General features: G+C 68.7%; 97 protein-coding genes, 1 tRNA gene and 1 pseudogene (2 of these 99 cut by a window edge). 50 read left to right on the top strand and 49 right to left on the bottom strand.

The window, feature by feature from the left end:
• Positions 1–881, top strand: partial view of a 4-hydroxybenzoate octaprenyltransferase gene (ubiA, locus tag AC2S9W_RS05430; RefSeq protein WP_076073603.1) — the 3' portion only. Its footprint begins 28 nt before the window's first position; only the last 881 of its 909 coding nucleotides appear in the window; the start codon falls outside the window, past its left edge; it ends in the stop codon at positions 879–881.
• Positions 882–890: 9 nt separating this feature from the next.
• Here the strand turns inward: ubiA and smc are convergent, their stop codons facing one another.
• From smc to AC2S9W_RS05450, 4 genes are all read right to left on the bottom strand, one after another.
• Complete coding sequence (gene smc / locus AC2S9W_RS05435; RefSeq protein ID WP_076073606.1) at positions 891–4,334, bottom strand: chromosome segregation protein SMC; 3,444 nt, start codon at positions 4,332–4,334, stop codon at positions 891–893.
• Between the two features lie 150 nt (positions 4,335–4,484).
• Complete coding sequence (locus AC2S9W_RS05440; RefSeq protein WP_067113556.1) at positions 4,485–5,231, bottom strand: thioredoxin domain-containing protein; 747 nt, start codon at positions 5,229–5,231, stop codon at positions 4,485–4,487.
• Between the two features lie 34 nt (positions 5,232–5,265).
• A complete protein-coding gene (locus AC2S9W_RS05445) occupies positions 5,266–5,991 on the bottom strand; it encodes a DsbA family protein (protein WP_076073608.1) in 726 nt (241 codons plus the stop codon).
• An 18-nt stretch (positions 5,992–6,009) separates the two neighbouring features.
• Positions 6,010–6,576 (bottom strand): DUF721 domain-containing protein, encoded by a 567-nt coding sequence (locus tag AC2S9W_RS05450; RefSeq protein WP_486571717.1) that lies wholly within the window; start codon positions 6,574–6,576, stop codon positions 6,010–6,012.
• Positions 6,577–6,602: 26 nt separating this feature from the next.
• Between AC2S9W_RS05450 and AC2S9W_RS05455 the strand changes: the two genes are divergently transcribed.
• From AC2S9W_RS05455 to nudC, 3 genes are read left to right on the top strand one after another with little or no spacing between them, the layout of a single operon-like run.
• Positions 6,603–7,658 (top strand): A/G-specific adenine glycosylase, encoded by a 1,056-nt coding sequence (locus AC2S9W_RS05455; RefSeq protein ID WP_442800476.1) that lies wholly within the window; start codon positions 6,603–6,605, stop codon positions 7,656–7,658.
• The gene (locus AC2S9W_RS05460) at positions 7,655–8,941 is read left to right on the top strand and encodes a serine hydrolase domain-containing protein (RefSeq protein WP_076073612.1); all 1,287 of its coding nucleotides are present in this window, start codon (positions 7,655–7,657) and stop codon (positions 8,939–8,941) included. Before AC2S9W_RS05455 ends, AC2S9W_RS05460 begins: the two co-directional genes overlap by 4 nt.
• Positions 8,941–9,813 carry an NAD(+) diphosphatase gene (nudC, locus tag AC2S9W_RS05465; protein ID WP_076073615.1) on the top strand — a complete coding sequence of 291 codons (873 nt, stop codon included), beginning with the start codon at positions 8,941–8,943 and terminating at the stop codon, positions 9,811–9,813. The genes AC2S9W_RS05460 and nudC overlap by 1 nt, the downstream gene beginning before the upstream one ends.
• A gap of 218 nt (positions 9,814–10,031) precedes the next feature.
• Here the strand turns inward: nudC and AC2S9W_RS05470 are convergent, their stop codons facing one another.
• From AC2S9W_RS05470 to AC2S9W_RS05480, 3 genes are all read right to left on the bottom strand, one after another.
• Positions 10,032–10,952 (bottom strand): DUF2268 domain-containing putative Zn-dependent protease, encoded by a 921-nt coding sequence (locus AC2S9W_RS05470; protein WP_104959279.1) that lies wholly within the window; start codon positions 10,950–10,952, stop codon positions 10,032–10,034.
• Positions 10,952–12,802 carry a DUF885 domain-containing protein gene (locus tag AC2S9W_RS05475; protein WP_076073617.1) on the bottom strand — a complete coding sequence of 617 codons (1,851 nt, stop codon included), beginning with the start codon at positions 12,800–12,802 and terminating at the stop codon, positions 10,952–10,954. The genes AC2S9W_RS05470 and AC2S9W_RS05475 overlap by 1 nt, the downstream gene beginning before the upstream one ends.
• A gap of 123 nt (positions 12,803–12,925) precedes the next feature.
• A complete protein-coding gene (locus AC2S9W_RS05480) occupies positions 12,926–13,333 on the bottom strand; it encodes a DUF3597 domain-containing protein (protein WP_067112792.1) in 408 nt (135 codons plus the stop codon).
• Positions 13,334–13,451: 118 nt separating this feature from the next.
• Here AC2S9W_RS05480 and AC2S9W_RS05485 point away from each other — a divergent pair, with 118 nt between their 5' ends.
• A complete protein-coding gene (locus AC2S9W_RS05485) occupies positions 13,452–14,141 on the top strand; it encodes a DUF937 domain-containing protein (protein WP_486571718.1) in 690 nt (229 codons plus the stop codon).
• Between the two features lie 28 nt (positions 14,142–14,169).
• Here the strand turns inward: AC2S9W_RS05485 and AC2S9W_RS05490 are convergent, their stop codons facing one another.
• The 10 genes from AC2S9W_RS05490 to AC2S9W_RS05535 form a co-directional block, all read right to left on the bottom strand.
• Positions 14,170–14,784: a hypothetical protein gene (locus AC2S9W_RS05490; protein ID WP_076073622.1), complete on the bottom strand. Its 615-nt coding sequence runs from the start codon at positions 14,782–14,784 to the stop codon at positions 14,170–14,172.
• A gap of 77 nt (positions 14,785–14,861) precedes the next feature.
• The gene (locus AC2S9W_RS05495; RefSeq protein WP_199775047.1) at positions 14,862–15,353 is read right to left on the bottom strand and encodes a demethoxyubiquinone hydroxylase family protein; all 492 of its coding nucleotides are present in this window, start codon (positions 15,351–15,353) and stop codon (positions 14,862–14,864) included.
• 26 nt (positions 15,354–15,379) lie between these two features.
• Positions 15,380–15,862 carry a disulfide bond formation protein B gene (locus AC2S9W_RS05500; RefSeq protein WP_067112779.1) on the bottom strand — a complete coding sequence of 161 codons (483 nt, stop codon included), beginning with the start codon at positions 15,860–15,862 and terminating at the stop codon, positions 15,380–15,382.
• A 21-nt stretch (positions 15,863–15,883) separates the two neighbouring features.
• Positions 15,884–17,272: a S41 family peptidase gene (locus AC2S9W_RS05505; RefSeq protein ID WP_486571719.1), complete on the bottom strand. Its 1,389-nt coding sequence runs from the start codon at positions 17,270–17,272 to the stop codon at positions 15,884–15,886.
• Between the two features lie 86 nt (positions 17,273–17,358).
• Positions 17,359–18,573: a murein hydrolase activator EnvC family protein gene (locus AC2S9W_RS05510; protein WP_076073627.1), complete on the bottom strand. Its 1,215-nt coding sequence runs from the start codon at positions 18,571–18,573 to the stop codon at positions 17,359–17,361.
• Entirely contained in the window at positions 18,570–18,998 is a 429-nt protein-coding gene (locus tag AC2S9W_RS05515; protein WP_076073630.1) for a 23S rRNA (pseudouridine(1915)-N(3))-methyltransferase RlmH, read from the bottom strand. The genes AC2S9W_RS05510 and AC2S9W_RS05515 overlap by 4 nt, the downstream gene beginning before the upstream one ends.
• A gap of 143 nt (positions 18,999–19,141) precedes the next feature.
• Positions 19,142–19,552 (bottom strand): ribosome silencing factor, encoded by a 411-nt coding sequence (gene rsfS, locus AC2S9W_RS05520; RefSeq protein WP_104959280.1) that lies wholly within the window; start codon positions 19,550–19,552, stop codon positions 19,142–19,144.
• A complete protein-coding gene (locus AC2S9W_RS05525; RefSeq protein WP_076073633.1) occupies positions 19,549–20,202 on the bottom strand; it encodes a nicotinate-nucleotide adenylyltransferase in 654 nt (217 codons plus the stop codon). The genes rsfS and AC2S9W_RS05525 overlap by 4 nt, the downstream gene beginning before the upstream one ends.
• Positions 20,199–20,741: a hypothetical protein gene (locus AC2S9W_RS05530; protein ID WP_486571720.1), complete on the bottom strand. Its 543-nt coding sequence runs from the start codon at positions 20,739–20,741 to the stop codon at positions 20,199–20,201. The genes AC2S9W_RS05525 and AC2S9W_RS05530 overlap by 4 nt, the downstream gene beginning before the upstream one ends.
• A gap of 86 nt (positions 20,742–20,827) precedes the next feature.
• Positions 20,828–22,111, bottom strand: a complete 1,284-nt coding sequence (locus tag AC2S9W_RS05535; protein WP_104959281.1) for a glutamate-5-semialdehyde dehydrogenase — start codon at positions 22,109–22,111, stop codon at positions 20,828–20,830.
• A 77-nt stretch (positions 22,112–22,188) separates the two neighbouring features.
• Here AC2S9W_RS05535 and AC2S9W_RS05540 point away from each other — a divergent pair, with 77 nt between their 5' ends.
• Complete coding sequence (locus AC2S9W_RS05540; RefSeq protein ID WP_076073638.1) at positions 22,189–23,313, top strand: DUF3667 domain-containing protein; 1,125 nt, start codon at positions 22,189–22,191, stop codon at positions 23,311–23,313.
• A gap of 103 nt (positions 23,314–23,416) precedes the next feature.
• Positions 23,417–23,737: a DUF1801 domain-containing protein gene (locus tag AC2S9W_RS05545; protein ID WP_156482931.1), complete on the top strand. Its 321-nt coding sequence runs from the start codon at positions 23,417–23,419 to the stop codon at positions 23,735–23,737.
• Between the two features lie 105 nt (positions 23,738–23,842).
• On the opposite strand, the gene AC2S9W_RS05550 is transcribed toward AC2S9W_RS05545, so the two are convergent.
• Positions 23,843–24,766, bottom strand: coding sequence for a crotonase/enoyl-CoA hydratase family protein (locus AC2S9W_RS05550; protein ID WP_076073643.1), 924 nt, complete (start codon positions 24,764–24,766; stop codon positions 23,843–23,845).
• A gap of 431 nt (positions 24,767–25,197) precedes the next feature.
• On the opposite strand from AC2S9W_RS05550, the gene purC reads away from it, so the two are divergent.
• A complete protein-coding gene (gene purC / locus AC2S9W_RS05555) occupies positions 25,198–25,974 on the top strand; it encodes a phosphoribosylaminoimidazolesuccinocarboxamide synthase (protein ID WP_067105320.1) in 777 nt (258 codons plus the stop codon).
• Positions 25,975–26,074: 100 nt separating this feature from the next.
• On the top strand, positions 26,075–28,969 hold the full coding sequence (locus tag AC2S9W_RS05560; RefSeq protein ID WP_104959282.1) for a M16 family metallopeptidase: 2,895 nt from the start codon (positions 26,075–26,077) through the stop codon (positions 28,967–28,969).
• A 298-nt stretch (positions 28,970–29,267) separates the two neighbouring features.
• Here the strand turns inward: AC2S9W_RS05560 and AC2S9W_RS05565 are convergent, their stop codons facing one another.
• The 3 genes from AC2S9W_RS05565 to AC2S9W_RS05575 form a co-directional block, all read right to left on the bottom strand.
• Entirely contained in the window at positions 29,268–29,696 is a 429-nt protein-coding gene (locus AC2S9W_RS05565; RefSeq protein ID WP_067105322.1) for an addiction module antidote protein, read from the bottom strand.
• 222 nt (positions 29,697–29,918) lie between these two features.
• Complete coding sequence (gene bfr / locus AC2S9W_RS05570; protein ID WP_067105323.1) at positions 29,919–30,401, bottom strand: bacterioferritin; 483 nt, start codon at positions 30,399–30,401, stop codon at positions 29,919–29,921.
• 99 nt (positions 30,402–30,500) lie between these two features.
• Positions 30,501–30,674, bottom strand: a complete 174-nt coding sequence (locus AC2S9W_RS05575) for a (2Fe-2S)-binding protein (RefSeq protein ID WP_067105324.1) — start codon at positions 30,672–30,674, stop codon at positions 30,501–30,503.
• Positions 30,675–30,878: 204 nt separating this feature from the next.
• Here AC2S9W_RS05575 and purS point away from each other — a divergent pair, with 204 nt between their 5' ends.
• Together purS and purQ are read left to right on the top strand one after the other, a co-directional pair.
• Positions 30,879–31,109, top strand: a complete 231-nt coding sequence (purS, locus tag AC2S9W_RS05580; RefSeq protein WP_067105325.1) for a phosphoribosylformylglycinamidine synthase subunit PurS — start codon at positions 30,879–30,881, stop codon at positions 31,107–31,109.
• Between the two features lie 27 nt (positions 31,110–31,136).
• Entirely contained in the window at positions 31,137–31,802 is a 666-nt protein-coding gene (gene purQ, locus AC2S9W_RS05585; protein WP_067105326.1) for a phosphoribosylformylglycinamidine synthase subunit PurQ, read from the top strand.
• Here purQ and AC2S9W_RS05590 read toward each other — a convergent pair.
• Both AC2S9W_RS05590 and AC2S9W_RS05595 read right to left on the bottom strand, forming a co-directional pair.
• Positions 31,764–32,162, bottom strand: a complete 399-nt coding sequence (locus tag AC2S9W_RS05590; RefSeq protein WP_076073648.1) for a hypothetical protein — start codon at positions 32,160–32,162, stop codon at positions 31,764–31,766. The genes purQ and AC2S9W_RS05590 overlap by 39 nt on opposite strands.
• Before the next feature lie 6 nt (positions 32,163–32,168).
• A complete protein-coding gene (locus AC2S9W_RS05595; protein ID WP_076073651.1) occupies positions 32,169–32,930 on the bottom strand; it encodes a queuosine precursor transporter in 762 nt (253 codons plus the stop codon).
• 72 nt (positions 32,931–33,002) lie between these two features.
• On the opposite strand from AC2S9W_RS05595, the gene AC2S9W_RS05600 reads away from it, so the two are divergent.
• Positions 33,003–33,079 (top strand) — tRNA-Arg (locus tag AC2S9W_RS05600).
• A 179-nt stretch (positions 33,080–33,258) separates the two neighbouring features.
• Here AC2S9W_RS05600 and AC2S9W_RS05605 read toward each other — a convergent pair.
• Positions 33,259–33,930 carry an alpha/beta fold hydrolase gene (locus tag AC2S9W_RS05605; RefSeq protein WP_076073654.1) on the bottom strand — a complete coding sequence of 224 codons (672 nt, stop codon included), beginning with the start codon at positions 33,928–33,930 and terminating at the stop codon, positions 33,259–33,261.
• Positions 33,931–34,047: 117 nt separating this feature from the next.
• Complete coding sequence (locus tag AC2S9W_RS05610; RefSeq protein WP_076073656.1) at positions 34,048–35,748, bottom strand: DUF885 family protein; 1,701 nt, start codon at positions 35,746–35,748, stop codon at positions 34,048–34,050.
• Here AC2S9W_RS05610 and AC2S9W_RS05615 point away from each other — a divergent pair.
• The 7 genes from AC2S9W_RS05615 to AC2S9W_RS05645 all read left to right on the top strand — a co-directional run bounded on the left by AC2S9W_RS05615 (position 35,747) and on the right by AC2S9W_RS05645 (position 45,893).
• Positions 35,747–36,145 carry a hypothetical protein gene (locus AC2S9W_RS05615; RefSeq protein WP_286749595.1) on the top strand — a complete coding sequence of 133 codons (399 nt, stop codon included), beginning with the start codon at positions 35,747–35,749 and terminating at the stop codon, positions 36,143–36,145. The two genes, AC2S9W_RS05610 and AC2S9W_RS05615, sit on opposite strands and share 2 nt — an antisense overlap.
• 64 nt (positions 36,146–36,209) lie before the next feature.
• Positions 36,210–39,053: a TonB-dependent receptor domain-containing protein gene (locus tag AC2S9W_RS05620; RefSeq protein ID WP_158682036.1), complete on the top strand. Its 2,844-nt coding sequence runs from the start codon at positions 36,210–36,212 to the stop codon at positions 39,051–39,053.
• Positions 39,054–39,136: 83 nt separating this feature from the next.
• Positions 39,137–41,374 carry a S9 family peptidase gene (locus AC2S9W_RS05625; protein ID WP_076073662.1) on the top strand — a complete coding sequence of 746 codons (2,238 nt, stop codon included), beginning with the start codon at positions 39,137–39,139 and terminating at the stop codon, positions 41,372–41,374.
• A gap of 1 nt (position 41,375) precedes the next feature.
• Complete coding sequence (locus tag AC2S9W_RS05630; protein WP_486571721.1) at positions 41,376–43,049, top strand: DUF885 family protein; 1,674 nt, start codon at positions 41,376–41,378, stop codon at positions 43,047–43,049.
• A gap of 8 nt (positions 43,050–43,057) precedes the next feature.
• The gene (locus AC2S9W_RS05635) at positions 43,058–43,537 is read left to right on the top strand and encodes a DUF3830 family protein (protein ID WP_067105356.1); all 480 of its coding nucleotides are present in this window, start codon (positions 43,058–43,060) and stop codon (positions 43,535–43,537) included.
• A gap of 12 nt (positions 43,538–43,549) precedes the next feature.
• Positions 43,550–44,449, top strand: coding sequence for a bile acid:sodium symporter family protein (locus AC2S9W_RS05640; protein WP_067180816.1), 900 nt, complete (start codon positions 43,550–43,552; stop codon positions 44,447–44,449).
• A 139-nt stretch (positions 44,450–44,588) separates the two neighbouring features.
• Positions 44,589–45,893 (top strand): NAD(P)/FAD-dependent oxidoreductase, encoded by a 1,305-nt coding sequence (locus AC2S9W_RS05645; RefSeq protein ID WP_076073666.1) that lies wholly within the window; start codon positions 44,589–44,591, stop codon positions 45,891–45,893.
• A 123-nt stretch (positions 45,894–46,016) separates the two neighbouring features.
• Here the strand turns inward: AC2S9W_RS05645 and AC2S9W_RS05650 are convergent, their stop codons facing one another.
• Positions 46,017–46,487 (bottom strand): MarR family winged helix-turn-helix transcriptional regulator, encoded by a 471-nt coding sequence (locus AC2S9W_RS05650; RefSeq protein ID WP_076073668.1) that lies wholly within the window; start codon positions 46,485–46,487, stop codon positions 46,017–46,019.
• Positions 46,488–46,568: 81 nt separating this feature from the next.
• Between AC2S9W_RS05650 and AC2S9W_RS05655 the strand changes: the two genes are divergently transcribed.
• Positions 46,569–48,308: a DUF885 domain-containing protein gene (locus tag AC2S9W_RS05655; RefSeq protein WP_076073671.1), complete on the top strand. Its 1,740-nt coding sequence runs from the start codon at positions 46,569–46,571 to the stop codon at positions 48,306–48,308.
• A gap of 79 nt (positions 48,309–48,387) precedes the next feature.
• On the opposite strand, the gene AC2S9W_RS05660 is transcribed toward AC2S9W_RS05655, so the two are convergent.
• The 4 genes from AC2S9W_RS05660 to AC2S9W_RS05675 all read right to left on the bottom strand — a co-directional run bounded on the left by AC2S9W_RS05660 (position 48,388) and on the right by AC2S9W_RS05675 (position 54,662).
• Complete coding sequence (locus AC2S9W_RS05660; RefSeq protein ID WP_104959283.1) at positions 48,388–49,824, bottom strand: indolepyruvate oxidoreductase subunit beta family protein; 1,437 nt, start codon at positions 49,822–49,824, stop codon at positions 48,388–48,390.
• Complete coding sequence (locus tag AC2S9W_RS05665) at positions 49,824–51,947, bottom strand: ferredoxin family protein (protein WP_076073674.1); 2,124 nt, start codon at positions 51,945–51,947, stop codon at positions 49,824–49,826. The genes AC2S9W_RS05660 and AC2S9W_RS05665 overlap by 1 nt, the downstream gene beginning before the upstream one ends.
• A gap of 7 nt (positions 51,948–51,954) precedes the next feature.
• Positions 51,955–52,734 carry a cyclase family protein gene (locus AC2S9W_RS05670; RefSeq protein WP_076073676.1) on the bottom strand — a complete coding sequence of 260 codons (780 nt, stop codon included), beginning with the start codon at positions 52,732–52,734 and terminating at the stop codon, positions 51,955–51,957.
• Positions 52,735–52,799: 65 nt separating this feature from the next.
• Positions 52,800–54,662, bottom strand: coding sequence for a tetratricopeptide repeat protein (locus AC2S9W_RS05675; RefSeq protein WP_076073679.1), 1,863 nt, complete (start codon positions 54,660–54,662; stop codon positions 52,800–52,802).
• A 78-nt stretch (positions 54,663–54,740) separates the two neighbouring features.
• On the opposite strand from AC2S9W_RS05675, the gene AC2S9W_RS05680 reads away from it, so the two are divergent.
• Positions 54,741–56,144 (top strand): amidohydrolase family protein, encoded by a 1,404-nt coding sequence (locus tag AC2S9W_RS05680; protein WP_104959284.1) that lies wholly within the window; start codon positions 54,741–54,743, stop codon positions 56,142–56,144.
• Between the two features lie 222 nt (positions 56,145–56,366).
• Here AC2S9W_RS05680 and AC2S9W_RS05685 read toward each other — a convergent pair whose 3' ends face one another.
• Positions 56,367–56,771: a MarR family winged helix-turn-helix transcriptional regulator gene (locus tag AC2S9W_RS05685; protein ID WP_169799618.1), complete on the bottom strand. Its 405-nt coding sequence runs from the start codon at positions 56,769–56,771 to the stop codon at positions 56,367–56,369.
• A 476-nt stretch (positions 56,772–57,247) separates the two neighbouring features.
• On the opposite strand from AC2S9W_RS05685, the gene AC2S9W_RS05690 reads away from it, so the two are divergent.
• Positions 57,248–58,573 (top strand): M24 family metallopeptidase, encoded by a 1,326-nt coding sequence (locus AC2S9W_RS05690; RefSeq protein ID WP_199775048.1) that lies wholly within the window; start codon positions 57,248–57,250, stop codon positions 58,571–58,573.
• Positions 58,574–58,613: 40 nt separating this feature from the next.
• Here AC2S9W_RS05690 and AC2S9W_RS05695 read toward each other — a convergent pair whose 3' ends face one another.
• Genes AC2S9W_RS05695 through AC2S9W_RS05725 form a run of 7 tightly spaced genes read right to left on the bottom strand, consistent with a single transcriptional unit; the run spans position 58,614 to position 64,963 of the window.
• Complete coding sequence (locus AC2S9W_RS05695) at positions 58,614–59,018, bottom strand: RidA family protein (RefSeq protein WP_076073687.1); 405 nt, start codon at positions 59,016–59,018, stop codon at positions 58,614–58,616.
• Positions 59,015–59,419 (bottom strand): acyl-CoA thioesterase, encoded by a 405-nt coding sequence (locus AC2S9W_RS05700; protein ID WP_076073689.1) that lies wholly within the window; start codon positions 59,417–59,419, stop codon positions 59,015–59,017. Before AC2S9W_RS05700 ends, AC2S9W_RS05695 begins: the two co-directional genes overlap by 4 nt.
• Positions 59,419–60,585: an acyl-CoA dehydrogenase family protein gene (locus tag AC2S9W_RS05705; RefSeq protein WP_076073692.1), complete on the bottom strand. Its 1,167-nt coding sequence runs from the start codon at positions 60,583–60,585 to the stop codon at positions 59,419–59,421. Before AC2S9W_RS05705 ends, AC2S9W_RS05700 begins: the two co-directional genes overlap by 1 nt.
• Complete coding sequence (locus AC2S9W_RS05710) at positions 60,585–61,394, bottom strand: enoyl-CoA hydratase family protein (RefSeq protein WP_076073694.1); 810 nt, start codon at positions 61,392–61,394, stop codon at positions 60,585–60,587. Before AC2S9W_RS05710 ends, AC2S9W_RS05705 begins: the two co-directional genes overlap by 1 nt.
• Positions 61,391–61,888, bottom strand: a complete 498-nt coding sequence (locus AC2S9W_RS05715; RefSeq protein ID WP_234002544.1) for a MarR family winged helix-turn-helix transcriptional regulator — start codon at positions 61,886–61,888, stop codon at positions 61,391–61,393. The genes AC2S9W_RS05710 and AC2S9W_RS05715 overlap by 4 nt, the downstream gene beginning before the upstream one ends.
• Positions 61,885–62,646 (bottom strand): SDR family NAD(P)-dependent oxidoreductase, encoded by a 762-nt coding sequence (locus AC2S9W_RS05720; RefSeq protein WP_076073697.1) that lies wholly within the window; start codon positions 62,644–62,646, stop codon positions 61,885–61,887. Before AC2S9W_RS05720 ends, AC2S9W_RS05715 begins: the two co-directional genes overlap by 4 nt.
• A gap of 16 nt (positions 62,647–62,662) precedes the next feature.
• Positions 62,663–64,963 (bottom strand): bifunctional salicylyl-CoA 5-hydroxylase/oxidoreductase, encoded by a 2,301-nt coding sequence (locus AC2S9W_RS05725; protein WP_076073700.1) that lies wholly within the window; start codon positions 64,961–64,963, stop codon positions 62,663–62,665.
• 132 nt (positions 64,964–65,095) lie between these two features.
• Between AC2S9W_RS05725 and AC2S9W_RS05730 the strand changes: the two genes are divergently transcribed.
• Together AC2S9W_RS05730 and AC2S9W_RS05735 are read left to right on the top strand one after the other, a co-directional pair.
• Positions 65,096–66,271, top strand: coding sequence for a pyridoxal phosphate-dependent aminotransferase (locus AC2S9W_RS05730; protein ID WP_234002545.1), 1,176 nt, complete (start codon positions 65,096–65,098; stop codon positions 66,269–66,271).
• A gap of 43 nt (positions 66,272–66,314) precedes the next feature.
• Positions 66,315–67,967: a DUF885 family protein gene (locus AC2S9W_RS05735; RefSeq protein ID WP_104959285.1), complete on the top strand. Its 1,653-nt coding sequence runs from the start codon at positions 66,315–66,317 to the stop codon at positions 67,965–67,967.
• Between the two features lie 21 nt (positions 67,968–67,988).
• On the opposite strand, the gene AC2S9W_RS05740 is transcribed toward AC2S9W_RS05735, so the two are convergent.
• Complete coding sequence (locus tag AC2S9W_RS05740; protein WP_486571722.1) at positions 67,989–72,725, bottom strand: autotransporter domain-containing protein; 4,737 nt, start codon at positions 72,723–72,725, stop codon at positions 67,989–67,991.
• Between the two features lie 175 nt (positions 72,726–72,900).
• Between AC2S9W_RS05740 and AC2S9W_RS05745 the strand changes: the two genes are divergently transcribed.
• From AC2S9W_RS05745 to AC2S9W_RS05765, 5 genes are all read left to right on the top strand, one after another.
• Positions 72,901–73,998 (top strand): helix-turn-helix transcriptional regulator, encoded by a 1,098-nt coding sequence (locus AC2S9W_RS05745; RefSeq protein ID WP_158682037.1) that lies wholly within the window; start codon positions 72,901–72,903, stop codon positions 73,996–73,998.
• A gap of 44 nt (positions 73,999–74,042) precedes the next feature.
• Positions 74,043–74,519, top strand: a complete 477-nt coding sequence (locus AC2S9W_RS05750; protein WP_076073709.1) for an OsmC family protein — start codon at positions 74,043–74,045, stop codon at positions 74,517–74,519.
• Between the two features lie 89 nt (positions 74,520–74,608).
• Positions 74,609–75,607: a porphobilinogen synthase gene (gene hemB, locus AC2S9W_RS05755; protein ID WP_076077486.1), complete on the top strand. Its 999-nt coding sequence runs from the start codon at positions 74,609–74,611 to the stop codon at positions 75,605–75,607.
• A gap of 13 nt (positions 75,608–75,620) precedes the next feature.
• Positions 75,621–77,876 carry a fused MFS/spermidine synthase gene (locus tag AC2S9W_RS05760; RefSeq protein ID WP_104959288.1) on the top strand — a complete coding sequence of 752 codons (2,256 nt, stop codon included), beginning with the start codon at positions 75,621–75,623 and terminating at the stop codon, positions 77,874–77,876.
• Complete coding sequence (locus tag AC2S9W_RS05765) at positions 77,873–78,430, top strand: gamma carbonic anhydrase family protein (protein WP_067105378.1); 558 nt, start codon at positions 77,873–77,875, stop codon at positions 78,428–78,430. The genes AC2S9W_RS05760 and AC2S9W_RS05765 overlap by 4 nt, the downstream gene beginning before the upstream one ends.
• A gap of 492 nt (positions 78,431–78,922) precedes the next feature.
• On the opposite strand, the gene AC2S9W_RS05770 is transcribed toward AC2S9W_RS05765, so the two are convergent.
• The 5 genes from AC2S9W_RS05770 to AC2S9W_RS05790 form a co-directional block, all read right to left on the bottom strand.
• A complete protein-coding gene (locus AC2S9W_RS05770; RefSeq protein ID WP_104959289.1) occupies positions 78,923–79,585 on the bottom strand; it encodes an inner membrane-spanning protein YciB in 663 nt (220 codons plus the stop codon).
• The gene (ftsY, locus tag AC2S9W_RS05775) at positions 79,582–80,505 is read right to left on the bottom strand and encodes a signal recognition particle-docking protein FtsY (protein ID WP_076073717.1); all 924 of its coding nucleotides are present in this window, start codon (positions 80,503–80,505) and stop codon (positions 79,582–79,584) included. The genes AC2S9W_RS05770 and ftsY overlap by 4 nt, the downstream gene beginning before the upstream one ends.
• Positions 80,502–81,746: a MiaB/RimO family radical SAM methylthiotransferase gene (locus tag AC2S9W_RS05780; RefSeq protein ID WP_104959290.1), complete on the bottom strand. Its 1,245-nt coding sequence runs from the start codon at positions 81,744–81,746 to the stop codon at positions 80,502–80,504. Before AC2S9W_RS05780 ends, ftsY begins: the two co-directional genes overlap by 4 nt.
• Positions 81,743–82,549, bottom strand: a complete 807-nt coding sequence (dapF, locus tag AC2S9W_RS05785; RefSeq protein WP_067110680.1) for a diaminopimelate epimerase — start codon at positions 82,547–82,549, stop codon at positions 81,743–81,745. The genes AC2S9W_RS05780 and dapF overlap by 4 nt, the downstream gene beginning before the upstream one ends.
• Positions 82,550–82,637: 88 nt before the next feature.
• Positions 82,638–84,260 carry a putative bifunctional diguanylate cyclase/phosphodiesterase gene (locus tag AC2S9W_RS05790; protein ID WP_076073720.1) on the bottom strand — a complete coding sequence of 541 codons (1,623 nt, stop codon included), beginning with the start codon at positions 84,258–84,260 and terminating at the stop codon, positions 82,638–82,640.
• 286 nt (positions 84,261–84,546) lie between these two features.
• Between AC2S9W_RS05790 and ffh the strand changes: the two genes are divergently transcribed.
• The 5 genes and pseudogenes from ffh (at position 84,547) to AC2S9W_RS05815 (ending at position 87,967) form a co-directional block, all read left to right on the top strand.
• The gene (gene ffh / locus AC2S9W_RS05795) at positions 84,547–85,992 is read left to right on the top strand and encodes a signal recognition particle protein (RefSeq protein WP_104959291.1); all 1,446 of its coding nucleotides are present in this window, start codon (positions 84,547–84,549) and stop codon (positions 85,990–85,992) included.
• Between the two features lie 40 nt (positions 85,993–86,032).
• Positions 86,033–86,512: pseudogene (rpsP, locus tag AC2S9W_RS05800) on the top strand (30S ribosomal protein S16); the annotation flags it as partial.
• A gap of 283 nt (positions 86,513–86,795) precedes the next feature.
• A complete protein-coding gene (gene rimM / locus AC2S9W_RS05805; protein WP_104959293.1) occupies positions 86,796–87,281 on the top strand; it encodes a ribosome maturation factor RimM in 486 nt (161 codons plus the stop codon).
• Between the two features lie 30 nt (positions 87,282–87,311).
• Entirely contained in the window at positions 87,312–87,593 is a 282-nt protein-coding gene (locus AC2S9W_RS05810) for an AbrB/MazE/SpoVT family DNA-binding domain-containing protein (RefSeq protein WP_076073730.1), read from the top strand.
• Positions 87,590–87,967, top strand: a complete 378-nt coding sequence (locus tag AC2S9W_RS05815; protein WP_076073733.1) for a type II toxin-antitoxin system VapC family toxin — start codon at positions 87,590–87,592, stop codon at positions 87,965–87,967. The genes AC2S9W_RS05810 and AC2S9W_RS05815 overlap by 4 nt, the downstream gene beginning before the upstream one ends.
• A gap of 12 nt (positions 87,968–87,979) precedes the next feature.
• On the opposite strand, the gene AC2S9W_RS05820 is transcribed toward AC2S9W_RS05815, so the two are convergent.
• Positions 87,980–88,150 carry a hypothetical protein gene (locus AC2S9W_RS05820; protein WP_241942519.1) on the bottom strand — a complete coding sequence of 57 codons (171 nt, stop codon included), beginning with the start codon at positions 88,148–88,150 and terminating at the stop codon, positions 87,980–87,982.
• Positions 88,151–88,235: 85 nt separating this feature from the next.
• Between AC2S9W_RS05820 and AC2S9W_RS05825 the strand changes: the two genes are divergently transcribed.
• The 4 genes from AC2S9W_RS05825 (at position 88,236) to AC2S9W_RS05840 (ending at position 91,424) form a co-directional block, all read left to right on the top strand.
• Positions 88,236–89,171, top strand: coding sequence for a LysR substrate-binding domain-containing protein (locus tag AC2S9W_RS05825; RefSeq protein WP_286749584.1), 936 nt, complete (start codon positions 88,236–88,238; stop codon positions 89,169–89,171).
• The gene (gene trmD / locus AC2S9W_RS05830; protein WP_104960273.1) at positions 89,168–89,914 is read left to right on the top strand and encodes a tRNA (guanosine(37)-N1)-methyltransferase TrmD; all 747 of its coding nucleotides are present in this window, start codon (positions 89,168–89,170) and stop codon (positions 89,912–89,914) included. The genes AC2S9W_RS05825 and trmD overlap by 4 nt, the downstream gene beginning before the upstream one ends.
• Positions 89,911–90,288: a 50S ribosomal protein L19 gene (gene rplS, locus AC2S9W_RS05835; RefSeq protein WP_067110698.1), complete on the top strand. Its 378-nt coding sequence runs from the start codon at positions 89,911–89,913 to the stop codon at positions 90,286–90,288. Before trmD ends, rplS begins: the two co-directional genes overlap by 4 nt.
• A 110-nt stretch (positions 90,289–90,398) precedes the next feature.
• Complete coding sequence (locus AC2S9W_RS05840; RefSeq protein ID WP_076073738.1) at positions 90,399–91,424, top strand: aspartate-semialdehyde dehydrogenase; 1,026 nt, start codon at positions 90,399–90,401, stop codon at positions 91,422–91,424.
• A 15-nt stretch (positions 91,425–91,439) separates the two neighbouring features.
• Here the strand turns inward: AC2S9W_RS05840 and AC2S9W_RS05845 are convergent, their stop codons facing one another.
• Together AC2S9W_RS05845 and AC2S9W_RS05850 are read right to left on the bottom strand one after the other, a co-directional pair.
• A complete protein-coding gene (locus tag AC2S9W_RS05845; protein WP_076073741.1) occupies positions 91,440–93,020 on the bottom strand; it encodes an ABC-F family ATP-binding cassette domain-containing protein in 1,581 nt (526 codons plus the stop codon).
• A 121-nt stretch (positions 93,021–93,141) separates the two neighbouring features.
• Positions 93,142–94,110, bottom strand: coding sequence for a magnesium and cobalt transport protein CorA (locus AC2S9W_RS05850; protein WP_076077488.1), 969 nt, complete (start codon positions 94,108–94,110; stop codon positions 93,142–93,144).
• 433 nt (positions 94,111–94,543) lie between these two features.
• On the opposite strand from AC2S9W_RS05850, the gene AC2S9W_RS05855 reads away from it, so the two are divergent.
• The 4 genes from AC2S9W_RS05855 to AC2S9W_RS05870 all read left to right on the top strand — a co-directional run bounded on the left by AC2S9W_RS05855 (position 94,544) and on the right by AC2S9W_RS05870 (position 99,548).
• A complete protein-coding gene (locus AC2S9W_RS05855) occupies positions 94,544–94,921 on the top strand; it encodes a BlaI/MecI/CopY family transcriptional regulator (protein ID WP_067110709.1) in 378 nt (125 codons plus the stop codon).
• Complete coding sequence (locus AC2S9W_RS05860; RefSeq protein ID WP_076073743.1) at positions 94,918–96,597, top strand: M56 family metallopeptidase; 1,680 nt, start codon at positions 94,918–94,920, stop codon at positions 96,595–96,597. Before AC2S9W_RS05855 ends, AC2S9W_RS05860 begins: the two co-directional genes overlap by 4 nt.
• Before the next feature lie 111 nt (positions 96,598–96,708).
• Positions 96,709–97,467, top strand: coding sequence for a hypothetical protein (locus AC2S9W_RS05865; protein ID WP_486571723.1), 759 nt, complete (start codon positions 96,709–96,711; stop codon positions 97,465–97,467).
• Positions 97,464–99,548 (top strand): TonB-dependent receptor plug domain-containing protein, encoded by a 2,085-nt coding sequence (locus tag AC2S9W_RS05870; protein ID WP_486571724.1) that lies wholly within the window; start codon positions 97,464–97,466, stop codon positions 99,546–99,548. The genes AC2S9W_RS05865 and AC2S9W_RS05870 overlap by 4 nt, the downstream gene beginning before the upstream one ends.
• Positions 99,549–99,624: 76 nt before the next feature.
• On the opposite strand, the gene AC2S9W_RS05875 is transcribed toward AC2S9W_RS05870, so the two are convergent.
• Positions 99,625–101,286 carry a M28 family metallopeptidase gene (locus AC2S9W_RS05875; RefSeq protein ID WP_486571725.1) on the bottom strand — a complete coding sequence of 554 codons (1,662 nt, stop codon included), beginning with the start codon at positions 101,284–101,286 and terminating at the stop codon, positions 99,625–99,627.
• Between the two features lie 199 nt (positions 101,287–101,485).
• On the opposite strand from AC2S9W_RS05875, the gene pip reads away from it, so the two are divergent.
• A complete protein-coding gene (gene pip / locus AC2S9W_RS05880) occupies positions 101,486–102,577 on the top strand; it encodes a prolyl aminopeptidase (RefSeq protein ID WP_104959294.1) in 1,092 nt (363 codons plus the stop codon).
• Position 102,578: 1 nt separating this feature from the next.
• On the opposite strand, the gene AC2S9W_RS05885 is transcribed toward pip, so the two are convergent.
• Complete coding sequence (locus AC2S9W_RS05885) at positions 102,579–104,720, bottom strand: S9 family peptidase (protein ID WP_104959295.1); 2,142 nt, start codon at positions 104,718–104,720, stop codon at positions 102,579–102,581.
• Between the two features lie 513 nt (positions 104,721–105,233).
• Here AC2S9W_RS05885 and AC2S9W_RS05890 point away from each other — a divergent pair.
• The 7 genes from AC2S9W_RS05890 to AC2S9W_RS05920 all read left to right on the top strand — a co-directional run.
• The gene (locus tag AC2S9W_RS05890; protein WP_486571726.1) at positions 105,234–105,851 is read left to right on the top strand and encodes a hypothetical protein; all 618 of its coding nucleotides are present in this window, start codon (positions 105,234–105,236) and stop codon (positions 105,849–105,851) included.
• A 318-nt stretch (positions 105,852–106,169) separates the two neighbouring features.
• Entirely contained in the window at positions 106,170–107,504 is a 1,335-nt protein-coding gene (locus AC2S9W_RS05895; protein ID WP_486571727.1) for a DNA-packaging protein, read from the top strand.
• Between the two features lie 167 nt (positions 107,505–107,671).
• Positions 107,672–108,778 (top strand): phage portal protein, encoded by a 1,107-nt coding sequence (locus AC2S9W_RS05900; protein ID WP_076073759.1) that lies wholly within the window; start codon positions 107,672–107,674, stop codon positions 108,776–108,778.
• A 13-nt stretch (positions 108,779–108,791) separates the two neighbouring features.
• Positions 108,792–109,100, top strand: a complete 309-nt coding sequence (locus AC2S9W_RS05905; protein ID WP_104959297.1) for a DUF6127 family protein — start codon at positions 108,792–108,794, stop codon at positions 109,098–109,100.
• 59 nt (positions 109,101–109,159) lie between these two features.
• Positions 109,160–109,549: an HK97 family phage prohead protease gene (locus AC2S9W_RS05910; protein WP_076077496.1), complete on the top strand. Its 390-nt coding sequence runs from the start codon at positions 109,160–109,162 to the stop codon at positions 109,547–109,549.
• A 5-nt stretch (positions 109,550–109,554) separates the two neighbouring features.
• Entirely contained in the window at positions 109,555–110,694 is a 1,140-nt protein-coding gene (locus tag AC2S9W_RS05915; protein ID WP_083674967.1) for a phage major capsid protein, read from the top strand.
• A 103-nt stretch (positions 110,695–110,797) separates the two neighbouring features.
• Positions 110,798–112,064: the 5' portion of a tail fiber domain-containing protein gene (locus tag AC2S9W_RS05920; protein ID WP_104959298.1), read on the top strand. It continues 254 nt past the right edge of the window; 1,267 of the gene's 1,521 nt are visible here — the first part of the coding sequence; its start codon is at positions 110,798–110,800; its stop codon lies beyond the right edge, outside the window.

A 112,064-nucleotide genomic window follows, 5' to 3' on the forward strand; every position in this document is an offset into this window, starting at 1 on the left:
AGCTTCGCGGCTTCCTGGCGCTCCTGCCCGCGGGGTTGCGCCCCTATGCGCTGCTCGCGCGGTTCGACCGGCCGATCGGCTGGTGGCTGCTCTATTGGCCCTGCGCGTGGGGGATCGCGCTGGCGGGCGGCGCGCGCGATCACTGGCCGCTGTTCCTGTGGATGCTCGCCGGCGCGATCGCGATGCGCGGCGCGGGCTGCGTCTATAACGACATCGTCGACCGCAACCTCGACGCGAAGGTCGCGCGCACCGCGTCGCGCCCCGTCGCGAGCGGCGCGGTTTCGGTGCGCGGCGCGGCGCTGTGGATGCTCGCGCTGTCGCTCGTCGGGCTGGTCGTGCTGGTGCAACTGCCGCTGCGCGCGCAGGTCGTCGCGGTGGCGAGCCTGCTGCTCGTCGCCGCCTATCCGTTCATGAAGCGCATCACCTGGTGGCCGCAGGCGTGGCTGGGGCTGGTCTTTTCGTGGGGGGCGCTCGTCGGCTGGATCGCGGCCGGGGGCAGCGACGGCCTCGCGCTGCCGCTGCTCTATGCCGGATGCATCGCCTGGGTGATCGGTTACGACACCATCTATGCGCTCCAGGACATCGAGGACGATGCGCTGGTCGGCGTCAAGTCGAGTGCGCGCGCGCTGGGTGACCAGGTGCGCGGCGGCGTCGGCCTGTGCTATGCGACCGCGCTCGCGCTGTGGGCGGGGGCGCTGTGGATCGTGCGACCCGATCCGCTGGTCTTCGTTGCGCTGGTGCCGGTGGCGGTGCATCTGGCGGGGCAGGTGGCGACGCTCGACCCCGCGAACGGCGCCGACGCGCTCGCCAAGTTCCGCAGCAACCGCTTCGCCGGGCTGCTCGTCTTCGCCGCGATGCTGGTGGTGGGCAGCGCGCCCTGACCGATCGGCTTATTCGGCCGCGAGCAGTTCCTCGGCGCCGCCGAGGTCTACCGAGACGAGGCGGCTGACCCCGCGTTCGATCATCGTTACCCCGAACAGCCGGTGCATGCGCGCCATCGTCACCGCATTGTGGGTGACGATCAGGTAGCGCGTGTCGGTCTCGCGGCTCATCCGGTCAAGCAGGTCGCAGAAGCGCTCGATATTCGCGTCGTCGAGCGGCGCGTCGACCTCGTCGAGAACGCAGATCGGCGCCGGGTTGGTGAGGAAAAGGCCGAAGATCAATGCCACGGCGGTCAGCGCCTGCTCGCCCCCCGACAGCAGCGTCAACGTGCCGAGCCGCTTGCCCGGCGGCTGCGCCATGATCTCGAGTCCCGCTTCGAGCGGGTCGTCCGAATCGACGAGTTCGAGATGCGCCTGACCGCCGTTGAACAGGGTCGTGAACAGGCGCTGGAAATGCGCGTTCACCGCCTCGAACGCCGCGAGCAGGCGGACGCGGCCTTCGCGGTTGAGGTTGCCGATCGAGCCGCGCAGCCGGTTCACCGCCTGCTGCAGTTCCTCGATCTCGGCGACGCTCCGCTCGCGCTCGGCGTCGAGCTCGGCGAGTTCGTCGGCGGCGACGAGGTTGACCGGCCCCAGCCGCTCGCGGTCGGCGATCAGTCGGTCGTGCGCCGCCGACTCGGTGGCCGCGTCGCCGACCGCAGCGCTGTCGAAACCGGCCTTTTGCGGCAGCAGCGGCGGCGGGCATTCGAAACGCTCGCCCGACAGGCGGCCCATCTCGACGCGGCGCAGTTCGGCGTTTTCCGAGCGCGCGACCGCGCCGGCGCGCGTTTCGCGCGCCGCGGCGACGCGCTCGCGGATCGTCGTCAGCGCCGCCTCTGCCTCGCGCAGCGCTGCTTCGGCCGCCCGCTCGCGCGTCTCGGCCTCGTTGAGTTTCTCGCGCAGTTCGGCCTGCCGCGCCTCGGCAACGGCGCGGTCGGCGGCGAGCCGCTCGGGCAGGTCGACGAGCTTCGCGGCTTCGGCGGCGAGCGCATCGGCGCGCTTGTCCATGTCGGTGACGCGCCGTGCGGCCTCGCCCGCTCGCGCCTTCCAGCTCCGAATCTCGGCGCCGACCACCGCCTGCCGCTCGCTCAGCGCGGCGAGGGTGCGCTCATGCGCGGCGAGCGTGCCTTGCGCGTCGGTCGCGGTGGTGCGGGCGCGATCGGCGGTCTGCTCCACGGCATCGAGCGCCGCGCGCGCCAGCCGCTCGTCGGGCAGCGCGGTGAGCGCGGCTTCCTGTGCTGCGAGTTGTTCGGCGGCGTCCTTCGCCGCACCGGCGATCTCGGCGCGCCGGCGTTCGAACAGCGCGGCGGCGGCGTGGTGGCGGTCGAGCGCGCCCTGCGCCTGGTCGGCGGCGCGCAAGGCAGCGCGGCGCGCCTCGTCGGCGTCGGCGAGCCGCTTGCGGGCGGCCGCGGCCGCCTCGGTCCGCGCGGCGAGCGTCGCCGCCGCGGCCTCGCGGCGGTCGCGCAATTCCTGCACCCCCAGCTCGACCTGCGGGCGCTGCGCGGCGAGCGCGTCGAGGCGATTCTGGCGCATCAGCCGCTCGCTCGCGGTCGCGCCGTCGCCGCGCGTCACGAAACCGTCCCAGCGGCGCATCACCCCGCCCATCGTCACCAGCCGCTGCCCGACCGCGAGCGTCTGGCCCGCATCGTCGTCGGCGACCGCGACCTGCGCGAGACGGCGCGACAGCGCGGCGGGCGCCTCGACGAGATCGGCGAGCGCGCGGGTCCCGGCGGGAAGCGCGGGATCGTCGGCGCGCGCGTCGGCGCCGCGCCAGCTTCGCGCCGCGTCGCCGTCGGTGCCAGCGTCGAGATCGTCGCCGAGCGCCGCGGCGAGCGCGGCCTCGTAGCCCGGCGCGACCCTGATGCGGTCGAGGATGCGCATCGCATCGCTGCGCGCAGCGGCGAGCGCGCGTTCGAGCGTCGCCGCCTCGCCTTCGAGCGCGGCGAGCGCCGCGCGCGCCTCGGCGAGCGCGGCCTCGACCGCCGCGAGGTCCGCCGTCGCCGCCTCGCGGTCGGCTTCGGCGTCGCCAATCGCGGCTTCGGCTGCGGCGATCGCGGCCTCCGCCTGCTCGGCGGCCGCCGCGCTCTCCTCGACCGTCCGGGCCAGCGCCGCGCTGTCGCCGAGTGCGGCGATCTCGGCTTCGAGACGCTGCTGTTCGCCCGCGATGCGGCGCACCGCGGTTTCGGCGCCGTCGCGCGCGCTGAGCGCGATGCGGCGGTCGGCGGCTTCGCTCGCGGCGCGCGCGCGCGCCTGTGCCAGCGCCACCTCGGCATCGCGCAGCCGTGCCTGCGCCGCCTGATTCGCCTCGACGAGCGCCGCCTTGCCATTGTCATGCGCGCCGATCTGCTGCGCGAGTTGCTTCGCCTCGGTGTCGAGCGCGGTCAGCGCGGCATGGGCGTCGCGTGCCAGATCGCCCTCGCGCGCGCGATCCTCGGCGAGCCGCGCCTGCTGCGTGCCCAGGTCGTCGAGGCGCTGGCGCGCCGCGCGCTCCTCGCCGGCAAGGCGGACCTGCGTTGCGGTCGCTTCGGCAAGCGCATCGCGCTGCGCCTGCGCGTCGCCGCGCGCATCGGCGACGCGCGCGGCGACCTCTGTCTGCGCGTTCGAAACGGCTTCAAGTTCGTCCTGCGCCGCCTTCACCGCGGCCTCGGCCGCGTCGGCGTCGCGGCGCGCCTGATCGGCGGCGGCGGCGGCGTCGCGCCAGCGGGCATAGATCAGCCGCGCCTCGGCAACGCGGATTTCTTCGCTCAGCCGCTGGTATTTCTCTGCCGCGCGCGCCTGTCGGCGCAGCGCGTTCGCGCGCACCTCCATGTCGGCGACGATCTCCGACAGGCGGGTCAGGTTGGTTTCGGTCGCGCGCAGCTTCTGCTCGGCGTCCTTGCGGCGGACGTGAAGGCCGGCGATGCCCGCCGCCTCCTCCAGCATCGCGCGGCGGTCGGTCGGCTTGGCGGCGATGACGTTCGCGATCTTGCCCTGGCTGACCAGCGCCGGGCTGTGCGCCCCGGTCGCGGCATCGGCGAAGATCAGCGCGACGTCCTTGGCGCGTACGTCGCGGCCGTTGGCGCGATAGGCGCTTCCCGCGCCGCGCTCGATGCGGCGGATCACCTCCAGTTCGTGCCCGTCGGCCGCGTCGGAAAGCCCGGCGACCACCGCGCCGCCCGTATCGCAATGGATCGCGACCTCGGCGAAATCGCGCGGCGGGCGCGACGCGGTGCCGGCGAAGATGACGTCCTCCATCCCGCCGCCGCGCATCGACTTGGGGCTGGATTCGCCCATCACCCAGCGGATCGCCTCGAGCAGGTTCGACTTGCCGCAGCCGTTCGGACCGACGACGCCGGTCAGCCCCGGCTCGATGCGCAGCTCGGTGGGTTCGACGAAGCTCTTGAAACCGGTCAGGCGCAGCCGCTTTATCTGCACGGACGGTCCCCGTGCAGTCGGTCGAATCGCAGGCTGTGCAACGCTTGGGTCACATATCCCCCTTGCCCGCCGTCATGCCGCGCGGGCGGGGGAGTCGCAAGGGGGACGATTCCGCCCGCGCCGCCGGTCGCGGGGCGGGAAGCGCGACGGTCAGCGCACGCCCATCGTGCGCAGCCGGTCGCGCAGCGGGCCCCAGGCCGCGATGCCCTCGGCCAGCTGGCCGTTGATGATGAAGCTGGGGGTGCCCGAGATCCGATAGGTCTCCATCGCGGCATTGGTGCTCTGTTCGAGCTTTTCGATGTTGGGAAGGTTCGACAGGCAGGCGTTGACCTGGTCGGCGGTCATGCCGCGCGACTGGAAGAAGGTGTCGAGCTTCCACGCCTTGGCGAGCGCCGGGAAACGCTGCGCGGGGGGCAGCGACATCGCCTTTTCGCCGCCATCGGGATTGGCCTGCGCGCCCGCGAACAGATCGGCCTGCGAGGCGAAGACGTTCGCCATCAGCGGGAAATAGCGCTCGGTCGGCGCGCAGCGGATGATCGCCGCGGCCGATGCGTCGAGCGGATCGCGGATGAAGTTGCGCAGTTCCAGGCTGACGCGGCCGGTGTCGATGAAGTCGCGCTTCAGTTCCTCGTGGCTTTCCTCCGAGAAATCGGCGCAGTGCGAGCAGGTGAGCGAAGCGAATTCGATGACCTTCACCGGCGCGTCGGGATTGCCCATCAGATAGCCGCCGTCGGGGGTGACGGTGACGGTGTCGGACCAGCTCTTGCCCGCGGGCGCGGCGACCTTCGCGATCACCGCCTGCTCCTGATTCTGGTCGGTCTTGCTTTCGCCGCAGCCGGCGAGCGCGAGCGCGCCGAGCGAACAGAGCAGGGCGATGCGCAGCGGGGGAAGGGTCATCCTTTGGTCTCCGAAAAATCGTGTCGAGGCGTTCTTAAGCGCCCTTGAGCGCGAGGTCGAGGCGCGTTTTGAGCTTCGGCCAATCGCTGACCTCCGCATTCTTGCCGTTGATGAAGAAGCTCGGGGTCGCGGCGACGCGGTCGGCGTTCTGGCCGATATTGGTCATCCCCAATATCTCGGCCGACGCGACGTCGCTGTCGAGGCAGGCGTCGATCTGTGCCTTGGTGTAACCGCGGCCGCGCATCAGCGTGTCGAGCCCGGTATCGGCGGCGATGCGCCGGGTGCGTTCGCCTTCGCTGCCCTGATACCAGGGCGCGAGCTGCTCCTTGGTCATTTTCGCCGCCTTGCCGAGCCAAGTGGGCTGCGCGAGCATGATCGCCTGATGATTGCCGACGAACGCCCTGGCGCCGCCGCACCGCGCGAGCAGCGCGGCGGTCAGATCGAGCGGATCGCGCACCAGATTGCGATATTCGAACTGCACCAGCCCGGTGTCGATGTAGAGCGTCTTCAGCAGCACCGCCGACTGTTTCGCGAAATCGGCGCAATGGCTGCACGTATAGCTGAAATATTCGACCAGCTTCACCTTGGCACCGGGCTTGCCGACCAGAAGCGCGCCGATCGGGCTGGTCGAGATGGTCGCCGACCAGCGCTCAGCGGCCGGTTTCGCGGGGGCAGCCGCGACCAGCGCGGTCAGGGCGACGCCGGCGAGTGTTCCGATCGCGAGGCGGCGGGTCGATAGGGACGGGATATGTCTGGGCATGGGCGGCCGGTCCTTCGTTCAACTGATGCGGGGAAGCTTCGGCGGCGCGGCCAGCCCTGCCGCCATGCGTTCGAGCACGGTGCGCAGTTCCGGGTCGCCGATGTCGCGCAGGCTGTCCCCCAGTTCGGCGGGTACGGGCTTCAGCATGGCTGGCGGCTGAACGGGCGGCGCGGCGGGCGCGACCTGCCCGTGCGTCATCCGCACCCGCGCGATCGCGGCATAGCCGAAGAAGCGGTTGACCGCGCCGATGATGTCGGGCGCGACATGCTGGAGCATCGGGGCGTGCGCGCCGTTGATCGTCAGATGCAGCGTGCCCCCCGCCTTCTGCCCGGCGGGAAAGCGGATCATCGCGGGCTGGGTGACGTCGGCGAGGCGGTCGCCGACGATCTCGCGCCAGCGGCTGACGACCGACGACTGGATGAAGCCGAACTTGCGGAAGGCGGTGCGGCCGATTTCGGGGACGAGGTCGGCGATCGCGCGCGCTTCCCCGCCGCGCGGGCGTTCGTAGCTGCGGGCAGGCGTCTTCTTCGCCTTTGCGTCCTTCGCCTTTCGGGCGGGCGTTTCTCCGCTCTGTGCTTTCGCCATGCGCGCCGCCATGCCATAGGCGGGGGGTGAGCGTCCAGACTTCCGACAGAACCGATCGCGACAAGACTGAAGCCGCGCCCGCCGATTTCGCCGCGCGCCTGCTCGGCTGGTACGACCGCTCGGCGCGGGTGCTGCCGTGGCGCGTGCCGCCGGGAAGCGACGCGGTGCCCGATCCCTATCGCGTCTGGCTCGCCGAGGTCATGCTCCAGCAGACGACGGTCGCGGCGGTGGCAGGCTATTTCGAGCGCTTCACCACGCGCTGGCCGACGGTCGCCGATCTGGCCGCAGCCGCCGACGCCGACGTCATGGCGGCGTGGGCGGGGCTCGGCTATTATGCGCGCGCGCGCAACCTGCTCGCCTGCGCGCGCGCGGTGGTCGCCGAGCACGGCGGGCAATTTCCCGACAGCGAAGCCGACCTGCGCGCGCTCCCCGGCATCGGCGACTATACGGCGGCGTCGGTCGCGGCGATCGCCTTCGGACGGCGCGCGGTGGTGATCGACGCCAATATCGAGCGGGTGATCACGCGCCATCGGCTGATCGAGACCCCGCTGCCCGCCGCCAAGCGCGCCATCCGCACCGCGCTCGAACCGCTGGTGCCCGCCGACCGGCCGGGCGATTTCGCGCAGGCGCTGATGGACCTGGGTGCAGGCATCTGCACGCCGCGCGGCCCCGCCTGCGCGATCTGCCCGCTGATGGCCGATTGCCGCGCGCGCGGCCGTGCCGACATCGAGCGGCTGCCGGTCAAGCCCGCGAAGAAGGCGAAGCCGCAGCGCCATGGCATCGCCTGGTGGATCGAGGACAAGGGCCGCATCTGGCTGGTCCGCCGGCCGGGCAAGGGGATGCTCGGCGGCATGCGCGCGCTGCCCGGCGGCGAGTGGAGCGCGATACCGCCCGCCGAGTCGGGGGTCGCCGAGGTCGATCATGGCTTCACGCATTTCGATCTGCGGCTGACGCTGATGCCCGGCGAAGCCGCGCTTGCCGCAGGGGAAGGCGAATGGTGGCCGCTTTCGGCGCTTGACGAGGCCGGGCTGCCGACGCTCTATCGCAAGCTCGTCGACCAGATGCGGGAGAAGGACGGATGAACATGATGGTGTCGCGCCGGGCGCTGCTCGGCGGCCTGGCGTTCGGCGGCGCGGCGACGCTGCTGCCGCGCAGCGCCCTTGCATGGAAAGCCGACGGCGCGGCGCTCTATCCCGCGACCGACGCCTTCGTCACGGGCTTCGTCGAGCGTGGGCAGCTCGCCGGCACGCTTGCCTGTATCGGCAAGGGGCAGGCGGCGGCGGTCAGCTTCGGCGCCGGGCGGCAGGCGATGGATTCGAGCAAGCCCGTCGGTCCCGACACGCTGTGGCGCCTCTATTCGATGACCAAGCCGGTCACCGCGATGGCGGCGATGCTGCTGATCGAGGAAGGCCGGCTCGGCCTCGACCAGCCGATCGCCGACATATTGCCCGCCTTCGCGAACATGACGGTGCAGAATACGCCCGATGGCTCGATCACCGACGTGCGTCCGGCCAAGGGACCGATCACGGTGCGCCAGCTGCTCACTCACACCGCCGGGCTCGGCTACAACATCATCCAGAAGGGGCCGCTGCGCGACGCCTATAACGAGGCCGGACTGGTCGGCGGGCAGGTCAGCCGCCTGCCGATCCCCGGCCTGCCACCAATCACGCCCGCGCCCAGCCTCGCGGCCTTCGCCGACCGGCTCGCGAAGCTGCCGCTCGTCTACGAACCCGGCACGCGCTGGAGCTATTCGGTCGGGCTCGACCTGATGGGGCGGGTGATCGAGGTGGCGGCGGGCCAGCCGTTCGACGCCTTTCTGAAGGCGCGGCTGTTCGACCCGCTGGGGATGACCAGCACCTTCTTCCAGGTGCCGGCGAGCGAGGTGGGACGGCTGTCGACCAATTATTTCCCGATGGGGCCGGTGCTGCTGCCGGTCGATCCGGCGACCAGCTCGATCTATCTCGATCCGCCGCCGATGCCCTATGGCGGCGGCGGCCTGGTTTCGAGCGCGCGCGATTACGACCGCTTCCTCGCCATGCTGCTCGGCGAGGGCGAGACCGGCGGGGTGCGGATCATGAAGCCCGAAACCGCGCGGCTAGCGATGTCGAACCTGCTGACCGATTCGGTCGACCGCAAGGGCACGTTCATCGAGGGCGAAGGCTTCGGCGCGGGCGGGCGCGTCTCGCTCGCCGATTCGCCCACCGGCGAGGGCGTCTATGGCTGGGGCGGCGCGGCGGGGACGATCGGCTTCGTCGACCGCGCCCGCGGCTACCGCGTCGGCGGCTACACCCAATATATGCCGGCCGAGGCGCTGCCCTTTCAGGCGAAGTTCGGCGAGGCTTTCTACAAGGACGCGCTGCGCTGATGCCGGCGCCGCTCGGCTTCACCGGGGCGTGGCTCGACCGCGCCGACCAGCTTCGCACCGACCCGGAGGCCTTCGCCGCCGCAAAGGCCGATCCGCGCGCGCGCTGCCTGACGCTCGACGGCATCGATTTCGTGCCCGGCGACGATGGCACGGGCCTGCGCTGGGAACTGCTCGACCCCGCCGACGCACGCGCGCCGATGCTGCTGGGACGCGACGAGCGCGGCATTCCCTATTTCGTCCGCGAACCGCACCCGGCGCAGCGCATCGACGCGCGCTCGCGCACCGTGATGCGGCTGCTGCCGCTGCTCAGCGCGCAGGACCTCGCGCTTTACGGCGGCGCGCGCAGCCTCGTCGACTGGCACGCGCGGCATCGGTTCTGCGCCACCTGCGGGTCGCCGACCGAGCTGTTCCGTGCCGGCTGGGGGCGCCGCTGCGGCCAGTGCCGCGCCGAGCATTTTCCGCGCGTCGACCCGGTGGTGATCATGCTCGCCGAATATGACGGGCGCGTGCTCGTCGGGCGCCAGCGGCAGTTCGCGCCGGGGATGTTCTCGGCGCTCGCGGGATTCGTCGAGCCCGGCGAATCGCTCGAGGAGGCGGTGGCGCGCGAATTGTTCGAGGAAGCGGGAATCCGCGTGTCGGACGTCGCCTATGTGGCGAGCCAGCCCTGGCCTTTCCCTTCGTCGCTGATGATCGGATGCCGCGCGCGCGCCGAGGGCAGCGCGCTGACGCTCGACGAGACTGAGATAGAGGCGGCGATCTGGGTCGATCGCGCCGAGGTGCGCGCGGCGCTGGCGGGCGACATGGACGCCCCCTTCCTTGCGCCGCCGCCGCTGGCGATCGCGCGCCACCTGCTGGAGGACTGGGCGGCGTAGGAAGCGCGCGTCGGCGCTAGACTCTGATGACTTTGGATTGACCCCCTTCGTCATTGCGAGCGGAGCGAAGCAATCCAGAGCGGTTTGCGCACACTCTGGATCGACGCGTCACTTCGCTCCTCGCGGGTGACGATTCCAACTCATGTCGTCATGCTCCAGGTCGTAGTTTCACCGCGTTTTCCGGGTCGTCATGCGGTTCCGCCCGACTTGAAACCGCTCTATGCGCCCGGTGCCCAGCCGCTCGCCGCGAGGAAGGCGGCGGGGTCGCGCATCTCGATGATCTCGCGCAGCGCCTGCGTCTTGTCGGGCGCGCGGTCGTAATAGGCCCGGACGATGCGGTAACCCGCCCAATAGCCGAGGTCGCCGGGCCATTCGCCATCGCCCTGCTGGTTGTAGAGCCAGCGCGAACCGAGCGCCTTTTCGTCCTTTTCGGCGAGGAAGGCGGTTTCGAGCTCCGTCGTTCGTTCCGCCGCCCATTGGTGGAGCAGCGGATAGGCGACCGATCCGGTCATCCGCTCGGTGACGAATTCGGCGGCGCCTTCGACCAGCGCGGCGTGGAGGACAGTGGCATTCTCGTCATCGACCTGCGCGAGCGGCTGCTGCACATGCGCATATTCGTGCGCGATGACATGTACCATGCGATCCTCGTCGTCGGCCTCGATGAATTTCGCCGCGCACAGCATTTCGAGGCCGATATAGAGCCCCTTCGCATTCGCTGTTCCCGCGCTCGACGCGCGGCCGATGGCGATGGTGATCGGCGGGAAGACCGCCTTCGGATAGAGCGCCGCGAGCCGGTCGGTCGCCGCGACCAGACGGCCGCGAACCTTGTCCAGCTTCGCCGCGCAGCCGCGCGCGTCGCGATAGACGGCTGGCTTGGCGCGCAGCGCCGCCGCCAGCCGGTCGGGCGTGATCCGGCGCAGCGCCATGAATTCGACGAGACCGGGCGACGGCGTGGCGAGGTAGCGCGCCGCGAGCGCATCGGGGTCCGCCGCCAGCGCCGGGTCGTCATAGAGCGCGAAGAAGCGGTCGACGTCGCTCGTCACGATGGCGACGCGCGAGCTGTCCCGCGCTTCCTGCGCCATCGCGCCACCGCCGGCCGCGGCGAACGTCGCCGCGGCCAGCAGGGCGAGGCGGCGCATCACGCCTTCGTCTCCGCGATATATTCGTCGACATTCTGCGCGAGCACGTCGAGCGGGACATTACCGCCTTCGAGCACGACATTGTCGAAGTCGCGCAGGTCGTAGCGCGCGCCGAGGGCGGCCTGCGCGCGGTTGCGCTGGCGGTTGATCTCGCTGTGTCCGACCTTGTAGCCGCACGCCTGCCCGACCCAGCTGCAATAGCGGTCGACCTCGCTCGCGACCTCGAGCGGGTTCGACCCGTTGCGCTCGACGAAGAACTGCACCCCCTGCTCGCGCGTCCAGCGCTTGGTGTGGATGCCGGTATCGACGACGAGGCGGCAAGCGCGGAAAGCGATCGACTGGAGATAGCCGAGGCGCCCGACCGGGAAATCGTCGTAGAGGCCGAGCTCGTCGGCGAGCTGTTCGGCATAGAGGCCCCAGCCTTCCGAATAGGCGTTGAAGGCGAGCATCGAACGGATCAGCGGCATCTGGTTCGCATATTCGCCCTGCCACGCATGGCCGGGAATCGCCTCGTGCATCGCGAGGTCGGGCAGCGAATATTTGCTGTGCAGGTCAGTCGTGCGCAGGTTGATCCACATCCGCCCCGGCGTCGAACCGTCGATCGACCCCGCGCCGCCATAGGCAGCGGGCGCGCCGGGCTCTTCCTCGGGCGGCAGACGCTTCACCTCGACATTGCCCTTGGCGAGGGTGCGGAAGGCGCGCGGCAGTTCGGCGCGAATCCGGTCGAGCCACGTCTGGATATAGGCGACGACCTCGGCGCGGCCCTGATCATTGTCGGGGAATTTATACGCCGGGTCTTTCGCGAGTGCGTTCATCCGGTCGCCGACCGAACCCTGCGTATAGCCGAGCTGCTTGAGAATGGGGTCCATCCGCCCGTGCAGCTCGGCGAGCTGCTCGACCCCCATGTGGTGAATTTCCTCGGGCGTCATCCGCGTCGTCGTCGAGGCGCGCAGCGCCCAGGCGTAGAATTCGTCGCCGCCGGGGCGCGCCCAGATGCCGGCGTCCATCGTCGCCTTCGTGCGCTGCGCCTGCAATTCGGCAAGCTGGCGTTCGAGCGCGGCGACGACCGGCCCCGTGGCGATGGCCCCGGCGCGCCGGCCCCAGTCGCCCGCGATCTTCGCCTCCGCGGTGCGGCGGACGAGGCTGTCGACCAGCCCGCCGCCGCCGCGGGCGCCAGCGAGGCTCGCCTCCATCTGCCTGATCGCCTTGTCGAGCAGGAAGGCGGGCGCGACCACGCCCTGCGCGCCCGTGGCCTTCAGCCGCTCCGTCTCGCCGTCGAGCACGCCGGGATAGGCGTTGAGTCGGGCCAGATAGGCCTCGGCGTCGGCGGCGCTTTTGACCGGATGGTCGCTATCGAGGAATTTCGGGATATCGAGATAGGCGCCGACATTCTGGATCACGACATAGGGGGTGTTGCGCCATCCGCCGACCGACACGTCGCCATAGGGCAGCGCGAAGCCGTCGAGCGCGACGCCATAGGCGCTTTCGATCACCGCCAGGCTGGTGCGCGTGCCATGGTCGAGCTTGCTCCTGTCGACCGCGCGGACGCGCGCGAGATCGGCCTTGAGCGTGTCGGCGAGCGCCTGTTGTCCCGCCGCCGAGCGGTCGGCGAGCTGCGCGCGCAGCGCGGCGCGCGCGCCGGTGTCGATGCCGAGGCTCGTCGCGCTTTCGGGCGACCGGGCGAGCAGATTGTCGGCGATCGAGTCGAGCAGCGCCTGCGCGCCGTCCTGCTGCGGAGCGGCTGCCGCCAGCGCGGGCGCGCGCGCGGCCAGCGCGAGGCTCGCGGTTCCGGCGCCGAGCGCGGCGAGCGTCCGGCGGCGGCTGATCGAAGTGGACAGTCTGTCGTGCACGTGCGGGCTCCCCGTTTGTTTCCTGTGAAACCTGTCTGGAGCCGCGGCGCGCGGGGGTCAATGAAAAGGGGCCGGGAACGGCGCTGCGTTCCGGCCCCTTCGTCGAAGAAAATCGACCGTCCGTCAGTCGGTCAGGTCGGCGGGCACCTTGCCGCCGTTCGCGGCGAGTTCGCGCATCACCGCCTTGTGCAGCCAAATGTTCATCTCGGCGCTGCCGTTGAGTTCGCCGGTATAGCCGAGCTCCTGCGCAAGCGCCTTGCGGTTGTCGAGGCTCGAATCGATGCCGAGCAGTTTCATCAGGTCGACGATCGAGGTGCGCCAGTTGAGCGGCTGGCCTGCCTTCGCGGCCTCGGCCGACAGGATCGCCTCGACATCGACCTCGCTGACGGCGGTCGACGCGGCGGCCATGGCGCTCGACGCGGCCTCGACCGCCGCGCCGATCGGAAGCGCCGACGGGGTGGCGGGAGCGGGCTCGGCGGCCTCCGCCTTCTTGCCGAAAATCGCGTCCTTGATGCTGCTGAAAATACCCATTTTGCAATGCTCCCACTCGTTGAGACGGCCTAACCCCGCGGCCGGGGCAGTCGCAGGGCCGCAGGATAGGATTAGGCACGGCGAAATGACAGCAGAATGAACGGCTCGCCCCACGCCGGTGCGCTGCTATAAGAACCCGCATCGGCGCTTTTCGATCCGCGCCTTGTGGGAGATTGACGACATGAACCTCAGCGACATCCTCGGTCAGGCCGGCGGCATCGAATCGATGGCGAAGGAACTGGGCGTTTCGCCCGCGATCGCGCAGCAGGGCGCCGAAGCGCTGCTGCCCGCGATCCTCGGCGGCTTCCAGAAGCAGGCACAGGGCGGCGGCGAGGGACTGGGCGGGCTGATCGCCGAGCTGGGCGGCGGCGGCCTGCTCGACGCGGTGCTCGGGTCGCAGCCGACCCCGGTCGGGCAGGGCAACGACATATTGGGCCAGATCTTCGGGTCGAAGGATGTCAGCCGCACCGTCGCCGGTCATGCCGCCGGGCAGACCGGGCTCGACGCCGGGCTGCTCAAGAAGATGCTGCCGCTGCTCGCGATGCTGGTCGCCGGCGCGATGGCGAAGGGTGACACCAAGGACGGCGGCGGAGTCGACGGCGGCGGTCTGGGCGACCTGATCGGCGGCGCGCTGGGCGGCGCTGCGGGCGGATCGGGCGGCGGCGGGCTGGGTGGCCTGTTGGGCGGCATGCTCGGCGGTGGCGGCGGATCGGGCGCGCTGGGCAGCCTCGGCAAGCTGATCGACCGCAACGGCGACGGCAACCCGCTCGACGACATCCTCGGCATGGCCGGGAAGCTGAAGGGGTAGCCGGATTCCCGATCCGGGCGGGCAGCCTTTATCGCGGTCCGGGCGAGGGCAGCGGTTCTTCGTTCGGATCGTTCGGGGTCGGTGCTGCGGGCGCGGGCGCGACGCCGCTGGCCTGGCGTTCGAGCTCCTCGGCGGCGCGCTGGCGTTCCTCGAGCGCCTTTTCCTCGGCGACGACCGCCGCCTCGACCTCGTCCGCCGCGGCGTCGATGCCGGCGATGCGCTTGGCGCGTTCGTCGGCGATCATCGTCTGCCAGTCGGTCTTGTCGGCGGCGCGGCGCTCGGCCTTGGCGCCGGCGACAAGCTGCTGGGTGCAGCCGGTGAAGCCGCCGAGGCCGGTGGGCGAGCAGCTGTCGGTGCCGAAACGGCCGACGCGTTCGAGCGCGACCACCTTGTTCGCCCACGCCTCGTTGCGCGGGTCGAGCGGGCTGCCGCCGCGGAAGATCTGCGGGACGCGGTAGCGCTCGGTTTCGGGCAGGCGGCTGCACACGACGATCTCGTCGGGGCTGCTCTGCTCGCACTTGTCGTCGCCATAGACGATGACCTGGTTGATCTTTTCGCCGTCGACGACGGTTTCCTGCGCCTGCGCGGGCGCCGCGGCCGCGCCGGCGGCAAGGATCAGCGCGAAGAGGGGGAGGCGGGTCATCGGTTTTCCTTCATCTGTCCGGACGGACTGCCATGGATAGCCTGCATGCGGCCTGAACGCCACCGCCGGGCACCGCGTCAGATGCGCTTCGCCAGTGCGATGGCGGCGCGGCAGCCGGCACGGATCGCGAAGCTGAGCAGCGGATAGCCCGGCGCGCTTTCGGCGCCCGCGGCGAGCGCGGCATCGCGGTGCTCCAGCTCTTCGGCACGGAACTCGGCGACCGCGTCGCCCAGTTCGGGGTCGCTGTCGCCCAGCTCGGCGATCTGGTCGCGATAGTGGCGGTCGATCTCGGTCTCCACCGCCGCGGTGCAGGCCATCGCCGCGCGCGGCCCCAGCGCGGCGGTCGCGGCGCCGAGCGCGAAGCCCGCGACGTTCCACAGCGGCTGAAGCGCGGTCGGTCGCACGCCGCGGCGAGCGATCAGCCCGTCGAAGAAGGCGCGGTGCCGCTCCTCCTGCTCCGCCATATGCGCGATCTCGCGCGCCATCGGATGCCGGTCGCCCATCACCGCGAGCTGGCCGGCGTAGATGCGCGTCGCACCATATTCGCCCGCCTGGTCGACCCGGATCATCGACGCCGTCTTTCGGTCCGCCTTCATCATGCCGCCGATGTGGGCCGGCGGCGCAGCAAGGTCAAGACGAGCGCCGCGGCGGCGAAGGAGAAGATCGCGTTGAACCCCGCGAGCGAGACGCCGAACAGCGTCCATTGCGGCACGTCGCAGCGGGTGATCGGCGCCGCCAGGATGCTGTCGAGCGAGACGGGGCCGGTCGCCGCGGTGCTGCACGTCGTCAGCCCTTCCCAAAGGCCGTATTCGACCCCGGCGTGGAAGACGCCGATCGCGCCGCTGACCGCGATGGCGACGGCGGAAAGCAGCGTCAGCGCGCGCATCGCGGCGTCGCTGCGGCGCAGCAGCAGCGCGAGCGCCGCCAGCACCATCGCCACCTGGTGCGGCCAGCGCTGCCAATAGCACATCTCGCACGGGTGGAGGCCGAAGCCATATTGCGACACCAGCGCGCCGCCATAAAGGAGCAGCGGCGCGATCAGCGCGAGGAGCGGCGCGGCGTAGCGGTTGTTCGGCATGGCTGGCCCCCCGATTTCGGATCAGTTGCGCCGCGCCGGCCGGGCGGCGGGCGCCTTGCCCTGCGCCATCTGCGGCGTCGCCGGGCCGATGCGGCCGATCGTCTGCAGCGCATAGTGGAGCTGATAATCCTCGATGCCCTTCGCCTTCAGCTCCTCGGCGGTCGCGGCGAAGCGCGGATCATCCTTTTCGTCCTTTTCGAGCAGACCGTCGTCGACCTTCTTCTCGTTGATCAGGTGGCGGCGCAGGTCGCTTTCGCGGAAGCGTGGGCGGTTCTTGTAATCGGGGTCCGAAAGCTGCGGCACGCGGATGTCGGGCTCGATGCCGCCTTCCTGCACGCTGCGCCCCGACGGCGTGTAATAGCGCGCGGTGGTCAGGCGCAGCGCGGTCGTGTCGGTCAGCGGCAGCACCGTCTGCACCGATCCCTTGCCGAAGCTGCGCTCGCCCATGACGAGCGCGCGGTGCTGGTCCTGCAGCGCGCCCGCGACGATCTCCGACGCCGAGGCGGAGCCCGCGTCGATCAGCACGATCACCGGCGCGCCCTGCGCGAGGTCGCCCGGCTCGGCGAAATAGCGTTCGATGTCGCTCTTCTTGCGGCCGCGCTGCGACACGATCTCGCCGCGTTCGAGGAAGATGTCGCTGATCCCGACCGCCTCGTCGAGCAGCCCGCCGGGGTTCGAGCGCAGGTCGAGCACCCAGCCGCGCGGCTTGCGGCCCAGCGATTTCTCGACCGCGAGCATCGCCGCCTTGAGGTCGCGGGTCGCATCGGTCGAGAAGTTGGTGACGGTCAGCACCCCGACGTCGTCCTTCACCTCCCACTTCACGGGTTTCAGGTCGATGATCTCGCGCGTCAGCGTCAGCTCCATCGGCTTGTCCTGCCCCTCGCGCACCACGGTGATCTCGATCTGGGTGCCGGGGCGGCCGCGCATCTGTTCGACCGCCTCGTCGAGCGTCAGGCCGAAGATCAGTTCCTTGTTGATGTGCGTGATATAGTCGCCGGCCTTGATCCCGGCACGCGCGGCGGGCGTGTCGGCGGTCGGCGCGATCACCTTCACCACGCCGTCCTCCATCGTCACCGACAGACCAAGGCCGCCATATTCGCCATCGGTCTGGGTGCGAAGGTTGGAGAAGCCGCGCGCATCGAGATAGCCCGAGTGCGGATCGAGGCTGGCAAGCATACCGTTGATCGCACCCTCGATCAGCTTGTCGTCGCTGACCGGCTCGACATAGTTGGATTTCACTTCGAGGAAGACGTCCATGAAGCGGGCAATCTCTTCCTGCGTCGAGGCGTCGACGCTCGCCATCGCGCCGGTGGCGAGCGGGACGAGCGCCAGCGTGCTGAGCGCGGCCGCCCCCTGCCACAGGGCGAAGCGGCGCCGGGGGGAGGGAGAAGGCTTGGTCGATTCGGTCATGGTCGTCTTTCAATCGCGCAGGCGTGACTTTGCCTTATAATGGCCGCGGCGCCATCCGCCTATGCCTTTCTGGAGGCGATGCGCGGTCACCCGATCATCGCGACGATGTCGACCGGGCGCCCGGCGCGGCGCAGCTCCACGGTGATGCGGGCGTCGTCGGACCCGGCGCGGCCGACCGGCGCCCCGGCGCCCAGCGTATCGCCGACGCCGACCGACAGCGCGATCATCCCGGTGATCAGCGAGGTCCAGCCGCCGCCGTGATCGATGATGACGATCTTGCCATAGCCCTTGTAGTCGCCGGCGAAGCCGACATGCCCCGCGGCGGGCGCGACGACCTGTCCGCCGGGCTGCGCCGCGATGGTCAGCCCGCGCGAGCGGACGCCGCTGTCATTGACCTCGCCCAGCCCCGCGACGATGCGGCCGACGACGGGCAGGCGATAAGCGCCGTCGCTCAGCGAGGCATCGCTGGCAGGCGGCGGTGCGGCGGCCGGAGCGGCGCTTGCCGGGTCGCGCGGACGCGGCAGGGGGCCGGCCAGCTGCGCCAGCTCGGCGCGCACCAGCCCGTCGGCTTCGAGCGCGTCCATCAGTTCGACGATATCGCGTGCCTTCTCGCCCAGCCCGAGCGCGCGGTCGGCCTCCAGCCGTGCGCTGCTCATCAGGTCGCGCGCGTGGAGCCGGCCCTCGTTCTCGAGCCGCGTCAGTTCGTCGCGGCGCGTCGCGAGCTGCGCCCGGCTTTCGGAGAGCGTGTCGAGCGCGATGCGCTGCTGGCGCCGCGTCGTCTGAAGATCCGCCAGTTCGTGCCGCACCCCGGCGGTGCGGCGGCGGATCACCGGCATCACCGCGTCGAGCACCGCGCGTGCGTGGACCATGTCGGTCAGCGATCCGGGCTGCGCGAGGACGCTCACCGGCGGCTGGCGCGAAAGCTGCTGCAAGGTGGCGGTCAGTTCGAGCAGCGGCTGCTGTTGTTCGGCGAGGCGCGCCTGCCGCTCTGCGAGGCGGCGGCCGACAAGCGCGACGCGCGCTTCGCCGGCGCTGATGTCGGCCTCTGCCGACTGGATGCGCGCGGCGAGCGCCGCGCTGCGCTTCTTCAGGCGGTCGGCCTCGCTCCGCGCGGCGCGTGCCTGCGCCTCGAGCGCGTTGCTGCGCGCCATCGCGTCGGCCGATTGCTGCTTCGCGGTCACGAGCTGCTGCCGTTCGTGCGCGACGAGCGCCTGCGGATCGAAGACATCGCCCTGCGCAAGAGCCAGCGCGCCTCCCGCGATCGCGGCGCAGCCTGCGGCCAGCGCGATCGTCCGCCTCATTGCCGGCCCTCGCGATGATAGGGGTGGCCCGCGACGATGCTGGTCGCGCGCCACAATTGCTCGGCGAGCATCGCGCGCGCCATCAGGTGCGGCCAGGTCGCGCGGCCGAAGGCGATTACCCTGTCGGCGCCCTGCCGCTCCGCGGGCGTGAAGCCGTCGGCGGCGCCGAGGCAGAAGCGCGCCTCGCGCACCCCGCCGTCGCGCCATGTTTCGAGCAGCCGCGCGAATTCGAGCGACGCCATCTGTTCGCCGCCCTCGTCGAGCAGCACGGTGCGGCTGCCCGCGGCGACGGCGGGCATGCGGCCGCCGGTGTCTGGCAGTTCCGAAATCCGGTGCGGCCAGGTCAGGCGCTTCATGTAACGCTCGACCAGTTCGGCCTCGGGCCCGCGCCCGATGCGCCCGCGCGCGATGATGTGCAGCAGCATGGCGTTATCGTTCACCTTCGGTGAAAGCGGCACCAACCCGCTCCCCTCCCAGCCTCCCTGACGATCAAGGCCCATGGGAGGCCGGGAGGGGAGCGGGCTGGTGCCGTCCCCGTTCGGACTTTAGGCCGAACGGAACAAAAGGGTCAATTCGCGGCGGCGGCGGGCGGGGCGTCGCCGAACGACCACATGCGTTCGAGGTTGTAGAAGCTCCGCACCTCCGGCCGGAACAGGTGGACGATCACGTCGCCGGCGTCGATCAGCACCCAGTCGGCGTTGGGCAGTCCCTCGACGCGGACGGTGCGGCCCGCTTCCTGCTTGATGCGCTGCGCCAGCTTGTCGGCGATCGCCGAGACGTGGCGCGTCGAACGGCCGCTGGCGATCACCATATGGTCGGCGATGCTGCTCTTGCCGGCAAGCGGGATGGAGATGGTATCCTGGGCCTGGTCCTCTTCGAGCTGGTGGAGGATCAGGGCGTGGAGCGCGTCCACGCTGTCGCCCGAAGGCTGGGGAGCGGGTGCGGCGCCGGGCGCGGCATCCTTGCTGGCGGCTATCAAGCGGTTCCTTTCCTTTCGGAGACCCCGAGGCGCGAACGGGTGATCGGGTCGCGCGGGGCGCGGCCTTCATGACGTTCGAACCAGCGGGGGTCGGCCTGCCGTATCGCAGTTGCGGATCGCACATCGGGCGAAAATCGCAGGAACACGAGGGCAGGCGGTCTCCAGTCCGTCCAATGAAGCTTCTGGCCTGCGGGCCGGACGAAGCGCCGCAGCCAGCCCATCGCCTGCGCGGCGTGGGTGCGGCCATTATAGCCCGGGCGCGCGATCACCGCAATCGGCATCAGTCGCGCGATGTCGCGCCAGTCGCGCCAGCGGGGCAACTGGGCCAGATTGTCGGCCCCCATGATCCAGATGAAGCGCCGGTTCGGATAGCGGCGGACGAGCTTTCGGAGCGTGTCGACGGTGTAGCGCGTGCCGAGTTCGGCCTCGAGTCCGGTGGCGCGGATCGGCGAGCGCCGCGCCATGCGCTGCGCCGAGGCGAGGCGGGCCGGAAGCGGCGCCATGCCCTTCGCGTCCTTCAGCGGATTGCCGGGCGACACCAGCCACCACAGGTCGTCGAGCCCGAGCGCGTCGATAGCGTTCAGGCTGATCGCGCGATGTCCGCCGTGCGCGGGATTGAAGCTGCCGCCGAGAAGGCCGGTGCGGATCATGGGCGTTCGCCCGCCGTCTCAACGATCGGTAGGCTGTAGCAATAGCGAGGCGAAGCGCCTGCCGGGCCGTCGACAGCTTTTAGGAAACCCAGTTCCAAGAGGGCTTCTTCAAAGCTTGAACCCGTCTTCGCAACGGCCCCTTCATAACGATCGAGGCAAGCATTCTGAAAAGGAGTCGAAGCGATACAGGCGCGAAGAAAGGATGCTTGGAAGTGCCCCAATGCTCTTGACGTCTGGCTGATTTTATAGCCTCGCATCGCCAACCGATCAGGCGCGACGGATCGGAAAAATCCCAAAACCTCTGCGGGATTTCGATAGACCGGATCCGATTTGCTCCGTGTTGTTTGATGGTCAATTCTGACTTTGCCGCCGATTATCGTCTCACAGGCAGAATAGTTCAGAACAGTAGATGCCATGGTTCGGCTCGGTATATGTTTAAGGTCCCGATGGCGTTGAACTTCATCTACAAGACCCGCAAAAATCAGGCGTTTTCGTTCCTCTATCATCTTCTTGTTACTGGTGAACGATATACTCACCATGTCTCTGCCAATTAGCCAGCAGAAGGGCGTCACCGCGACGACAAAGATCAGCAGGATAGAACAGGAAAATGAATGCGGCCGCTTTATCAAGGCCGCACCTGTCCCGTCCCCCGCACCAGCCATTTATAGGTGGTGAGGCCTTCGAGCGCCACCGGCCCCCTTGCGTGGAGCCGCCCCGTCGCGATGCCGATTTCGGCGCCAAGGCCGAATTCGCCGCCGTCGGCGAACTGGGTCGAGGCATTGTGCATGACGATCGCGCTGTCGACTGCGGACAGGAAGCGCTCGGCGGTTGGCGCGTCCTCGGTGACGATCGCGTCGGTGTGATGGCTCGAATGCGCGTCGATATGCGCGAGCGCGCCGTCGAGGCCGTCGACCGTCGCGATAGAGACGATCGCGTCGAGATATTCGCAGTCCCAGTCGCTGTCCCCCGCGCGCGCGATATGGGGGCTCAGCGCCGCGATGCGGGCGTCGCCGCGCACCTCGCAGCCCGCGCGGACCAGCGCGTCGACGATGGCGAGCGGCGCCGGATAGGCGCGGTCGATCAGGATCGTCTCGGTCGCGCCGCAGATGCCGGTGCGGCGCATCTTGGCGTTGACCGCCAGCTCGACCGCCTGCGCCGGATCGGCGGCGGCGTCGATGTAGAGATGGTTGATCCCGTCGAGGTGGGCGAGGACGGGGACGCGCGCCTCGTCCTGCACGCGGGCGACGAGTCCCTTGCCGCCGCGCGGGATGATGATGTCGATCAGCCCCTGCGCGCGCAGCAGCGCGCCGACCGCCGCACGGTCCTGCGTCGGGACGAGCTGCACTGCGTCTTCGGGCAGGCCGCTTTCGGCGAGGCCGGCGGCGAGCGCCGCATGAATTGCGCGGTTCGAATGCGCCGCCTCGCTGCCCCCGCGCAGGATCACGGCATTGCCCGCCATCAGGCCGAGCGCGGCGGCGTCGGCGGTGACGTTGGGGCGGCTTTCATAGATGATGCCGACGACCCCCAGCGGCACGCGCACCCGGCTGAGCACCAGCCCGTTGGGCCGCTCGGCGCGGTCGATCTCGGCGCCGACCGGGTCGGGCAGCGCGGCCACCGCCTCGACCGCGTCGGCGATTCCGCCGAGCCGCGCGGCGTCGAGCCGCAGCCGGTCGAGCATCGCCGGGCCGAGACCGCCCGCCGTGCCCGCCGCCATGTCGCGCGCATTGGCGTCGAGGATCGCGGGGGCCTGCGCGCGCAATTGCCGCGCGGCGGCGCGCAGCGCGGCCGCCTTGGCGCCGGTCGTCGCGGCGGCGAGCCGCTTCGCCGCAGCGCGCGCGCGCGCGCCCAGGGTGGCGACCAGCGCGTCGGCATCGGCAAAGGGCGGGGATTTCGGGGCTTCGGCGGTCATCGCGCGGCTCCTATCACGCTTTGGCGCGGCGGCGAAAGCCCCGTTGCGCCGCCCGCCTGCGCTGCTACGAAGGCGCGATGAGCGGGGATATCGAAGGCATCGGGGCGGCGGTGACGGCGGGGCTGGCGAGCCGCGCGATCGAGCCGCGGCACGGCGGCGCAGGCGGCGGTCACGAAGGCACGCGCTGCCTCAATTGCGGCACGACGCTCGTCGGGTCGCATTGCCATCGCTGCGGGCAGAAGGCCGACGTCCACCGCAGCTTCGGCGCGATCGGGCACGACCTCGTCCACGCCATCTTTCATTTCGAGGGCAAGCTGTGGAATACGCTGCCTTTGCTCGCCTGGCGGCCGGGCGACCTGACGCGCCGCTATATCCACGGCGAGCGCGCGCGCTTCATCTCGCCGCTCGCGCTGTTCCTGTTCGCGGTCTTCCTGACCTATGCGGTGCTGTCGATGGTCGGCGCGGGCGGCGGCGTCGGCGAAGAGATCGCGCGCGCGGCCGCCGAACAGACGCGCTCCAACGCGATCCGTTCGAGCCTGCAGGACGAGGTCGAACGGGTCGAGACGCGCCTCACGGACAAGAGCTTGCCCGCCGCCGAACGGCGGAAGTTGGAGAGCGAACGCGACACGCTCCAGAAAAGCGCCGACTATCTGGGCGTGGCGCGCAGCCTGACCCGCGAGGAGCGCGCGGCCGGCCCGCCCGTCCTCGCCGATCCGGTGCAGCAGGTCGCGACCAGCGCCAGTTTCGCGACGCGCACGAAGGCCGATACCGGGATTCCCGCCATCGATCACGGCCTGGATAAGGCGATCGCGAACCCTGGACTGCTCTTCTACAAATTGCAGGCCAATGCTTACAAGTTCGCCTGGGCGCTGATCCCGCTGTCGCTGCCCTTCATGTGGACGCTGTTCCCGTTCAGCCGCCGCTTCCACATGTACGATCATTTCGTCTTCGTGACCTATTCGATCAGCTTCGTGCTGCTGCTGTTCGTCGTCGTGCGGCTGCTCAACCTGACGCTGATCGGCGAGGTCGCGACGCTCGGCGCGATGCTCTATCTGCCCTTCCACATGTACCGGCAGCTTCGCGGCGCCTATCGCCTGCCGACCGCCGGTGCGCTCCTGCGCACGGCGCTGCTGCTCTTCTTCAGCTTGTTCGCGGCAATCAACTTCATTTTACTGCTGCTCGCGCTCGGGCTGATGGGCTAGGATCGGGGCATGGAGAATGAGGACAGCAGCGCGTCGGACCTGATCGACGCCCGGATCGACGCCCGGATCGCCGCCCTCGGCGGCTGGCGCGGCGCTGGCGCGCATGCGCGCCCTGATCGCCGAAGCAGAGCCCGAGGTGGTCGAAACGGTGAAATGGCGCAAGCCGTCGAACCCGCTCGGGGTACCGGTCTGGGAGCGCGGCGGCATCCTGTGCACCGGTGAAGTCTATAAGGACAAGGTCAAGCTGACCTTCGCGAAGGGGGCATCGCTCGACGATCCGGCGCGGCTGTTCAACGCCAGCCTCGACGGCAACACGCGCCGCGCGATCGACCTGTTCGAGGGCGATTCGATCGACGCGGCGGCGTTCAGGGCGCTGGTGCGCGAGGCCGTGGCCGCCAATGCGGCGAAGAAACCGCGGGGGTGATAGTCGACCGGTGGGCAAGGCCCTGACTTCGATGGCTCTGGATTGACCGGTTCGTCATTGCGAGCGGCGAAGCCGCGCGGCAATGACGAGGCCTTCCAACCGCGTCTAGCTATACGGCGGCGCGTCCTCGAACTCGGCGAACCACGGATAGTCGTTCGCGACGCTGGCGGTGAAGTTCGGCGGGCGCTTTTCGAGGAAGCTGGTCACGCCTTCGGCCGCGTCGGGGCTGCGGCCGCGCGCGAAGATGGCGCGGCTGTCCCAGCGGTGCGCGCTCATCGGATGCGGCGCGCCGAGCATGCGCCACAGCATATGGCGGGTCAGCGCGACCGACACCGGCGCACTGTCGGCGGTCATCTCGCGCGCCTTGGCGATCGCGGCGTCGATCAGGTCGCCGGGCGCGTGGACCGACTGGACCAGCCCTTTTTCCCGCGCCTCCGCGGCACCGATCAGCCGCCCCGAAAAGCACCAGTCGACCGCGGTCTGGATGCCGACGAGGCGCGGCAGGAACCAGCTCGACGCGGCTTCGGGGACGATGCCGCGCCGCGCGAAGACGAAGCCGTAGCGCGCCGTCTCGCTGGCGAGGCGCGCATCCATCGCCAGCGTCATCGTCGCGCCGATGCCGACCGCGGCGCCGTTGATCGCGCCGAGCACCGGCTTCCTGCTGTCGAAGATGCGCATCGACACGCGCCCGCCCGAATCGCGGATCAGCGGGTGCGACCAATCGATCGTGCCGTCTTCGGCGACCGGGCTTGCCGCTACCCCGTCGGGCAGCGTCGCCGCCTTGTCGGTGCGCTTGTCGTAATCGAAGGTCGCGGCCCCCTGGCCAAGGTCGGCCCCCGCGCAATAGGCGCGGTCGCCCGACCCGGTGAAGATCACCGCGCGCACCGCGTCGTCGGCGTCGCACTCGTCGAGCGCGGCGACGATCTCCAGCATCATCTGGGTGGTGAAGGCGTTCATCCGGTCGGGCCGGTGCAGCGTCAGCAGCGCGATGCCGTCCTGCTTGTCGAGGCGAATCTGGTCGAAGCTCATATCACTCTCCTTGGGGCTCGGGACATGGTTGCAAGCGGGACGGGTGAAGGCAAGCGCTAGTTGACGTGGACGTAAGCGTAAACCCGTGCAGCCTGCCTGCGCGGCCGGTTCGGGACCGGGCTCATCCTTTTCTTCGACAAGGAACCGTTCCCCGGCGAAAGCCGGGGTCCAGATGGTGCGGCGCTGCCCCGCGTGGACCCCGGCTTTCGCCGGGGAGCAGGTCGGGCCTGCCTGAGCGGCATACGGACCTGATGCGTTCGGGGTGACGGGCGCGAGGCACGCATCTTTCTACCTTTCCGCCCCGGCGACGCGAGGGATGACGCGCCGCGACTTTGCCGCTATAGGCCGCCTCGTCGCCCCGGCGCCGCGCCTCGCCTGAGTCGCTTGTCGCCGGGGTCATTCTTTTGGTTCCGGCAGAAAGTGTTTGCGCCATGGCCCGTCGCCGCCAGATCTACGAAGGCAAAGCGAAGATCCTCTACGAAGGCCCCGAACCGGGCACGCTGATCCAGTATTTCAAGGACGACGCGACCGCTTTCAACGCGCAGAAGCGCGGGACGATCAACGGCAAGGGCGTGCTCAACAACCGGATTTCGGAGCATGTCTTCACGCTGCTCGGCAATATCGGCGTGCCGCATCACTTCATCCGCCGGCTCAACATGCGCGAACAGCTGATCCGCCAGGTCGAGATCGTGCCGATCGAGGTCGTCGTGCGCAACGTCGCTGCGGGTTCGCTGTCGAAGCGGCTGGGGATCGAGGAGGGGACGCAGCTTCCCCGCACGCTGATCGAATATTGCTTCAAGGACGACGCGCTCGGCGATCCGCTGGTCGCGGAGGAGCATATCGCCTGCTTCAACTGGTGCAGCCAGGACGAACTGCACGACATCCAGGACCTGGCGATCCGCATCAATGATTTCATGAGCGGCATGTTCGCGGCGGTCGGCATCCGCCTGATCGACTTCAAGCTGGAGTTCGGGCGCCTGTGGGACGGCGACTACAGCCGCATCATCCTGGCCGACGAGATCAGCCCCGATGGCTGTCGCCTGTGGGACATGACGACGAACGAGAAGCTCGACAAGGACCGCTTCCGCCGCGACCTCGGCGGCGAGGTCGAGGCGTATCAGGAGGTCGCGCGGCGGCTGGGGCTGATGCCCGAGGGCGGAGATACCGCGGTGCTCGACCTGGAAAGCCATCGCAAGAAAAAGGGATAGTCCGCGGTTCGCGGCGGGCGGCGGACGCCGTTCGTCGAAGGATCGCGCGGCCGGCGCTTCCGCGGCTTGACGGGCGGGAAATCGCGGCCAGAACGGACGCATGACGCTTCGCCTGATCCGGCGCGCTTCGGCCGCGCTGTCGCCCCTTCTCCTGCTTGTCGCTCTCGCGCCGCCGACTTTCGCGCGCGCCGATGGCGCGCCGCCCGCCGCCTCCGCCGCCGTCAATCCGCACACCGACGCAGCGCGCGCGTGGAATTTCGCGGCGAGCGACATAGCGGTCGATCCGAACATTGTCTTTGGCGTGCTGCCGAACGGGATGAAATATGCGCTGCTGCGCAACACGACGCCGAAGGACAGCGTCGTGATGCGCCTGCGCTTCGACGTCGGCAGCTTCGCCGAGGCCGACGACCAGCGCGGGCTCGCCCATTTCCTCGAGCATATGGCGTTCAACGGATCGACCCATGTGCCCGAGGGAGAGATGGTCAAGCTGCTCGAGCGCAAGGGGCTGGCGTTCGGCGCCGATACCAACGCCTCGACCGGGTTCGACGAGACGATCTACAAGCTCGACCTGCCGGGCGCCTCGGACGATCTGATCGACACCGGGCTGATGCTGATGCGCGAGACGGCGAGCGAACTGACGATCGACCCGGCGGCGGTCGACCGCGAACGCGGCGTCATCCAGTCCGAACGGCGCGCCGGCGACAATTACCAGCGGCGCAACACGCTCGATCATTTCGCCTTCCTCGCGCCGGGCATGACGATCGCCGACCGCTTCCCGATCGGAACCGAGGCGGTGATCCGCACCGCCACCGCGGCGCGCATCCGCGACCTCTACGACCGCTATTACCGGCCCGAGCGCGCGACGCTGGTGATGGTCGGCGATTTCGACCCGGCGGCAGTCGCGGCGAAGATCGAGGCGCGCTTTTCGGACTGGGCGGGGCGCGGCCCCGCCGGGCCCGATCCCGATATCGGCACGATCGACTATGCGCGGCCGTCCGCCGCCGACGATTTCGTCGACCCGGCGGTCGCCGATACCGTGACGCTGGCGATGTTCAAGCCGTGGGTCGAAGAGGCCGATACGCGGGCGAAGCGTGCCCGCTCGCTCGCCGAATCGGTGGGCGAGGCGATCGTCGGCCGCCGGCTGTCGAAGATCGCGCTGCGTGAGGATTCGCCGATCGTCGGCGGCTCGTTCAGCGAGGCAGCGGGCTGGAAGGTCTTCGACCAGATCACGCTGAGCGCGGTCGCGAAGGAAGGCGCGTGGCGCGAGGCGCTCGCCATCCTCGAACAGGAATATCGCCGCGCGGTCGAGCACGGCTTCACTCAGGCCGAGGTCGACGAACAGGTCGCGATTCGCCGCACTGCGCTGCGCAACGCGGTGGCCGGCGTCGACACGCGGCGCAGCGCTACGCTCGCCGACACGCTGATCAAGGCGGCGAAGGGCGATTTCGTCTTCGTCCGCCCCGAAACCTCGCAGGCCTTGTTCGAACAGGTCGCACCGACGCTGTCGGCCGCGGCGGTCGCCGACGCCTTCCGGGGGCGCGTCGCGGGGATGAGCGCGCCGCTCGCGCGCGTGACGTCGAAGACGGCGATCGAGGGGGGAACCGATGCGATCCTCGCCGAACTGCGCGCCTCGCAGCAGGTCGCGGTGGCCCCGCCGGCCGAGGCGGCGACCGCCGCCTTCGCCTATCAGCATTTCGGCACGCCGGGGACGGTGGTCGCCGACGACCGCGTCGAGGATCTCGGCATCCGCCGCGTCCGCTTCGCCAACCATGTGATGCTGAACATCAAGCGGACCGATTTCCAGAAGGATCGCGTCTATCTGTCGGTGCGCGTCGACGGCGGCGACCTGCTCGCGACGCGCGACGACCCGACGAAGGTGGCGCTTGCCGGGTCGCTCTCGCTCGGCGGGCTCGCCGCGCACAGCCTCGACGAACTGCGCAGCATCCTCGCCGGCCGGACGGTCAGCCCCAGCTTCGGCAGTGGCACCGACGCTTTTGGCGGCAGCGCACTGACCTCGGCGGAGGATTTCGCGCTGCAGGCGAAGCTGATGGCGGCTTTCGTGACACATCCCGGCTATCGCGCCGACGGGCTCGCGCTGATCCGCCGCTACCTGCCGCAGCAATATGCCGCGAACGATGCGACCGCCGCGGCGGTGATCGCGCGCGACGCCGCGGGCATCGTCGCCGACGACGATCCGCGTGCGCAGACGCCGCCGCTCGACCGGCTGATGAGGCTCGACTGGTCGCAGCTCGAACCCGCGATCGCCGACAGCCTGGCCCACGGCGCGATCGAGATCGGCGTCGTCGGCGACATCGACGAACAGGCGGCGATCGACGCGATCGCGGCGACCTTCGGCGCGCTGCCCGACCGCCGCGCCGCCTTCGATCCGCGCACCACGGCGCGGGTGCGGCATTTCGCCACCGACCGCAGCGAACGCACGCTGATCCACAAGGGCCCCGCCGAGCAGGCCGAGCTGCGCGTCTATTGGCCCGCCCGCGACGACAGCGACCTGGCCGAGGCGATGCGGCTCAACCTGCTCGCGCGCGTGATGCAGCTCGAACTGGTCGAGGAGCTTCGCGAGCGGCTGGGCGAGACCTATAGCCCGGGGGCCGGCGCCAGCCTGTCGGACGAATATCCGGGATTCGGCTATCTGGTCGCGGCCGGCAATGTTGATTTCAAGGATCTCGCGACGACGCGCGCCGCGATCTTCGCCATTGCGAAGGCGCTGCGCGACAAGCCGGTCGACGCCGACATGCTCGACCGCGCGCGCCGTCCGCTGGTCGAGGCGATGACCAGGGCGCGACGCGAGAACAGCTATTGGCTCGCCTATGTCGCCGAGGCGACGAGCCGCGCCGACCGCCTCGACCGTAGCCGCAACGGAATCGCGGAAGTCGAGGCCGCGACCCCCGTCGATCTGCAGGCGCTCGCGCGGCGTTATCTGGTCGACGACAAGGCGCTGGTGATCCGGGCGGTGAGCGACAAGGCGGGGTCCTGATCGGGGGACTGGTTCGAATCGGGCGCCGATCGCCTCCCTTCCCGCTTGCGGGAGGGGTGGGGGGGAGGGCCGGCGGCCTTGCGTCGGTTGGCATCCCCTTTCGACAAGTAGCTGTTCCCCGGCGAAAGCCGGGGTCCACGCGGGGCAACGCAATGCCATCTGGACCCCGGCTTTCGCCGGGGAACAGGCCCTTACGTGTGTGAAGGATATATACGCCCCTGCGTCTGCCCACCCCGCCGCGGGTAGCGAGCAAGGTTCGCAACTCTTGCTGTCCCGCTCGCAAGCGTGGGAGTTCGATTCAGCCTCCCCCGACGCTTCCCGGCGCTCTGGCGCGCAGGAAATTGCCGAGTGCGACGAACAGCATTTCGCGGGCGTCGCCGCCGAGCATCTCGCCGCTCAGCCAGTCGAACTGCGCGCGGTTGCCGCGCGCCACGGCGCCGATCATCGTCGCGAGCAGCGCCTCGTCGAAGCTGACGCGCGGGCAGCAGGGCGGGGCAACCGCGAAGGGATCGGGCCAGATCTGGCCAATCGCCTCGACCACCAGCCGGTAACGCCGCGCGGCGAGCACATTGCCCCAGCGCCGTTCGAGTTCGGGCATCGGATCGCGCTCGCTGCGGCGGCAGAGAATGCAATAGCGCAGCGCGAGCACGGCCTGCGCGGCGTCGACGGGCAGGTCGCGGACCAGCGGTTGCGCGGTAAGCCGGCGAACCAGCGTGCTGCTTTCCATGGTGCCTCCCGTCGCGGCCCGGTCGCCTTGCAGTCCTCCCGCCGGGTCCGAAAAAGGTGCCGGCTGCCGCTTTCGCAGCAGCCGGCAGGAGGTGACTGCCTCACCGTGCTATTGAGAATTAATCGCAAATACAAGCAAAAAAAGAGGCACCATGAAGGTGCCTCCGATTCTCGCGGAAATCCGTGCCGGAGGCGCCTTCGCGGCGCCTCCTTGCGGGATGCGTCAATCGTCGCCGGCGGGCTTCGACTGGAGTTGGACGTAATTTTCCATCCCCATCCGCTCGATCATCTCGAACTGCTTCTCGAGTTCGTCGACATGATGCTCCTCGCTTTCGAGGATGTCGGCGAACAGGTCGCGGCTGACATAGTCGCGCACGCCCTCGGCATGGGCGATCGCGTCCTTGAGTAGCGGGATCGCCTCCTCCTCGAGCGCGAGGTCGGCCCTCAGTATCTCCTCGACCGTTTCGCCGACGCGCAGCCGGCCGAGCATCTGGAAGTTGGGCAGGCCGCCGAGGAAGAGGATGCGGTCGGCCAGCTTGTCGGCGTGTTTCATTTCGTCGATCGATTCCTCGCGCTCGAAATGCGCGAGCCGCGCGACGCCCCAATTGTCGAGCATGCGATAGTGCAGCCAATATTGGTTGATCGCGGTCAGCTCGTTCTTGAGCGCCTCGTTGAGGAAATCGATGACCTTTTCGTCGCCCTTCATTTTCTTGTCCTGTCATTGTCCGGGTGGGATGGCGGGCGGCATCATAGCCGCCCGGACCCGGTCAGGCCAAGGCTAAAAAGGACGGAAATCCAAGGAAAATCAGGCAGTCGCCGCAGCGTCGCTGATGATATTGCGAGCGAATGACAGGCACTGGCCGCACTTGGGTTTGCGACCCAATTGCGCATAGGCGGCCTTGGCGCTGCGCAACTCGCCGCTCCGCGCCACATCGCGCAGTTCGCGTTCCCTTATTGCGTTGCAGACACAGACGACCATGTGCGAATCCCTCTCAACAACTCTCCCTCTAGAGATAGTGCGAAGGATTCGCAACAGCAAAGATGCGACTGGTTCGCAATCCCGGTTCGTGGCGCGCCGCGGTTCTTTCGCTCGCCGCCCTCTTTCGCCGCCCCTTGCCCGCGCGGCGATTCGCGGGCATAGGCGCGGTCCTTCTCCCACGCTGCTTCGCAAAGGTCCGCCGCCATGAAAGTCCAGGTTCATGTGACGCTCAAGCCCGGGGTGCTCGACCCGCAGGGCAAGGCGATCCACCACGCGCTCGAAGGGCTGGGCTTTGCGGGCGTCGAGGACGTTCGCGCCGGCCGCTTCATCGAACTCGACGTCGCCGACGACGTGACCGACGCCGACCTCGACGCGATGTGCGCGAAGCTGCTCGCCAATACCGTGATCGAAAACTACCGCATCACCCGCGCCTGACCGGCCGATATCGAAGGAGCCACGCCCATGAAGACCGCCGTCATCGTCTTTCCGGGCTCCAACTGCGACCGCGACATGGCGGTCGCGCTCGAAACCGTGACCGGCCGCGCGCCGGCGATGGTCTGGCACCGCGAGAGCGAACTGCCCGCGGGCACCGATTTCATCGCGCTACCGGGCGGCTTTTCCTATGGCGACTATCTGCGGTCGGGCGCGATGGCGGCGCGCTCGCCGATCCTGCGGGCCGTCGCCGAGGCCGCGGGGCGCGGCGTTCCGGTGCTGGGCGTCTGCAACGGCTTCCAGGTGCTGACCGAGGCACAGTTGCTGCCCGGCGCGCTGATGCGCAACGCGGGACTGAATTTCGTCTGCCGCAGCGTGCGGCTGACCGTCGAGAACAGCCAGTCGCTGTTCACCGCCGGCTATCGCGCGGGCGAGACGATCACGATCCCGGTGGCGCACCACGACGGCAATTATTTCGCCGACGATGCGACGCTCGACCGGCTCGAGGGCGAGGGGCGCGTCGCCTTCCGCTATGCCGATGCGGTCAACGGATCGGCGCGGCGGATCGCCGGGGTGCTCAACGATGCCGGCAATGTGCTGGGCATGATGCCGCACCCCGAGCGCGCGATCGACCCCGCGCACGGCGGCACCGACGGCCTAAGGCTGTTCGAGGCCGCGCTCGGCGTCCTCGCCTGAGGCAACCGGATCGAGCGCTTCGGGCGCATCGCCGCGTGGCGGGTGCAGCCAGCGCCCGACGAGCAGCAGGATCGTCGGCCAGAACATCGTGTTCCAGATGTCGTGCCAGTGCGCCGCGTCGGGCTGGACCGCGGCGTCGCTCGCCTCGACCGTCATATCGAGCCATTCGCCGCCGCACGCCATCGCGAGCACCGCCAGCCAGGCGACGAACCAGCCGCCGCGCCAGCGCCAGATCAGCCGGACGAGCAGGAAGAGCGCGAGGCCGAAATAGATGTGCAGCGCATCCTTGTCGAGCCCGGTCGCCTCGATGACCGAGACCTTCCGCGCCTCGAACAGCGAGGCCAGTTCGATCAGCGTCATGCCGGTTCAGCCTCTGGCGCCGAAGGGATTGAAATCGGTGCCTTCGTCGAAGACGTCGACGCCCTCGCGGCGCTTCAGCGTTCCGACCACCCAATAGGTGAGGGGGGTCAGCGCGGCTTCCCAGCCCGTCTTGATCAGCCATTGCGACAGCACGACCTGCATCAACTGGTCGGGCGGCCATCCGGCAAGCCCGTAAAAGGCGAGCGGGTAGAAAATCAGGCTGTCGAGACCCTGGCCGACGATCGTCGACCCGATGGTGCGCATCCACAGGAAGCGCCCGCCGGTCCACAGCTTCATCCGCGCGAGAACATAGGAGTTGGCGAATTCGCCGGCCCAGAAGGCGGTCATCGAGGCGATGACGATGCGCCAGCTGTTGCCGAAGACGAATTCGTAGCTCGCCTGGCCGGGCCAGCCGTCGGCGGGGGGCAGCGCGACGACGACCCACGCCATGAAGGCCATGAAGGCGAGCGCGGCGAAGCCCGTCCAGATCACCCGCCGCGCGCGTGCATAGCCATAGACCTCGGTCAGCACGTCGCCGATGATGTAGCTGATCGGAAAGAAGAGGACGCCGGCGCCGAACGCCCACTGGCTGCCGTCGGGCATCGGGATGTAGCTGGGTTTCGAGGCGCCGATGATGTTCGACAGCAGCAGGATGGCGACGAAGGCCGCCATCACCAGGTCGTAATAGCGGAAGTGCCGGACGCTGGCGGCGCTGACCTGGGCGGGCCGGGCCGAAGCGGCCGAAGGGGCGACGGGGGAGTCGGGCATGGCGTTGCTGCTTAACCTGCTTTGCGCGATGCGCAAACCACGCTATGCGCCAGCGGGCGCCGACCGCGCCGCGCGCCCGTAGCTCAGCTGGATAGAGCACCCGCCTTCTAAGCGGGTGGTCGCAGGTTCGAATCCTGCCGGGCGCGCCACATTCTCTTGGCCGTCGATCCCCCTGCCGTGGGTTCTGTCGCGACTTCGAATATTCGCGCGACCTCGCCTGGCTGGGCCGGACCGATGGTGGCGTCGACGCGCTGGCGCGTATCGACCGTGCGCCTGTTCGTGTCGAGCCGATCCCCTTTGCCGGTCAGCGATCCCCAAGCGCTGCGGTTCAACCATTCGCGAGGTGCCGGAACGCCGCCTCGAGCGCCGCCATGAGCCGCGCCGGCCGTTCCAGAGGTATCAGATGGCCGGTCCGATCGATGATCGTCATCGTCGATTGCGGGATATGCTCGTGCAGCGTCACGCTTTCCTCGACGGACCTCAGCTCGTCATTGGCTGCGGCGACGACGAGCGTTGGGCACCTGATCTCGCCGAGGCGCGCGGTGTCGTCGTCGCGGCGGAGCCGGGACTGGCGATCGAAGACGTCGCCGCCCAGGCGGCTGCTCATCTGCTGGACGCGCGCGATCAGTTCGTCGCTGCGATGCGCCGGATGAAGGGAGCGGCTGACCGCGCCGCGGCTGAGTTCGCGAAAGCCCGTCCGGCCCAGCTGCGCGGGCGCGCGCGGGGCGCTGCTGCGGGACGATGTCGCGATCAACGCAAGGCCAAGGACCCGTTCCGGCGCCCGATACGCGATCTGCCGGGCAACATATCCACCCATCGAAAAGCCGACCAGCAGGGTGGGTTCGGTCATCGACCGAACGGCGCGGTCCGCCATCGCCTCGATCGAACCGTCCTGCGTCGTATCGGCATCGACGATATGGCCGAGCCGTGCAAGGCCGGGACGCATATCGCTCCACAGGTCGGCGTCGAGCATGAAGCCGGGAACGAGAAGAATATCCATCGGCCCGCTTTGGCACGGCCGATGCCCTTCGTCACCAGCGCGACGCGCAGTACCCCATTACCACGCCCCGGGGGCGCGGTTTCGGCTGCGCCCTCCGCTGCGCGGGTGGTGCGGCCGTCAGTGTGCGCTGCCACTCAGCGTCGACAGCGGGACGTGCCGCCAGAGCTGGCGAATCTCGTCGTCGTGGCCGGTGAGGTCGTACCGCAGCAGCGAGACCGGCAGGCGGCCGGTGTTCATCAGATAATCGTGATAGTCGCGGATCGAGAATTTGTCGCCGAGCTGCCGCTTGCGGTCGACGAGCAGCTTCTGCAACTGCATCGCCCCGATCGTGTAGGTCATCCCATAGCCGGGGGGACGGCGGATATAGATGCCCGCGTCGACGCGCGCGACATTGTCGTCGAGATAGGGCGTCCATTCCTTCCAGAAATTCATCGTCTGCTCGACGCTCATCTCGTTGCGCTGCATCTTCACGTCGCCGATCGTGCGCGCGGCGCGGAACAGGCCAAAGATGTAGATGAGCTCGCGCGTCCGCGGCCGGTCGTCGAACAACCCGAGCTGGAGCGCGGTTTCCTCGAGGTAGAAGCCCCACCCCTCGGTCCGCCCGCTGTCGCTGACGAGGCGGCGGATCGGGTGCGTCACGCGTTTGCCCGTCATGCCGTCGAACCGGTGCCCCGGGAAGGTGGCGTGAAGATGGTCGGGCGAGGCGTCGCGGAACTGCACCTGTTCCCAGAACATCGGGCCGTTCGGCCGGACGATCCATGGGGCGTTGAAGCCGACCTCCTGATAGCTATCCGGAATATAGTCGGGGATCGAGATGATCTCCTCGTCGCGCAGCCATTTGCGGATCTTGGCGTCGGTCCCGGCGAGCTGAGCCTCATATTCCTCGGCCGATCCGGGCAACTGCAGCTCGGGCAGATTGCGGTTGCGGTGCCGCTCGGTCGTGTAGTTCGCCCAGTGCCGCTCGAGCTCGCGCTCGGCGAGCGTGACGATCTGGTCCGAATCATAGGGCATCAGCCGGACGTTCTTCAGGAACCAGTCATAGGCGGGCTTGCCGACGCCGGCCTGCGCGGTCATCGTCGGCCGCGATGCGACGAGCCAGTCGCGAAAGCCCGCGATCGCCTTTTGCGCCGCGTCGATGTCCCCCACCAGTGCGGGCTGCTGCGTCGCGGCGCGTCCGCGCAGGTCGGCGAACCAGCCGATCAGCCCCTCGGGCTCCACCGCGCGATAGGGCATGCCGTGACCGACGCCGTCGCCATGCGACAGGCTGTGGATCGCCAGGTCGGCATAATCGGCGGCGACCGAATCGAGATTGACCCGCGCCTGCGCCAGATAGGCGGGAATGGTCCGCAGCCGCGCCCGGAACGCCGTCAGAGCGTCGCCCTTCAGCGGCAGGTCGGTATAGGCGAGGCGCTGCAGCTCGTCGACATACATGCCCGGATCGCGCGCCCACGGCTTGGTGACGTTGAGCGTGAAGTCCATCAGGTCCATCTGCGCGCGGACGGCCAGATAATCGACCTGCCGGTGGCGGTCCCAGCGCGCGACCCCGAAATCGTGCAGCTTCGCCTGAAAGGCGCGCAGCTCGGCGCGGCGCTTCTCGACGGTGGCGGGGCTGTAATCCACCACGCCGTTCACGGCTGTGGGCGTCTTCCATTCGGTGAAGGCGGCGAACAGCGTGACGAGATCGTCGTAGCTGCCCTGGCCGTCGGGCGGGCCGTCGGGACCGGGCGCCGCCTGCTGGGTGGCCGCCGCGGCTACGGGGATCGGGCTGCTCGCGCCCGCCAGCAGCGCCGCGATGGCCAGGATGGATGCCTTGCGCATGGATCGTCTCCTCCCGTGTATCTGCCGTGACCGGGCCGGCAGTTTCAATTTAGTTCTAAAAACGCGTGAATTTGGTTATGATGTAATGCTTGTGGCGCGAGGTCAAGAGACCATTTTCTGCTGGGCGACGGCATCGGCGGCGGCCGGCGAATTGCAGACGCCGCAGCAGGCAGCGGGCGACCGCGATCGTGGCATGGACAGAGCGATCTTTCCAATACATCTTTATATATCAGCATATTATCTGCTTCTCACCCTTCGGCAGAGTGAAAAGGGTCTCTCGTCCGGGAAGGCTGCTTGCTTCAAAAGTGACAGTTTTCACATTTTTTTATGGCGCGGAATTGACTGTCGCTTCACATTATGCTCAAAATCACGCAACTGTTCACGGGAATGGCGGTAATCAATGCCGGCGACCGTGGAAGTCACAGACGGGTTTCCAGTTCGGGGAGTTTAGGAGCATGGATATGAAGCGGGTTGCAGGCATTCGGGCGGGATTGCGGGGCGGATCGGCGCTCTTCCTGTCGATGGCGGTAATGGGGACGGCCATGGCCCAGACCCCGGTTTCCGAAAATGACGGCATCGCCGACGACAGCGCGGGCATCGTCGTCACCGGGTCGCGCATTCCGCGCCCCGACGTCGATTCGAACAGCCCGGTCAACGTGGTCGGCGAGAGCGAGATCAAGCTGGCGGCGACGGTCGAGAGCGAGCAGCTCCTCAACGCGCTGCCGCAGGCCGTCTCGGGGTCGGGCGCGCAGTCCAACTCCGGCAACGGGTCGGCGACGGTCAACCTTCGCAACCTCGGCGCCGTGCGCACGCTGGTCCTCCAGAACGGCCGCCGCATCGTCGGCGCGTCGCAGGACGGCGTCGTCGACCTCAACATGATCCCGCCCTCGCTGGTGTCGCGGGTCGAGGTCGTCACCGGCGGCGCTTCGGCCGTGTACGGTTCGGACGCGATGGCGGGCGTCGTCAACTTCGTCACCAAGGACGATTTCGAGGGACTCGAGATCGGCGGCTCCTACGGCATCAGCGACGAGGGTGACGCGCAGCGCTACAACGTCGACCTGACCGTCGGCGGCAATTTCGCCGACGGCCGCGGCAATATCGTCTTCCACGGCAGCTATTACGATCGTGCGATGGTCAAGGGCGCGGCCCGCGATCATGCGGTCGTCTATCTGGCCGACGCCATCGTCGACGGAAAGCCGGTGCTGATCCCGTCGGGCAACGGCGTGACGCCGCAGGGCACGATTTTCAGCCCGCAGCTGGTCGGCCTCACCGATCCCTATGGCAACACCATCGGCACCGCGGGCATCTTCTTCGCGCCCGAGGGATGGCGCGCCTATCGCGCGAGCGACGGGTTCAACGACCGTCCCTATACCAATCTGCAGATGCCGATGCAGCGCTGGCAGGGGTCGGTCATCGGTCATTACGACGTGACCGACGATGTCACGGCCTTCTGGGAAGGGTCGTACGTCCACAGCAAGATCAACTCGACGCTGGGCGCCGTGCCGATGAGCAGCTCGGGCTTCATCCCCGGGTTCCAGCTCGACCTGCGCAATCCCTATCTCGCGCCGACTCTGCGCGATTTCCTGAGCGCCAACATGGATGCCGACGGGGATAATCTGGTTCCCGTGAACATCAACCGGCGTCTGCTCGATGGCGGGTCGCGCACCAGCGACCAGACGCGCGATTTCTATCGCTTCGTCGTCGGCCTGCGCGGCAATCTGACCGACCGGCTGAAGTGGGAGGTCTTCTACAACCAGGGCGAGACCAAGGTGACCGACGTCCAGGGCGGCGGCGTGCTCATCGACAATTTCGCCAACGGCTTCCTGACCGATCCGACCGATCCCTACAAGTGCGCGGTCGCCGATCCGAAGTGCGTCGTTCTCAATCCCTTCGGCCTCAATTCGCTGACGCCGGAGATGATGAACTATATCTACACCGACCTCACCAACATCACGACGATCCGGCAGAAGCAGGCCGGCGCGAGCGTGACGGGGTCGCTCTTCTCGCTGCCCGCCGGCGACGTCGGCATCGCGCTGGGCGCGGAATATCGCAAGGAAAGCTCCGCCTTCGATCCCGATCAGCTCTATGTGCAGGGCAAGGCGCTGTCGCGTGCGGCGGGGCTCAGCCCGACCGCGGGATCGTTCGACGTCTCCGAACTCTATGGCGAGCTCTATGTGCCGATCCTCGCCGACATGCCGGGGATCCAGCTGCTCGCGTTCGAGGGCGGCCTGCGCTACTCCGACTATTCGACCGCGGGCGGGGTCTGGTCGTACAAGCTGGGCGGTGAATATTCGCCGTTCCGCGGCCTGAAGCTGCGCGGCCTCTATCAGCGCGCGGTGCGTGCGCCGAACGTCGTCGAACTCTATTCGGGTGCGACGAACACGGCGCCGCAGGCGGTCGACTTCTGCAACGCGACGCCCGAGCGCACGGCGGCGGAGCGCGACTTCTGCGTCAACTCGCTGGGCGTTCCGGGGGCCGTCATCGACGTGTTCCAGCAGGAAAACCAGCAGATCCGCGCGATCACCGGCGGCAATCCGAACCTTCAGGAAGAAACCTCGGACACTTGGTCGGTCGGCGCGGTGGTTCGTCCCGACTTCGTCCCGAACCTTCAGTTGACGGTGGATTATTACAATATCCGCATCAAGGACGCGATCGGATCGTTCGGCGGCGGCCTGCAGTCGGTGATCAACGCGTGCAATGCCAACATGTCGATGAGCAACATCTTCTGTCAGCCGCTCAGCAAGCGGACCCCCGACGGTCAGCTCTATGACGTTGCGCTGCTCAACGCGAACATCGCCAACATGAAGGCGTCGGGCATCGACTATCGTATCGACTACCGGCACAGCCTGGGTTCGGGTAGCCTCAGCTACTATCTGGCGGGCACCTATCTGATCGATTCGATCACGCAGGGCAGCCCGATTGCGAACCCGGTCAATTGTGCCGGCTTCATCGGCGGCGGCAGCTGTTCGACGGCCAACCCCAAGTGGCGCTTCACGCAGCGCCTGACCTGGGAAGTCGACAAGCTGCAGCTTTCGCTCCGCCACCGCTTCATCGGTTCCGCGAAGGATGGTCGAATCGCGGGAGCAAAGGCTTCGGGCGCGGCGATTCCCTTGCTCGCCGTGCCCGAAACCGGCGACGTCCATTACTTCGACCTCAGCGCCAACTATGACGTGATGGACAATTTCAGCTTCTTCGCGGCGGTCGACAATCTGTTCGACCGTGATCCGCCCTACTACCTCTACGAGCGTGAAACCTACGACGCCATCGGTCGCCGGTTCACGATCGGGTTCCGGGCGAACTTCTGAGTGGAAAGGCACCGGCCGCGGCGGCATCATTCCGTCGCGGCCGGGCCGCCGTGCGAAGTGCGTTCAAGCTGGGGTTGCGATAGATGAACGAGATGGGTCTGTTCCGGTCGGTCGGCGTTGCGCTGGCGTTGGCTCTTTCCTCGACGGCGGCAAGCGCGCAGGATCGTCCCGCACCGCATGCCCCCGTCCACGGCGGCGCGAAGGTGGCGGGGACGTCGCTGTCGATCGACGAACTCTATCGCACCAAGAGCCTGATCGGAACGACGCCCGAAGGCTATAGCTGGGCGGCGGACGGTGACACGGTGTTGTTCCTGTGGAACGACGAAGGTTATAGCTTCCGCGACATCTGGTCCTATTCGGTCCGGACGGGGAAGAAGACGCGGCTCACCTTCCTGGGCCGCGACAGCAAGCCCGAGGCCGAGCAGAAAGGGATCGCGCAGGCGGTCGCGCTCGACCGGGGGCGGGTGGCGTTCACGCTGGGCGGACAGCTTCATATCCGCGAGGCGAACGGCACGGTCACGCCGGTCGAAACCGACAAGCAAGCGGTTCGCAAGCTTGCCGTGTCGCCCGACGGCACGCGGCTGGCCTTCATTTCGGGCAACCCCGTCGATACGCGCAATCGCGTGACGCTGGGCGGCGTGCTCTGGGTCCGCGACGTCGCGGCGAAGGGCGGCAATGCCGCGCGCCGCGTCGCGGGGGACGACGATCCCAAGGTCTATATCGGCGATTTCCAGTGGTCGGCCGACGGCAAGGCGATCGCCTTCGAGCAATCCGACGACCGCGCCATGCCCGAGCGCGACATCTATTATTACGCCAAGGGCGGCTTGCAGAACAATCGCGTCATCCGGGCCTTTCCGGGCGACGAGACAACGAAGGCCACGGTCGGCGTCGTCACCCTCGCGTCGGGCGACGTGCGCTTTTTCGACCGCCCGAACGCCAAGGATCATATCTGGGACTATGGCGTGTCGAACGACGGCAAGCGCCTGTTCGTCAGCGGCTCCGACATGGAGGCGAAGGAACACAGCATCTATGTCTTCGACGTCGCGAGCGGGACGCGCGAAACCTTCTATCAGCTGCGCGAGGCGAAGCATCTGCGTCCCGACTGGAAGGTCGCATGGGCGCCGCGCGACGACGGGCTGATCATCCTGACCGACCGTGACGGCTGGCTGCACCTCTATCACCAGCGCGCCGCGGGCGAAGCGCCGCGCCAGATCACGAGCGGCCGGTGGGAGATCGAATCCTTCGCGGTCGACGGCAAGCGCGGCCAGCTCTATTTCACCGCGAACGAATCCTACATCCCCGACCGCCAGCTCTATCGCGTGCCGGTCGCGGGCGGTGCGATCGAGCGGTTGAGCGGCGCCGCGGCCGGAACGCACCAGCCGGTCTATTCACCCGATTTCCGCCATATCGCCGACTGGTACAGCAACGACACCACGCCGCCCGAGCTTTTCCTGATCGACACGGCGAAGCCGGGCAAAGCGGTGCAGGTCACCAAGTCGCCGCAACCCGAATTCTATACCCAGACCTGGGCGAACATCGGCTATGTCGAGTTTCCGAGCCATGTCGACGGCACCAACCTTGTCGCGCGGCTGAGCCTGCCCGCCAACTACGACCCCGCGAAACGCTATCCGGTGATCGTCGGCTCGGTCTATTCGGATGCGGTGCGCAACCAGTGGGGCGGCCGCCGCGCGCACCCGACCTGGGGTCTCGACCAATATTTCGTCGCGCAAGGCTATATCGTCCTCAACGTCAATATCCGCGGATCGTGGGGGCAGGGACGCGACCACAACCAGACGCAATATCAAAGCTATGGCGAGACCGACATCAACGACCTGGAAAGCGGCGTCCGCTATCTGGTCGAGAAGGGCTATGCCGATCCCAGGCGGATCGGCATCTGGGGGTCGAGCTATGGCGGGCTGATGACGATCATGTCGCTGGCGAAGAAGCCCGGCGTCTATGCCGCCGGCATCGCCGGGGCGCCCGCGACGAACGTCTGGCACGCCTATCCGTCGCAGATGTGGATCATGGGGCCGCCCGACGGCGCCGACATGCCGGCCCGCTACGAAGCGCAATCGGCGCTCTATCAGGCCAAGGGCATCAAGGACCGGCTGATGATCATCCACGGAACGCGCGACCCGGTCGTGCTCTATTCCGACACGATCGCGCTGATCGAGGGGATGATCCAGCGCGAGCAGATGTTCGAACTCGTCACCCTGCCCGGCGCCAACCATGCCTGGGCCAGCGACAACCTGCCGCAGGCGCGTTTCGCCTTCAAGAAGATGGTCGATTTCTTCGACCGCAATGTGAAGAACAGGGAGTGACATGCTGCGGCGTGCGATTTCCCTGATGATCGGCGGCGCGGCGCTGCTGTCGGCAACGGGCGCCGCGGCGCAGGCCGAGGTGCAGGCGCTGGGCGCCGACTTCTGGGCGTGGCGCGCCACGACCCAGCCGGCGACGAGCGACGACATTCCGCGGATCGTGCGCCCCGAAAAATGGACGCCCGACTGGTCGCCCGCCGCCGTCGACGCCCAGAAGCGGCAGCTCGCGGCGTTCGAAACGCGGTGGAAGGCGCTCGCGCAGGCGCCGCAGTCGGTCGGCGAGACGGTCGATTACCGGCTGGTCGGATCGGCGCTGGCGCGCGTGCGCTGGGAACTCGACCATGTCGCCGCGTGGCGGCGCCAGCCGCATTTCTATGTTGCGCAGGCGCTGAACCCGATCTTCGAACTGCTGTTGCCGCCGCCGCCGCTCGAACGGGCGCGGATCGACGACGTCATCCGGCTGCTCGGCCACGCGCCGGCGACTCTTGCTGCGGGCAAGACCAATCTCACCGACATGCGCGGGCCGTTCGTCGACGCCGCGCTCGCGCAGGTCGCGCAGGTCCCGTCCAGCCTGAACGGCATGGTCGCCGGCATCGATCCGCACGCGACGCCGGGCCAGCGCCGGCAGCTCCGCACCGCGGCCGACAAGGCGATCGCGGCCTTCGCCGATTTCGAAGCCTTCCTGAACGCCCGGCGCGCCGGCTTGTCCGATGCGACCGCGGTCGGCCGCGACAGCTATCGCTATTTCCTCGGCAGCGTTGCCCTCTATCCCTATTCGCCCGAGGAACTGCAGGTGATGGGGCGGCAGGAATGGGCGCGCTCGGTATTGTTCGAGGAACTCGAGCGCAACCGCAACGCGGGGCTGCCCGAACTGCCGATCGGCGCATCGATCGACGCGGTGACGGCGAAGCTCGACGCCGACGAACGCAAGGTCCGGGCCTTTCTGCGCGACCGCAAGCTGCTGACCGTGCCCGAATGGGTGGGCCATTATAACGCCCAACCCTTTCCGGCCTATCTGGCGCCGATCGGCTGGCTGGGGCGGACCTTCGACCTGACGAGCCGGACGCGTGTCGGACAGAATGCGACCGTCTATCTTCCCGAACCGTCGCCCGGGCTCGGCTATTTCAACCTGTCGATCACCCGCGATCCGCGCCCGATCATCGTGCACGAAGGCGTGCCCGGCCATTTCTTCCAGCTCAGCCTGGGCTGGAAGCATCCGAACCCGCTGCGCCGCCACTATTACGACAGCGGCGCGAACGAGGGGACGGGCTTCTATGCCGAGGAGATGATGCTTCAGGCGGGCCTATGGGCCGACGCGCCCCGGACGCGCGAGATCATCTACAATTTCGCCCGGCTGCGCGCGCTGCGGGTCGAGGTCGACTTGAAGCTGGCGCTTGGCGACTTCAGCATCGCCGAGGCGGCGGACTATCTGGAAAAGATGGTGCCGATGGACCGCGCCACGGCGGAAGAGGAAGCGGTCTTCTTCGCCGCCGCGCCGGGACAGGCGATCAGCTATCAGATCGGCAAGATGCAGACGGCGGAATTCCTGGCCGAGGCGCGGGTGCGCGAGGGCAAGGATTTCGACCTCAAGCGCTTCCACGATTATCTCTGGCTCAACGGCAATGTGCCCATCGCGCTCCAGAAGCAGGAGTATCTGGCGATGGTGGACGGGAAATAGGGAGCGCCATGCGTATTATCCGACTGACCGAACCGCAGTCCGGCCTGTCCGCGCGCTGCCGCCTGATCGAGGATGCGGCGCCCGAATCGGCGGCCTTCCTGTGGGACCTCGCCGAACGCCGCGCGGCGTTCGAAGCCATGCATGCGATCTGGACCGGCCCCGAGATCTCCGTCCCGATGCCGGCCAGCACGCTGCCGGCCGGGATGGCGCAGCCCGCCATCCCGGCCGAGAACGCGACCTCCTATCCCGAGGCGGGCGACATCGTCCTCGCCTATCTCGCCGCGGGCAGCACCAAGGGGCTGCCGCCGGGACCCTTCTACGACATCGGCCTCTTCTATGGCGGCGGCGGGCGCCTGCTGATGCCCTTCGGGTGGATCCAGGCGAATGTCTGTGCCCGCATCCTCGACGAGGATCTGGCCAAGGCGCAGGCCGACTGCCGCGCCATCCGGCGCAACGGCGCCTGCACCCTGACGATTGAAACCGCCTGAGGACGCCCGCCCATGACCTATGACGATCTGATGTCCTTGCTGGGCAACTGGCTGCTCCCGGGATCGCTGGTAGCGATCATGGTGTCGATGGGCCTGTCGCTGACCGCCGACGATTTTCGGCAGGTATTCCGGAACAAGCGCGCGCTGATCTTCGGCGTCTGCTCGATGCTGGTCGTGCCGCCGCTGATCGGGCTCACGCTCGCGCTGACGGTGGTGCCCACCGCGGCGCTCGCGGTCGGCTTCGTCCTGCTCGCGACGACCCCCGGCGGCATGTTGTCGAACCTGTTCACCGACATGGCGAAGGGCGATCTGGCGCTGTCGATGTCGATGACGCTGATCCTCAGCATGATCTATATCTTCGTGGTCCCCTTCTACGCGCATTTCGCGCTGCTCCATTTCATGGGGCTGGAGGCGGACGTGCAGGTGCCGCTCGCCTCCTTCTTCTGGGACATCTTCTCGATCACGGTGCTGCCCGCGACGGTGGGCTTCGCGATCCGCGCGTGGCGGCCCGATTTCGCGATCTGGTTCAAGCGCTACCTGAAGAATGCAGCGACGATCGTCCTGTTCAGCTCCTTCGGCGTGATACTCTACGACCAGGTTCCGGTGCTGCGCGAGAATCTGGGGGCGCTGTTCTGGATCACGGTCGCGCTCAACCTGACCATGGTCGTCGTCGTGATGACCATCGTCCGCTTCGCCGGCTTCTCGCGGCGCGAGAATGTCGCGATCGGGATCGAGCATCTGATGCGACAGGAAGGCACCGCGATCTTCATCGCCGTTTCGATCGTCGGCAACAACGAGATGTCGTTGCCGATGATCATGAACACACCCGTGGCGCTTTGTTTCGTGCTGCTCTTCGTTGCCATCGCGCGGCGGACGGGGCGGTCGGAGCAGGGCGTTCCAGCCACGATCTGAACCATAGCAAGATAGAGCGCCCGGCAAACGGGCGAGCAGGAAAGTTCGCAGTTATGACAGTGTCCCGAGTTGTGGGCGTCGCGACGGGGTCTCTCCCGCTCGTCGCGATGGGCACCCTCTTCGTCGCTTCGACGGAGCGATGATGCAGCATCGATCGATCTCCCGCGCCGCTCGCAAGGATAGTGTCACGAGCCCGCTGTGGACGGCGACCGCCGCCCCGGGGCCCGCGCTGGCGCCGTTGTCGGGCCATGTCGAGAGCGACGTGCTGGTCGTCGGCGGCGGCATCGCCGGAACCGCGACGGCGCTCCATCTGGCCGAAAAGGGTGTCCCGGTCGTGCTGGTCGAGGCGGGCCAGCCGGGCGACGGCGCGACCGGGCAGAGCGGCGGACTCGTCGCACCCGACTATATCCGCCATTCGCCCGATTCGGCGCGACAGGCGTTCGGCGCGGAGGACGGCGAACGGCTGAACCGGATGATCGGCGCCTCGGGCCGCTTCGTCTTCGACCTTATCGCGCGGCACGCGATCGATTGCGATGCGCGCCCGGACGGCTTCTACACGCCCGCGCACACCGAGGCGCTCGCCGACAATCAGCGCCGCTCCGCCGACCAGTGGCGGTCGCGCGGCTATGCCGTCGATTTCGTCGAGGGCGCAGAGGTCCGGCGGCTGTTCGGCACCGACCGCTATTGCGGCGCGCTACGCTTCGGCGACGGCGGCAGCCTCAACCCGCTCGGCTATGTCCGCGGCCTTGCCCGCGCGGCCGAGCGCGAAGGCGCGCGCCTGTTCGCGAACAGCCCGGTCGCCGCGCTCGAGCGGACGACGGACGGCTGGCTTTGCCGCACGCCCGGCGGGACGGTGCGCGCGGACCGCGTCGTTCTGGCTGCCAACGGCGGCAACGGTGCGCTGCACCCGGCGATGCGGCGGACGACCCTGCCGCTGCACGTCTTCCAGTTCGCGAGCGCGCCGCTCGACGAAGCGCAGCGTCGGGCGATCCTGACCGAAGGGGGCGCCTTCACCGACAAGGTCCCCTATCTGTTCACCGCGCGGCTCGACGGGCAGGGGCATCTGGTCTCGGCCTTTCCCGCGTCCTTCCTGATCCGCAGCGATGCCGCGCTCTATCGCGAGGCCCGGCGGCGGCTGGCGCAGCATTTCGCGGCGATGCCCGATCCGCAGATCGATTTCCTGTGGCGCGGCCTGGCGTGGGTGAACACCTCCTTCCTTCCCGAGGTCTATGATCTCGGCGAGGGGGCGATCGCCATTCAGGCCTGCAACGGCCGCGGGATCGCGACCAACAGCGTGCTGGGGGCGGAGGTGGCTGCCATGCTGGCGACGGGCGATCGCACGGCGCTTTCGGTGCAGCCGCGCGCGCCGGCGCCGGTGCGCTTCCATGCCGGCGCGGCGTGGCTGCCGAAGCTGCTGATGTCGATGGCCTATCTGTCGAACTGAGGCATGGGCGATCCGGGGTCGATCGACGTTCAGCTCTGGCCCGCAAACAGCGGCGCCATCGGAATGCTGAACTCCGGCACCGGCAAAGTCGCCATTTCCGCCTCGCTTGAACTGCGCCCGCCCCTAGGGCGCCAGCGGTTCCAGATTGTCGTGAAGCCGGCCGAGCAGCGCGATCAACTGCTCGAATTCCTCGGCCTTCAGCCCCGCGATCAGATGGGCATAGATGGGTGCGGTCGCCAGCCGCGCCTCGGCCAGCCGCGCTTCGCCACCCGGGGCGAGCGCGACCAGCGTCACGCGGGCGTCCTCGCGGCTCGGCGTGGCGGTCACCAGTCCGGCCGCGGTCATCCGCTGGATGATCCGTGTCATCGTCGACAGGTTGATGACCGCCGCCTGCGCGATCTCGCGCGCGCCGCGCGGCGATTCCTCGCCGAGGATCATCAGGACGCGCCAGCCTGGAATATCGAGGCCGATCGCGCGCAGCCGCGCATCGATGATGCTGTTGTACCGGCTGACCAGCCGGTTGAGCAGATAGAAGGGGTATCGATCGACCCGAAAGGCGGTGTCGCCGGGGTTCCCCGACTGAAAGACGTCCATGACCGCCGCTTTAGCTCAAAGCTCTTCGGTTTCAATCCGCCGCGTCCCGGTGCGGCGCCGTTCCCCTGAAAGGAATTCGCCATGGCTCCTGCAATCCCCACCCCGATCCGGCGCTGGTGCCGCGTCGTAGCGCTGTGCGGAGGAGCCCTGCTGCTGGGCGGGGCCGCGACACCCGACCTGCCCGACCTGATCGATCGTTACGAGCATTTCGCGGAAGACTATCCGATGGAGGCGGGGCGCTCCGATCCGTCGCGGGCGCGGGTCGGCTGGCCCGACGAGACGCCGGCGGGCATGGCGGGGCGCAAGGCCGAGCTCCAGCGGATTGCCGCAGCGCTCGATGCGCTCGACGATGCGGCGCTGACCGACGAAACGCGCGTCGATCGTGCCTATCTGCGCCAGCTCATCGCCTGGCGGGTCGAAGGGATAGACTTCGACGAACGGCGCTTCGCCTTCGTCGCGCATGAAGGCTTCTACAACACGCCCTATTCGCTCGCGCGCGGCCTGACCCTGCGCAGCGAAGCCGATGCGCGCGCGTGGGTGGAGCGGATGCGCGGCATTCCGCGCTATTTCGCCGAGCAGCGCGCCAACCTCGCGCGCGGGGTGGCGTCGGGCTGGACGCACCCCGCGGTCGTGATCGACGTGGGGGTGGCGATCCTGCGCAACCAGATCGCGCAGCCCGTGGCCGAGGACCCGATGCTGGAGCCGCTCAAGCCCTATCCGGCGATCGCGGCCGAGGCGCAGCGATTGATCGAAACGGACATCCGGCCGGCGCAGCGCGAGGCGCTAGCCTATATCGACGGCCCCTATCGCGCGAAGGCGCGCAAGGAACTGGGTATCGCGGCCGTGCCGGGCGGGCGGGCCTATTACGACTTCCTGCTGCGCTATTATACGACGACCGACCTGACCGCCGAGCAGATCCACGAAATGGGGCTGGCGGAGGTACGCCGGATCCGCGCCGAGATGGACAAGGTCATCGCCTCGACCGGCTTCGAGGGGAGCTTCGCCGACTGGCTGCGCTTCCTGCGCACCGACCCGCGCTTCTATGCGACGAGCCGCGAAGGCCTGATCGAGAAATATGCTGCGGCGGCCAAGCGCATCGACGGCGTGCTGCCGCGCTATTTTTCGGTTCTGCCGCGCCAGCCCTTCACGATCGTGCCGGTGCCGCGCGAGCTGGAAGAAGGCTATACGACCGCGCGCGGCGGCGGCGGCGGCGATTTCGAAAAGGGCTTTGCCGGGACCTTCGTCGTCAACACCTCGCATCTCGACCAGCGGCCGCTGTACGAGGTCCCGGCGCTCAGCCTGCACGAGGCAGCGCCGGGGCACCACACGCACGGCGCGCTCAACAACGAGAACAAGGCGCTCCCCGGCTTCCGCCGCGCCCGCGATCTGCTGGCCTTCCGCGAGGGATGGGCGCTCTATGCCGAACGGCTTGGGCACGAGATGGGCGTCTATCGCGATGCCTATGAGACCTTTGGCAGCCTCTCGACCGAGATGTGGCGCGCGTGCCGCATGGTCGTCGATACCGGCATCCACGTGATGGGCTGGAGCTATGACCGGGCGCGACAGTGCTTTGCCGAGAATACGGCGCTGGCCGACATCAACATCGACACCGAACTCGCGCGCTATATCGGTGCGCCGGGGGGCGCGGTCGCCTACAAGGTCGGCGAACTCAAGATCGTCGAGCTGCGCCGCCGCGCCGAACAGGCGCTGGGCGACCGCTTCGACATCCGCGCCTTTCACGACCTGATCCTCGCGCAGGGGCAACTGCCGATGACGATGCTGGAGGCGAAGGTCGACGCCTGGATCGCGGCGAAACGTTAGGGTCGTCCCATTCCGGTAGATGCGGCATATCAGCCCTTGATGCGAGCCAAGCGGGACAGAGTCTGCTTCGCGCCAGCGATCAGGAGGCCAGGGCTTGGTCGAGTGCCTGGCCTTCCTCGTCCGCCAGCGCCGCCTCGCGCAGGCGGGCGATGTCCGCGGCGGCGAGGTTGCCCTTGCGATACCGCTCGACGATCCGCTCGTAATTGCCGAGGCCGCGCTCGAACGTGTCGCCATAGCCCTTGATCAGCCGCTGGCATTTCACGATCTCGACCGCGACATCGGGCGCGGCGGCGCGGGCGAGCGCCAGCCATGCCTCGATCCGCTCCTGCTCGATCCGGTAGCGCAGCGTGCCGCGCCGCCAGCGCCGCCAGCCGGCGAGCAGCGACAGCATCAGGAACCAGCGCAAGCTGGTCGTCTCGACATGGCGACCCTTCGCGAACAGCGGCTTCAGCCGCCGCGTCAGCCAGGGACTGGCAAGAATGCGGCGCCCGATCGGCGCGGGCAGCGTCTCGCAGACCTCTTCAAGCCGCGGATGCATATATTCGGTGAGCTCGACGATCTGGTCGTCCTTCGCCTTCACCTCGGCGCGGACGCGGGCGAAGCGGCTCGCCCGGACCTTCAGGGCCGCGACGCGGATCGTGTCCTCATAGGACATCCACAGCGCCAGGTGACGCGCGGCTTCGGTCAGCAGCGCGGGATCGGTCCCGAGCGCTTCGAGCCGGTCGAGGTAGAGGGCAGCATAGGCCGCGTCCTGATAGTCCATCAGCCGTTTCACGCCCTCGACCGCGAAATCATGCGCCTCGCGCGGCAGATTCGCTTCGATGCGCGCCAGCAGCGCGCGCCCGGCCGCGGTGGTCGGCGCAGTGGCGCGCGGCGTTTCCTGCGGCGTTCCGCCCTTGCCCTGCGCGGCGTCGAAGCCGGCCGCGAAGCCTTGCAGATTGGTTTCGATCGCCTTGCCGCCCGCGCGGATCGCATCCTCGAAGGCCGCGCGGGGAAAGGGCAGGACGCCGCTGCCCGCGAGCGCGCCGAACATGATCGAACTGATGACGCTGCCCGTGCGCGCGGCGGCATCGTCCATGTCGAAGCCGATGAAGCGGCGGGCCCGCTCCTGCGCGGCGGCCAGGATGCGCTCGCCGCTGGCGCGGCCGTCGCCCATCGCCGATTTCTCGTCGATCGCGTAGACGCGGTGGGTCGAGCCGATCAGCAGCGTGTCCTTCGACACGAAGCCGCGCAGGATCGCGCGGCCGGCCTCCATCAGTTCCGACGCGAGGACGACATCGACGTCGCCGGGCACCGGCATGAGTGCGAGCACGGGTGGTGCGCTGGCGCAGCCGGCCGGGAACATCTCGATATAATAGACGGTGGCGCCGGTGCGCTGCGCGACGCCGGGGACCGAAGTGCCCTGCGCGACATAATTGTTCGCCTCGCCGAGCTGGACGATCCAGTCGGCGAGGACGCCGCCGCCTTGCCCGCCGAGCCCGAGGGCGGCGATGGTGATGCGTTCGCGCCCGGCCATCAGAAGGCCCTCGCGGCCAGCCGGCGCGCCGATCGCCGCTGGAGCGCGCCGATCACCCAGCCGCGCAGCCGATGGCGCAGCCGATCGCGCCGATCGGGATTGGCGATGATCCGCGCCTTGTAGAAGGACGGGCAGAGGACGGCCGCGTGGCTGACCTCTCCGCACACCCCGCATCCGACGCAGCTGTTCTCGACATGCGCAATCGGGTCCTGGCGCAGCGGATCGGGGTTCGTCCGGATCGTCAGCGACGGACAGCCCGACAGGCGGATGCAGCTGTGGTCGCCGGTGCAGGTGTCGGGGTCGACCCCGAAGCGTTCGCGCACCACCCGCTCGCCGGCGCGCAGAGCCTTCGCCATCTGGGGCTTGATGCGCCGCTGGCGGTTAAGCTGGCATTCGGACTGGGCGACGAGCACCTTCGGGCCCTTTTCGGGCGAGGTCAGCGCGTCGCGGATCGCATCGCGCATCCCCGCCACGTCATAGGTGCGCGTCCGCGTCTGCGCCCAGCCGATGCCGACGCCGCGCACCGCGCGCTCGATCGGGTTGTTGGTCTGGCGGTGCGGCGGCCGTGCGCGCGACGAGGGGATGTCCTGTCCGCCGGTCGCGGCCGAATAGCCGTTGTCGACGATGATCGTCAGATTGTCGTCCTGGTTGAAGACCGCGTTGCCGATGCCCGACGTCAGGCCGTTGTGCCAGAAGCCGCCGTCGCCCATGATCGCGACCGCGCGCTTGCCCTCGGGCTTGAACGCGGAGGCGCCCGCGGTGCCGAGGCCATAGCCCATCGTCGTGTTGCCGATGTGAAAGGGCGGCAGGATCGAGAAGAGGTGGCAGCCGATGTCGGCGGAGACGTGCAGTTCCCCAACCTCTTTCTGGACCAGCTTCATCGCCGAGAAGATCGGCCGCTCAGGACAGCCGGTGCAGAAGCCCGCGGGCCGCTGCGGCACTGCGCCCGGCGGCAGCGCGGACGGCTGGGCAGGCTCCTCGGCCGGTGCGCGGTCGGGGGCGTGGGCGCGCAGGAAGCGGGCGATGCCGTCCTTGATGACCGCGGCCGTATATTCGCCCGCGCGCGGCAGCACATCCTTGCCGACGATGCGCGTCTGCAGGTCGGCGCGGCGAACGAGCGTGTTGAGTTCGTGCTCGATGAATTCGGGCTGGCCTTCCTCGACCACCAGCACCGCGCGCTTGCCGGCGCAGAAGGCCTGCACTTCGTCGGGGATCAGCGGATAGGTGACGTTGAGCACATAGACGGGCAGCGCCGCATTGCCGAAGGCGTCGGACAGGTCGAGCAGTTCGAGCGCGCGGTTGAGCGAATTGAACAGCCCGCCCTGGACGATGATGCCGATCTCGTCGCGCTCGGTGCCGAAATGCTCGTTCAGCCTGTGCTGCCTGACGAAATCGATGCCGGCGGGCCAGCGCTTCTCGATCTTCTCGACCTCGTGCAGGAAATTGGCGGGCGGCAGGACGATGCGGTTGGTGTCGCGCGTCGGTGCCGCCGCGGCTTCGGCGACGGTCAGCGGCGGCCGCCGGTTGTCGCGCGCCGTGAAGCTGCCCGTGACATGGCAGGCCCGCACCCTGAGTTCGAGCATGACCGGGGTGTTCGACGCTTCGGACAGCTCGAACCCCTTTTCGACCATGTCGACGATCAGCGGCAGGCTGGGCCGCGGGTCGAGCAGCCACATCTGCGATTTCATCGCGAAGGCGTGGGTGCGCTCCTGCATGATCGAGGAGCCTTCGCCATAATCCTCGCCAAGGATGATCAACGCCCCCCCGGTGACGCCTCCCGAGGCGACGTTCGACAGCGCGTCCGACGCGACGTTGGTGCCGACCACCGATTTCCACGCGACTGCGCCGCGCAGCGGATAGTTGACCGACGCGGCGAGCATCGCCGCGGCGGTCGCCTCGCTGGCCGAGCTTTCGAAATGCACGCCGAGCCCGGCCATCAGGTCGCTGGCGTCGGAAAACACGTCCATCAGGTGGCTGATCGGCGATCCCTGGTAGCCGCCGACATAGGCGACGCCCGCCTGGAGCAGCGCCTTGGTGACCGCGAGGATGCCTTCGCCGTGGAAGGACTCGCCGTCGCCGAGCTTGAGCTGCTCGACCTCCGCCTTGAAGGAACGTTCCGCCATTGCCGCGTCAGTCCGCGACGAGCGCGAGCACGCGCAGCGGGCTGCCCGAACCGCCCTTGATCTTGAGCGGCGCGGCGACGACCACGCTGCCCGTCGGCGGCAGCAGGTCCAGATTCTCGAGACACTGGAGCCCATAGCGGCCCGCCGCGTGGAACAGCGTGTGCGCCGGATAGGCCGGATCGAGCAGATGCGCCTGCCCCGCGTCGGTGCCGATCGTCTCGACGCCCAGCCCGTGTGCGTCGCGTTCGTCGACCAGGAAACGCACCGCCTCCGCCGACGGCCCCGGTGTGTGCGCCCCGTCCTCGCGCCGGTTGGTATAGGCGTCGACGTCGCGCTTCGACCAGTCGGTGCGCAGCATGACCCAGCTGCGCGGCGGGATGCGGCCGTGCGTCGCTTCCCATGCCTTTATATCCTCGACCGTCAGCAGATAGTCGGGATCGGCCGCCGCCTTCTGCGAGATGTCGATGACGACGGCGGGCGCGATGAAATCGGCGGGCGCCACCGTGTCGACCGAATTGTTGGGCAGGTCCTTGCCCGTGATCCAGTGGATCGGCGCGTCGAAATGGGTGCCGGTGTGCTCGCTGACCGTAAAATTGTTCCAGTACCAGGCGACTCCGCGCTCGTCGTAGCGCGAAATCTCTTCCTGGCTGAAGGCGGCGCACTGGCCGAATTCGGGCGGCAGGACGAGCGTCGGCGTCTCGGGCGACAGCGTCTGGGTCAGGTCGATGGTGCGGATCGCGCCCGATGCGACGCCCGCGGCGAATTGCTGGATAATGTTTGCAGTCATGATCTTTTCTCCCGAGCCGGATTGTGCGTCGAAAAACTTGCATATGCAAGTAAATTGATGATCCCCTAGTCCGCCGGCACGACGTCGAACGCGATCGTCGTGCGGTGCCCCTCGTCGGCGAAGGGGATGGTGCCGTGGTAGAAATAGGACGGGAACAGGACGAGGCGCCCCGGTTCCGGACGCACCGTGCGGACGATCCGTTCGCGGGCGCCGAGGCGCAGGCCGGTTTCGCCGAACTTGAGCCACCCCTGTTCGCCTTCGGCGACCGCCGCGGGGAGGGCGACATAATAGACCGCGCTGATCCAGCCTTCGGGGTGGATATGGTTGGTGTGGTGGCCGCCGTCGTGCAGCCGCACCGACCAGGAGCCCGAAAAGGCGAAGCGGGATGCCTTGCGGTTGAGGAAGGGGTGAGCGGCATCGTCGGGCAGCGCGGCGATATAGCGGCGGACGCCTTCCTCGATCAGCGCCCGGACCGCCGCAACCTCCGGCACGTCGCGGCCGAACAGGTCATCGGCCGTCTGCGTCCCGCCGCGCAGCGTCTGTTCGAGCGGATGCCGCTGCCCGAGGTGCAGCGCGCCAAGCGCTTCGTCGAGCCGGCGATTGAAACCGGCGACGTCGCCGTCTGCGGGACTGAGGGCCAGTGTGCCGATCAGCGCCACATCGTTCAGCCATTCGGCGAGGGCATCGCCGGTGAACCGCCACGCGATACCCTGGAGGGCGAGTGCCTGCTGATCGCGGGGATCGGTATCGAGGCGGCGCGCGATGCGCGGCATCGCCTCCGCCGGCCGGTCGAGGATCAGGAGCGAGCGGGCGGATTCACGCAGGGCGGCTGCATGCTCCGGGTCGCCGTCCAGCGCGGCGTCGAAGGCGGCGAGCGCCTCTTCCGACCGGCCGCTCGACCAGAGCGCCTGCCCCAGCCGATGTTGCAGGTCGGCGCCGCCGACGCCGCGTGCGACCGCCGGGGCGAGCAGCGCCGCCGCTTCGCTGGGCTCGCCGCCGAGCGTCAGGCGGTTGGCAAGCCCCGCGAGCAACCCGGCGTCGTCGGGATGACGGCGCAGCGCCTCGCGATAGCTGTCGAGATGGCGATCGGCGCGGCGATGCTCCCAGAGCAGTCGGCTGAGCGAATCGTGCATCGCAGCGTCGGCTGGCGTCAGGCGGATCGCCGCGCGATAGGCGGCGGCGGCTTCGTCGATGCGGCCAAGATCCTGCAGGCAATGCCCGAGGTTGTACCGGATTTTCGCTTCGCCGGGTGCCTGCGCGGCGCATTCCTCGAAGAGCGGCAAAGCCTCTTCGGGGCGCCCGACGAGCCGCAGCGCCACCGCGAGATTGTGCTGCCAGGGCGCATGGTCGGGGCGCAGGCGCAGCGCGGTGCGGTAGGCGTCGACGGCCTGCTTTCCGTCGTTCAGCGCGTTCAGCGCCTGACCGAGCACGGCCCATGCGCGCGCATGGTCGGGGCGCGCGCGGACGAGCGGAGCGAGCCCGTCGCGTGCCGCGCCCGGATCGCCGAGCGCGATCCGCGCCAGCGCGAGGTTGATCCGCGCGTCGTCGTAGCTGGGCGCAAGAGCCAGCGCTTCCTGATAGGCGGCGGCGGCCTCGGCGTGCCGTCCGAGATCGGAAAGGCTGCTGCCCAGATTGTTGAGCACGTGCGGCTGGCCGGGACGGGCGGCCAGCGAACGGCGGAACAGCGCCGTCGCCGCGGTGTGATCGCCGCGCCGCCGCGCGACCATCCCCAGCAATTGCAGCGCGTCGGGCTGATCGGGGCTCTGGGCCAATATGGCTTGCAGGCCGGCTTCCGCGGCATCGAAACGCCCCGAGCGGGCAAGCACCATCGCCTGACCAAGCGCCTGTTCGAGGCCTGCCTGCGGTTGCGCCAGCGGCATGTCGTGCTCCGGCGGCCGCGATCGCCCGCCGATCCGGCCGCCGCGCATCGAAGCAAATCCCTCTTGTGTCGTCAAGAGAATCGCGCTTTAAATCATGTGTAAATTCACATTTCAGGGGAGGTTGCCATGCCGGATCATATCGCACGTCGTCGAGGGGGCGATCGCTGGAAGCACGCGGCGCTGGGCGTCGGCCTGCTGACATCGCTCGCCGCCTTGTCGCCGGTTGTACAGGCGGCCGAGCGCCCGATTCCCGAAACGACCGACGACGTGCGGCGCGTGCCGATTCCCCCGATTGATCGCAGCCACGAACCGATCGTCGTGATCGCCGGCGGCACGCTGATCGACGGACGCGGCGGCGCGCCGATCTCCAATGCGGTGGTGGTGACTCAGGGCGACCGGATTCTCGCCGCGGGACCCGCCGGGTCGGTGGCAGTGCCGGCCGATGCCGCGCGCACGATCGACGCCTCCGGCCTGTACGTGATGCCGGGCCTGATCGATCTGCACATCCACTTCACCCAGCAGCGCTGCGACGATTTCGGCAAATATTCTGACAGCCCGGCAGGCGCCGCGATCCGCGGCGTCGCGCTGGCCGAGCAACTGATCAACGCTGGCATCACCGCGGCACGCGACGTGGGTACCGTCGACGATGTCGCGCTGCGCATCAAGGAAGGGGTCGACCGCGGCATCATCCGCGGGCCGCGCGTCCTGTGGAGCGGGCGCATCATCGCGACCACCGGCGGCCACGGCGACGAGGTGACGTCGACGGCGACCGGGCGGCAGAAGCCAGCACTGGGCGGGCCGTCGAAGGGCGCCAACGGCCCGTGGGAATGGCGCACCGCGGTGCGCGAGCAGATCCGCAACCTTGCCGACTGGATCAAGCTCGGCGCGCCGGCCGATAAGGAGGAACTGGCGGCGGCGATCGACGAGGCGCACTCGCTGGGCGTGCCGGTCGCGATCGACAGCTTCGGCAAATATACCGACTGGGCGATCGAGGCCGGGGTCGACACGCTCGAACATCCGCTGGCGATGAGCGACAATGCGGTGCCGCTGATGAAGAAGCACGGGACGGCGTTCGTCCCGACGATCATCGCCTTCGACAATCTGCTCAACGGCGGCTATCCGACCGCCGGCATTCCGAGCGGCGGTTTCTATAACACCCATTCGCGCCGTTTCGTGATCGACCAGCGGGACCATCTGAAGCGCGTGACCGAAGCCTATCGCGCCGGCGTGCCGATCGGCGTCGGGACCGACATTCCGTTCGAAAACGACGAACGCTATCCCGACGCCTATTTCCATGAACTCGATTATCTGAGCCAGGCGGGGATGAGCAACGCCGACATCCTTGCATCGGCGACCCGCGTCGGCGCGCAGATCATGCGGATGGGCGACAAGCTGGGCACGATCGAAAAGGGCAAGATCGCGGACATATTGATCGTCGGCGCGAACCCGCTCGATTCGCTCAAGAATCTGCGCGACGTCCGCTACGTCGTCGCGGACGGCAAGGTGGTCGTCGACGGGCCGGCGCGTTAGGCCGGACCGACATTCCGCTCTGGCGACCTGCAAATGGCGGTTTTTCGCGCTTCCGCTGCTCAAGTCGGGAATTATCCCTTTTCGACAAGGAACCATTCCCGGCGAAAGCCGGGGTTCACGCAGGACAGTACTGTGCCCTGGACCCGGGCTTTCGCCGGGGAACAGGTTCTTGCCGCTTGCGGGTGGCGCGTCCGTACGATGTCATCGTCCGCCCACGCGGCGCTATTCGATTGGCAGTTTGCTGAGGTTGGCGCTGATCTTCTGAAGCGTGCGCAGCAGGTGGGCGAGGTCGCGGTTGCTGATGCCGTCCATCGCGCGCGTGAACTGGCGTCCGACGATCGGGGTCAGCTTGCGCAGCGTCTGCTGGCCCGCGGGCGTCAGCGTGACTTCGGTGACGCGGTTATCCTCGGGATTGGGCTCGGTCGTCACGAGCCCCTGTTCGATCATCCGGTCGATGATCCGGCTGATCGTCGACCGCTTGGTCAGGGCGGCTTCCGCGATCGCGCCGATGCTAGCGGGCTGACGCTCACGCAGCACCGTCATGACGCGATAGACGGGCTTGGACACGCCGTGCTTGTGCAGCACCTTGTCCATGTCCTCATGATATTTGAAATCGGCGTGCGCCATCAGATAGAATGGCGAATTCTCCAGGCGAAATGTCGGACTGCTCGGGTCGTAATCACCACGATTTTCCATTTCGCCCCCCAATTTGTCCGTCGATTTCCTCGTCGACCTTGCGTTCATGTGTTCCCCAAATGCCCTGTAGGATCAAGCCGTTCCGTCATGGCGAAACGCTCATGGCGCTCGAATTAGCCGAAAACATATGTATTTGCACTTGGTTATGAGGGGGCGGTTCCGAAATCGTCTGCCGGGTGCTCGCGCCGGTGCCGGGAAGGATTGCGAGACGGCCCTCGATCTCCTCCCTTGCCGTTACGACTGCCGTTCTTTTTCCCCATAGTGGTTAGTGACGCCCGCCACGGCATCACGTGGTCCTTTCCGTGGTGGATAAATTGACACTAATCGCGTGAATATGAATATATAAGTCGCGCTGAGCCGACCGGCCGCTTCCGCGGGACGGCACGCAATACAGGAGGAGGGTGGCGATGCGGGCGAATCGGCTGGTGCGGACGATGGGAATGCTGACGATGCTGTCGGCGGTGATCGCGGTTCCCGCCCCGGCGCAGGAAGCGAAACAGCGCTGGGACCAGCTATGCCAGATCCGCAAGGACAAGCTCGACCTGATCCTGCCGGAGGCGATGCGCGAGAACGGCATCGACATGTGGATCGTCGCGTCGCGCGAGGGGCATGACGATCCCAATGCGGCGATGCTGGGCGGCGGCTATGTCGGCGACATCGGCTATTATATCTTCACCGACCGCGGCGGCGGGCGGATCGAGCGGGCGGCGCTGGGCATCGGCGGCGCGGCCTTCGAACAGTGTCCGCTCTATGATATCAAGGGGCCGCCGTCGGACCTGCGCGCCTTTGTCGAGGCGCGGGCGCCCGCGCGCATCGGCATCAACGTCGCGACCGAGATCGGCACCGCCGACGGGCTCAGCCGTTCGCTTTACGAGGCGCTTCGCGCGGCGCTGGGTCCCGATCTGGCGGCGCGGCTGGTCTCCGCCGAAAAGCTCGTTTCCGATTTCCGCTCGCGGCACAGCGCCACCGAGATCGCGGCCTTTGCGCGCGCCGGCGAATATTCGCGGACCATCGCCGAACGGGCGCTATCGAACGAGGTGATCCGGCCGGGCCACACGACGACCGGCGATGTCGCCTGGTGGATGATGGAGGAATTGCACCGGCAGGGGCTGGGCAATAGCTTCGGCCTGCCCAGCATCTATGTGCTGGGGCCGGGCGAACGCGGGCCGACGTCGGGCGATCATGTGATCCAACCGGGCGACCTCATCACCATGGACTGGGGCGTCAACTATCTGCTCGCCTATACCGACATGAAGCGCATGGCCTATGTGTTGAAGCCCGGCGAGAATGCGCCGCCGCCGGGCGTGCAGCGCGCCTTCGACAAGGCGATGGAGATACGGCGGATGATCCTCGACGCGATCCGCCCGGGCGTGACCGCGGGCGAGGCGCTGGCGGCGGTCAACCGCCGCGTCGCGCAGACGCCGGGGCTTGCGCTCGGCCGCTACGACGATCCGAGTCCCGACCCGAAATATTCGGACGTGGTGATCGGCAGCCATTCGGTCGGCGACTGGGGGCATGGATCGGGGCCGTCGATGGCGGATTTCAACCCGCTGCGCATGACCTATGCCTTGCGGCCCGGCAATTTCCTGTCAATCGAACTGTTTCTCTATACCCCCGTTCCCGAATGGGGCGGGCGCAAGATCAAGATCCCGCTCGAAGACAATGGCGTGGTGATCGCGCGCGGCTTCGAGTGGACCGCGCCCCCGGCGAGCCGTATCCTGCTGGTGAAATAGCGTCCCATTCAGCCCTCCCCAGAAGGGGGAGGGGCTCGATTCACACTTCGGGGACGACCGCGATCGTTTCGATCTCGATCTTCGCCTCGGCCTCGACCAGCGCCACGACCTCGGCCACCGCCATCGCGGGGAAGTTGCGGCCGATCAGATCGCGATAGGCTTCGCCGATCGCGGGCAGGCTGGCGAGATATTCGTCGCGGCTCGTCACATACCAGGTCATGCGCACGATATGCTCGGGGCCCGCGCCAGCCTCTGCGAGGATCGCCAGCGTGTTGACCAGGACCTGGCGGAACTGGCCCGCGAGGTCGGGGCTGACGAAGCGCTCCTCGTCATCCCAGCCGACCACGCCGGCGGTGAAGACCATGCGGCCGGTCGCCGCGACGCCGTTGGCGTAGCCGCGCGGTCGTTTCCAGCCGGGGGGGAGCAATGTTTGATGAGCGGTCATGATATTTCCTTGTTCAGACGGTCGAGAAGCTCTGGCGGCCAGGGGCGCGAGCGGCCCTGCGCCAGATCGATGAGCACCTGGGTGTAGCGGACGGAGAAGCGGGGCTGGCCCGCGCAGGCGATGGCGACGGCCAGATCGACCGAACTGCGACCCGCCCGCGTGACCGCGACGGTGAAATCGAGCCGGTCGCCGAGGCGGCTCGGCGTCGCGAATTCGGCGTGCAGGCTGACCGTCGGCAGGCCGAGCCCCATGTCGAGATGCAGCGTGCGGCGGTCGATCCCCAGCACCGCTGCGGTCCAGTCCTCGATCGCCGCATCGCACAGCTCAAAATAGCGCGGATAGAAAGCGATGCCCGCGGGGTCGCAGTGCGCGAAGCGCAGCGGCAGGCTGGTGTGGAACATCAGGGCGCGCTCTGGGCGAGATGCTGGCGCGCGATCACGACCTTCTGCACCTCCGACGCGCCCTCGTAGATGCGCAGCGCCCGCACCTCGCGATAGAGCGCCTCGACCGGCGTGCCGACGGTGACACCGAGGCCACCGAACATCTGCACCGCCTTGTCGATCACCTGCTGCGCGCTGTCGGTCGCGTGCAGCTTGGCGAGCGCCGCCTCGCGCGTGTTGCGCTCGCCGCGCACGTCGCGGAGCCAGCCGGCGCGGTAGATGAGTAGCGCTGAGGTGTCGACGTCGAGCACCATTTCGGCGAGCTTCGCCTGCGTCACCGCATTGTCGGCGAGCGTGCCTGCGCCCAGCTTGCGGACCCGCGCGCGCGCGGTCGCCTCGTCGAGCGCGCGGCGCGCGAAGCCGAGCGCGGCGGCGCCGACGGTGGTGCGGAAGATGTCGAGCGTCGCCATCGCGGCGGCGAAGCCGCGCCCCGATTCGCCGAGCAGCGCGGTTTCGGGCAGTGCCATGCCGGTAAAGGTCAGGGTGGCGAGCGGATGCGGCGCGATGACGGCGATGCGCTCGGTCACCGCGAGGCCGGGGGTATCGGCATCGACGATGAAGGCCGACACGCCCTTTGCGCCGGGCGCCTCGCCGGTGCGGGCGAACAGGACATAATAGTCAGCGATGCCGCCGTTCGAGATATAGGTCTTGGCGCCGTCGACGCGATAGCCGTCGCCGGTGCGGGTCGCGGTTGTCTCCATCGACGCGACATCGGAGCCTGAGGCGGGCTCGGTGAGCGCGAAGGCCGCAATCTTCCGCCCCGCCGCGACGTCGGGCAGATAGGCGCGCTTCTGCGCCTCGGTCCCGAACAGGCTGATCGTGCCCGACCCGAGCCCCTGCATCGCGAAGGCGAAGTCGGCGAGGCCCGAATGGCGCGCCAGCGTTTCGCGGATCAGCGCGAGCGAGCGGATGTCGAGCGTGTCGTGCATCCCGCCATAGGCGGTGGGGACGCAGTAGCGCAGCCAGCCGGCGTCGCCGAGCGCTCGGACCAGCGCGCGGCATTCGCCGTCGACATCTTCCGAATGGGCGTGCGCGACGTTCGCCGCGCACCAGTCGTCGAGCTCGCGGCCGAGGCGGCGGTGGCCGTCGTCGAGGAACGGCCAGTCGAGGAAGCTGCGGTCGGCCATCAGTCGCCCGCGAATTCGGGGCTGCGCTTGTCCGCGAACGCCTCGAAGGCGCGGCGGAAATCGTTGGTCGCCATGCAGATCGCCTGCGCCTGCGCCTCCATCTCGATCGCGGTCTCGACCGAGACCGCCCATTCGGTGTTGAGCTGCGTCTTGGTGATGCCGTGCGCGAAGGTGGGGCCGCTGGCGAGCGAGCGGGCGAGGCCGAGCGCCTCGTCGAGCAGCGCGTCGGGTTCGACGAGACGGTTGTGGAAGCCCCAGCGTTCGCCTTCCTCGGCACCCATCATCCGGCCGGTGTAGAGCAGGTCCGACGCGCGGCCCTGGCCGATGATGCGCGGCAGGATCGCGCAGGCGCCCATGTCGCACCCGGCGAGGCCGACGCGCGTGAACAGGAAGGCGGTCTTTGCCGCCGGGGTCGCGATGCGCATGTCCGACGCCATCGCCATGATCGCGCCGGCACCGACGCAGATGCCGTCAATCGCGGCAATGATCGGTTGCGGGCATGCGCGCATCGCCTTGACGAGATCGCCTGTCATGCGCGTGAAATTGAGCAGTTCGGGCATCCGCATTTCAGTCAGCGGCCCGATGATTTCGTGCACGTCGCCGCCCGACGAGAAATTGCCGCCGGCGCCGATGACGACCACCGCCTTGACCGCGGGCGCGTAGACGAGCGCGCGGAAGGTGTCGCGCAGTTCCGCGTAGCTTTCGAAGGTCAACGGGTTCTTGCGGTCGGGGCGGTTGAGCGTGACCGTGGCGACGCCGGCGTCGAACCGCCAGCCGAAATGTTGGGGCGAAAAGCTTTCGGGATTCATGCGTCTTCCTTTCCAGTGTCGGCGGCCAGCGAGTGCTTGAGCGCGCCGAGCAGATCATAGAGCGCCGTGCGCTGGTCGCGGCTGAGCCCCGCGAGCATCGCGTCGATCCAGTCGTGGTGCGCGTCGGCGAGACCGGCGAAGCATTCGCGCCCCTGCTGCGTCAGGCGGACGATCGACGCGCGGCCGTCGGTCGGCGACGGGGCGATGCTGACATAGCGGTCGCGGGCGAGCGTCTGGACGACGCCGGTGACATTGCCGTTCGAAACCAGCAGCGCCTGCGACAACTGCCCCATCGTCATGCCTTCGGGGTGGCGGTCGAGCGCGGCCATGACATCGAAACGCGGCAGGGTGACGCCGAACCGGTCGGCGAAACGGCGCTTGATGCGCTTTTCGATCACCGTCGCGCAGGTGAGCAGCCGCAGCCAGAGGCGGACGTTGCCGTGCGCGCCCATCGCGCCGTCGTGCTTTTCGCGGATCGCGGCGGGGGCGGTCACATCACCTCTCCGCCCGCGACCATCACCGCCTGCCCGGTCACCGACCGGCTGGCGGGCAGGCAGAGCCACAGCACCGCCTCCGCGACCTCAACGGGGTCGATGAGCCGCCGCTGCGGGTTGAAGCGCGTCAGTTCGGCCAGCGCCTCGGTTTCGCTGCGGCCGGTCTTCGCCCGGATATTGGCGACAGCCCGCCCGACGATGTCGGTGTCGGTAAAGCCGGGGCAGACGGCGTTGGCGGTCAGCGGCGTCGCGGCATATTCGGTCGCGAGCGCGCGCATCAGCCCGATCGCGCCATGCTTCGACGCGACATAGGGCGCGGTATAGGCATAGCCCTTCACCCCCGCGGTCGATGCGACGGTGACGATGCGTCCGGCGGGCGCCGCCAGCAGGTCGGGCAGCGCCGCCTGGCAGCAATGAAAGAGGGCGTCGAGATTGATCGCCATCGCGCCGCGCCATGCTTCGGCCGTGACGCGGGCGAATGGCGCGCTCGGCGCGATCCCGGCGTTGTTGACGAGAATGGAAATCGGTCCATGGGCGCTGCGCGCGCTATCGAACGCCGCCTCCACCGCCGCGCGATCGGCGACGTCGGCGGGGGCGACATGCGCGTGAGGCAGCGAGGCCGCCGTCGCTTCGAGGGCGTCGCGCCTGCGCCCGATCAGCGTCAGCCGCGCACCTTCGGCCGCGAGCGCCCGTGCGATGGCGGCACCGATTCCCGATCCGCCCCCGGTGATGACGGCATGCACGTCCTGCAAACGCATTGGGACTCCTCCCGCCTCAGCCCCGCAGGGCGGCTTCCTGTTCGGCCGCACGCTTCATGTTGCGCGCGAGCTGGCTCATCCCGTTCAGATAGGGGGAGGGCACCGCGGCGCCGCGATAGTCGTGCTGCGCCGCGGCGCGCAGCGTCCACATCGGATCGATCATGTGCGGGCGCCCGAGCGCGACGAGGTCGGCGCGGCCGGCGGCGAGGATCGAATTGACATGGTCGGGTTCGAAGATGTTGCCGACCGCCATCGTCGACACGCGCGCCTCGTTGCGGACCTGGTCGGCGAAGGGAGTCTGGAACATGCGGCCATAAACGGGCTTGCAATCGGCCCAGGTCTGGCCGGCGGACACGTCGATCAGGTCGGCGCCCGCGGCGCGAAATGCCTCGGCGATCAGCACTGCCTCGTCGGGCGTCACCCCGGCATCGCCCATCCAGTCGGTGGCGGAGATGCGGACCGACATCGGCCGTTCGGCGGGCCACGCCTCGCGCATCGCGGCGAAGACCTCGAGCGGGAAGCGCAGCCGGTTTTCGAGGCTGCCGCCATATTCGTCGGTGCGCCGGTTCTGGAGCGGCGTGATGAAGCTCGACAGGAGATAGCCGTGCGCGGCGTGCATCTCGACCATGTCGAAGCCGGCGTAGATCGCCATGCGCGTCGCCGCGACGAACTGGTCGCGCACCATGTCCATGTCGGCGCGCGTCATCGGACGGGGCGTCTGGTTCGATCCGCTCCACGGCACGTCGGACGCGGCGATCAGCGGCCAGTTGCCCTCGTCGAGCGGCTCGTCCATCCCTTCCCAGCCGATCTTCGTCGATCCCTTGGCGCCCGAATGGCCGAGCTGGAGGCATAGCTTCGCCTTGCTGTCGCGGTGGACGAACTCGGTGATGCGGCGCCACGCGGCGGCGTGTTCGGGCGTGTACATGCCGGGGCAGCCCGGGGTGATCCGCGCCTCGGGCGAGACGCAGGTCATCTCGGTATAGACCAGCCCCGCGCCGCCCTGCGCGCGAACGCCATAGTGGACGAAATGGAAATCGCCCGGCGTGCCGTCGACCGCCGAATACATCGCCATCGGCGACACGACGATGCGATTTTCGAGTTGCATGTCGCGCAGCTTGTAGGGGGCGAACATCGGCGGCGCGCCGGCGTCGCGGCCGCCGGGCGCCTGCGCCTGGAACCAGCGTTCGACGCTTTCGAGCCAGCGCTTGTCGCGCAGGCGCAGATTTTCGTGGCTGACGCGCTGCGAGCGGGTGAGCAGCGAGTAAGCGAACTGGATCGGCTGGAAGGGCAGGTAGCGGTCGAGCGTCTCGAACCATTCGGTCGAGTTGCGCGCGCTGTTCTGCAGCTTCAGCACCTCGATGCTGCGTTCGGCCTGATATTCCTCCAGCGCCTGGGCGCGGGCGAGACCCGGGCGGTTGAGCACCTCGGCAAGCTTGATCGCGTCCTCGAGCGCCAGCTTGGTTCCCGATCCGATCGAGAAATGCGCGGTGTGCGCCGCGTCGCCGAGCAGGACGAACTTGTCGTGCGACCATTGGCCGGTGATGATGCGCCGGAAGTTGAGCCACGCGGCCGAGCCGCGCAGATGCGACGCGTTCGACATCAGCTTGTTGCCGTCGAGATATTTGGCGAACACGCGCTCGCTCCACGCGATCGCCTCGTCGGGGCCTTGCCGGTCGAGGCCCAGCTTTTCCCACGTTTCGGGCGCCATCTCGACAATAAAGGTCGAGAGATTGTCGTCGAAGCGATAGGCATGCGCCCACACCCAGCCTTCTTCGAGCTGCTCGAAGGCGAAGGTGAAGGCGTCGAACGTCTTGTGCGTGCCGAGCCAGATATAGCGGTTGCGGCGGGTCTGGATGTCGACGTCGAAATGCTCGGCATAGGCGTCGCGGATGCGGCTGTTGGCGCCATCGGCGGCGATGACGAGGTCGTAATCGACCCAGTCGGCGAGATCGGGCCCCATCTCGGTTTCGAAATGGAAACGGACGCCCAGTTCGCGGGCGCGGTCCTGCAGGATGCGGAGCAGCCGCTTGCGGCCGATGCCGATGAAGCCGTGCCCGGTCGACCGGATGCATTCGCCGTGGATATGGACGTCGATGTCGTCCCAATGCGCGAATTCGTCGCGGATCGTCGCCCCGCTGACGGGATCGTTCGCCATCAGATTCTCGACCGTCTGGTCGGAAAAGACCACGCCCCAGCCGAAGGTGTCGTCGGCGCGGTTGCGCTCGAACACGTCGACCTGGTGCGCGGGGTCGCGCAGCTTCATCGAGATGGCGAAATAGAGGCCGGCCGGGCCGCCGCCCACGCATGCGATCTTCACTGCGAACGACTCCCTACCGTTGACGATGCGGCGATTCCTAAGCCCATGCCGGAAAAGCTTCAAGCCTAAAATTTTAAGCTTGAAATATCATATATCATGCAATTATTCACGTGTATGGACAGCATTGGAGGCATGATGATGAAGTGGCCGGCACAGCGTCTGACGACGGGATCGAAGAAAAGCTTCGGCATGTATGACGAGGCGGCGAAGCTCGATGCGCAGGGCGCCGACCTGATCCACCTCGAATTCGGACGGCCGCACGCCGACACGCCGGTGCATATCAAGGAAGCGGCGAAGGCGGCGCTCGACGCGGGCATCGTCCACTATGGCGATTTCCGCGGCACGCTGTCGTTCCGGCAGGCGCTGGTCGAAAAGCTGCGCAGCTTCAACGGCCTCGATTACGGCGTCGACGAGGTGCTGGTGACGAACGGGCTGACGCATGCGTCGTTCGCCGCGTTCATGGCGGCGCTCGACCCGGGCGACGAGGTCATCCTGCTCGATCCCTATTATCCGCAGCATGTCGGCAAGGCCGAACTCGCCGGCGGCAAGGTAGTGATCGCCGAGCTCGACAAGGCCGACAATTTCGCGATCTCGAAGGAGAAGATCGCGGCGAAGATCACCGACAGGACCCGGATGATCGTGCTGATCAACCCCGCCAACCCGACCGGCCGCGTCTATAGCCGCGCCGAGCTTCAGGCGGTCGCCGACCTGGCGATCGCGCACGACCTGCTCGTGCTGTCGGACGAGGTCTATGAATATATCACCTATGGCCAGGCGCCGCATGTCAGCATCGCGAGCCTGCCGGGGATGCGCGAGCGCACCATCACCTGCTTCGCCTTCACCAAGGCCTATTCGATGGACGGCTGGCGGGTCGGCTATCTGACCGCCGATGCCCGCCTGATGCCCGCGATCCTGCGCATCACCATGACCGACGTGACGCATGTCAACGTCTTCGTCCAGGAGGGCGCGCGCGCCGCCGTCGAGGGGCCGCAGGACGCGATGCACGCGCTGGTCGAGGCCGACCGGCGCAAGCGCGACATCGTCGTCCAGGCGCTCAACCAGATGCCGGGCGTGACCTGCGCCGAGCCCGAAGGCACCATCTATGCCTTTCCCGACATCAGCGGCACCGGGCGCGGTTCGCAGGAGCTGGCGATGGCGATCCTGCAGGAGGCGCATGTCGTCGTCGAATCGGGCAGCTTTTACGGACCGAGCGGCGAAGGCCACCTGCGCATCTGTTTCGGATCGGAATCGGAGGCGCGCGTAAGCGAGGCGATGGACCGGCTCACCCGCTTCTTCAACACGCTGTAGCCCGGCCGTGCGCGCCGCGACGGAAGGACGAAAGGGAAATGCCATGAGAAAGACGCTCCACCTCGCCGCCGCGCTGACCGCGATGCCGCTGCTGTCGCTTGCCGCGGCGGCGCCGCTCGCCGCGCAGGAACAGGCCGCGCGCCCGGACCATGGGGCGCTCGTCGCGCTCTACGACGCGTTCCGCGCCTTCGTGCCGCCGCCGATGGTGAAGGGCGTCCCCGATTATTCGCCGCCGGCGATGGCGAAGCAATATGAGGAGCTGAAGCGGTTCCAGGCCCGGCTCGCGGCGATCGACGACAGCGGCTGGCCGGTGTCCGAGCGCGTCGATTACATGGTCGTGCTCGCGGAAATGCGCGGGCTGGAATTCCAGCACCGCGTCGTTCAGCCGTGGAAGCGCGACCCCGCTTTCTACAGCACCACCAACCTCGGCTTCGGGCCGAAGATGCACGGCGCGATCGCGATCCCGAAACTGCCGCTGCCCAAGGACAAGCTGGCCGAGTTCACGGCGCGGCTGAACGCCGTGCCCGAAGCGTTGCGCCAGGCGCGCGTCAACCTGACCGAGCCGCGCGGCGACCTCGCCCGGCTGGGAATCGCGCAGAAGCAGGTCGAGATGAACGTCTATGGCGAACTCGCGGCGCGGGCGGCGCAGGTGCAGCCCGCGCTGGTCGCACCGGCGAAGCGGGCGCAGGCCGCCGCCGCGGAGTTCAAGGCGTGGCTCGAAAGCATCGAGGCGGGGCTTCCGGCGCACGGCGGCGTCGGCCGGGACAATTATGCCTGGTATCTGAAGAACGTCCTGCTGCTGCCCTATACGCCCGAGGACATCGCCGTGATCGGCGAGCGCGAATATCAGCGGCAGGTGGCCTTCCTGAAGATCGAGGAGCATCGCAACCGCCACATCGCGATGCCCGAGCCGGTGCAGACGCGCGCCGAATTCGACGCCAAGCGCAAGGCCGAGGACGAGGATCTGCTGAAATTCCTGCGCGACGGCGACTGGGTGACGATCCCCGATTATGTGCAGCACGATCCCGAGGAGGGGCCGTATCAGTTCCCGTTCGAGAAGGACCCGGCCAAGCCGGGGCTGTTCGATCCGCCGCTGCATCTCCATTTCTTCTTCCAGGCGGAGTTCCGCGACGGGCGCCCGCTGCGCGCGCACAACCTGCCCGGCCACGCCTTCGACGCGCTGCAGGCGGCGCGCGACACGCGGCCGATCCGCGGCAAGCCGCGCCTGTTCTTCGTCAACGGCCTGCGCAACGAGGGCTGGGCCTTTTACCTGGAAGAGATGATCCTGCAGGCCGGGCTGCTCGAGGACCGGCCCAAGACGCGCGAGATCGACTATATCCTGGGCGCGAAGCGCGCCGCGCGCATCCTGCCCGAGCTGAAGATGCAGGCGAACGAATGGACCTGGAAGCAGGCCAACGCCTCGCTGATCGCGCGCACGCCGAAGTGGATGGAGCCCGGCGACGCGGTGGCGCAGTTCGATATCGAGCTTTATCTGCGCCAGCCCGGCTATGGCATCGGCTATTACATGGGGAAGGTCGAGCTCGAGAAACTGCTCGCCGACGTCGCGATGCAGGAAGGCGACAGGTTCGACATCAAATCCTTCCACGACCGTTTCCGCGCCGCCGGGTCGATCCCGATCTCGCTCATCCGCTGGGAAATGACCGGCCGCGACGACGAGATCCGGGCGCTGCGGTAAGCCGCCGCGCGGCCACCCCCGTCAGAAGGCGACCCGCGCCGTGATCCGCGCGCCGTGGCTCTGGCGGCCCGACGCGAGGGCGCCGCTGTAGGCCGCGCCGATGTGGAAGCCGCCCGCGCGATAGTCGAAGCCGGCCTCGACCTCCGCCGCATTCTTCGGGATCGCGCTGCCGCGGATCGCGAACGATGGTCCGCCCGCGACGAACCGGCCGTTCGCCAGCGCGACGCGGTCGCCGAACGCGCGGTTCCACGCCAGCGACGCATAGGGCTGAAAGCCCGGCGCGTCGGCGTTGAGGCGCCCGCGGACGCCGAGGCTGAGGAAGCTGCTGTCCTGCCCCGCGTCGGCGACGGCGAGCGCGCCGCTGCCGCCCGTCTCCGCGAAATCGTCGCTGCGGATGCGGACATGGGCGAGGCGCGCGAAGGGCGTGATCGCGGCGCTGCCCGCCGCCAGATCATATCCCATTTCGCCGAAGAGCTGGAGCGTGTCGGCGTCGCGGCCGGAGGTCAGCGTCTGGGCGAGCGGCGCGACGGTGACGGTGCGGCTGGTGTCGATGGCGTGCCAGCCATAGCTGACCCCGAGCGCGCCGCCGAAGCCCGCGCCGGTGCCGTAGCGGGCATGGAGCGCCAGATATTTGCTGTCGACGTCCGCATGGTCGCCGCGGCCGCCCTGCCGGAAATCGGAGTTGCCGATGCCCGCGGAGAGCGCCGCCGCGAAGCCGTTGCCGCCGATGCCGACGCCGGCGACCAGCCCCTTGTGATCGGTGTCCATCGCGCGCTGGCCGCCGCGGGCATCGAAATCGCCCCAGCCGCCGAAGGCCGATCCCCACACGAACAGGCCGCTTTCGTCCGGGACGGGAAGGCCGAGCAGGGCGCCGCGCAGATGGCGGCTCTCGTCGGTCAGCCCGCTGACCGCGCCCGAAAGCAGCTCGCCCGACAGCTCGGTATAGGCCGCCTGGGCGGTCGCCGCGCTCTGCACGAGCACCGCCTCGAACAGCGGATTGTCGAAACCGAGCGATTCGATGGCCGTGGCGACGCCCGTCTGGTTGAACCCCAGCGCGACGTCGGCGAAACCGATGTCGTTGCGATAGAGCGACAGGGTCACGCGGTCGGGGCCGTAGCGCAGCAGCGGATCGAGGAAGGCGAGGTTCGACGTCACCGATCCGAAGCGTCCCTCGACGCCGCCCGCGCCGGTCAGGATGACATAGTCGGTGCGCGGCCGGTAATCGCCGCTCTCCGCCAGCACCGCGACCTTCGCCGTGGCGCTGATCGTGACCCGGCCCGTCGCGTCGATCCGGTCGGCCTCGCCCGCGGCATTGGCCTCGACCTCATAGGTCGACCCGGCCGCGAACGCGAGGTCGCCGGCGACCGTCAGGCGCCCGATCGAGTTGCCGGGCGCGATGATGCCCCCCGCGGCCGCGGTGGTCGAGCCGACCGTGCCGTTGCCGCCGAGCACGCCGCCCGCATTGATCGTCACCGGCGAGGCGATCGAACCGTTGACCGCGAGCGTGCCGCCGTTGATCGTCGTCGGCCCGGTGTAGACATTGTCGCCGGTCAGGTTCAGCGTCCCGGCGCCGGTCTTGACGAGGCCGCCGGTCCCCGAAATCGTCCCGCCGAACGCGCTGTTGTCGTCCTGATCGACGGTCAACCGGTTGGCGCCGACGACGACCTGCGAATTATCCTCGCCCGACAGGCCGCCGATCACCTGATCCGTGCCGGTGATGTCGAGCGTCCCCCCGGCGCCGAGGTCGAACTGCGTTTCCGGCGCGATGACGCCGCCGATGCGGACCGCACCGCCGAAGATGTTGGTGACGCCCTGAAAGCTGTAATCGCCGAGGAAGGCCAGCGTGCCGGCGCCGCGCTTGTCGAGGATGCCGCTGCCCGAAAAGGCGCCGAGGAAATCATAGCTGTCGGAGCGGTCGAAGACGAAGCGGCCGTCGTTGACGATTCCGCCCGCAAAGCTTCCTTCGGTGCCGCCCGCACCGAGCGTGAAGACCCCGTCGCCCTGTGTCCGGACGTCGCCGGCGAGCTGCCCGGTCAGGACGAGCCCGCCGTTCGCGATCGTCGTACCGCCGCTGTGGGCCATGTTGGCGGTGTCGAGCGTGAGCACGGCGTCGCCGACGAGCTCGACCGCGCCCGTTCCCGTCATGGCGATGTCCGCGAAGCCGGACAGCGCGGCATCGTCGTCGAAATCGAGCACGAGCCGCCCGGCGTTCGCCACCGACGCGGTACCGATCGGGTTCGCCCCGGCGGCTTCGTTGATGTGCAGCGCTGCGCCCGCGCCGATCGACACGGTATCGAAGGCGCCGACCGCCCCCGAGGTCGACCAATAGCCCGCGTCGACGTTCAATATCTCGAAATCATGCGCCGCGCCGAGCATCTGCGCGGTCGTGAGTTCCAATATGTCGCCTTCGAGAGCGAGCGTGTCGGTGCCCGCCCCCGCTTCGATCGCGCCGGTGATCGTGCTGCCCGTGCGCAATGTCACCACGTCGTCATAGTCGCCGAGTTCGATGGCGACGCCTGCGCCGCCGCGCAGCGTGCCGCTATTCTCGACGGTCGCCCGGACGTAGCTGGTCAGCGCCGCGCCGTCGGCGCTGGCGATCGTGCCGCTGTTGACGATGCTCGCGGTGAAGCCGTCGGGCCCGCCCGCATCGCCCTGCACCAGCACGCCGCCGACCGTGCCGTCGATGGTGCCGGCGTTGGCGATCGTGCCGCCGCCCGACAGGATGATGCCGAACCGCTCGCCGATGATCGTGCCGGCGGCGGCATTGGAGACCTGTGCGACATAATCGGCCTGCGCCTGCGCATCGTGGCGGAAGATCGAGATGCCGTCGGCGAGGCTGGCGCCGGTGCCGCTGATCGTACCGCTGTTGGTGACGCGGCCGCCGCCCATCAGGCGAAGCCCGTCGTTGCTTTCGCCCGCTATGGTGCCGCTGTTCGAGACCTCGGTCGCCGCCGCGAAAGTGATGAGGTTGTTCGTGCCCGGCTCGCGGAAATCGCCCGCGACGATGCCGCCGCCCGCGCCCGAAATGACGCCCGCGTTGACGATGCGCGATTCGCCGGCCGAGACGAAGACGCCGGCGTCGGACGCCGCGGCGCCGTTGCCGCGGATCGTGCCGGCGTTGGCGATATCGACAGCCCCCAGCCGCGCCAGCACGCCCGACGTCGCGCCGGCGATCGTGCCCCCGGCCCGGTTGTCGATCGTCAGCGCGCCCGACTGGTTGTTGGCGATGCCGGAGCCTGCCGTTCCGGTGATGGCGCCGCTGTTTTCAAGCGACGCCTGTTCGAGGATGCCGCCGAAGGTGGCGCCGTCGGCGCCGGTCAGCGTGCCGCTGTTGCGGATCGCGGCCGATCCGCCGAGGATCGGGTCGCTCTGGACGGCGATGGCCGCCAACCCACCGCGGATCGTGCCGGCGTTGGCGATGGCGGACGGTCCGGAGAGGATGGCGCCGAAACGGTCGCCGGTGATCAGGCCGCTGGCCGCATTGTCGAGGCTGACGATCTCGCCCGGCCGCAGGGCCGAAGCGAGCATCGAGACGCCGTCGGTCAGCGATCCCGACATCCCCCGGATCGTGCCGCTGTTGACGACGGTGCCGCCCCCCATCAGCCGGATGCCGTCGTTGTTTTCGCCGATGATGGTGCCGCTGTTGCGGATCGACGTGGCCCCGGCGTTCGATTCGAAGCTGTCGGTTTCCGGGTTGTAATAGGCGTCGGTCACGATGCCGAAGGTCGCTCCGCTTATCGTGCCGCTGTTGACGATCGACGATGTCCCTGCCAGCAGGACGACGCCGCCGTCGGGCGTGGTATTGCCCGCATCGGCGCCGTTGCCGCGAATGACGCCGTCGTTGTTGACGGTGACGCCGCCAAAGCGCGCGACAATCGCGGACCGGGCGCCCGTGATCTGGCCCCCGTCGCGATTGTCGACGACGAGCACGCCCGGCTGGTCGTTGACGATGCCATGGCGCGCCGTACCGGCGATGGTGCCGCTATTGTCGAGCGATGCCTGTTCGAGGATGCCGCCGAAGGTGACGCCGTCGCCGCCGGTCAGCGTGCCGCCGTTGCGGATCGCTGCCGTTCCGCCGAGGATCGGATCGCTCTGCACCGCGATCGCCGCCTCGCCGCCGCTGATCGCGCCGGCATTGTCGATGGTGGACGGGCCGGTCAGGATCGCGCCGAACCGCGCCCCCGCGATCGTGCCGCCCGCCGCATTGTCGAGGGTGACCGCTTCGCCCGGCGTCAGGGCCGACGCCAGCATCGAGACGCCGTCGGTCAGCGATCCCGACAGGCCCCGGATCGATCCGCTGTTGATGACGCTGCCGCCGCCGAACAGGCGGATGCCGTCGTTCTGGCTGCCGGTGATCTGTCCGCTGTTCTCGACGCGGGTCCGCGGGGCGTTCGATTCGAAGCTGTCGGTTCCGGCGTCGTAATAGACATCGGTGGCGATGCCGAACATCGTTCCGTCGATCGTGCCGCTGTTGACGATGTGCGACGAACCGGCGCGAAGGACGATGCCGCCGTCGGGGCTGTCGTTGCTGCCGCTGGTGCCGTTGCCGCAGATCGCCCCGGCGTTGGTCACGTCGACGGGACCATTGTTCGCCAGGATGCCGATCCGGTCGCCGCAGACGGTCTGCGCCGGCCCGACGTCGATCGACAGGCGCGCGGCCTGATCGTTGGCGATGCCGACGGTCTGGGCCTGCGCCGCGGCGGCCGGGACCAGGAAGGCCGAAGAAATGAGAAACCGTTGCTTCAGTGAAAGAATCATGCCCTGTCCCCGTTGTTCGTTTTTGGCGCCGCGCGTGCGGCTTCTGCTCATCGAAGCGCCGTAGCGGGGGGGATGGCGGGGGGCATCACCACTAATGGGGAATTCTGCGCCATTCGGGCGACATCCAAACGCACCGAAAATTTGACAGCGCGCGCCATTTTCCTAATCTGTGCAGATGGATGCGAGGGGGTATCTGGAAACGCGCGAGGCCCTGATCCAGGCACCGTTCGAGCCGGCGCGCTGGGCCGATGCGCTGACGTCGCTCGCGTCGCTGTGCCACGCGACCAGCGCCCAGCTGCTTTCGTTCGGGCCGACCCGCTTCAATCCGATGGTGGCGCCGGGCGTCGGCGAGGCCGATGTGATGGATTTCCTGGCCATCGGCGGCATGGACCCGGCGACGAATCATGGCCTTGCCGCCATGCTGCGCGCGGATGCCGGGCATGTGGTGACGGACAGCGAATATCTGTCGGACCACGACCGCCGCCGCGATCCCCTCTACAACGAGTTCTTCGCGAAATATGACGGCCATTTCGTCAGCAGCGGCGTCCTGTTCCGCGAAGGAGGCAGGCTGCGCAACCTCAACCTTTTCCACCATCGCCGGCAGCAGGGGCTGGGGCCGAACGAATCGGGCCTGATGGCGCGGTTGCTGCCGCATTTCGCCAAGGCCGTCGACCTGTCGATCCAGCTGGAAGGACGCGCCGCATCGCTGAGCACGAACGCGATCGAGCAGGCCGGCCCGGCGACGATCCTGTGCCAGGCCGACGGAAAGATCGTCGCCGCCGGCCGCAAGGCCGAGGCGATGCTGTCGCGGGGCGATGTCGTCGGCGCGCGCGACGGGCGGCTGCGCCTGTCGTGCCGCGAGGCGCAGGCCGAACTGGATATGCGAATCGCGGCGGCGGCGCGGCGGTTCGCGCCCGAATCGGGCAGCGTGATGGTGCAGCGCCCCTGCGACCGGCGCATCCGCATCGCATGCGTGCCGGTCCCCGAAGGCGATCACAACCGCTTTCTCGAACCGCTGGCCTTGCTGATGATCCGCGACGACGACCGGCCGATGCTCGACCGCCGGGCGGTGGGACGGACCTTCGCGCTCACCGAAGCCGAGACCAGCATCGCCGAACTGCTGATCGAAGGCGCGTCCTCCTCCCGCATCGCCGAGGTGCGGGGCGTTTCGGTGGAAACGGTCAACAGCCAGATCAAGTCCATCCTGTCCAAGACCGGATGTTCCAAGCGCTCCGAAATCCCGAACCTGATGCGGATGTATCTGTCGCTGTAGCGCGGCGGCGCCTATAGACGAGGTGTATCGACCGGGAGGCTGCGATGAGCGGGAAGACGCATGGATATGAGGTGCGCGTCGTCTGGACCGGAAACGACGGGACGGGGACCCGGACCTATCGCGGCTACCGGCGCGATCATCAGATCGCGGCCCCGGGAAAGGCGCCGATCGCCGGGTCTTCCGATCCCGCCTTTCGCGGCGACCCCGCGCGGTGGAATCCGGAGGAACTGCTCGTGGCGTCGCTGTCGGCGTGCCACAAGCTCTGGTATCTGGGCCTTTGCTCGCAATCGGGCGTCAATGTCCTGTCCTATGAGGACGATGCACGCGGCGCCATGATCGAGGAGCCCGGCGGCGCGGGGCAGTTCACCGCCGTCGTGCTGCGGCCGCGCGTCGTGATCGACGCCGCGTCGGACGCGGCGCTCGCGCGCGATCTGCACCGCAAGGCGCACGCCATGTGCTTCATCGCGCGATCGGTGAATTTCCCGGTCGAGGCCGAGCCCGAGATCGTCGTCGCCGCCTGAACCGTGCGCCGCGGAAAATCCTCTTCCTCCCGGCCGCACGGGTCATCCGGCGCTTTGCGGCGCGGCCAAGCGCCGCTATGGACGCCCGCATGACTCACGCTGCCTTTCCCGACCTGCGCCTCCGCCGCACCCGCCGCACCGCCTGGAGCCGCGCGATGGTGCGCGAGCATCGCCTGACCCCGTCGAACCTGATCTGGCCGCTGTTCGTCTGCCAAGGCGAGGGGACCGAGGAACCGATCGCGAGCCTGCCGGGCGTGTCGCGCTGGTCGGTCGACCGGCTCGTCGACCGTGCGAAGGATGCGGTCGCCGCCGGCATCCCCTGCCTCGCGCTCTTTCCCTACACCCAGCCCGAGCGGCGCAGCGGGGACGGCGCCGAGGCGCTCAACCCCGACAATCTGATGTGCCGCGCGACCGCGGCGGTCAAGGATGCGCTCGGCGACGCCATCGGCGTGCTCACCGACGTCGCGCTCGATCCCTATACCAGCCACGGGCAGGACGGGCTGATCGACGAGGCGGGCTATGTCCTCAACGACGAGACGGTCGAAGTGCTGGTCGGGCAGGCGCTGTGTCAGGCGCGCGCCGGCGCCGACATCATCGCGCCCAGCGACATGATGGACGGCCGCGTCGGCGCGATCCGCGAGGCGCTGGAGATCGAAGGGTTCGGCCATGTCCAGATCATGGCCTATTCGGCCAAATATGCGTCGGCCTTCTATGGCCCGTTCCGCGACGCGGTCGGATCGCGCGGGCTGCTGAAGGGCGACAAGAAGACCTATCAGATGGACCCCGCCAATGTCGAAGAGGCGCTGCGCGAGGTGGAGCAGGATCTGGCCGAAGGCGCCGACAGCGTGATGGTCAAGCCGGGCCTGCCCTATCTCGACGTGGTGCGCGCGGTGAAGGATGCCTTCGCCGTGCCCGTCTACGCCTATCAGGTGTCGGGCGAATATGCGATGATCGAGGCCGCGGCGGCGGCCGGGGCGGGCGAGCGCGATGCGCTGGTCCTCGAAACGCTGCTCGCTTTCCGCCGCGCCGGCGCGTCGGGCGTGCTCACCTATCACGCGCTCCACGCGGCGCGGCTGCTGGGCGCCTGATACGGTGCCGCGCATGACCGCGGTCGCCTCGCCGCGCCGCTGGCTGTTCGTGCTGACGATCCTCGTCGGCAGTTTCCTGCTCTTCCTCGTCCAGCCGATGGTCGCGCGGATGGTGCTGCCGCGGCTCGGCGGGGCGCCCGCAGTGTGGAACAGCGCGATGCTCGTCTATCAGGCGCTGCTGCTCGGCGGCTATGCCTATGCGCACTGGCTCGGCCGCTTCGCGGTGCGGCGGCAGGCGGCCATCCACATCGCGCTGCTGCTCGCGGCCGCGCTGTGGCTGCCGATCGGCATCGCGCAGCTTCCGCCGCCCGCGCCGGGTCAGGAGGCGCTGTGGGTGCCGCTGCTGCTCGCGGCGTCGATCGGCCCGGTCTTCTTCGCGGTCGCCGCGCAGGCGCCGCTGATGCAGCGCTGGTTCGCCGCCGATCCGCGGGCGGGCGATCCCTACATGCTCTATGCGGCATCGAACCTGGGCAGCTTCGCCGGGCTGATCAGCTATCCCGCGCTCGTCGAGCCGGCGCTGCCGCTCGCCGTGCAGAGCTGGGGGTGGAGCGCGGGCTATGCGCTGCTGGTGCTGCTCGTCGCGGCGAGCGCCGCGGCGCGGTGGCGCGGCGGGGCGGACATGGCCGGGGACGGCGGCGGCGCCGAAGCGCGGCCGACCGTGCGCCACCAGCTTCGCTGGCTGCTGATCGCCGCGGTGCCGTCGGGGCTGATGCTATCGACGACGACGCACCTGACCACCGATATCGTCGCGATGCCGCTGCTGTGGGTGCTGCCGCTGGGCCTCTATCTGCTGAGCTTCGTCATCGCCTTCGCGGCCGCGCGCGCGCCGGCGCGCATCGCCATCGTCATCGCGCCGGCGGTGCTGCTGGGGGTCGGCGGGCTCGCGCTGCTCAGCACGGGGGGCGCCGCGATGCTGATCGCGATCGCCAGCCTGGGGATGCTGTTCGTCGTCGCGACGGCGCTCCATGCGCATCTCTACGACCTGCGCCCCGCGCCGCGCTATCTGACGCTTTTCTATCTCGTCATGTCGGCGGGCGGGGTGCTCGGCGGCCTGTTCGCCGCGCTGGCCGCGCCGCTGCTGTTCGACTGGGTCTACGAGCATCCGCTGCTCGTCCTCGCCGCGGCGCTGCTGCTGCCGCTGCCGCCGCTGCTGGCGTGGGAGAAATGGACGCATCTGTCGGCCGGCGCGACGCGCATCATGGTGGCGCTGTTCGTCCTGATCGCGCTGTTCGCCAGCTTTCATCTCGTCCGGACATGGACCGGCGAATTCGCGGGGCCGGCGCTGCTGTGGGGCGGCTTCATCTTCGCGATCGGGCTGCTGGTGACGCGCTGGCGCTGGGCCTATGCGACGGTGCTGGCGCTGCTGATGGTCGGGCTCGGCGGCTGGAGCACGCTGCACGACAGCCTCTCGGACATGCGCGTGCGCAGCTATTTCGGCGTCTATACCGTCACCGACGATCCCTGGCGCCACCAGCGCCGGCTCGCGCACGGAACGACGCTGCACGGCCTGCAGCGCACCGACGCGGGACATGAGCTCGACCCCACGACCTATTATGGCCCGCAATCGGGGGTCGGTCTCGCGCTCGACCGGATCGAGGCGCTCGCCGGGCCGGGGGCTTCGGTCGGAATCGTCGGGCTCGGCGCCGGGACGCTCAGCTGCTATCGCCGGCCGGGCCAGCACTGGACGATCTTCGAGATCGACCCGGTGATGGTCGACATCGCGCGCGACCCGACGAAATTCACCTTCCTGTCGCGCTGCGCGCCACATGCGCCGGTGGTGATCGGCGACGCGCGGCTGCAGATCGCGGGCCAGCCCGCGGGGCGCTTCGACATCCTCGTCATCGACGCCTTTTCGTCGGATGCGATCCCGCTGCACCTGCTGACGCGCGAGGCGATCGGCATCTATGCGCGCGCGCTCAAGCCCGACGGGCTGCTGCTCATCCACATCTCGAACCGCTTCTTCAACCTCGAACCCGTGCTCGATGCTGAGGCGAAGGCGCGCGGCTGGGCCGCGGCGATCCGCAACGACCCGGCGGGCCGCGGCGACGATCCCGACATGCTGACGCGGTCGAGCTGGGTCGCGCTCGCCGCGACGCCGCAGCGGCTCGCGCAGTTGACGGGACCCCTCAAGTCCGCCGACAAGGCGCATGAGGACGGCGCGTGGATCGCGCTTGCCGGCCGCCCGCATTTCGATCGCTGGACCGACGATTATGCGTCGACCCTGCCGATCCTCTATTGGAACCACATCTTCTTCGGACGCAGCGAATGACCCACAGCGATATCAGCATCATCAGCGTGAACGGCAAGACGCCGCGCATCGACCCCAGCGCCTTCATCGCGCCGGGGTGCCGGATCATCGGCGACGTCGAGATCGGGCCCGATGTCAGCATCTGGTACAATTGCGTGCTGCGCGCCGACGTCAGCCATATCCGCATCGGCGCGCGGTCGAACGTCCAGGACGGCAGCGTGATCCATTGCGACGGTCCGACCCCGCTCCGTCCCGACGGCTATCCGACGATCATCGGCGAAGACGTGCTGATCGGCCATCTGGCGATGGTGCACGGCTGCACGCTCGCCGACCGGGCGTTCGTCGGGCTGAAGGCGACGGTCATGAACGGCTGCCGCATCGGCAGCGACGCGATGCTGGCGGCGGGGGCGCTGCTGACCGAGCACAAGGAGATTCCGCCGCGCGAGCTGTGGGCCGGCGCGCCGGCGCGGCGCGTGCGCGACATCGACGACGCGCAGGCGGCCGGGATGCAGGCAGGCGTCGCCCATTATGTGCTCAACGGCCGCATGCACAAGGCGGCGGTGGAGGGGACTTAGACTCTGATGACTTTGGATTGACCTACTTCGTCATTGCGACCCCGGACCTGATCCGGGGGAAGCTATCCAGAGCGGTTACCGCACACTCTGGATTGCCGCGCGGCTTCGCCGCTCGCAATGACGATTCCATTCGATGTCGTCCCGTTCCAAAGTATCGTGCGTTGAATCCGCCCCGCTGGAATCGGAGTGATGCCGATTTCGTGCACGCTGCTATAGAGCATCGAGCCTTAATCTGACCCATCGTCCCGTTCGTGTCGAGCGAAGTCGAGACACTCATCGGCCTTGCGCCAGGCTGATGGGTGTCTCGACTTCGCTCGACACGAACGGATAAGAGGCGGTGCAGGTTTATGGCACGCGGCTATCGAGCTGCACAGGATAGCCATTGCGAGCGATCTCCAAGCGTGCGTTCATTCGGGCCGATGGCTGGAGATTGCTTCCCCCGGACCCGATCCGGGGTCGCAATGACGATGGGGGATTTGGCGATGTCGGCCCTCAGCCTTCGGCTTCCTCCGGCACTGCCAGACCGTTCTTCAGCATCACCGGCACCTGCGTCAGCGTGAAGAGGAAGGAGAGCGCGGTCACGCCCCACACCTTGATCGTCAGCCACAGGTCGAAGCTCATCCGCTGCGCCTCGATCAGCTCGTACATGACATGGTTGGCGATGCCGAGGACGGCGAAGAACAGGCCCCAGTTGCGCGAGAGCAGCAGCCAGCCGCGCTCGGTCATGCCTTCGAGCGCCGACTGCAGCAGATATTTGAGCATCGGCTTGCCCAGCGCCCAGCCGCCGAGCAGCAGGATGGCGAAGGCCGCGTAGATGATCGTCGGCTTCATCACGATGAAGCGTTCGTCGTGGAACCAGACGGTCAGCGCGCCGAAGCCGATGACGAGGACGCCCGACATCCACAGCATCGGCGAAATCCTGCCGAGCTTCCATTTCGACACCGCCATCGCGACGACGATCGCGGCCATGAAGGCGAGCGTGCCCTTGATCGCCCCGGCGGTCGCCGCAAAGGCGCCGCTGCCGCCCGAGCTGAACTTGTAGACGAGGAAGAAGACGAGCAGCGGCCCGAAATCGATCGCGAAGTTCAGCCAGCCATGTTTCGCGGGCGGCGGCGCGGGGATCGGCTCGGGGCCGCCGGGAAGCTGGTCGCTCATCGGATATTTCCTGCAATGATGCCCGCGATCTCGTCGGCGTCGAAGGGGCGGAGATCGTCGATCGTCTCGCCGATGCCGATCGCGTGAATGGGAAGCCCGTGGCGCTCGGCCGCGGCGACGAGGACGCCGCCGCGCGCGGTGCCGTCGAGCTTGGTCATGACGAGGCCGGTGACGCCCGCGACCTCGCGGAACACGTCGATCTGCGACAGCGCATTCTGCCCCGTCGTCGCGTCGAGCACCAGCACGACGTCGTGCGGCGCGGCGGGGTTCAGGCGGCCGAGCACGCGCTTGATCTTGGCGAGTTCGTCCATCAGCTCGCGCTTGTTCTGCAGGCGGCCCGCGGTGTCGACGATCAGCACGTCGATGCCGGTCGCGGTCGCCTGCTTGACCGCGTCGAACACGATGCCCGCGGCGTCGCCGCCCTCCGGCCCCGCCATGATTGGCACACCGAGCCGCTCGGCCCAGACCTTGAGCTGTCCGATCGCGGCGGCGCGGAAGGTGTCGCCGGCGACGAGCATCACGCCATAATCCTGTTCCTGGAACAGGTGCGCGAGCTTGGCGATGGTGGTCGTCTTGCCCGACCCGTTGACACCGATCACCAGGATCACCTGCGGGCGCGGGAAGGCGTCGATCTCGAGCGGTTCGGCGACCGGGCGCAGCACCGCCGCGATCTCTTCGGCCACGACCTTGCGCAGTTCCTCGGTGCCGGCCGCGACCGCGTCGCGCCGCGCCGCGAGCCGCTCGCGGATGCGCGCCGCCATCGCGGGGCCGAGGTCGGCGGTGATCAGCGCCTCCTCGATCCGGTCGAGGTCGTCGTCGTCGAGCCGCCCCTTGCCGGTCAGCCCCGACAGATTCTCGCCCAGCCGTTCCGACGTGCGGCGCAGGCCGCCGAACAGCCGTTCGCTCCAACTCGTGCTCATGCCGTTCCATCCTTGTCGATGCGGGTTGCCGCCATCCGCTCGCCGTCGCGCGCGCCGATGCGCACCGGCACGATGCTGCCGGGCGCCGCAGGCGCCGCGAGCGTCAGGGCGGTGAAATCCTCGCCATGGCCGCTCACGCCGTCGCGCTCGACGAGCATCGCGGCGATGCGTCCGCGCCGCGCGTCCATCCAGGTGTGGCGGCGGCGCGCATTGGCCTCGCGCAGGCGTGCCGCGCGCTCGCGGGCGACGGCGCGGCCGACCTGCGGCATGCGCGCCGCCGGGGTGCCGGCGCGCGGGCTGTAGGGGAAGATATGGCCGAAGACGATGTCGCAATCGTCGACCAGCGCCAGCGTGTTCGCGAACATGCCGGCATCCTCGGTCGGAAAGCCGGCGATCAGGTCGGCGCCGATCGCGATGCCGGGGCGCGCGGCCTTGAGCCGTTCGACGAGCCGCACCGCGTCGGCGCGGCGGTGGCGCCGCTTCATCCGCCGCAGCACCATGTCGTCGCCCGCCTGGAGCGACAGGTGGACATGCGGCATCACGCGCGCCTCCTGCGTCAGCAGCGCGAACAGCGCGTCGTCGATGCGGTCGGGGTCGAGCGACGAGAGGCGGAGGCGGTCGAGGCCGGGGAGGGCGAGCAACGCCTCGGCCAGCGCAGCGAGGCTGGTGCCGCTGTCGTCGCCATAGCTGGCGAGGTCGACGCCGGTGAGCACGATCTCGCGCTGGCCGCGGTCGAGCGCGGTGCGTGCGGCGGCGATGACGGATTCGATGCTCGCCGACCGTGCCGTCCCGCGCGCAAGCACCGTGGCGCAGAAGGTGCAATCGTGCGAGCAGCCAGTCTGGACGCCCAGGAAGGCGCGGGCGTGGTCGGCGCCGGAGAGGGCGGGGGGGTAGGACGGAGCATATTGCCGGCGCGGTTTCGCGCCGGGATTTTGGCGGTAGCTTTCGGCGAGCCCCTTGGCATCGTTGGCTACCACCCGCGCGCCCATGTCCGCGAAGCGCTGCGCTTCCAGTTCCGCCGCGCATCCGGTCACCACGACATTGGCGCCCGGCCGTTCGCGCAGCGCGCGTCGCACTGCCTGCCGCGCCTGCCGCACCGCCTCGTCGGTCACGGCGCAGCTGTTGAACACGATCGTGTCGGTCGCGCCCGCGCGCAGCGCCGCCGTGCGGACCGCTTCGCCCTCGGCGAGGTTGAGCCGGCAGCCGAAATTGACGACCTCGACGCGGGGGCCGGCGCTCATCCGAAGCGGGCCCAGTCGGTCTCGCCTTCGAACACGCGCGTCGCGGCGCCGCTCATCACGATCGGCTCGCCCTCGGCCCAGCGGATGACGAGGTCGCCGCCGGGCAGCGACACGGTGACGGGCGAGCGAACCAGCCCGGCGCGGATCGCGGCGACCGCGGTCGCGCAGGCGCCGGTGCCGCACGCGTGCGTCAGCCCGACGCCGCGTTCCCAGACGCGCAGCTGAAGCTGGTCCTCGCCGTCGAGGCTGGCGACGTTGACGTTGACGCGCTCGGGAAACAGCGGATCGCTCTCGATCCGCGGCCCCAGATCGGCGAGCGGCACGGCGTCGGCCTCGGGGACGAAGAAGATGATATGCGGGTTGCCGACATTGACCGCCGCGCCATGTTCGAGCTCGTCCCAGGCGACGGGCATGTCGCGCGTGTCCATCGGCATCGCGAGCGGAATCCGCTCCCAGTCGAACGCCGGCTCGCCGAGCGTCACTTCGGCGCCGCCGTCGGCCGGCGTGACGCGCAGCATCCCGCCCAGCGTCTCGATCACCGCGGGCTTGCCGAGCAGCGTCGCGACGCAGCGCGTCGCATTGCCGCACGCCTCGACCTCGCCGCCGTCGGCGTTGAAGATGCGCATCCGGACATCGGCCTTGTCGGACGGTTCGAGCAGGATGAGCTGGTCGCACCCGATGCCGTGGCGGCGGTCGGCGATCGCATGCGCGCGCGCCGGCGTCATCGCGACCGCATGCTCGCGCGCGTCGATGACGACGAAGTCGTTGCCGAGGCCGTGCATCTTGGTGAAACGATCCGCCATAGCGGGCGCATTTAGGGATGCGGGGCGGGGAAGTCTAGCGAGGCGTCCGAGTCCGCCCGACTCTCGCTTTCCTTGCGGAGAGGGCGTTTCACGCCTGCTTGCGCAATTCGTCTTCCTCGCCCGCCGGTGCGTCGGGCAACGCCGGCATCCGCAGCAGGCCGCGGTCGGCGAGCATCCGCGCCGTGTCGTCGGCGGACATCGCGCGCCCATAATGCCAGCCCTGCCCCTTGAGGCAGCCGAGCCGCATCAGTTCGATCGCGCTCGCTTCGTCCTCGACCCCCTCGGCGGTGATCGGCATGGCGAGGCTTTCGCCGAGCCGGATGATCGCGACGACGATCGCCCGCGCATCGGAACTGCCGCGCATCGCCGCGATGAAGCTCTTGTCGATCTTGATCCGGTCGAACGGCAGCGCGCGCAGGTGCGACAGCGACGAATAGCCGGTGCCGAAATCGTCGAGCGAAAGCGACACGCCTTGATTCTTGAGGCTGGTGACGATCGAGCGGACGAGGGGCAGATTCTCGAACAGCGAGCTTTCGGTGATCTCGACCTCGAGCTGGCTTGCCGGAAAGCCCGTTTCGACGAGCAGCTTGGTCAGCTTCTGGCTGAACCAGGGGTCCTTCAGCTGCTGCGGCGAGATGTTGACCGCGAGCATGATCGAGGGGTCCCAGGCCTTGGCCGCCTCCATCGCCTGGCGGATGACCTGCAGCGACAGTTCGCCGATCAGCCCGCTTTCCTCCGCGATCGGGATGAAGCGTTCGGGCGGGATCATCCCATATTCGGGCGAATCCCAGCGCATCAGCATCTCGAAACCGACGAGGCGGCCGCTCGCGATGTCGACCTGCGGCTCGAAATGGGGAACGAACTCGCCGCGCGGCATGCCGCCGCGGATTCCGGTCTCGATCTGGTTGCGGACCTGGACCGCCATCTCCATCCCCGGTTCGAACCAGATGTGGCGGTTCCGGCCCTTGTCCTTGCCGTGGTACATGGCGATGTCGGCCTGGCGGACCATCGTTTCCATCGTCGTGCTCGCGTCGTCGGCGAGCGCGATCCCCAGCGAGGCGCCGATGCGGATATGCTGCGCGTCGTGCGCGACCGAATCCTCGAGCGCGGCGACGAGCTGCGCCGCGAGCGCGTCGATCTGGGACCGCGCGGCGGGCTCGAAGACCAGCATCGCGACGAATTCGTCGCCGCCGAGTCGCGCCTTGGCCGCGTTCGGCGGCAGGACTGTGCTGATCCGGTCGGCCGCGACCTTCAGCACGCGGTCGCCCGCGGCGTGGCCGTGGATGTCGTTGACGGTCTTGAAATGATCGAGGTCGAGCAGGAAGAGCGCGACCTGCCGCTGCTGCGCCGCGGCGCGCGCGATCAGCTCCTGTCCCCGCGCCAGCAGCGCGCGGCGGTTGAGGAAACCGGTCAGCGGGTCGGTGTCGGCGAGGTAGCGCGCGCGCTGCTCGGCCTCGGTCCGCTCGCGGATCTCGCGGTTGAGATCCTCGTAGCGGCGCCAGCCGAACAGGATCAGCGCGATGTTGAGGACCAGCGCGACCGACAGCACCTTGTCGGGACCGCCGCCCAGGCCGATCAGCGTCTGGACCACCGCCTGCATCACGTTGCTGCCGGTGCCCACGAAAAGCAGGATCGCCGCAACGACGATGCCGCCGGCAACGATATCGCGCCGCGCATCCTCGCTGCGATCGCGCCGCCTGGGCGCCGCCATTGTCTGAATAGTCCCCACCATCGACGCGATACTGCCCGCGAAGCGGTGAAATTTGCGTTAAGTGATCCGGGGGCGGCGGAACGGCGCGGTCGCTTCGATCTTCTGCGCTGCCGCGACTTGCCTTTTGCCGCCCTTTTGCCTAAAGGCGCGGCGTGCGTCCGCATGATGCGGATGGACGGATCGACATCCGCGACGGAAATTCTGTCCACGGATAGCCGCTGGTTGGCGAGGTTTCGCTCACCGGCGTCTTTTGCGTTGCGGTGTAGGTAAGGGATTGTAAAGGCGCATGTTCGACAGTCTGAGCAATCGGCTTGGCGACGTTTTCGGAAAGCTGCGCGGCCGCGGCGCGCTGACCGAGGCCGACGTGCGCGCCGCGATGCGAGAGGTGCGAATCGCGCTGCTCGAGGCCGATGTCGCGCTGCCCGTCGTGCGCAGCTTCGTCGACCAGGTCACCGAACTGGCGATCGGCCAGAATGTCCTGCGCTCGGTCACCCCGGGCCAGCAGGTGGTCAAGATCGTCAGCGACGCGCTGACCGAGATGCTCGGCGCCGAGGCGGCCGAGCTCGACCTCGCCGTCACCCCGCCGGCCGTCATCATGATGGTCGGCCTGCAAGGCTCCGGCAAGACCACGACGACCGCGAAGATCGCGAAGCGGCTGAAGGAAAAGGAGCGCAAGAAGGTGCTGATGGCGTCGCTCGACGTCAATCGCCCCGCCGCGCAGGAACAGCTGGCCGTGCTCGGCGAGCAGATCGACGTCGCGACGCTGCCGATCGTCGCGGGCCAGCAGCCGACCCAGATCGCGCAGCGCGCCCTGCAGGCGGCGAAGCTGCAAGGCTTCGACGTGCTGCTGCTCGACACCGCGGGCCGCCTTCACGTCGACCAGCAGCTGATGGACGAGATGCAGGCGGTGGCGCGCACCGCCGAGCCGGCCGAGACCCTGCTGGTCGTCGACAGCCTGACCGGCCAGGATGCGGTGCAGGTCGCGCAGCGCTTCACCGAACAGGTGCCGCTGACCGGCGTCGTGCTGACCCGCATGGACGGCGACGCGCGCGGCGGCGCCGCGCTGTCGATGCGCGCCGTCACCGGCAAGCCGATCAAGTTCGCGGGCACGGGCGAGAAGCTCGACGGGCTGGAGACCTTTCACCCCGCGCGCATCGCCAACCGCATCCTCGGCATGGGCGACGTCGTCAGCCTTGTCGAGCGTGCCGCCGAGACCATCCAGGCCGACGAGGCCGAGGCGATGGCGAAGAAGATGGCGAAGGGGCAGTTCGACCTGAACGACCTTCGCACGCAGCTCAACCAGATGCGCCGCATGGGCGGGCTCGGCGCGCTCGCCGGCATGATCCCCGGCCTCAAGAAGGCGCAGGCGGCGATGGCGCAGAGCGGCACCGACGACAAGATGCTCGTGCATTTCGACGCGATCATGGGATCGATGACCCCCAGGGAGCGCGCGAAGCCGGAGATCATCAACGCCAAGCGCAAGATCCGCATCGCCAACGGATCGGGCACGACGGTGCAGCAGGTGAACAAGGTGCTCAAGATGCACCAGGAAATGTCCACTGCGATGAAGAAGATCCGCAAGATGGGCGGGCTGAAGGGCCTCGGTGCGCTGTTCGGGCGCGGCGGCGGCATGCCCGGCCTTGGCGGCGGCGGAATGGGCGGCGGTCTGCCCGGGCTGGGCAGCGGCGGCCTGCCGCCCGACCTCGCCAATCTGATCAACAAGAAGAAATAATCCGAATATTCCCGATTTTCAGACAAAGAAGGACAATATCATGGCTACCTCCATTCGCCTGTCGCGCGGCGGTTCGAAAAAGCGCCCCTATTACAAGATCGTCGTCGCCGATTCGCGGTCCCCTCGCGACGGCCGCTTCATCGAGCGCATCGGCAGCTACAACCCGCTGCTCGGCAAGGATAATCCCGATCGCGTGAAGCTCGACGTCGAGCGTGCGAAGCATTGGGTCTCGGTCGGCGCGCAGCCGACCGACCGCGTCGCCCGCTTCCTCGACGTCCTGGGCGTCAAGGAACGCGCCGCGCGCAGCAACCCGCAGAAGGGCGAGCCGGGCGAGAAGGCCAAGGAGCGCGCCGAGGAGAAGGCCGCGAAGCTGGCCGAGGCCGAGGAAGCCGCGAAGGAAGCCGCCGCGGCTCCGGCTCCCGAGGCGCCCGCCGAGGAAGCGGCTGCGCCCGAGGCCGCCGAAGCACCTGCGGCTCCCGAAGCCGTCGAATCGCCCGCGGCTCCGGAAGCCGCCGAATCGGATGCGACCGGATCGGTGAAGAGCGAAGCGACGGCCGAAGCCGTTGCCGATGCGGTGGCCGACGAGGTTCCGGCCGAAGCGACCGCCGAAGATGCGGCCGCGATCGCCGAGGAAGTCGCCGAAGGCGGCCCGGTCCCGGAAGCCGAAGAAAAGACCGAAGGTTGATTCTTCTCCCCTCCCGCTTGCGGGAGGGGTCGGGGGTGGGCCTGTGACCGCCAAGTCAGAGCGCTCGCCTTCGGCTCGCCCCACCCCTAACCCCTCCCGCAAGCGGGAGGGGAACGATATGGACCGTCCCGTCACCCTCGCCGCCATCGCCGGCGCGCACGGGGTGCGGGGCGAGGTGCGGCTGAAGCTGTTCGGCGAAGGCGCGGATGCTCTCCGCGCCTTTTCCGTTTTCGAAGCGGGCGGGCGCAAGCTGACGCTGAAATCGGTGCGCACCGCCAATCAGGGCGCCGTCGCCAGCTTCACCGAAATCACCGACCGCGGCGCGGCGGAGGCCTTACGCGGCACATTGCTGACCGTTCCCCGCTCGGCGCTGCCGCCGCTGGGTGAGGGCGAATATTATCACCACGACCTGATCGGCCTGCCGTGCGTGTCCACAGATGGAACCGCGCTGGGCTATGTCGCCGGCATCGAGAATTTCGGCGCGGGCGACATAATCGAAATCGAAAAACCGAACGGCAAGCGCTTCATGGTCCCGATGAATGCGCAGGCGGTGCCGGAGTGGAGCGACGACGGCATCGTCGTTGACGCCGCTTTCGTCGAATAGTATATACATAATGTATATACGGAGACGGCAATGACGAAGGAATATCGGGCCAAGGTTTTCAAGTCGGGCAATTCGGTCGCGTTGCGGTTGCCGAAGGCGCTCGGGCTGGAAGCAGGCACCGAGATGATCTTGCGCGAAGAGCATGGCCAGTTCCGTTTCGAACCGGCCGACAAGCCCAAGGCGAAGATCGACGTCAGCGGCTTCGCGGGCAAGGCGCCGGGCATCAAGCTGGCGCCGCGCGAGGACTTCGATGAACGCCCGAGCGCGATTGCAGCGCGCAAGGCAGCCGAGGAAGCGGCAAAGAAAGCGTGATCCGCTACCTGATAGACGCCGACGCCGCTGTCTATGCGATGGACGACGGACATGAATTGCTGACCGCGCGCGTCGCCGACCATGCACCGGGCGAAATCGCGATGTCTGTCATCAGCTATGCCGAAGTCGCCTATGGCACTTACGTCGGTAAGCCGCCGCCGCCCGAAATCCTCGAAGCGTTCATCGAAGCCATACCGCTTGTCCCGTTCGACGAGGCGGCGGCGCGGGCCTATACGAAGCTGCCGTTCAAGCGCGCCCGCTTCGACCGCCTGCTTGCGGCGCATGCCCTCAGCATCGGAGCGATCATCATCACCAACAATGAAGATGATTTTGCCGATGTTCCGGGGCTCCGCGTCGAGAACTGGACGCGGTAGCGCCCGGCCTGCTCAGCAAATGCCGCTTATGCCGCTGCGGCGGCGGGGGTCGGGGCTGCGTGCGTCTCGCGGGCGGCGTAGCCGGGCGATGGCGGTGGCCAGCGACGCGAAGCCGCGGTCGAGGTCGGCGCTGAAACGGCCGTGATTCTCGGCCCAGCCGCGCATCCACATTTCGTCGATCATCATTCTTCTCCTGCGGGATGGATGCGAGCCAGATGCGCCTTGCGTCCGCATATCGCCAACAAAAGCTTTGCGGCATGATATAAGGATGACTTATAGATCGGCGATGCCCAACCTGCCCCCTCTCGCCGCGATTCGCGCCTTCGAAGCCGCCGGCAGGCGGGAGAATTTCTCGCGCGCCGCCGAAGAGCTCGGGATGACGCAGGCGGCGGTCAGCTATCAGATACGTCAATTGGAGGATCGCCTCGGCCGGGCGCTGTTCGTCCGCGAGAAAGGGCGGGTGCGCCTGTCCGAGACGGGGCAGCGGCTGCTTCCGGCGGTCCGTGCCGCCTTCGCGTCGATGGGCGACGCCTTCGCCGCGATCGGCGATGACGAGGCGGACATATTGACGATCAGCGCCGCGGTCACCTTTGGCGGCACCTGGCTCAGCGCGCGCATCGGGCGCTTTCAGCTGCGCTATCCCGATCTGGCGGTGCGGCTGTCGATGTCGAACGACTATGTCGATTTCGACGCGTCGAACGTCGACGTCGCGATCCGCATCGGTCCGGGGGGCTGGCCGGGGCTGCGCGCCGATTTCCTGTTCCGCAGCCATGTGACGCCGATTTGCTCGCCGGCCTTTCGCGACGCGAACCGGATCGCGGCGCCGGTCGACCTGCTGCGCGTCGAGCGGCTCGCGCCGAACGACGGCTGGTGGGCGGGATGGCTCGCCGAAGCGGGAGTCGACGTCGCGCCGCCGCCGCGCCGCGGGGTCGAACTCGACAGCCAGCTTCAGGAGGCGAGCGCGGTGCAGGGGGGCTATGGCGTCGCGCTGATGACGCCGCTGCTGTGGCGCGCCGAACTCGACAGCGGGCGGATGGTCCAGCCGTTCGACACCCTCTACCAGCCCGGCGGCGCCAACTGGCTCGTCTATCGCGAAGGCCGCAGCCGCGTGCGCAAGATCGAACGCTTCCGCGAATGGCTGCACGAAGAGATGGAAAAGGATCGTCCGCTGCTGCCCGAGGCGCTATGGGAGCCGCTGCCATGAGCTTCGCCGCCGTTCCCCTGACCCTTTATCCCGACATGTTCCCCGGTCCGCTGGGGCACAGCATGGCGGGGCGAGCGCTCGAGAGCGGCCTGTGGTCGTGCGCGCCGGTGCAGATCCGCGATTTCGCGGCGGACAGGCATCGCACCGTCGACGACACCCCGGCGGGCGGCGGGGCGGGGATGGTGCTGAAGGCCGACGTGCTGGCGGCGGCGGTCGATCATGCGGCGGCGGAGCATCCCGGTTTGCCGATTCTGGCGATGACCCCGCGCGGCAAGCCGATCACGCAGGCCCGCGTGCGCGACTTGGCGGCGGGGCCGGGGGCGATCATCCTGTGCGGCCGCTTCGAGGGGTTCGACGAGCGCATCTTCGACGCGCGGGCGATCGAAGAGGTGTCGATGGCCGATATCGTCCTGTCGGGCGGCGAGATGGCGGCGCTGCTGCTTCTCGACGCTTGCATTCGGCTGCTTCCCGGCGTAATGGGCGCGGCTTCCAGCGGGGACGACGAATCGTTCGAGAACGGTCTGATCGAATATCCGCACTATACCCGACCTGTCACATGGGAAGGGCGCACGATCCCCGAAGTGCTGCGATCGGGGGATCATGCGAAGATCGCCGCCTGGCGGAAACAAAGGGCGGAAGAGGACACACGGTTACGCAGGCCGGACCTTTGGGAGCGTCATGTCGACGCTCGGGACCGACCTGCCTCTGGCGCGCGGCGAAAAGAGAAGGACGAGAGGCCATGAACCTCATCCAGACGATCGAAGCCGAGGAAATCGCCAAGGCTGCCAAGGATATCCCGACGTTCCGCCCCGGCGACACGCTGCGCGTCGGCGTGAAGGTGGTCGAAGGCGAACGCACCCGCGTCCAGAATTTCGAGGGCGTGTGCATCGCGCGCTCGAACAAGGGCATGGGCTCCAACTTCACCGTGCGCAAGATGTCGTTCGGCGAAGGTGTCGAGCGCGTCTTCCCGCTCTATTCGCCCAACATCGACAGCATTACCGTCGTCCGCAAGGGCGCCGTCCGTCGTGCGAAGCTCTACTATCTGCGGGGCCGCACCGGTAAATCGGCGCGTATTGCGGAGCGCCGCGAATACCGGTCGGAAGCCGGCGAAGGCTAAGGAGAGCTTTCTCCCCACAAAGCCGAAACAGCTTTCCAAGACGACCGGTTCCGCCCCAGCGCGAAACCGGTCGTTTTTCGTTTCAAGCACCAGCATCAAAGGACAAGTTCATGGGTTATCGGATCGTCGTCGCGGGCGCGACGGGCAATGTCGGCCGCGAAGTCCTCGCCATCCTCGCCGAGCGCGAGTTCCCGATCGCCGAACTGGCCGCGGTCGCCTCGTCGCGCAGCCAGGGCGAGATGGTCGAGATCGGCGATACCGGCAAGACCGTCAAATGCCAGAATATCGAGAATTTCGACTGGGCCGGCTGGGACATGGCGATCTTTGCCATCGGGTCCGACGCGACCGCGATCCACGCGCCCAAGGCGGCGGCGGCGGGCTGCGTCGTGATCGACAACAGCTCGCTCTATCGCATGGACCCCGACGTGCCGCTGATCGTGCCGGAGGTGAACCCCGATGCGATCGACGGCTATACCGCGAAGAACATCATCGCCAACCCCAACTGCTCGACCGCGCAGATGGTCGTCGCGCTGAAGCCGCTGCACGATGCCGCGGGCGTCAAGCGCGTGATCGTATCGACCTATCAGTCGGTCTCGGGCGCGGGCAAGGCGGGGATGGACGAGCTGTGGAACCAGACGCGCCAGATCTTCGTCGGCGACGAGAAGGACGTGCAGAAGTTCACCAAGCAGATCGCCTTCAACGTCATTCCGCACATCGACAAGTTCCTCGACGACGGGTCGACCAAGGAGGAATGGAAGATGGTGGTCGAGACCAAGAAAATCCTCGACCCCAAGGTGAAGGTGGTCGCGACCTGCGTGCGCGTCCCGGTCTTCGTCGGCCATTCGGAATCGGTGAATGTCGAGCTGGAACGGGAATTGTCGGCCGAGCAGGCGCAGGACATCCTGCGCGAGGCGCCCGGCGTGATGCTCGTCGACAAGCGCGAGGACGGCGGATACGTCACCCCGGTCGAATGCGTCGGCGACTATGCGACCTTCGTCAGCCGCGTGCGCGACGACAGCACGGTCGACAACGGCCTTGCCTTCTGGTGCGTCAGCGACAACCTCCGCAAGGGCGCGGCGCTGAACGCGGTGCAGATCGCCGAACTGCTCGGGCGGCGGCATCTGAAGAAGGGGTGAGGGGGCGCTTCCCCCTCATTCGCCCAGCGTCACCGTGCGCGTGATGCCGATCGCCTCGAGGAACGGGCGGTCGTGGCTGACGACGAGCAACGCGCCGTCATAGGCGGCAAGGCCGGTCTCGACCGCGGTCAGCGAATCGAGGTCGAGGTGGTTGGTGGGCTCGTCGAGGATCAGCAGCTGCGGCGGCGTCGGCGCGCCGAGCGTGCAGGCGAGGCCGGCGCGCAGCATCTGGCCGCCGCTGAGCGTGCTGACGACACGGTCGGCGGCATCGGCGCGAAAGCGGAAGCGCGCGAGCGCGGCGCGGCACTGGTTGTTCGTCGTCCCCCGGTTGAGCCGGGCGAAATTGTCGGCGATCGACAGCGTGGGATCGAGCAGCGAAAGACGCTGGTCGAACAGGGCGAAGGGCACGCCGACGCGGACCCGCCCCCGCTGCGGCGTCAGCGTTCCCGCGACGAGCGCGAGCAGCGTCGACTTGCCCGAACCGTTGGGACCGGCGAGCGCGACGCGTTCCGGGCCGGTGATCGTCAGCGACAGGTCGCGGATCACAGGCGCATCCTCGCCATAGCCCGCCGACACATGATCGAGTTCGAGCACCCGGCGCGAGGCCGGCAGGCGGGTTGCGGGCAGCGCCACCGCGAGCGGGTCGACGACCTCGATCCGGCCGCGCGCGTCCGACAGCGCGCGTTCGGCCTCGGCCTGCTGGCGGTCGGCCAGCCGCCGGTTCGCGCCGCCGCTGGCCTCGGCGCGACTCTTGAGCGTGCCGAGCAGAATGGCGGGCTCGTCGCCGCGCGCCGCCTTGCGCCGGCCCCCGGCATCGCGGCGCGCCTGGCGCTCGGCGGTGACCTGTGCCTGCCGCCGGACCGCGTCGAGCCGCTTTTCGGCGACCCCGAGCCCGGCTTCGGCGGCGGCCTGTTCGATGGCCTTGCGCTCGGCATAGGCGCTCCAGCCGCCGCCGTAGCGTGCGGCGCCGAGCCCGGTCAGCTCGACGATCGCGTCCATCTCTTCGAGCAGTTCGCGGTCATGGCTGACGACGATCGCGCCGCCGCGCCAGCCGCGCAGCAGGTCGCGCACCGCGTCGCGCCCTTCGCGGTCGAGATTGTTGGTCGGTTCGTCGAGCAGCAGGAAATCGGGTTCGGCAAAGATCGCCCCCGCCAGCGCGGCGCGTGTGCGCTGGCCGCCCGACAGCCGGGCGAGCAGGGTGTCGGGCGGCACCGGCAGGCCGAGCCTCGCCAGGCTTTCGTCGATCCGCGCTTCGAGCGTCCAGTCGGCCTCGGCAAGCTCGTCGGCGGTGGCGCGGCCCGCCTCGGCCTTGCGGAGCAGCGCGACCGCGGCGCGCGCGCCGAACAGGTCGGCGACCTGGGCGTCGGGATCGACCTGCACCGTCTGGCGCAGCATCGCGAGGCTGCCGTCGACGGCGATGCGGCCCGATGTCGGCGCGATCTCGCCGGTCAGCAGTCGCAGCAGCGTCGATTTGCCGACACCGTTGCGTCCGACGATGCCGGTGCGTTCGGGATGGAATTGAAGGTCGAGGTCCGAAAGGACGGCGCGGCCGTCGGGCGTGGACCAGCCGAGATGGGCGAGGGTGATGGCGGGCATGGACAAGGCTTTCCTGAAGGCAAGGCGGGGGACGCTGCGTTCAGTTGCGATCCATGATTCCATCGACTCCGTTTGGGGGGTGAGGCCCCTATCTAGGGTCGCGGCGTCCGGCGGGCAAGGGTCACAGCCAGCCGATGTGCTTGAAGCGCCAGTAGAGGAGGCCGCAGATGCCGCCCATCAGCGCGAGCGCGAGAGGGTAGCCGAAGGTCCAGTCGAGTTCGGGCATATACTCGAAATTCATGCCGTAGATGCCCGCGATGGCGGTCGGCACCGCGAGGATCGCGGCCCAGGCGGCGAGCTGGCGGGTGATCGCGCCTTGGCGCTGCTGTTCGAGCAGCGAATTGGTGTCGACGACCGAGGCGGCGACGTCGCGCAGGCCGGTCAGGCGAAATTCGGCGCGCTGGACATGATCCCACACGTCGCGGAAGAAGGGGCGCACGGGATCGTCGATACACGGCAGCGGCGCGGTCGCGAGCTTTTGCGCGGCGTCCTTCATCAGGCCGGTGAGCCGCTGGAACCGGATGACATGGTGCCGCTGCGCGTAGAGGTGGCGAATCTCGGCGGCGTCGAGCGGCGTGTCCATCACGCTGTCCTCGAGCAGCAGCAGGCGGTCCTCGATCGCGTCGATGACCGGAAAATAGCCGTCGACGATGAAATCCAGAACCGCGTGGAGCACATAGTCGGGGCCGTGGCCGAGCAGCGCCGGGCTCGATTCGAGCTGCGCCCGCACCTCGGCATGGCCGCGCGCCGAGCCGTGGCGGACGCTGACGATGAAATGGCGGTCGACGAAGAAGGCGGTCTCGCCCGGCTGGATCGCGTCGCCGTCGAGGTTGGCGGTGCGCGCGATGACGAACAGCTGGTCGCCATAGACCTCGACCTTGGGAAGCTGGTTCGCCTTGAGCGCGTCCTCGACCGCGAGCGGATGGAGGCCGAAGCGCGCCGCGATGCCTTCGAGTTCGCCGGGCGTGGGCTCGTAGAGGCCGAGCCAGAAGAAATCGCCCGGGTCGCTTTCGTCGGGGATCGTCTCGTCGGGGCCGAGATCGCGGACGAGCTTGCCGTCGTGATAGAGGCGGGCGGCCATGATCGGCATCGGCAATTATCCCCTTTCGACGGGTAATCATTCCCCGGCGAAAGCCGGGGTCCGGACGGCGTTGCGCTGCCGCGTATGGACCCCGGCTTTCGCCGGGGGACAAGTCCCTGCGTGTTCGCAGGACATATACGCCATCGTCTGTGACGGATGCGGCGCCGTTCGACAAGCGCGAGGCGAGGGCGGACGGCGGGAGTGGGGAGCAGGGCGCTCGCCCGGTTCGTCATTGACCTCGGAGAAAGCCGGGGGAAGCAATCTTCGGCCATCGGCCTTGCGCAAGGCCGATGGCTGGAAATTGCTTCGTCGCCCGCGCTCCTCGCAATCACGATCGGGTGGCGATCCGGACCGGCGGTGTGTCTTATGCGAATAAATCGCTTGCCATGAGGGCGCTACAAATGTAGCTAAGCTACAAATGTAGCGCATGAGGTGATTCGCCATGCTGTCCAGCTTGCCCCCCCGCGAACGCGAAATCGTCGATATCCTCTATGAAAGGGGCGCTTCGACCGTCGCCGAGATCGGCGAGGCGCTGAGCGACGCACTGTCGGGGTCGGCGATCCGCGCGATGCTCAAGCGGCTCGAGGCCAAGGGCTTCGTCGACCGCACGGCGTCGGAGCGCGGCTTCCTCTATGCGCCCCGCGTGTCGGACAAGGCGGCGCGCAAGTCGGCGCTGAGCCAGGTCGTGCGCGTCTTCTTCAACGGGTCGGCGACGAGCGCGGCCGCGGCGCTGCTCGGCATGCAGGATGAGATGAGCGCGAGCGAACTCGACGAACTGCAAAAGCTGATCGCCGATGCGCGCGAAGGGAGGGCGAAATGACGATCACCGCCGCGAGCCTGCTGGAGCTCGGCCTGAAATCGCTGCTGATCGCCGGGCTGACGCTGGCGATCCTGCGCCTCGTGCGGTCGCGTTCGGCGGCCGAGCGGTCGCTGGTCGCGCACGCCGGACTGGTTGCGCTGCTGGCGCTCCCGGTCGCGGCATTGCTGCTGCCGCAATGGACGCCGCTGCCGGCCGCCTGGTCGGTGCGGCAGGCGGCGGCGCTGCCAGTGACGGAAGTCGCGGCGATGCCGGCGGAGGCGCTGCGCGATGCGGCGCCCGTGGCGGCGGCGACGTGGAACTGGCCGTCGCTCTCCGACATGGCGCTCGGTGTCTATGCGCTGCCGCTGCTGCTGCTGTTCGCGCTGATGGCGCTGGCGGTGGTGCGGCTGTTCGCGATGCGCGCGCGCGCCGACGTGCTGGTCGAGGCGTCGTGGCTGTCGGCCCTGGCCGAGGCGCAGCGGCGCATGGGCTTCAAGCACGGCACCGCGCTGCTGGTGAGCGAGGAATTGCGCTCGCCGATCAGCTGGGGCGTGCTGCGCCCGACGATCGTGCTCAGCCCCAAGGCGGTCGGCGCGGTCGGCGAGGCCGAGGCGATCATCGCGCACGAACTGGCGCATGTCGCGCGGCTCGACTGGGCGAAGCTGCTCGCCGCCCGGCTGGCCTGCGCGCTTTTCTGGTTCAATCCGCTGGTCTGGATGCTGGCGCGCGAAAGCCACCAGCTGCGCGAGGAAGCTGCCGACGACGCCGTGCTGATGGCCGACATCGACGGACCCGATTATGCGACGCTGCTCGTAGGCGCGGCGCGGCACGACAATCAGGGCGCGCTGCTTGCCGCGCACGGCGTCGCGCCGGGCAAGGGCAGCCTCAAGCGCCGGATCACGCGCGTCCTCGACGCGAGCCTGAAGCGCGGTCCGGCGAGCGCGAGCTGGATGCTGATGAGCCTGGTGCTGCTCGCCGGGATCACCGCGCCGCTCGCCGCCTTTTCGGCCACCACCGGGCAAAGGGCGGCGGCGGCAGTCCACGCCGTCGCCGCCCCCGCCCCGACCGCGGCACCGCAGTCCGCCGCGGTCGCGGGCGGCGCCCCGGAGGCCGCGACGCCAGCCGCCCCGGTCGCGAAGCCGCAGGCCGGTCCATTGACCGTCGACGAACTGGTGGGGATGCGCGCGGTGGGGGTGACGCCCGAGGATGTGCGCGCGATGCGCCGTCATGGGTCGGTCGATTCGGACGACATCATCGCCGCGAAGGCGAGCGGGGTCGATCCCGACTATATCGCCGCGATGCGCCGTCTGTTTCCGCACGCGGCGCTCGACGACCTGATCGGCGCCAGAGCATTGGGCGTCTCGCCCGATTACGCCCGTGCGATGCAGGCGCAGTTCCCCGACGTCGATCTCGACGATCTGACCGCGATGCGGGCGGTGGGGGTGACGCCCGATTACGTCGCGCGGATGCGCCGCGCCGGCCAGTCGCTGTCCGATCCCGACGATGCGATCGAGGCGCGGACGGTCGGAAGCTGGGACAGCGGGCGGCACAGCGTCGTCCGGTCGCGGTTGGGGGCGACCGTTCGGGCCGAAGCCAGCGGCAGCGTCGAAGTGCGCAGCGCCGACGGAGCTGTGGTGCGGGTCGCGGCGCCGAGCCCGCCGGGACCGCCAAGGCCGCCCGTAGTACCGAAGGACTGACGCCCGGCCACTGGCCGAAGCGACACCGCCGATCATCGAACCGAAGTTTGGAAACGCCGTTGCGGCGGCGAGCGGAGACGCTCGGCCGGCGCAGGGAGGAGGAGTATCCCCATGAAAGCCAGAATCAACGCCCTGTTCGTCGCCGCGGGCGCCGCGGTCTTGCCGGTCATCGCGTGCACGGCGCCGGCGCAGCAGAGCCAGGCCGCCGCGCCCGCGAGCGACGCCATCCGCTGGGAGGCGTCGGTGCAGGATAGCGGAGCCCACGCGCCGCGCCTGCGGCTCAGCCAGCGCAAGTCGACCAGCGACCTGCAACTCGATGGGCGCCGCGCCGAGTTCGGCGCGGCGCGGTCTGCGCTGGGCGGTGCGGCGGGGCCGGTGTCGTTCAGCGTCGTGCACGAGGCGGGGCGGCTCGATTGCAGTGGCCGCCTGAATGCCGCGTTCGACGGCGCGGGCCATTGCCAGTTCCAGCCCGATGCGGGATTTGCGCGGGCGCTGTCCGATCGCGGAATCGGAACGCCGTCGCGCGACCAGCAGCTCGCTATGCTGATGGTCGATGCCACCACCGCCCTTGCCGACGGGCTGATCGGAGAGGGCGTGCGGCCGAAGGACGGCAGCGACCTGATCGCCGCCGCGGCGCTTGGGGTCACGGGCGCCTATGTCCACGAACTCCAGTCGGGCGCGCTGCGGCTGACGGCGATCGACGACGCGATCGCGTGCAAGGCACTGGGGGTCGACGGCGCCTATGTGCGCGGGCTCGCCGCGGCGGGCTATGCCTCGCTGTCGTCCGACGAGGTGGTGCGCCTGAAAGCGCTGGGGGTGACGCCCGACTATGCGCGGTCGATGAATGCGGCCGCGAGGGCGGCGAAATGAGCCGCTGGACGAGCATTGCCGCGCTCGCCGCGGCGCTGGGTACGGGCGCGGTGCAGGCGCAGGAGGCGCCCGCCGTCCCGGCGATCGCCCCCGCTCCCGCGCCGTCCGACGCGGCGCGGCAGGTCTATGCCCCCGCCGACTTCGCGCGCTATGCGCCCAAGAACGCCTATGACATGCTGGCACAGGTCCCCGGCTTTTCGATCCGCGACAATGAGGAGCGGCGCGGGCTGGGGCAGGCGACGGGCAATGTGCTGTTCAACGGCGTGCGCCCGTCGACCAAGTCCGACGACATGGCGACGCTGCTGTCGCGCATCCCGGCGGGCAATGTCGAGCGGATCGAGATCGTCGACGGCGCTTCGCTCGATATTCCGGGGCTGTCGGGGCAGGTCGCGAACATCGTCTATCGCGCCGACGATTTTTCGGGACAGTTCGCCTGGAAGCCCGAGTTCCGCGCGCATTATGCGCATCCGCTCTACACCCGCGGCGATATCTCGGTGCGCGGGCGGACCGGCGCGATCGAATATGAGCTCGGCCTCTATAACAACGAGGGCGCGCGCAGCGCCGCCGGCGGACCGACGCTGATCCTCGACGGCGCGGGGCGCATCGTCGAGCAGCGGCACGACGTCTGGCGCAGTCCCTATGACACGCCGAAGCTGTCGGGGCATCTGACATGGGACGGCCCCGGCGATTCGATCGCGCACCTCGGCGCCCATTATCAGCGCAAATACGACCGCTATGTCGAGGACGGGCTGCGGACGAGCGTCGGCGACCCCGACCGCTTCCGCACCGTGCGCGAGAAGAACGACAGCTGGAATTACGAGCTGAGCGGCGATTACCAGTTCGGCCTCGGCCCCGGAAAGCTGAAGCTGATCGGCCTGCGGCGGTTCAGCCACGAACCCTATTCGCAGGAGATCGTCACCCGCTTCGCCGACGCGACGCCGCCCGAAGGCGACCGGTTCGCGCAGCGCGGCAATCTGGGCGAGACGATCGCGCGCGGCGAATATCAGTGGAAGATGCTGGGCGGCGACTGGGAATTGTCGGGCGAGGCGGCGTTCAATACGCTCGACAACGTCGCGTCGATCGCGGTGCTCGACCCCGCCGCCGGCGTCTTCGTCGATCAACCGTTTCCGGGCGGGATCGGCGGCGTCAGCGAGGATCGCTACGAAGGACTGCTCAGCTTCGGGCGCAAGCTGACGGACACGCTGTCGTTCCAGCTCGTCGCGGGCGCCGAGCATTCGAAGATCACCCAGACGGGCATCGGCGGACAGGAGCGCAGCTTCTTTCGTCCCAAGGGATCGCTGACGCTCGCCTGGGCACCGTCGGCCGATCTCGACATGTCGTTGAAGATCCGGCGGCGCGTGCTGCAGCTGTCCTTCTATGACTTCCTCGCGCGGGCGTTCCTGAACGACGACAATCAGAACGAGGTCAACAACGACCTGAGGCCGCAGCAGGACTGGAGTTTCGAGTTCGAGGCGAACAAGACGCTCGGCGTCTGGGGGTCGACGAAGCTGAACCTCATCTACCGCGATGTCGAGGATCGCGTCGACGTCATCCCGGTCGGCGCGAGCGGCGAGGCGGTCGGCAATATCGACCGAAGCTGGGCCGCGGCGATCGACTGGACGACGACGATCAACCTCGACCCGGCGGGGCTGAAGGGCGTCAAGGTCGACACGCGCCTGCTGCTCCAGACCTCGTCAATCCGCGATCCCTTCACCGGCGAGACGCGCCAGTGGAGCGGCTTCACCGACCGGCAGATCGAGATCGACCTGCGGCACGATATCCCCGGCAGCGACTGGGCATGGGGCTTCAACGCCAACCACAGCCACATTCAGCCCAACTATCGGCGCAACCAGGTCGACCGGACGTGGGAGGGGCCGGTGTTCGCCAGCCTCTTCGTCGAGAACAAGGATGTGTTCGGGATGACGGTGCGGGCGCAGGTCGCCAATATGTTCAACGCCCGTTCGCGCCGCGACCGGACCGTCTACACCGGCGTGCGCGGCGAAAGCCCGATCGCCTTCGTCGAGCAGCGCGACCGGCTGATCGGACCGGTCTTCGCCTTTTCGGTGCGCGGGAAGTTCTAGATGCATCAAGTCCTTCCCCCGGGCGGGGAGGGACCCATGCCTTTGGCGGTGGCTTGGCCGCGCCTTCCCCTTCGCGCTATTGCCGCGCAGCCGAGCTTTCGGCGCGGATGGCGCCGAACTCGCTCGTCGGCTGCCAGCCGGGCCAGCGGGTCGAGCGAGCGAGTTCATCACCGATCTGGTAAAAAATCTGAATATCCTGAACCGCGCCGTCGAGGTTCCAGCTGGGGTCCCAGGCGTCGCACGCCTGATGATAGCATTGGCCGGTATAGGCATCGACCCATGCCTGTCCGGCGGCCTTGCCGCCTTCGACGAGGTCGGAGGCGCCCGCGATGCCCATCATCAGCAGGACGGGAACGCCGCGCTTGGCGAGGCTGAAATGGTCGGCGCGGAAGAAGAGTCCGCGCTCGGGCAGGCTTTCCTCGCTGACGCTGCGCCCCTGCGTCGCCGCTACGCGGGCGAGGTCGTCTTCCAGCGTGCTCTGGCCCTTGCCGACGAGGATCACGTCCTTCGCGCGGCCCGCGGTCTGGAGGATGTCGAGGCCGAGGTTGGCGACGGTCTTCTCGACCGGGAAGAGCGGATTGGCGGCATAATGTTCGGAGCCGAGCAGACCGCGTTCTTCCGCGGTCCAGAAGGCGAAGACGATGCTGCGCTCGGGCGGCGGCGCGGCCTTGAACAGACGCGCCATCTCGAACATGCCGGCGACGCCGAGTGCGTCGTCGTTGGCGCCGGCGCGATAGATGCGGCCCTGTGCATCGGGTTCGCCTTCGCCATAGGCATCCCAGTGCGCGCCGATCATCACCACCTCGTCGGGGCGCTGCGTGCCGGCGATCTTCGCGAGGACGTTCTGGCTCTGCACCTCTTCGTGCGCCGAGGGAATGGCGGCGTTGAAATTCGTGCCGAGGTCGACGGGGCGGAAATCGGCGCGGCGCGCGGCGACGCGCAGCTTCGCGAGGTCCTGACCGGCGGCGGCGAACAGCTTCGTCGCGGTGTCGCCCGAAATCCAGCCCTGCAGCGCGAGGCTGGTCATCTTTTCGGGCGGGACGACGAGGCCGTAATTCTCGCCGCCGGGGCTGTTGACGACGTTCCAGCCGTAGCCCACGCCCTCTGTATCGTGGACGATCAGCGCCGCGACCGCGCCCCGGCGCGCCGCTTCCTCGAACTTGTAGGTCCAGCGACCATAGTAGGTCATCGTCCGGCCCTTGAACTTGCCGAAGGCGGGCTCGCCCTTCTTTGCGGCGAAATCGGGGTCGTTGATCAGGAAGACCGCGACCTTGCCCTTGAGGTCGACGCCCTTGAAATCGTCCCAGCCGCGTTCGGGCGCGTCGACGCCATAGCCGACGAACACCATCGGCGCGCCGGCGACCACGGCGCGGTCGTTCGGCTGAAGCGTCGATAGATAGATGTCGGTGCCGAAGGCGAGCGGGGTGGTCGTGCCACCGCGGTCGAAGGCGAGCGTTTCGGGAGTGCCGAGCCGGGTGTGGAGCAGCGGCACGCGCTGCGTCCAGCCGCCGTCCGACCCGGCGGGTTCGAGCCCGAGTGCCTGCAGCCGGCCGATCAGATAGCCGACGGTGCGTTCCTCGCCGACGGTTCCCGGCGCACGGCCCTGAAACTGGTCGGAGGCCATGGTGCGGACGGTTTCGGTGATGTTCGCGGGGTCGATCGCGGGCGCCGCGGTCTGGGCAAGCGCCGGAACGGCAAGCAGCAGGGCGGCGGTGGAAGCGGCAAGGCGCAAGGTCATAGGGCGGTCATTTCCGATCGATGCGGCGCGACCGGGCCGGGGCCGGTCGCCTTCTGGGACTGGCGATGCCACCGCAATTGCGTCGCTGCGGCTTTCGCCGCAAGGACGATTCAGACATGGCATCGGAGTCGCCCTAGCATGGGGGCGTGGCGCGCGGCCACCCCCCGAGCGGCGGCGCGCGCAACGAAAGGAAGACAGGATGGATTTCTCGCGGCTGCAGACATCGAGCAAGATCGGCGACGACTGGGTCTATCCCGAGGCGGAGGCGCGGCGCAGCGGGTGGCTGACGGTCGACAGCGACCCCGAGCATCGCCTGTATTGGGAGGAGTACGGCAATTCGGCGGGCGAACCGGTGATGGTGCTGCACGGCGGCCCCGGCGGCGCCTGTTCGCCTGCGATGGCGCGCTATTTCGACCCGGACCGCTATCGCATCATCCTGTTCGACCAGCGCGGATGCGGCAAGAGCGAGCCCAACGTCGCCACGGCGGGACCAGCGACGGCGCTCGCGCGCAACACCACCGCCGACCTGATCGGCGATATCGAGAAGCTGCGCGATCATCTGGGCATCGCGGGGCGGATGCATGTCTTCGGTGGAAGCTGGGGCAGCACGCTATCGATGGCCTATGCGATCGCGCATCCCGATCATTGCGCGAACCTGATCCTGCGCGGCATCTTCCTGGGCGCGGCGGAGGATCTGCTCTACCTGTATCAGGGCAATGCCGCGACGTGGCACGAAGACCCGTTCGGGCTGACCGCGCCGGGCGCCTATATCCACTATCCCGACGAATGGCGCGCGCTGCTGGAAGTGCTGAGCGTCGAGGAACGGCGCGACGTGATGCGGTCGTACAAGGCGATCTTCGACATGGTGCCCGCGACCGCCGAGGAGAAGGAACGCCAACTCGCCGCGGCGGTGACATGGTCCCTATGGGAAGGAACGATTTCGAACCTGATCCCCGAGGCGGGCGATACCGGAAAGTTCGGGGAGGCGGGGTTTGCTTTGTGCTTTGCCCAGATCGAGGCGCATTATTTTGCCCATGACCTGTTTCTGGAGCCGGGGCATTTCTTTCGGCATATCGACACGCTGGCGGCGATTCCGGTGCATATCGTCCATGGGCGGTTCGACGAGGTGTGCCCGCTGACGCAGGCGTCGCGGCTGGTCGCGGCGCTGCGCGGCGCCGGGGCGGAGCCCGCGACCTATGTCGTCACCAACGCCGGGCACAGCGCGATGGAGCGCGAGAATGCGCTGGCGCTGACCGCAATCATGGACGGGCTGCCGCCGCTGGCGCCCTAGATCAGGGTGCCGCCGCAGCCGGCGGGGCCCAGCCGTGGCGGTATTTGGCGAACCAGGCGAGGATCGCCGAGGCCTTGGCCGCCGACTGCGACGGCCGCGCGGCGATGCCGCCGTGGCTGGCGCCGGGCACCTTGACCAGCGCGGTCGGGACGCCGCGCAGCCGCAGCGCGGTATAATATTGCTCCGACTCGCTGACCGGGGTGCGGTAATCCTCGCTGCCGACGACGACCATCGTCGGGGTCTTCACCTGGCCGACGAGCGAAAGCGGCGAGTGCTTCCAGAAGGTCTCGGGATTCTCCCACGGCATCGCGCCGAGCCAGTAGCGGCCGAAGAAGGCGGGACCGTCGGCGGTCAGCGCCTGCGACGTCCAGTTGATCACCGGCTTTTGCGTCACCGCGGCCTTGAAGCGGTCGGTGTTGCCGACGATCCAGCTGGTCAGCACGCCGCCGCCCGAGCCGCCGGTGACGAACAGCGCGTCGGGATCGGCGATGCCGAGTTCGATCGCGCGGTCGACGATGCTGATCAGGTCGAAATAATCATTGCCCGGATAGGCCTTGTCGATCGTGTTCGCGAACGCCTCGCCATAGCTGGTCGAACCGCGCGGGTTCGACGACAGCACCGCATAGCCCGCGGCGGCGTAGAGCTGGTTGTCGGTCGCGAAATGCGGGCCATAGGCCGAGAAGGGGCCGCCGTGAATCTCGAGGATCAGCGGCACCCGCCGGCCCTCGACATAGCCGGGAGGCAGGGTCAGCCAGCCCTCGATCTCCAGCCCGTCGAGGCTGGAGGCGACGGTGATCTTGCGCACCTCGCCCAGCGCCTTGGTCTCGCGCAGGCTGCGGTTGAGGTCGGTCAGCATCCGCGTCTTGCCGCCCGCGGCGAGCTGAACCTCCGCCGGGCGCGTCGGGGTGCCGCCGGTGAAGGCGATCGCGCCGGTGTCGGCGACCGAGAAGCTGCCGCCGGTGTAGGGCCGGTCGAGCCCGCCGCCCGACAGGCCGGTGACGACGGTGCGCGCCGAGCCGTCGAGCCCGATGCGCGCGACTTTCGTCTCGCCATGGTCGTCGTACTGGACATAGAGGCTGCGCCCGTCGGCGGCCCAGGCGACGTCGTCGACGCTGTAATCCCAGCCGGCGGTCAGGCTGCGGCGGCCCGAACCGTCGGGGTTCATCACGTAAAGCTCGCTATTCTCATAGGCGCGCAGCTTGTCGTCGAAACCGACATAGGCGATCAGCCGGCCGTCGGGCGAGACGACGGGATTGGCGTCGGGGCCGTCGCGGTCGGTGAGCTGGGTGATGCGGCCGCTCGCGACGTCGAGCGCGAAAATCTCGCTCTCGCGCGCGTCGTTCTCCCAGTCGGGCTTGCGGTTGGCGCCGAAATAGAGGGTGCGCCCGTCGCGCGACCAGCTGAGCGGTCCGCCGTCGTGATAGGGGCCGAAGGTGAGCTGGCGCGGCGCGCCGCCGGTCGCGGGGACGAGAAAGATCTTCTCGAACCCCGGCTCGATATAGCCCGCGCCGTCGGCGCGATAGGTGAGGAGGTCGTGAACCTCCAGCGGTTCGGCCCATTTGGCGCCTTCGGGCTTGTTGGCGGGGGCCGAGCCGAAGGTCGGTGCCGCGTCCTTGACCAGCATCGTATAGGCGATCGAGCGCCCGTCGGGCGACCAGGCGATGCTCGACGGGCTGGTCGGCAGGCCGGTCAGCCGCACCGCCTCTCCGCCGTCGATCCAGCGCACCCACAGCTGCGCGCCGCCGCCCTCGGTCGAGGCATAGGCGAGGCGCTTGCCGTCGGGCGACCAGCGCGGCGTGAAGGCGCTGCCGCCGCCGTTGCCGCCGGTGACGGGGGTTTCCTGCCCGGTCGCGGTGTCGATCAGCCAGATGCTGCCGATCGCGCGGTCGGTCATGATGTCATTCTGTCGCCGGACATAGGCGATGCGGCGCCCGTCGGGACTGATCTGCGGATCGGCGGCGATCGCGAGGTCGAAGATGTCGGCGCCGGTGAAATGCCGTTCGGGCGCGGTGCGCGCGCTGCCGCTCGCGGACGCCGTCATCGCGGCGGGTTCGGGCTCCGGCGCCGCCGGCTGATCCTGCGCGGCGGCGAGCGAAGCCTGGAACGCGAAGAGGCTGACGCCGAGGATGACGAGTTTGCGCATGGATTTTCGACCCCTGTTTCCCTTTGAATCGCAGCGGTCTGAACCTTTCGACCGGGGCGGTCAAGCGGGTGGCGGAGCGGGTGCGCATCGTTTGAAAACGGCGTGCGGTTTCGCCTGCCTTGTCACGCCGGACAAGCGGGACCCCGGATCGAGTCGGTATATATTCCCCTCAGGCAAGTCAGGCGCTGTTCCCCGGCGAAAGCCGGGGTCCAGATGGCACGGCGCTGCCTCGCATGGACCCCGGCTTTCGCCGGGGAACAGTGACTTGTCGAAGAGGGAAGATTGCCGATCAAGTCCGGGGTGACGGGGAGGGGAAAGCGCTTTCCGGAACCGGGCTGCGTCGCCGATGGCGGCGGCGGGGCCGCGCGTGCAGGGGAAGTAGTATAAAACCATATAGGTTATTTTCTATTGACATCGTAACGCTGATATGGCACAAGCATCTCATCATCGAGAATTGCGATTCGGGCCGGCGCCTTCGGGCGATCCGGCCCGATCCTTTTGGGGAGCGACCGAATGGAACAGGTGGTGCGGGCCGGCAATCGTCGCCGGCTGATGCGGGCGAAGGCGCCGCGCACGGCCCTTTCGACGCGCCAGTGCGAGACGTTCCTTTCCCATCTGGCGGAAAGCTGCAACGTGACATGGTCGGCCGCGCAGGCGGGGCTGGTCTGTTCGACGGTCTATCGGCTGCGCGCGCGCGACGAGGCGTTCGCCGCGGCGTGGCAGGAGGCGTTGACGGCCGGATATCAGCGTCTGGAAATGGGGCTGGTGCAGGCGGCGCTGGCGCTTGTCGAGGGCAGGCCGGGCGCGGCCGTTGCCGGGAGCCGCGAAGGCGGCGAGCCCGGTCGGGGCAGCGCGGACGAAAAAGGCGCAAGGGCGGCGCGCGCGGCGAAGGAGGGCGCCGCGACGGAACCGGACACCGCGAAAGGCGGGGACGAAGGGCGCGTGATCGCGCCGATGACGGTCGACCAGGCGATCAGCCTGCTCGGCCGGCACCAGGCGTCGGTCCGCGGCGGCCGGGCGCGGACGCTGCGGCCCGACAAGCGGATGCCGACGTCCGAGGAAACCGACGCCGCGATCCTGAAGCGGCTCGCCATCCTGCGCCGACAGCGCGAGCTGGCGCCGGAGGGATAGGGGCCTGGTCCCCGGCGGACGCCGGGGTCCGGATGGCTGGATGCTGCCCCGCGTGGGCCCCGGCTTCCGCCGGGGAACGGTTCGTTGCCGGAAAGGGATGATTGCCAACGCGTTCCAGCATGACGAAGTGCGGAAGCAGGGGGCTTCGACCCAAGGCCGGCGCCTGTTTGCAATCGCCATGATCTCCCTTCTGTCGGGGCAGAACGGAACGGGCAGGCGTCTTGCCGCCCGGTTTCTCCTCTCGTTGGCGGGAGGGGATCGCGTTTCATGGCGGGTCATTTCTTTCCCTGTCGGGGAGCGGTGAGGGAGGATCGGCGGATGGGGCAGGCGCATCGCGACGTCGTCGGCGACGTGCTCGAGAAATTGTCCGCGCTGTCGCCGCGCGACCTGCGCTTCGTGATGCGGGGATTGACCTGGGGCCAGCGCCGCGAACTGCTCGAGCGCTGGCACGGCTGGGCGCAGGAGGGGCAATGCGAGCCGCCGGGCGACTGGCGCATCTGGATGATCCGCGCCGGGCGCGGCTTCGGCAAGACGCGCGCCGGGGCGGAATGGATCAGCGAGTGCGCGCGCACGATGCCGGGCGCGCGCATCGCGCTGGTCGCGGCGAACGAGATCGACGGACGGCGCGTGATGATCGAGGGGGCGAGCGGGCTGCTGGCGGTCGCGCGCGGGCATGAAAGCCCCGACTGGCGCGACGGGGTTCGCGAGCTGCATTTCGGCAACGGCGCGGTCGCGACGCTCTATTCGGCGGCGGCGCCGGAGAATCTGCGCGGGCCCGAGCATCATGTCGCGTGGTGCGACGAGCTGGCGAAATGGCACCGGGGCGCGACCGCGTGGGACAATCTGGTGCTGGGGATGCGGCTGGGCGACCGGCCGCGCATCCTGATCACCACGACGCCGCGCCCGACCGCGCTGATGCGGACGATCCGTGCGCTGCCGGGGTTCGCCGAAACGGTCGGCGGCACGCACCAGAACGCCTATCTGCCGTCGAATTTCGTCGAGGCGATGCAGGCGGTCTATGGCGGAACGCGGCTGGGGCGGCAGGAACTGGACGGCGAGCTGGTCGAGGATGTCGAGGGCGCGCTGTGGACGCGCGCGCTGATCGAACGCTGCCGCGTCGATCCGGAGGGACTGGGCAAGCCGCGGCGCGTCGTGATCGGCGTCGATCCGCCCGCGACGTCGACCGGCGATGCGTGCGGGATCGTCGTCGCGGCGCTGCTGCGCGACGGGCGGCTGGCGGTGGTCGAGGATGCGAGCGTCGAGACCCCGCCGCCGCATGTCTGGGCGCAGGCGGTGGCCGCCGTGGCGGCGCGCTGGGGCGCCGACCGGGTGGTCGCGGAAAGCAATATGGGCGGCGAGATGGTCGCGGCGACGCTGGCGCAGGCCGATGTCGCGCTGCCGGTCGCCACGGTCCACGCGAGCATCGGCAAGGCGCGCCGCGCGGAGCCGGTCGCGCTCGCCTATGAGCGCGGGCAGGTGGTGCATGCGGGGGCGTTCCCGGCGCTGGAGGACCAGCTTTGCGGGTTCCAGACCGGTGGCGGCTACGCCGGGCCGGGCGGTTCGCCGGACCGGGCCGATGCGTGCGTGTGGGCGCTGGCGGAACTGCTGGAACGGATGAGGAAAGGGCGCGCGCCGGGGGTGCGCAGGGTTTGATCAAAGCCCTCTCCTCTTCAGGGGAGAGGGTTGGGAGAGGGGGAGTCACGCACGCCGGCCCCTCTCAACTTCGGCTAGCGAGCAAGCTCGCAAGCCTGCGTATCTCTCCCCTGAAGGGGAGAGAGTGGGGCTTGCGGTGTGGCGGCTGGCCCATCGAGGAGACAAGCATGAACTGGTTTGGCCGCAAGGCCGCATCGTCGACGGTGCGGCCCGCCTTGTCGCGTGTGTATGGGACGTGGAGCGCGCCGGCGCCGCTGTCGTGGGAGGCGCAGGTGCGCGAAGGCTATCTGGGCAATGCGATCGTCCAGCGGTCGGTGCGGCTGGTCGCCGAGGCGGCGGGGGCGGCGCCGATCGCGGCGGGCGACCCGGCGCTGCTGGCGCTGGTCACCGCGACATCGGGCGGGCAGGGGCTGGTCGAGACGCTGGCGTCGCAGCTACTGCTCCACGGCAACGGCTATGTGCAGATATTGACCGACGGCGCGGGCGCGCCCGCCGAGCTGTTCGCGCTGCGCCCCGACCGGGTGACGGTCGAGGCCGACGGGCGCGGCTGGCCGGTCGCCTATCGCTACAAGGCGGGCGGATGCGCCGCGGTGCTGCCCGCCGAGGACGGCGCGGGGCGGCCGGCGGTGGTGCATGTCAAGGCGCTGCACCCGCTCGACGATCATTATGGCGCGGGCTGCCTGGCAGCGGCGCAGGGGGCGATCGCGGCGCATAATGCGGCGGCGAAATGGAATGCGGCGCTGCTGGGCAATGCGGCGCGGCCGTCGGGGGCGCTGATCCACGATCCGGGCGACAAGGGGATGCCGCTGTCGGCCGAGCAGGTCGACCGGCTGCGCGAGGAGCTGGCCGAAAGCTTTGCCGGCGGGACGAACGCCGGGCGGCCGCTGTTGCTCGAGGGCGGGCTGAAGTGGCAGGCGCTGTCGCTGTCGCCCGCCGACATGGATTTCCTGGAGCTGAAGCACAGCGCGGCGCGCGAGATCGCGATGGCGTTCGGGGTGCCGCCGATGCTGCTCGGGCTGCCCGGCGATGCGACCTATGCCAATTATCGCGAGGCCAATCGCGCGCTGTGGCGGCTGACCGTGCTGCCGCTGTGCGCGAAGATATTGGGCGCGGTGTCGCAGGGGCTGGCGGGCTGGTTCGGCGGCGCCGAGCTGCGCGTCGACATGGACCGGGTGCCGGCGCTGGCCGCCGACCGCATGGCGCTGTGGCGCGAGGTGTCGGGGGCCGACTGGCTGACCGCGGCCGAGAAGAAGGCGCTGTTGGGCGTCGACTAGCCGGAGATACGACATGGACGAGGAAGAGGCGCTGGCGCGGCTGATCGCGCTGGCTGGGACGCGCGCGCCCGACGCGGCGCTGCTGCGCGCGGTGGTCGAGGAGGCGAGCGAACTGGGCGCGCGGCGGGCGCTGGCGCGGCTGGGGCTCGCCGACGCGGCGGCGCGCGACGACATCGGCGACCTGCGCCAGCTGCTCGGCGCGTGGCGCGACGCCAAGACGAGTGCGTGGAAGGCGGCGGTCGACTGGGCGGCGCGCGGCCTGCTGGCGCTGCTGCTGGTGGGGCTGGCGATGAAGCTGGGGCTGCCGGGGCTGCTGCGGTGAGGGGTGCGATCGTTCGACAGGCCCACCCCCCGGCCGCCTCCCGCCTGCGGGAGGGGGGGATACGGTTCGCGGGCTATGCGTCGGTGTTCGACCGCGTCGACCGCGGCGGTGACGTGGTGCGCGCCGGGGCCTTCGCGGCGAGCCTGCGCGCGGGGCGCGCGGTGCCGCTACTGTGGCAGCACCGGCCGGGCGCGCTCGTCGGCACGATCGAGATGCTGGCGGAGGATGCGCGCGGGCTGCGCGTCGTCGCGAGGGTGACGCACCCGACCGCGGCGGCGCTGGTCGCGCGCGGGGCGCTGACCGGGCTGTCGTTCGGATATCGGGTGCGCGGCGCGCGGGGCGCGAACCCGCGCGAACTGCTGGCGCTCGACCTGGCCGAGATCAGCCTCGTCGCGCAGCCGATGCAGCCGCTGGCGCGGGTGATCGCGGTGGATTCATGGAAGGAGTGAAACGCATGGACGAGATGGAGATGAAGGCGGACGCGCTCGAGGGAGCGTTCGATGCGGTGCTGGCGGCGGAAGCGGTCGACGAGTTGAAGGCGTCGGTCGCGGCGCTCAAGGCGCAGGTCGACGCGCAGGCGGTCGCGGCGGCGCGGCTGCCGCTCGACGGGGCGAAGGCGGCCGATCCGGCGCGCGACGCCTTCGTCGACCGCTATCTGCGGCGCGGGATCGACGCGGGGACCGGGATGAAGAGCCTGTCGGGGGCGTCGGGCGGCGAGGGCGGCTATGCCGTGCCGCGCGAGATCGACGGGGCGATCGCGGCGACGCTGAAATCGCTGTCGCCGATCCGCGGCATCGCGACGGTCGTGCAGACGGGGACGAGCGGCTATCGCAAGCTGATCGCGACCGGATCGACCGGCGCGGGATGGGTCGGCGAAACCGACGCGCGGCCCGGGACCGGGACGCGCAGCTTCGCCGAGATCGCGCCGCCGTCGGGCGAGCTTTACGCCAATCCGGCGGCGAGCCAGGCGATGCTCGACGATGCGATGTTCAATGTCGAGGACTGGCTGGCCGACGAGATCGCGCGTGAGTTCGCGGTCGCCGAGGGTGCGGCCTTCGTGTCCGGCAACGGGACGAACCGGCCCAAGGGCTTCCTGTCCTACGCGGCGACGAACGAGGCGGACAGCGCGCGGGCGTTCGGGACGCTGCAGTTCGTCGCCTCCGGCGCGGCGGGCGGCTTTGCGGCGTCGAACCCGCAGGACAAGCTGGTCGAACTGGTCCACAGCCTGCGCGCGCCCTATCGCGGCGGCGCCTGCTGGGTGATGAATTCGGACACGCTGGCGCGCATCCGCAAGTTCAAGACCACCGACGGCGCCTTCCTGTGGCAGCCGGGGCTGGTCGAGGGCCAGGCGGCGAGCCTGCTCGGCTATCCGGTCGTCGAGGCCGAGGACATGCCCGACGTCGCGGCGAACAGCCTGTCGATCGCCTTCGGCAATTTCCGCGCCGGCTATCTGATCGCCGACCGTGGCGAGACGCATATCCTGCGCGATCCCTTCAGCAACAAGCCCTTCGTGCATTTCTATGCAACCAAGCGGGTCGGCGGCGCGATCATCGATTCGAACGCCATCAAGCTGATGAAATTCGCCGCGAGCTGATCGGCGCGCGCGCGAGGGGCGCCCGGTTCCTGCCCTCCAACCCTTTCGGGGCGGGGCCGGGCGCAACCTGACATCTTCCCAGAATGGAAAGGATGGCGCTGCCATGCCGACCCCCTTTTTCGCCGACCTGGTGCGCGAGCTGTGCCACGAGGGCGGCACCGGCCCGCTGACGCCGACCGGCGCGGTGCCCGGACACCGCCGCTTCGCGGACGCGGTGCCCGCCGATACCGAGTTCCACTATGCCATCGCGGGCATCGCGCAGTCCGGCGAGTGGGAGGTCGGCACCGGCCGCCTCGACACCGCCGGCCGGCTGGTGCGCGAGGCGGTCGCCGCTTCTTCGGACGGGGGCGGCCGCGTCGATTTCGCGCCGGGACTGAAGACATTGGCGCTGACCGTCGGCGCCGGCTGGTTCGCGGCGCACGACACGGCGGTCGCGGCGCTGGATGCGGCCGACGACGCCCTGGCCGCCGCGATCGCCGCGAAGCAGCCGCTGTCGACGGCGCACCCCGCGGCGGCGACCGGCGCGGATGACGACCTGCTGACCGTGCGGCGCGGCGCGGGGTGGGTGAACCTGCCGCTCGCCGCGCTCGTCCGGCGCGGCGCGGACGGCCGTGTCGGCATCGGCGCCGCCAGTCCGGCACAACTGCTGGAACTGGCCGGCGGATCGCCGAGGATGCGGATCGCGCCCGCCGCTTCGGAGCAGATGGGCGGGATCGAGATCGTCACCAACGGCGCGCACGATGCGTCGTTCACCGCTCGCGGATCGACGGGCGAGCTGAACATCTCGGTCGGACGTTCGCCCGGGTGGGGCGGGAGCATCCGCTTCATCACGGACACGAGCGAAAGGATGCGGCTGACCGCCGCAGGTAGCCTCGGTATCGGAACGGACGCGCCAGCCGAAAAATTGACGATTGCAAACGGCAACATATTGCTCCCCATGTCAACCGATACAGCGGGCGCCCTGCTGGGATATTCGGAGTTCTATCCGGCGACCATCGACGGCGTGAGAGTCCCTGTCTATGGCCTGAAATGGGCAAAACCCGCCAGCGAGAGCAACCCCCACGCTATCCTGGCGGGCCATGGCGGCGCGTGGATCGTCACCGGGGGCAATGTGCATCTCCGCGTCCTTCAGAGCGGCATCGTGTCCCCCGGCGCGGACAATGGCCAACCGCTGGGGGCTGCTGCCCACCGCTGGTCCGTCGTCTATGCCGGGACCGGCGCCATCAACACGTCGGATGCGCGGGACAAGACCTGGCGCGGCGCGCCGTCCCCGGCCGAGATGGCGGCGGCGAAGCGCATCGCGGCCGAACTCGGATTTTATCAATGGAACGACGCGGTCGCCGAAAAGGGCGAGGACGGCGCGCGGCTGC

This window comes from Sphingopyxis sp. 550B (genome assembly GCF_057401805.1).

Coding starts and splice junctions, on each gene's coding strand:
- AC2S9W_RS05440 (WP_067113556.1), bottom strand. CDS start 5,231: ATGACCCTTCCCCCGCTGCGCATCGCCCTGCTCTGTTCGCTCGGCGCG.
- AC2S9W_RS05445 (WP_076073608.1), bottom strand. CDS start 5,991: ATGCCCAGACATATCCCGTCCCTATCGACCCGCCGCCTCGCGATCGGA.
- AC2S9W_RS05450 (WP_486571717.1), bottom strand. CDS start 6,576: ATGGCGAAAGCACAGAGCGGAGAAACGCCCGCCCGAAAGGCGAAGGAC.
- AC2S9W_RS05460 (WP_076073612.1), top strand. CDS start 7,655: ATGAACATGATGGTGTCGCGCCGGGCGCTGCTCGGCGGCCTGGCGTTC.
- nudC (WP_076073615.1), top strand. CDS start 8,941: ATGCCGGCGCCGCTCGGCTTCACCGGGGCGTGGCTCGACCGCGCCGAC.
- AC2S9W_RS05470 (WP_104959279.1), bottom strand. CDS start 10,952: ATGCGCCGCCTCGCCCTGCTGGCCGCGGCGACGTTCGCCGCGGCCGGC.
- AC2S9W_RS05480 (WP_067112792.1), bottom strand. CDS start 13,333: ATGGGTATTTTCAGCAGCATCAAGGACGCGATTTTCGGCAAGAAGGCG.
- AC2S9W_RS05490 (WP_076073622.1), bottom strand. CDS start 14,784: ATGACCCGCCTCCCCCTCTTCGCGCTGATCCTTGCCGCCGGCGCGGCC.
- AC2S9W_RS05495 (WP_199775047.1), bottom strand. CDS start 15,353: ATGATCCGGGTCGACCAGGCGGGCGAATATGGTGCGACGCGCATCTAC.
- AC2S9W_RS05500 (WP_067112779.1), bottom strand. CDS start 15,862: ATGCCGAACAACCGCTACGCCGCGCCGCTCCTCGCGCTGATCGCGCCG.
- AC2S9W_RS05505 (WP_486571719.1), bottom strand. CDS start 17,272: ATGACCGAATCGACCAAGCCTTCTCCCTCCCCCCGGCGCCGCTTCGCC.
- AC2S9W_RS05510 (WP_076073627.1), bottom strand. CDS start 18,573: ATGAGGCGGACGATCGCGCTGGCCGCAGGCTGCGCCGCGATCGCGGGA.
- AC2S9W_RS05515 (WP_076073630.1), bottom strand. CDS start 18,998: ATGCTGCTGCACATCATCGCGCGCGGGCGCATCGGGCGCGGGCCCGAG.
- AC2S9W_RS05525 (WP_076073633.1), bottom strand. CDS start 20,202: ATGATCCGCACCGGCCTTCTCGGCGGCAGCTTCAATCCCGCGCACGGC.
- AC2S9W_RS05530 (WP_486571720.1), bottom strand. CDS start 20,741: ATGGTGAGTATATCGTTCACCAGTAACAAGAAGATGATAGAGGAACGA.
- AC2S9W_RS05535 (WP_104959281.1), bottom strand. CDS start 22,111: ATGACCGCCGAAGCCCCGAAATCCCCGCCCTTTGCCGATGCCGACGCG.
- AC2S9W_RS05540 (WP_076073638.1), top strand. CDS start 22,189: ATGAGCGGGGATATCGAAGGCATCGGGGCGGCGGTGACGGCGGGGCTG.
- AC2S9W_RS05545 (WP_156482931.1), top strand. CDS start 23,417: ATGCGCGCCCTGATCGCCGAAGCAGAGCCCGAGGTGGTCGAAACGGTG.
- AC2S9W_RS05550 (WP_076073643.1), bottom strand. CDS start 24,766: ATGAGCTTCGACCAGATTCGCCTCGACAAGCAGGACGGCATCGCGCTG.
- purC (WP_067105320.1), top strand. CDS start 25,198: ATGGCCCGTCGCCGCCAGATCTACGAAGGCAAAGCGAAGATCCTCTAC.
- AC2S9W_RS05560 (WP_104959282.1), top strand. CDS start 26,075: ATGACGCTTCGCCTGATCCGGCGCGCTTCGGCCGCGCTGTCGCCCCTT.
- AC2S9W_RS05565 (WP_067105322.1), bottom strand. CDS start 29,696: ATGGAAAGCAGCACGCTGGTTCGCCGGCTTACCGCGCAACCGCTGGTC.
- bfr (WP_067105323.1), bottom strand. CDS start 30,401: ATGAAGGGCGACGAAAAGGTCATCGATTTCCTCAACGAGGCGCTCAAG.
- AC2S9W_RS05575 (WP_067105324.1), bottom strand. CDS start 30,674: ATGGTCGTCTGTGTCTGCAACGCAATAAGGGAACGCGAACTGCGCGAT.
- purS (WP_067105325.1), top strand. CDS start 30,879: ATGAAAGTCCAGGTTCATGTGACGCTCAAGCCCGGGGTGCTCGACCCG.
- purQ (WP_067105326.1), top strand. CDS start 31,137: ATGAAGACCGCCGTCATCGTCTTTCCGGGCTCCAACTGCGACCGCGAC.
- AC2S9W_RS05590 (WP_076073648.1), bottom strand. CDS start 32,162: ATGACGCTGATCGAACTGGCCTCGCTGTTCGAGGCGCGGAAGGTCTCG.
- AC2S9W_RS05595 (WP_076073651.1), bottom strand. CDS start 32,930: ATGCCCGACTCCCCCGTCGCCCCTTCGGCCGCTTCGGCCCGGCCCGCC.
- AC2S9W_RS05605 (WP_076073654.1), bottom strand. CDS start 33,930: ATGGATATTCTTCTCGTTCCCGGCTTCATGCTCGACGCCGACCTGTGG.
- AC2S9W_RS05615 (WP_286749595.1), top strand. CDS start 35,747: ATGGATCGTCTCCTCCCGTGTATCTGCCGTGACCGGGCCGGCAGTTTC.
- AC2S9W_RS05610 (WP_076073656.1), bottom strand. CDS start 35,748: ATGCGCAAGGCATCCATCCTGGCCATCGCGGCGCTGCTGGCGGGCGCG.
- AC2S9W_RS05620 (WP_158682036.1), top strand. CDS start 36,210: ATGAAGCGGGTTGCAGGCATTCGGGCGGGATTGCGGGGCGGATCGGCG.
- AC2S9W_RS05625 (WP_076073662.1), top strand. CDS start 39,137: ATGAACGAGATGGGTCTGTTCCGGTCGGTCGGCGTTGCGCTGGCGTTG.
- AC2S9W_RS05630 (WP_486571721.1), top strand. CDS start 41,376: ATGCTGCGGCGTGCGATTTCCCTGATGATCGGCGGCGCGGCGCTGCTG.
- AC2S9W_RS05635 (WP_067105356.1), top strand. CDS start 43,058: ATGCGTATTATCCGACTGACCGAACCGCAGTCCGGCCTGTCCGCGCGC.
- AC2S9W_RS05640 (WP_067180816.1), top strand. CDS start 43,550: ATGACCTATGACGATCTGATGTCCTTGCTGGGCAACTGGCTGCTCCCG.
- AC2S9W_RS05645 (WP_076073666.1), top strand. CDS start 44,589: ATGATGCAGCATCGATCGATCTCCCGCGCCGCTCGCAAGGATAGTGTC.
- AC2S9W_RS05650 (WP_076073668.1), bottom strand. CDS start 46,487: ATGGACGTCTTTCAGTCGGGGAACCCCGGCGACACCGCCTTTCGGGTC.
- AC2S9W_RS05655 (WP_076073671.1), top strand. CDS start 46,569: ATGGCTCCTGCAATCCCCACCCCGATCCGGCGCTGGTGCCGCGTCGTA.
- AC2S9W_RS05660 (WP_104959283.1), bottom strand. CDS start 49,824: ATGGCCGGGCGCGAACGCATCACCATCGCCGCCCTCGGGCTCGGCGGG.
- AC2S9W_RS05665 (WP_076073674.1), bottom strand. CDS start 51,947: ATGGCGGAACGTTCCTTCAAGGCGGAGGTCGAGCAGCTCAAGCTCGGC.
- AC2S9W_RS05670 (WP_076073676.1), bottom strand. CDS start 52,734: ATGACTGCAAACATTATCCAGCAATTCGCCGCGGGCGTCGCATCGGGC.
- AC2S9W_RS05675 (WP_076073679.1), bottom strand. CDS start 54,662: ATGCGCGGCGGCCGGATCGGCGGGCGATCGCGGCCGCCGGAGCACGAC.
- AC2S9W_RS05680 (WP_104959284.1), top strand. CDS start 54,741: ATGCCGGATCATATCGCACGTCGTCGAGGGGGCGATCGCTGGAAGCAC.
- AC2S9W_RS05685 (WP_169799618.1), bottom strand. CDS start 56,771: ATGGCGCACGCCGATTTCAAATATCATGAGGACATGGACAAGGTGCTG.
- AC2S9W_RS05690 (WP_199775048.1), top strand. CDS start 57,248: ATGCGGGCGAATCGGCTGGTGCGGACGATGGGAATGCTGACGATGCTG.
- AC2S9W_RS05695 (WP_076073687.1), bottom strand. CDS start 59,018: ATGACCGCTCATCAAACATTGCTCCCCCCCGGCTGGAAACGACCGCGC.
- AC2S9W_RS05700 (WP_076073689.1), bottom strand. CDS start 59,419: ATGTTCCACACCAGCCTGCCGCTGCGCTTCGCGCACTGCGACCCCGCG.
- AC2S9W_RS05705 (WP_076073692.1), bottom strand. CDS start 60,585: ATGGCCGACCGCAGCTTCCTCGACTGGCCGTTCCTCGACGACGGCCAC.
- AC2S9W_RS05710 (WP_076073694.1), bottom strand. CDS start 61,394: ATGAATCCCGAAAGCTTTTCGCCCCAACATTTCGGCTGGCGGTTCGAC.
- AC2S9W_RS05720 (WP_076073697.1), bottom strand. CDS start 62,646: ATGCGTTTGCAGGACGTGCATGCCGTCATCACCGGGGGCGGATCGGGA.
- AC2S9W_RS05730 (WP_234002545.1), top strand. CDS start 65,096: ATGATGATGAAGTGGCCGGCACAGCGTCTGACGACGGGATCGAAGAAA.
- AC2S9W_RS05735 (WP_104959285.1), top strand. CDS start 66,315: ATGAGAAAGACGCTCCACCTCGCCGCCGCGCTGACCGCGATGCCGCTG.
- AC2S9W_RS05740 (WP_486571722.1), bottom strand. CDS start 72,725: ATGATTCTTTCACTGAAGCAACGGTTTCTCATTTCTTCGGCCTTCCTG.
- AC2S9W_RS05745 (WP_158682037.1), top strand. CDS start 72,901: ATGGATGCGAGGGGGTATCTGGAAACGCGCGAGGCCCTGATCCAGGCA.
- AC2S9W_RS05750 (WP_076073709.1), top strand. CDS start 74,043: ATGAGCGGGAAGACGCATGGATATGAGGTGCGCGTCGTCTGGACCGGA.
- hemB (WP_076077486.1), top strand. CDS start 74,609: ATGACTCACGCTGCCTTTCCCGACCTGCGCCTCCGCCGCACCCGCCGC.
- AC2S9W_RS05760 (WP_104959288.1), top strand. CDS start 75,621: ATGACCGCGGTCGCCTCGCCGCGCCGCTGGCTGTTCGTGCTGACGATC.
- AC2S9W_RS05765 (WP_067105378.1), top strand. CDS start 77,873: ATGACCCACAGCGATATCAGCATCATCAGCGTGAACGGCAAGACGCCG.
- AC2S9W_RS05770 (WP_104959289.1), bottom strand. CDS start 79,585: ATGAGCGACCAGCTTCCCGGCGGCCCCGAGCCGATCCCCGCGCCGCCG.
- ftsY (WP_076073717.1), bottom strand. CDS start 80,505: ATGAGCACGAGTTGGAGCGAACGGCTGTTCGGCGGCCTGCGCCGCACG.
- AC2S9W_RS05780 (WP_104959290.1), bottom strand. CDS start 81,746: ATGAGCGCCGGCCCCCGCGTCGAGGTCGTCAATTTCGGCTGCCGGCTC.
- dapF (WP_067110680.1), bottom strand. CDS start 82,549: ATGGCGGATCGTTTCACCAAGATGCACGGCCTCGGCAACGACTTCGTC.
- AC2S9W_RS05790 (WP_076073720.1), bottom strand. CDS start 84,260: ATGGCGGCGCCCAGGCGGCGCGATCGCAGCGAGGATGCGCGGCGCGAT.
- ffh (WP_104959291.1), top strand. CDS start 84,547: ATGTTCGACAGTCTGAGCAATCGGCTTGGCGACGTTTTCGGAAAGCTG.
- rimM (WP_104959293.1), top strand. CDS start 86,796: ATGGACCGTCCCGTCACCCTCGCCGCCATCGCCGGCGCGCACGGGGTG.
- AC2S9W_RS05810 (WP_076073730.1), top strand. CDS start 87,312: ATGACGAAGGAATATCGGGCCAAGGTTTTCAAGTCGGGCAATTCGGTC.
- AC2S9W_RS05820 (WP_241942519.1), bottom strand. CDS start 88,150: ATGATCGACGAAATGTGGATGCGCGGCTGGGCCGAGAATCACGGCCGT.
- AC2S9W_RS05825 (WP_286749584.1), top strand. CDS start 88,236: ATGACTTATAGATCGGCGATGCCCAACCTGCCCCCTCTCGCCGCGATT.
- trmD (WP_104960273.1), top strand. CDS start 89,168: ATGAGCTTCGCCGCCGTTCCCCTGACCCTTTATCCCGACATGTTCCCC.
- rplS (WP_067110698.1), top strand. CDS start 89,911: ATGAACCTCATCCAGACGATCGAAGCCGAGGAAATCGCCAAGGCTGCC.
- AC2S9W_RS05840 (WP_076073738.1), top strand. CDS start 90,399: ATGGGTTATCGGATCGTCGTCGCGGGCGCGACGGGCAATGTCGGCCGC.
- AC2S9W_RS05845 (WP_076073741.1), bottom strand. CDS start 93,020: ATGCCCGCCATCACCCTCGCCCATCTCGGCTGGTCCACGCCCGACGGC.
- AC2S9W_RS05850 (WP_076077488.1), bottom strand. CDS start 94,110: ATGCCGATCATGGCCGCCCGCCTCTATCACGACGGCAAGCTCGTCCGC.
- AC2S9W_RS05855 (WP_067110709.1), top strand. CDS start 94,544: ATGCTGTCCAGCTTGCCCCCCCGCGAACGCGAAATCGTCGATATCCTC.
- AC2S9W_RS05860 (WP_076073743.1), top strand. CDS start 94,918: ATGACGATCACCGCCGCGAGCCTGCTGGAGCTCGGCCTGAAATCGCTG.
- AC2S9W_RS05865 (WP_486571723.1), top strand. CDS start 96,709: ATGAAAGCCAGAATCAACGCCCTGTTCGTCGCCGCGGGCGCCGCGGTC.
- AC2S9W_RS05870 (WP_486571724.1), top strand. CDS start 97,464: ATGAGCCGCTGGACGAGCATTGCCGCGCTCGCCGCGGCGCTGGGTACG.
- AC2S9W_RS05875 (WP_486571725.1), bottom strand. CDS start 101,286: ATGACCTTGCGCCTTGCCGCTTCCACCGCCGCCCTGCTGCTTGCCGTT.
- pip (WP_104959294.1), top strand. CDS start 101,486: ATGGATTTCTCGCGGCTGCAGACATCGAGCAAGATCGGCGACGACTGG.
- AC2S9W_RS05885 (WP_104959295.1), bottom strand. CDS start 104,720: ATGCGCAAACTCGTCATCCTCGGCGTCAGCCTCTTCGCGTTCCAGGCT.
- AC2S9W_RS05890 (WP_486571726.1), top strand. CDS start 105,234: ATGGAACAGGTGGTGCGGGCCGGCAATCGTCGCCGGCTGATGCGGGCG.
- AC2S9W_RS05895 (WP_486571727.1), top strand. CDS start 106,170: ATGGGGCAGGCGCATCGCGACGTCGTCGGCGACGTGCTCGAGAAATTG.
- AC2S9W_RS05900 (WP_076073759.1), top strand. CDS start 107,672: ATGAACTGGTTTGGCCGCAAGGCCGCATCGTCGACGGTGCGGCCCGCC.
- AC2S9W_RS05905 (WP_104959297.1), top strand. CDS start 108,792: ATGGACGAGGAAGAGGCGCTGGCGCGGCTGATCGCGCTGGCTGGGACG.
- AC2S9W_RS05915 (WP_083674967.1), top strand. CDS start 109,555: ATGGACGAGATGGAGATGAAGGCGGACGCGCTCGAGGGAGCGTTCGAT.